Genomic DNA, 115,343 nt, shown 5'->3' with positions numbered 1-115,343 from the left:
AAAAGATGAAATTTATTCTTATCTAAATGTGAATTTTGCATAGCAATTTGATCAACGCATTCTTTTAGGATATTTTCAAAGCTTCCTTTTCTACCTGAATGTAAAGCTGCTATAATGCCACTTTCATGATATAAGATCAAAGGCAAACAATCCGCGCTTAAAACACAAAGAGCAGTATTTTTTTCTTTACTTATAAGTCCATCACAACTGAGATTTTTTAAATTTTCATCATAAATAATAACTTTATGAGAGTGAATTTGATCCATAAAAACACATTTTTCAATATCTTTAAAACCTAAATGAGAAAATAAATTCTCATTATGAATTTTAGCCCTAAAAACATTATAATCCTTATCAAAAGCACAAAAAATACCGACTTTATTATTTTCTAATAAAGATAAGAAATTCTTTCCACTTCTTCCCATGATAATCCTTTGTTTTTACCTTGTAATTGCGCATAAATATAACGAGCAAGTAAATCGCTTTCTATGTTGATTTTTCTACCTACTTGATAGTCTTTAAAAAGCGTTTCTTTAAAAGTAATAGGAATAATAGTAAGCCTAATACCATTTTTTAAAATTTCATTGATAGTAAGGCTTACTCCATCAACAGCTATACTTCCTTTTTCTACCATAAATTTCATAGCTTCTTTAGGTAAAGATATATGAAAATCCACTCCATTTTCATCTTTTTGAATCTTTTCAAGTATGCCGATAAAATCAATATGTCCTTGCATAAGATGTCCATCAATTCTATCGCCATATCTTAAAGCAGGTTCTATATGAACTTTATCTTTTAAATTTTCTATAGCTACATGAGTGCGACTTTCACGAGAAAGTTCCACTTCAAAACCTCCCTCATAAAGTTTTGTTACACTTAAACAAGCTCCATTTACGGCTATGCTATCGCCAAGATTTGGGCGATATTTTGCTTTTAAGCTTAAAGTATTGTTTTGATAAGATTGAACTTTAGCAATTTCTCTTATGAGTCCATTGAACATTTTTTACCTTAAAAAATCTTATTTAATAATTTATTCACCGCTTTATCAACTTTATCGCCCGTACTTTTAGCACCATCACTCACACCGCCACCTACTACATTTTTAATAGAATTTAACACACTTCCTGCATTTAAATTCACTTTAGGATTTTCCGTAGTTCCTGTAATACTTCCTTTAAAATTGGCTCTATCGAGTTTAATATCAAAAGGCAAATTTAAAGCTCCGCTTTTAGAATTTAAAGCTCCTGATTGTACTAAAATATAAGAACGATCTGCTTGCATATTAAGATCAAGTTTGATATTTTCTTTTTTAATCAAAGCTTTAGCATTAGCAGTGCGATAAACATCATTGGTAATATCTTTTAGTGTTAAAATTTTTAAAGCATTGGTAATAAGATTTGGTTTTAATTTACCCTCTTTCATATCCAAATTAACCTCTCCTTCTTCGCTTAAAAGATTGTAATTTGCCTTCACATCTGCCTTACCTTGATAAACATCCATAAAATCTAAACCTTGAGCTAGACTACTTAAATCCACTCCATTTAAATCAGCAAGCAAAAGGTTATCTTTAAGTGTGCTTTGAAGCCTCCCTTCAAATAAATTTGGACTATTTACAACAAAATTTAAATTCTTATCAAAACCTACCTTTCCATTAAATTCTGCCTTACCTTTAAGTTTTCTATCCAACAAAAAGCCTAGTTTTGAAAAATCATTTATCTTTAGATTAAAATCCGAATTTAAAAGCATTTTGCTTATATCAAAACTTCCTTGTAGTTTTGTAAGATCAGCTAAAGATGAATTTAAAACAGAATCAAATTGAGCGATATTGTTTTTAAAATTAATTTTGGTATTTAAATCATAACTTGTATTGTTTGGAAAATTTTTATTTAAAATTTTACTTAAAGTTGTAGCATTTAAAATACCTTTAGCTTCTAAATTTGCTTTACCATTAAGGTTATTAAAATCGATATTATCTAAATTAATTTTTGCATTAACAATCCCACTGGCATAATTTGGCATACCTGCTATAACAAAAAGTTTAGATAAATCAAGTTTATCAATGTTTAAATCAAGTTTTTTGCCATTTGAATCAGCCTTGATTACACCATCTGCCAAATTTGCATTTGCATTTAAATTTTGTATTTGAGTGCCTATAATATGAGCTTTTGCAGTAAGATCTGCCTTACCTTGTAATTTTTGTCCTGCTATAGCACTAAACTGAGATAAGTCATCAATAAAAGCATTTAAATCTGTATTTAACTCACTATTTTTTAAATTATAAGTTCCTTGAAGTTTTTTGATATTAAGCAAATTTGAAGCAAGCAAAGCATTGTAAGCAATATTGCTATTTTTTGCATTTGCTTTAGCATCAAAACTAAAAATTGTATTTGGAAGCTCTATTTTAGCTATTTTTTTAAGCTCATTGGTGTTAATCTTTGCATTGTTTATTTTTGCTTCAAGATCAAAATTAGAAAAATCCAAATCTGCATTTAGAAGTTTAGCATTTAAATTTCCAGAAACCAAAGCTCCATATCCTGCAAGAGCTAATAATTTTTCCAAACTTACTTCATTAATATCTGTAAAAATTTTATTATTTTTCAAACTTGCCTTTACCTCTCCACCAAGTCCGATAACTTGAGCATTTAAACTTGATAAGGCATTATTTACAACACTTGTTTGACCTATCACACCCAAACTACCATTTAGTCTAGTTTTTGTAAGTTTTTCAAGCTTTACAAGAGAAGGAATACTTAAATTAAAATCAGTACTTAAAGCATTCTTGCTAATATCATAAAGAGTTTTTTGGGTTTGCAAGTTAAGATAATCATTGTAAATTTTACTTACAGCATAAATCTTATCTTCTTTAACATTGGCCAAAATTTCTGCTTTAGGATTAGAATTTAAAGGCAAGTCTAAAGAAAAATCTTTTTTTATCGCCTCATAGTTTATATAACTTGTATCAAGTTTTATGATGATATTTCCATCAGGTTTTAAATTCTGTGCTGAAATTTTTGCTTGAGCATTTAAAAAACCTTTAGCATAACTAGGGTAAGATAAAAGATGAAGTATTTCTTCTATCTTAAGATTTTGCGCATCTAAATTTAAAGCAATAGGGCTGTAATTATACATTCTTGCATTTAAAAGCACATTTGAACCTAACAAATAACCCTTTCCATCTAAAGTAAAATCACTTGCTTTACCTTGAATTTTACCGCCAAAAGAAAGGTTTTGATTTAAATTTAAACCTAAATTTTTAGCATAATTTTGCTTTAAAGAAATAAGATAGTCAAGATCAAATCCAAGCTTAAAAGAACTCAAAGCTCCCTGAAGATTAAAATCTGCCATATTTGCGATATTTGCTTGCAATTCAAGGCTTGAAAAACGTAAATTAAAATGCGTGATATTTACATCTAATCCCGCACTTTCTTTGATCTTTTTTTGCACTATATTTGCCACTATATTATTACCAAAACTTGTGAAAAGTATGGTATAAATAGCAATCAAAAGCACAACAACAAAAGCTATAACTCCATAAAAAATCTTTTTCATTTTTATCCTTTAGTTTATTTTATAAAATAACTTTAGTCTATAAAACTAAACTTTTATAAATATTTTAATTTAAAGTATTGACAAAATTCATTTTTTATAGTATGATATTATCACTCTAAATAAAAGAGTGCTAAAATCAATATTTTTAAGGATGGACAAAAATGAATTTTCAACCTTTAGGAAAGCGTGTTCTAGTTAAACGCGTAGAAGAAACTAAAACAACAGCCTCAGGCATAATTATACCAGATAATGCTAAAGAAAAGCCTTTAATGGGTGAAGTAGTAGCAGTAAGTAAAGAAATCACTGATATTGCAAATGGTGATAAAATCGTGTTTGCTAAATACGGTGGAACAGAAATTAAACTTGATAATAATGAATATTTAGTTTTAAACTTAGATGATATCTTAGGAATTTTAAAATAATTTATAAAAAAGGATAAAAAATGGCAAAAGAAATTATTTTTTCAGATGAAGCAAGAAATAAACTTTATGAGGGCGTTAAAAAACTTAATGACGCGGTAAAAGTAACTATGGGGCCAAGAGGACGCAATGTTTTAATCCAAAAAAGCTTTGGTGCTCCAAGCATTACTAAAGATGGCGTAAGTGTTGCTAAAGAAGTAGAGCTTAAAGATAGTCTTGAAAATATGGGTGCTTCACTTGTAAGAGAAGTAGCAAGCAAAACAGCTGATCAAGCAGGCGATGGAACAACTACTGCAACGGTTTTAGCTCATGCGATTTTTAAAGAAGGTTTAAGAAATATCACAGCAGGTGCAAATCCTATTGAAGTAAAACGTGGCATGGATAAAGCTTGCGAAGCTATAGTAGGCGAACTTAAAAAACTTTCTCGCGAAGTAAAAGATAAAAAAGAAATTGCACAAGTTGCTACAATCTCAGCCAATTCTGATGAAAAAATCGGAAATTTAATCGCTGATGCTATGGAAAAAGTGGGCAAAGATGGTGTTATCACTGTTGAAGAGGCAAAATCAATCAATGATGAATTAAATGTAGTTGAAGGTATGCAATTTGATAGAGGTTATTTAAGCCCTTATTTTATCACTAATGCAGAAAAAATGACAGTAGAGCTTTCAAGCCCTTATATCTTGCTTTTTGATAAAAAAATTGCAAATTTAAAAGATTTATTACCGGTTTTAGAACAAATTCAAAAAACAGGCAAACCACTTTTAATTATCGCTGAAGATATTGAAGGTGAAGCACTTGCAACTTTGGTTGTAAATAAACTTCGCGGTGTTCTTAATATTTCAGCCGTAAAAGCTCCAGGTTTTGGCGATAGAAGAAAAGCTATGCTTGAAGATATAGCGATTTTAACAGGCGGAGAAGTGATTTCTGAAGAACTTGGAAGAACTCTTGAAAGTGCGACCATACAAGATCTTGGACAAGCTTCTAGCGTAATCATCGATAAAGACAATACAACCATAGTAAATGGCGCAGGTGAAAAAGCAAATATTGATGCAAGGGTAAATCAAATCAAAGCACAAATTGCTGAAACAACTTCAGATTATGATAGAGAAAAATTACAAGAAAGACTTGCAAAATTAAGTGGCGGTGTTGCAGTTATTAAAGTAGGTGCAGCAACTGAAACTGAAATGAAAGAGAAAAAAGATCGCGTTGATGATGCTTTAAGTGCTACTAAAGCAGCAGTTGAAGAAGGTATAGTAATTGGTGGTGGTGCAGCGCTTATCAAAGCAAAAGCTAAAATCAAACTTGATCTACAAGGTGATGAAGCAATCGGTGCAGCTATCGTTGAAAGAGCTTTAAGAGCACCTTTAAGACAAATTGCTGAAAATGCAGGCTTTGATGCAGGTGTGGTTGTAAATAGCGTAGAAAATGCTAAAGATGAAAATACAGGCTTTGATGCTGCAAAAGGTGAATATGTTAATATGCTTGAAAGTGGAATTATCGATCCTGTTAAAGTAGAAAGAGTAGCTTTACTCAATGCAGTTTCTGTAGCTAGTATGCTTTTAACCACAGAAGCAACAATTAGTGAAATTAAAGAAGATAAACCTGCTATGCCAGATATGAGCGGTATGGGAGGAATGGGTGGCATGGGCGGAATGATGTAATATCTGCTCTAACCTCTTATCAGCAAGGATTTTCCTTGCTGATTACCAATTTAATTTAAAAACACTCCCTTGATTTTCTACAGATTCGCAAATAATCTTAATATCATTATCATCACAAACTTTTTTTACCAAAGAAAGCCCTATACCAAATCCTCCTTGATCGGTATTAAATCTTGTATACCTATCAAAAATATGATTTAAATTTGACTTTGAAATTCCACAACCTGTATCCGCAATACTTAAAAAATTGGCTTTTAAAATTATAGAAATTACTCCACCTTTTTTATTGTATTTAATAGCATTGCTTATAAGATTATCAATCAATTTAGAAATTTGACTTTTAGGAGCAAAAATATTTGCTTGATTTAAATCAAGCTTTAGTGTAATTTTTTTTTGCTCAAAAAATACTTTAAAATATTCCAATCTTTCTTCAAGTAGTATTCTTAAATCAAATTTTTGTTTTTCTGTTTCTAAGGTATTAGGGAAATTATAAAAAACAAGATCAGAATACACTTGAGACAAACTTTTTGCAGCAAGCTTAATCCTTGTAAATTTAGCATTATCTCCTAAATTTTGATGCTCAAGTTGTTCTATACTCATCAAAATAACACTTAATGGGGTATTGAGTTCATGGGTTGAATCTTTAATGAAACGATTTAGTGTGCTGATTTTATCCTCTAAAGGCTTTAGAGCAATTTTTACTAAAATATAAGATATTAAGCCCAATATGCAAAAAGCCATAATAGCAAAACCAAAAACTTTCGTTCTAATCCAAAAAAGATCTTTGCCAACATCTTCACCCTGTATTAAAATTTGCAAACCATCGTTAGTATTTACTTCTTCATTGCTAGCATGTCTTAAAAAATAATGATCTGCACTCATAGGAGCAAGGAAAAAAACCTTATTATCACAAATACCTCTACCTTTAAGCTCTATCTTTGCCTTTCTTAAATCAAAATCTATATTACTAAAAACAATCTTTTTAGCATCAAATATAGCAAATTTTAGTGCTGTGCTTTGAGCAATATTTTTTGCACTTATATCTATAGGAGTAAAGCGAGAATTTAAGATACTTATAACAATATTTCTATGATTTTCTCTCAAAGTGGCACCCTTTAAAACAACTAATTCTTCATATAATTTTTGATACCATAATGCAAAAAAAATAGTTAAAAAAATACCTGTAGTTGTTAAGTAGATTAATAAAATTTGCCTAATGACTTTTTTAGCCATAGCAATATCCCCTGCCTCTTTGATTTATAATTTTTTCTTTTCCTAAAATTTTACGTAAATTTTTCACATAAGCCCTTAAACTTAACTCACTAGGCTCCTCATCATAATCCCAGAGTTCTTCAAAAATTCTCTCTGTGCTTAAAAAGTTGTTTTTATTTTTAAGTAATAAAGACAAAAGCTTAATTTCTTTACTCGGTAAAGTCAAGGCTTTATTATTATGGTAAAGAATTTGTGTAGTAAATTCAAATCTAAATCCATCTCCTAAATCTTCAAAATCTTCATTTTTATGTGAAAAAGCTCTTTTAAGCAAAGCTTTAACCCTGATAGATAACTCGGCAAGTTCAAAAGGTTTTTTTATATAATCATCACAACCTGCATCAAAGCCTTGTTTTAAATCGTTTGTTGTGTTTAAAGAAGTCATGAAAATTGCTGGGGTTTGCTTTCCGCTTTTTCTTAATTCTTTAAGCAATGAAAATCCATCTCCTAAAGGAACTTTTACATCTAAAATCCAAAGATCAAAATATCTTTCATAAGCCATATCTAAAGCTTCTTGTGCATTATCGCATAAAAATACTTCATATCCTTCATCGTTTAAAAACTCTTCAATGATCTCACTCAAGCTCAAATCATCTTCTAAAAGTAAAATTTTAGCAGCCATAATTTAAATCTTTCTAAGTTCAAATCTCTTAAATATATATCATTGTATCAAATTTCTTATCAATTATTTAATAAAATTTCATTTTTATTTAATTTATTTTTATCTATAATCCTTTTATACAAATAAATTTTTCCTTAAGGAGTTAAAATGCTTCCAAAATGGGATAACAGCTATAGTGTGCACAATGCTAAAATTGATGAGCAACATAAAAAGCTTTTTGAACTTGCTGCAAAAGTTGAAGTTGTATCAGATAGATCTGTAAGTAAAAATGAAGTCAAAGAACTTTTGGCTGAATTTTTTAATTATATGAAAGATCACTTTAATGATGAAGAAAAATACATGCAGCTAATAGGCTATCCAAATTTAGAAGAACATCGAAAAATACATAAAGAAATCATCCAAACCATGATTAACTTAATCAAAGATATCAAATCAACCAATGATCTTAAAGAAAAACTTTATATAGTGGCTAAAAAGTGGCTTTTAGAACACATACTATATGAAGACATGAAAGTTGAAAAATGGAGAAGTTCTTCTTTGTCTACAGATGATGGTGGCGATGTTAGCTTTGAAGCAGCAGAAGATGAAGATAATGAGCATCCACAATTTTATCTTTATACCTGTAATTGTCCTGGTAAAATTCACGATGTTCCTTATAGCATTCATCAAAAAATAGAATTACAAGGTCATAAATTTACTTGTAAAACTTGTAAACAAGCTATAAAATTTTACAAAAAACATTCTTAAGGAGGATAAAATGAAACGCAATGTAAAAACTTATTCTTTTAGAATGCCTTTAGAGCTTAAGGAGCGTTTGGATAATTTAAGTAAAAATCTTTCTAAACCAAAATCAGCCATAGTAAAAGAAGCCATAGAAGCTTATCTTAATGAAGTTGAAGATTTTTCTTTTGCTGTTAATGCCCTAGAAGAACTTAAAGATGGGGATTATCAAAAGGCAAGTAAAAAAATAGATAAAATTGTCAAAAATCTCCAAGAAGATTCTAACGATAACGAACTTGGTGATTTTGATTTTGCTATTGAAGCTTTAGAAGAACTTAAAGATGGGGATTATCAAAAGGCAAGTAAAAAAATAGATAAAATTGTCAAAAATCTTAAACAAACAAAATAAAAAACTTTATCACAATTTTTTTTGTGATAAAGACTTATTAATTTTTATATTAAAATACATTTATGAATATTAAAAATGGAGTTAAAAAAGTGGCTCCGGATGTAGGATTCGAACCTACGACCAATCGGTTAACAGCCGACTACTCTACCGCTGAGCTAATCCGGAACATTTAAAAGTAAAATGTGATTATAGTGAAATTAAAAAACTTTGTCAAGGGTTTTTACACAAAAATGCATTTTTTATGTAAAAAAATTAATTTACTCCTTAACAATAACACTTTTTAAATTTCTAAAATAAAACAAATTTACCCCATCTTCATATAAATAATCAAGCTTCATTCCATGTGTTTCTAAAATAGTATTTACAATATAAAGCCCTAATCCAAAACTTGATTTTTGTTTTGATCCTTGAGTAAAAGCTTGAGTATAGTATTCTAAAGTATTGTTAAGCTCAGGACCACGATTTTTGAAACAAATATAATCATCTATAATATCAATTTGCACAAACCCATCTTCAGAATGTTTAATACCATTATCTATCATATTTTTAATCGCCGTAGTAAAAAGTTTAAAATCCACATTTACAAAAAAACTTTCTTCCATAAAAATACGTATATTGCTATCATCTCGCATTGCAATTTCTTTGGCTTCATCTAAAACATCTAAAATATTGTATTTTTTTCTATTTATAAAAGCAGCCCCTGAAGTAATTTGCTCAATAGCAGCAAATTCATTAATTAAAATTTCAAGTCTAGTAAAAACCCCATTTAAGCGCTCTTTATATTTATTATCTTCTATCATTTCTAAAGTTAAAAGCCCCTTAGTAATAGGAGTTTTGAGTTCATGCATAATATTTCTTAAAAAAAACTGACGAGATTGGTTTAGCTTTCGAATTTGAACAATGGCTTGATAAAAAGCTTCACTTACTTGTGAAATTTCATCCACCCCAGTGCTTACATCTTCTATATCATTAAGCTTTCCTTGGGCAAATTTATCAATTTGTTTTTTAAGTCTTTTAAGTGGTTTTAATTTTTTAAATATATAAATATAAAGCAATACAAGAATACAAATCACAGCTACAGCTATGGCTTTGATAATAAAATACCTATAGGTTTGATAATCTTGATCCTTATAAAGATAAACCTTTCCATCATAAATAATATTTAAATACACCTGTCTATTATAAGAAATAATCTCGATTAAGCCATTATTAACCTCAACCCTAGCTAAAACATCACCTCTAAAAAGAATTTTACGGATCTGCTTTGCTTCTGTTATCTCATCCATTTTATTATAATTTTTTGTCTGCTCTTCAAATTCTTTTTCACTGATAACTCCTGCAAAATTTAAGAGCCTTGCATTAGCTATCAAAGAATATTTTGTATTTAATTCTCTAGTATAATTTTGCTGATCGTATTCTATAAGCCACAAAAAGCCAAGTATAACACTAACCCCAGCAAAAATAAAAATAAAAGTTATAGTATAAAAAATCGAAGATTTATTCATTGAGTAAGCTTATAACCTATTCCACGTATAGAGTGAATATATTTTGGAGTTTTTGGATCATCTCCCATCTTTTGACGAATTCTACTGATAATAACGTCTATACTTTTATTGCTAGAATCCTCACTAATAGAAGAACAATTATAAACAAGCTCTTCACGACTTACCACTCCACCCTCTTTTTTAATCAAATAGCTTAAAATATCAAATTCAGCATTAGTTAAAGTAAGCTCTTGTCCTTTCATGGTAATAATATGCTTATATTGATCATAAACAAGATCTTTTACACTTTTTGCTATGGCACTTTTTGTATTTGAAATACGTCTTAAATGACTTTTAATACGTGCTTGTAATTCTTTTGGATTATAAGGTTTTGGTAGGTAATCATCTGCTCCAAGTTCTAAAGCATTAACCTTATCTGTAATATCATGTCTTGCACTTGAAATAATAATAGGCGTATCATACTTTTTACGAATCTCTTCACACACTTCAAGCCCATCAAGTCCTGGCAAAGAAAGGTCTAAAATGATAAGCTGATACTCTTTTAATGCGAGCTTAGAAAGGCCTATATAAGGCTCATGAGCTATATCAACTTTCATATCAAATTTTTCCAAATATTCAGCTGTAATTTCTGCTAATTCTAAATCGTCTTCTATCATAAGAATATTTGTCATAGTTTTCCTTTATTTTAAACTTAATTTTAATTTTAAACTAAAATTTATAACGAAAGGAAAATCCTTCCGTTATTTTTATTTAAGCACAAGCAAAGTCGCAAAACCATTGCGATATACCCAAACTTTGGTAAATTCTTTTTTATTAACTTGTTTTAAAGCTTGTTCTAAATCTTTTAAATTTTTAATTTCACTTTGTCCAACACCTATGATAATATCACCCTCTTGGAAACCAGAATTTTTTCCTTTGCTCTTTTCTTTAACACTATCAACCAAAACACCATTAACATCTTTTGGAATTTGCAAACGATTCTTAAGTCTTGGATCTAAATTTCTCAAACTCAAACCATCAATCAGATCACTTTGTACGCCTTTAGGATTTTCTTTTTCACCTTTAAGAGTAAAACTTGCTTGCTTATTTTCTCCATCTCTTTCGTAACTTAATGAAATTTTTTGACCAATCTCTAAAGTTCCTATATAATTTTTAAGATCAATAGGACTTTTTATAATCTTATCATTAACTTTAGTAACTAAATCTCCACGCTTAAGCCCTGCTTCATCAGCACTTGAACCTTTTTGAACATCAGTGATTAAAGCTCCTTCTTGATTTTTGTAAGCTTTTTTAGTATCACCTTGCAAAGCTGAAATAGTCACACCTAAAAATCCTCTATCGATCTTGCCTTTTTCAATAAGTTTTTTAGCTATATCTTTAACCATATTTGAAGGTATAGCAAAACCTATGCCGTTATTTCCACCGCCACGAGAAAGAATAGCTGAATTAATACCTACTAAATATCCACGACTATCCACCAAAGCTCCACCTGAATTTCCTGGATTGATAGAAGCATCTGTTTGTATAAAATTTTCATATTGATTTAAACCTATATTGTCTTTGTTTAAAGCAGATATTATTCCACTTGTAACACTAAAACCGACTCCAAAAGGATTTCCAAGTGCAAAAACAACATCTCCTTCCATTAAATCATCAGAATTTGTAAAAGTAATAGCTGAAAGATTATTAGCCTCTATTTTTATAACAGCCAAATCTGTTTTTGAATCTTTACCTATAAGTTTTGCTTTATATTCTGTATCGCTTCCTGGTAAATTCACTGTAATCGTATCAGCATCATCTACAACGTGATTATTTGTTACTATATAACCATCTTTTGAAATAATCACCCCTGATCCCAAAGAACTCACCACTTCTTTATCATTTTTTCCTTTTCTTTGAGGAAAATCAAAATCAAAAAATTGTTTAAAATAAGGATCATTAAAAAAATCATCCAGAGGACTTGGACGATTCGCTCTTGTAATAGTTTTTGAGGTGGAAATATTAACCACTGATTTTTTTGCATCTTTAATAGAATCATGATAAGAAAGCACTGCATTTCCAGCAGCAGGATTCACACGATTAGCCGTTGTAGTCGATTCGTTAAAATTAATACTTACAGCAAATAAAGCACTTGCTAAACTTAATGATAAAAAAATCTTTTTCATTTCATTTCCTTTTTGTTCTTAAAGATAAATTATCTCGTAAAATATTTTACTGTCTTCATAGTATAAAACCGAAAATTTACAAAATTGTAAATAAAACCTTGAGTGATAAAAATTTATAAAACTTGATTGACTTAGGCTAAAGTTTATGTTATAATTTAATCCTTTATATAATCAAGTAAAATTTTTAAGGAAATATAACATGAATAGTTTATACGAAACTCTTGGAGTTAGTAAAAACGCTAGTGCAGATGAAATAAAAAAAGCTTACCGTCGCCTAGCTAGAAAATATCATCCTGATATCAACAAAGAAAAAGGCGCGGAAGAAAAATTTAAAGAAATTAATGCTGCTTATGAAATTTTAAGTGACGAAAAAAAACGAGCTCAGTATGACCAATACGGCGATTCTATGTTTGGTGGACAAAGTTTTCATGATTTTTCAAGAAATGCTGGTGGGGTAAATTTAGACGATATTTTAAAAGATCTCTTTGGAGGAGGCTTTGGTGGACGCTCAAGAGGGGGGTTTAACGGCTTTTCTTCAAAAGGCTTTAGCAGTGGTTTTGGAGGATTTGGAGGTTTTGAAGAAGAAAATTTAGACAGCAATCTAGAGCTTCACATTCCTTTCGAAAAAGCTGTTAAAGGCGGGGAACATAGTTTTAATTTTCAAGGCGAAACCATTAAATTTAAAATTCCACACGGTATAAAAGAAGGCGAGAAACTAAGAATTCGCTCTAAAGGAAAACAAAGCAGAAATGGAGCTAGAGGCGATTTAATCATTATTGTAAAAATAGAAGAAAGTCCTATTTACACAAGAGAAGATGATGATTTATATCAAAAGGTTGATATTTCTTTAAAAACTGCACTTTTTGGTGGAAAAATAAATATAAAAACACTCAAAGAAGGCAAGGAAGAAGCGACAATTAACATAACGCCTAATTCAAAAAATAACCAAAAAATTCGTTTAAAAGGTTATGGGGTGCAAAATAGAAAAAGTGATATTTATGGGGATATGTATTTGATTTTAAATGTTGTTTTGCCAAATTTAGATACCCTTGATGAAAAATTTATAGAACTCTTAAAAGAAAAATTACCTTAAAGAAAGGAATAAAATATGGAACACCATTATGATGAACCTGTATATTTAATCAGTGTTGTGGCTAAAGTTTTAAGCATACATCCACAAACCTTAAGGCAATACGAAAGAGAAGGATTGATAGAGCCAAGTAGAACCGATGGCAAAATAAGACTTTATTCTCAAAGGGATATTGACCGCATTAAACTTATATTGCGTTTAACAAGAGACATGGGAATCAATCTTGCTGGAGTAGATGTTATCTTAAAATTGAAAAACCAACTTCACGAATTTGAAAATTTAATTGATGAACTACGCTTAGAATTAAGCAAACAACAAGATAAAGAAGCGGCTAGCAAAGCCGTTGTTAAGCATAAAAATAGCTTTGATTTGATTTTTTATGAGAAAAAATAAAAAATAATGGATAATTTTTTAGAAATTTTTTTAATCACCGTTGCTATAGCTATAGTTTTAAATGTCATATTTAAAAAATTTGAAATTCCAACTATCATTGGATATATAGCTGCTGGAGAAATCATTTCTGAAATTTATCATTTAAGTGGCAAAGGCGAAATCACCCATATAGCCGAATTTGGTATAGTGTTTTTAATGTTTACCATAGGGCTTGAATTTTCTTTTAAGCATTTAATGGCAATGAAACAAGAAGTTTTTTTAAACGGCTCTTTGCAGATGCTTACTTGTGGCTTTGTTTTTATGCTACTTGCTATAGGAATTTTAGGACTTGGAGATAAAAGCGCTACCATAGTAGGCTTTGCACTAGCGCTTTCTTCAACCGCAGTGGTGCTTAAAATTTTAAATGATAATGGCGATATAAATGAGCAATATGGCAGAAAAGCATTGGGAATTTTGCTTTTTCAAGATATAGCCGTTATTCCTTTGCTTTTACTTGTAGATATTTTTTCATCCAACAATCAAAACATAGAAAAACTCCTTTTTACCACTTTAATTTCAGCACTTATTTTAATCACTTTATTATTTTTCATAGGTAAATATCTAGTGGATAGAATTTTTAGACTCATTATCCACACCTCTTCTCAGGAAATTTTTATTAGTACTGTTTTATTTATGGTTATTGGAGCAAGTTTTTTAGCAAATTATTTTGGATTTTCTTATTCTTTGGGTGCTTTTATAGCAGGTGCTTTGATAGCAGAAACAAAATATAAACACAAAATAGAAGCGGACTTAATCCCATTTAGAGATTTGCTTTTAGGGCTTTTTTTCATAACTGTAGGCATGCAAATTCAACTTGATGTAGTGGCGCAAAATTGGTTTTTAATCATAGTTTTAACCCTTCTTGTAATGGCTTTAAAATTTGGCATAGTTTTTGGCTTTTTATTTCTTTACACTAAAAAAAGAGTAGCGCTTAAAACAGCTTTTGCCATAGCACAAATTGGCGAATTCGCCCTAGCAATTTTTTCTCTTTTACAAGCAAAAAATATGCTTGATATCAAAACTTCACAAATTTTAATTGTTGTTTCTATCTTAACCATGATTATCACGCCTTTTATTTTAAACAATATAAGAAAAATTACCAATGTTGTAGAAGATATAGCACTTAATACCAACGCTGTGCAAAATATTGACAGCAATATCAAGCTTAAAAATCATCTTGTTGTTTTTGGCTACGGACGCTTAGGACAAGAAGTCGTACAAAAAATCAAAAACACAGGTGTACCTTATCTTGTTTTAGAAAGTGATTTAAATTTAGTAGAACTTGGAGTTAGTCGGGGTGAAAATGTCGTTTTTGCCAATGCTGCTCAAGAAGAAACCTTAAAAATTGCCAATATAGAAGAATGTGCCGTAGCTATTATCACAGTTACAAATGAAGCTAAACTTGAAATTTTATGTCAAGTGCTAGCTAATTATCCAAAACCTATAGACACTATCATTCATGTAAATGGAACTTTGAAAAAGATGCTTTTTTCTAGCATAGATGAAAATATACGCATCATTCGCTCTGAAAAAGTAATCGCTAGAAATTTAGTTCAAGAAGCACTAGAATGCCGCATTCATAAAAATACCTAAGGAAGAATTTTGACAAAAAATGAAGAAAAAGCCTTACGCGTAAAATACCTAAGAAATCTTGAAAAATTTTTCAATGGCGCCATATCTGCGCTTAAAAAAGAAGATTTTGATAAAACTAAATTTGAAGAAAGAATGTTAAAAAATGCTAAATTTTTTAAAAAAAATCCCGCGGTAAATCTTAACTCAACCTATGCAAAAAATCTTGAATTTTTTGTCAATGCTTGTTTAGATTTTTCCAAAGAAAAAAGCGAGCTTTTAAATCTTGCCAATGCTTTAGATAAGCAAAAAAAACAAGGTGAGAAAAAAGAAAAACATAAAAATTATTTAAAGGATTATGAATGATTAATGTATTTTTTGATATGGATGGAACTTTAATCGATAGTGCAAATGCCATTTCTTATGCAGTCAATGAAATAAGGCAGGATTTAAACCTAGCCCCACTTTCAAGAGAAATCATTATGCAAACCATCAATACTCCCAATATTGACTGGGCAAAAGAACTTTATAATATAGAAAATTTCCATCATTCTAGTTTTAAAGAAGGCTATGAAAAATATTTTGTCAAACACTATGAACAAAGCGTGGTGCTTTTTGAAGGAGTGAAGGAACTTTTAGAATTTTTAAAAAGCAAAAATTGTTTTTTAGCTATTGCCACTAACGCCCCGCAAAGCTCACTTTCAAACATACTTAAAAAACATCAAATCATTCCTTATTTTGATAAAATTTTAGGCGTAAGTTTAGGCATAGAACCCAAACCTCATCCTATGATGCTAGAGCTTTTAAAAAGTGAGGCACCATATAAAACAAGCGTTTTTATAGGGGATAGTCAAAAAGATAAAGAATGTGCTAAAAATGCTAATTTGCCTTATTTTCATGCCAAATGGTATCAAAAAGATTTAAAAGAAAATGAATTTAGCAACGCTAGTGAACTTAAAGGCTTTTTAGAAAAGTATTTATAAGTTTTTTAATGAAATTTTAGTTAAAATTAGAAACAAATTTTAAAAAGAGTAAATTATGAGTGAATTATTAATAGAAATTGGCACAGAAGAATTACCTGCTATTCCTTTGCTAAAAGAATTAGCTAATATAGAAAAAAAATGGAAAAATGTTTTAGAAGAATACCGCATGGTAAGTGATTTTAAATTTTATTATACTCCGCGTCGTTTAGTTTTTTTTCATGAAAATTTTGCAGACAAACAAGAAGATAGCTTTGCTGAATTTATAGGAGCACCTAAAAATGTCGCCTATAAAGATGGAGTTTTAACTCCTGCAGGACAAAGCTTCCTGCAAAAAGCAGGGATCAGTGAAAATGAACTCGCTTTTAAAGAAATCAAAGGCAAAGAAGTTTTATACCATCAAAAAGCTATTAAAGGTTTGCAAAGTCAAAAAATTTTAGGAGAAATGGTAGAAAAATTTCTAAAAAGTCTTAGTTTTGGCAAAAGTATGCGCTGGGGTGCAAATTCTTTTGAATTCATTCGTGCGATCCGTTCTATAGCTTGCATTTTAAATGATGAACTTGTTAATTTTCAAAGTTATGGGGTAAAAAGTGCTAAAAAAACTTTCATTCACAGAAGCGTAAGTTATGATTTGCAAGATTTTAACAATGCAAAAGAATATTTTGAACTACTAGAAAAAAACTATATCATCCTTGATCCAATCAAAAGAAAAGAAAAAATACTTGAGCAATTTAAACTCATAGAAAGTCAAAAAAATATACAAATTGGAGAGGATGAAGAACTTTTAGCTGAAGTAGTTGCTATCACAGAATACCCTAATGCACTTTTAGGAAGTTTTGAAGAAGAATTTTTAGAAATTCCTAGCGAAGTAATAATCACTTCAATGAGAGAAAATCAACGCTATTTTGCAGTTTTTAATGACAAAGGCTTAAGCAATCATTTTATAGTAGTAAGTAATGCAGTATGTAAGGATTATTCAAAAATCATACATGGAAATGAAAGAGTTTTGCGTGCAAGACTTAGTGATGCAATGTTTTTTTATCAAAATGATTTACAAAATGGCTTAAAACCTGAAAAACTTGCCAAAATGACCTATCTTGAAGGTTTAGGCACAATGCAGGATAAAAGTTTAAGAGAGATTAAAATTGCTGAAATTTTATGTCAAATGCTTCATAATGATAAAATCGAAAATATCAGCACAGCACTAAAATATGCTAAAGCTGACTTAGCCACACAAATGGTTTATGAATTTACTGATTTGCAAGGCATTATGGGAAGTTATTATGCGCAAAAAATGGGCTTAGATTATGAAATTTGCTTAGCTATCAAAGAACAATATCTTCCTAATTCCGAACAAGCTCCACTTCCAAGTACAGAATTTTCAAGCATAGTAGCCCTTGCAAACAAGCTTGATGCCCTTATAGGACTTTTTAGCATAGGAAAAATTCCAAGTGGAACAAAGGATCCTTATGCCTTAAGAAGAGCTGCCAATGGGATCATTAAAATCGCTCTAAATTTAAATAAAGAATTTGATATCCAAATTTTATTAGAAAAACTTTCAAGTCATTACAAAAGCTTTGATATGCAAATTTTAAAAGATTTTATTTTTGAAAGACTTTATACTTTTTATACAGTCAATGCTTCTTTTGTAAAAGCAGTTTTAAGCTCACAAAATACAGATCTTATCCATATCAATCAAAGCGTAAATGCTCTTATAAAACTTAGCAAAAAAGACAATTTTAATGAAAATTTTGCAACCTTTAAAAGACTAGCCAATATCGCCACTAAAAATTCTCATAAAGTTGATGAAAGTCTTTTTGTTCAAGAAGCAGAAAGCAAACTTTACAAAGCTTTTCAAGAAAAAACTAAAGCCGACTCTTTACAGGAAAAACTTGAAAATCTTTTTGCGCTCAAGCCTTTTATTGATGAGTTTTTTAATCAAGTGATGATTAATGCTGAAGATAAAAAACTTAAAAATAATCGCCAAGCTTTGGTTTATGAAATTTATGCGGAGTTTTTAAAAATCGCCGATCTTAAAGAGTTAAGCCTATGAAAGCCTTATGGCTTTTTTTAAGCTTTACTCTTTGGCTTTTTGGAGCTCAAAATTTAGAACTCATCAAAGGTCAAGCTTTATTTTTGGAACTAGATAAGAAAGATTTTTTATCTTTGAAAAATAATGATAAAAATATTCCCACCTTTACACATCCTAAAAATCAAGAAAAAATTCTAGCTATTTTTTCCTTACCTTACAAAAATCCCCCGCAAAATACAAAACTTATAGCATTTTATAAAGATAGAAAAGAAGAAATTTTCATAAAAACTTTAGAAGGTAATTATAAAAGTGAAAAATTGCAAGTTGAAAACAAAAAGATTTTTCCGCCAAAAACCGTACAAGAACGCATCGCTAAAGAACTAAAAGAAGCCAATGCGATTTATAGTTCTTATACTCCAAAAGCTTTATTTAACAGTACTTTTAATATACCTTTAAATTCTTTTATCACAAGTGATTTTGGCAAAGCAAGAACTTTTAATGAAAAAGTAGCAAGTTATCATAGCGGAACGGATTTTAGAGCCGCCACAGGAACGCCTATTTATGCAGCCAACTCAGGCATAGTAAAAATTGCAAAAGATCGTTATTTCGCAGGAAATTCGGTAGTGATTGATCATGGTTTTGGAATTTATTCACAATACTATCATCTTTCTAAAATCGATGTTAAAGTAGGACAAAAGATAAAAAAAGGCGAACTTATAGGACTTAGCGGGGCTAGTGGTAGGGTAAGTGGGCCGCATTTGCATTTTGGAATTTTAGCTGGAGGCAAACAAGTTGATCCTTTGGATTTTGCATCCAAATTTAATGCTATTTTTCAATGAAATTTAGTGACTTTTTCCACGCTTGGCTACATGAAAGCTATTATAAAAATGCTGTAAGTATAGGAAAAAACGGAGATTTTTTTACTGCTGTGAGCGTAGGAAATCTTTTTGGCACACTTTTAGCCAAGCATTTTTTAAATTTAATAGATAAAAAAATTTTACAACCCCCTTTAGAACTTGTAGAAATAGGTGCTAATGAAGGATATTTAAGTCGTGATTTTTTAGCCGCTTTGCTTGAATTAAGACCTGAAATTTTTTCTCAAATTTCTTTTTTCATCATAGAACCGCATGAAAAATTAAAAAATTTACAGAAAAAGACCTTAGAAGGAGTGGAATTTACTCACAAAAATAGTCTTAAAGAATGCCATTTTAAGAACGCTTTTTTCTTTTGCAATGAACTTTTTGATAGTTTTACTTGTGAACTTATAGATCATGATAAACTGGCATTTGTAGAAAATTTTAAACTTATTTTTAAAAATATGGATGAAAATTTGATCACAAAATGCAAAGCTTTAAATCTTACAAAAGGCGAACTCAGTTTAGAGCTTGAAAATTTTTTTAAAGATTTAGATCAAGCTTGCGAGAGATTTATATTTGCGGGATTTGACTATGGAACTTTGAATCCACAAAATTTTAGCTTAAGAATCTATCAAAAGCACGAAGTTTTTAGCCCTTTTGAAGTATCTTTAAAAGATTTTTTCGGCAAAAGCGATCTAACCTATAATGTTAATTTTACTCATCTTCAAAAACTCATCAAAGAATATGATTTCAAACCTTTAGCTTTTAAAAAACAAAGTCTTGCTTTCATGGATTTTGGTTTTGAAGATTTATTAGAATACACAAAAAATAAAAACATTAAAACTTACGAAAGTTTTTTATCTCAAGTTAAAATTTTATTTTTTAATTTTGATGAAAAATTTCATTTTTTCGAATTTCAAAAAAACTAAAATTTTATATTTTTCATACTTGCTAAACAAACTCCCTCCCTTAAACCCTCATCAATGACTAGAAGTTTATGTTTATCAAACAAAGCATAAAACAGCAAACAACCTGCACTCAAATAATTTTTTCTCATCGTGCCTACTTCTTTTATGGCCTTTTTTTCTTCCATATGAAAAAGTTTAATAGCATAGTTTAAAAAATCCTTATGGCAAAGTTTTTTACCATTTACTCTAGTTGCTTCATACTTTTCATAGCTTATATTTTGTTTTAATGCGCTAAGTGTAGTAGGAACTCCGGAATTTAAAACCACCGTTTTAGCCCCTAAAGAACGAAGTTCCTTTTTAATCATAGCCACCTCATCAAAAGCCATAAAAGCTAAATGCTTTAAATAGGGATTTACAATTAAAAAATGAATTTTAAGTTTTTTATCTTTAATATTGATGATAAATTTAGGATATTTTTTTATCAATTTTTTATAAGAAATACAAGATTTATAATAAGAATGGCAATTTTTTTCATAAAAACCAATAATACCAAAATCAAAACTTTTAAAACTTTTTCTAAAAGAAAGCTCACAAGAAGCCCCTCCTAAATCACAATACGCAAACTCTCCCCAAATTTTAAGCCTTCTTAAACCTGATTGCATACCCAAAACACTGATCTTAGCTTCACTTTTGGCATCTATAAGCTTAAAATCAATCCCAAATTCTTCTTTTAAATGGGCAAAAATTTCATTTGTATTACTTGCCTTTCTAAAAGCTGCAGTCGCTACAGCTCTTGCTTTGCTTAAATCTTGCTCTTTAGCTAAAATACTCAAAGCATTTTTTAATCTTTGTATGGCTTCTTTAGAAATTTCTCCACTTTGATTTAGATTTTTCGCTGCCCCAATAACAAATTCATATTCTTTTAATTTATTTAATTTTTCATCCATTTGTACTGCTCTTAAAGTATTCGAACCAAGATCTATACCTAACATGACTTTCCTTGTTTGATTTTATAGTATAATAGCAAAAAAGTTCTAAAGGAAAAATATGCTTTTAGGTGTAAATATCGATCATATCGCAGTGTTAAGACAAGCTAGAATGGTAAATGATCCTGATCTTTTAGAGGCTGCTTTTATAGCAGCTAAACACGGAGATCAAATCACTTTGCATGTAAGAGAAGATCGCCGTCATGCTCAGGATTTTGACTTGGAAAATATTATAAAATTTTGTAAAAGCCCTATCAATTTAGAATGTGCTTTAAATGATGAAATTTTAAATTTAGCTCTTAAACTCAAACCCCACCGCGTTACTTTAGTGCCTGAAAAAAGAGAAGAGCTTACTACAGAAGGGGGACTTTGTTTAAATCATGCTAAATTAAAACAAAGCATAGAAAAACTTCAAAATGCAAACATTGAAGTTTCACTTTTTATCAATCCTAGTTTAGAAGATATAGAAAAATCAAAAATTTTAAAAGCCCAATTCATAGAGCTTCATACAGGACATTATGCGAATTTACACAACGCACTTTTTAGCAATATCTCTCATACTGCTTTTGCCTTAAAAGAACTCAATCAAGATAAAAAAACCCTACAAGCTCAATTTGAAAAAGAATTACAAAATTTAAAACTCTGTGCTAAAAAGGGCGTAGAACTTGGCTTAAAAGTAGCCGCAGGACATGGTTTAAATTACAAAAATGTAAAACCCGTAGTAAAAATTAAAGAAATTTGTGAGCTAAATATAGGACAAAGCATTGTAGCAAGATCTGTATTTACAGGACTTAAAAACGCTATTTTAGAAATGAAAGAACTTATAAAAGATGAAAAAACTAGCCATTAGCATAGGCGATATAAACGGCATAGGACTTGAAATTTTAGTGCGTTCTCATGAAGAACTAAGCAAAATCTGTACACCTTTTTATTTTATCCACGAAAGCTTGCTTAATACAGCTTCAAAACTTTTAAATTTAAAACTTTTTAATGCAAAAATCGTAGCTTTCAAAGATGGAAAAGACTATGAGTTTAATTTTATAAAAAAAGAAAATTCTCTTGAAATTTACTCTTTTTGCCTTCCTTTAGGCTTTAAAGTGGATGAAAATTTTGAAATCAAAGCCGGAGAAATAGATGCAAAAAGTGGACTTTATGGTTTTTTAAGTTTTAAGGCGGCAAGTTATTTTGTCTATGAAAAACACGCCCATGCCTTGCTTACTCTACCTATACACAAAAAAGCTTGGGGAAATGCAGGGCTTAAATACAAAGGACACACCGATGCTTTAAGGGATTTTTTTAAAAAAAATGCCATTATGATGTTAGGTTGTAAAGAACTTTTTGTAGGGCTTTTTAGCGAACATGTACCTTTAGCTAAGGTGAGTAAAAAAATCACTTTTAAAAATTTAAGCATCTTTTTAAAAGATTTTTACAAAGAAACGCATTTTAAAAAAATAGGACTTTTAGGTTTTAATCCTCACGCTGGAGATTATGGAGTTATAGGTGGAGAAGAAGAAAAGATCATGGAAAAAGCTATAGCCTTTGTCAATGCCTTTTTACACTCTAAAAAAGATGAAAAATTTTTCAAAAAAGCCTTAAAAGATGAAAATTTACAAAAAGAATTGCTTTTAAATTTTAAAGGCAAGGGCGTTTATCTACCCTATCCTTTAGTAGCTGATACAGCTTTTACTAAGGCTGGCTTAAAAAACTGCAATCGTTTAGTGGCTATGTATCACGATCTTGCCCTTGCTCCTTTAAAGGCCTTGTATTTTGATAAAAGCATCAATGTGAGTTTAAATTTACCCATCATACGCGTCAGTGTTGATCATGGCACGGCCTTTGATAAGGCCTATAAAAATGCTAAAATCAACACTAAAAGTTATTTTGAAGCGGCTAAATTTGCAATCAATTTAAATTCTAAAGCTTAAATTTAGCCCTAGAATCAATCAAATCTTCTTTAGCCAAGCTGTCTATAAAATCTTGCAAATCTTTATTGGTATTTAAACTTTGAGTGAGTAAATTTTCATATTTATCAACTTTATTTTTAAAAATTTGCTCTAAAGCTTCTTTAGTTTTTGTATCTTTTTTTGCTCTTTGCGTAAGCTCTAATAAAGCTTTAGCATAAGCTTCTTGCATGCAATCACTTGCATTGAGTAAAGGTAAAATAGGATTTTCCCCTGCTTTTGTATTTTGCATATTTTTTATACAAATTTTTCTTTCTTTAATCATCTTTTTTGAAATGACTTTGAAATCTTTTTTTCATCTTTTCGTCTGCTTTTTTTGAAATATTTTGATACAAACTACTATAGATGTTATCTACTAAAGCAAGTTTTTTATTCTCAAATTCATTACGCACGCCAATTTCATTACATATCATAAGCTCATCATCACTTTTGCCATCATCTTTCACCTTAGAACAATCAAAACTAGGTTTTACTTCATCTTTGTAAATAAGCTCATCAAAACTCAAAGCCCCTAAACTCACCAAACTTAAACCGAGCAATAAAATAATTTTTTTCATTTTTACTCCTTTAAAATTTTTATTTTATTTTAACAAAAATATTTTGATTTTTTTAAGGAAATTAAGCCTTTATTTTATTATAATGCGTTTTTATTTTTTATAAGGAAATTAAAATGCAAAATTACAAAAAAGCTCTTTTTGCACTAGCTCTTAGTGCTTTTTGTATGGGTGTAACCGAATTTGTCATGGCAGGAGTTTTGGTTGATGTTGAAGCGTATTTTAGCGTAGATGCAAAAACCGCAGGATATCTTACAACTTTATATGCCATAGGTGTTGTTATAGGTGCTCCTCTTATTACTATACCTTTAAGTCATTTTCATAGACATATACAACTTTTAAGCAATCTTGGAATTTTTGCTTTAGCAAATTTCATCATCTTTTTTAGCCAAAATTTCTATCTTACAGCATTTGCGCGTTTTATAGCAGGAACACAGCATGGGGTGTTTTTTGTCATTGCTACCTTAGCTGTAAGTGCTATAGTACCTAATGATAAAAAATCAAGTGCTCTAGCTATAATGGTCACAGGACTTACCGTAGCCTTAGTTACTGGAGTACCACTTGGAACTTTTATAGGACATTATTTTGGCTTTAAATTTATCTTTTTACTTATTTTTATCATTACAAGCCTAGCATTTTTTGGAGTATGGTATATGATGCCCAAAAATTTACATCCTAGTCCCACAAGTCTTAAAAATCTAATCCCTGCTTTTTCGCATCAAAATTTGTTAAAAACTTATACTATAACCATTTGTAGCTGTGGGGCTCAATTTGTTCTTTATACTTATTTGCAAAAATTACTTGTAGAAATAAGCGGTTTTAAAGTCCAAGATACAGCTTATATCTTGCTCTTATATGGAATTTGTGCAATTTGTGGGAATTTATGGGGCGGAAAAATAGTAGATAAAAAAGGTGCTATTTTTTCCTTGCGTCTTATTTTAAGCATACAAGTTCTAGTATTTTTAAGTGTATTTCTCACCATGTATTCTAAAATTTTAATCATTTTTAGCGTAGCCTTGATAGGATTTTTTGCCTTTTCAACCATACCTGCACTAAAAATGCTTAGCATTACTAAAGCTAAACGCCATACTTATAAAGTCATAGACAGCACAGTAAGTGTAAATGAAGCAGCTTTTAATGTAGGCATAGCCTTAGCAAGTTTTTTAGGTGGGATTGTTTTAGCAGGATTGGGTATAGAATTTAATGCTTTATTTTCGGCACTTTTTGTAAGCCCTGCTTTGATTTTTGCCTTACTTTTTGCCAAAGATAAATTAAATTATAAAAAATTTCAAAGAAAAAGTTTAAAAAAGATATAAATTGGAATAGAAATTGCTTGTTTATTTAATGTAAAGTTAAATAAAGGAGGAGAAAATGGTAGTAGATAATACTCAAAAAACATCAAATGCTATTTTTAGCACCACAACAAAGGTTAAAGAGAAAAATACTTCAGCAGATGAATTTCAAGCCACATTAAATGAAGTAAAAAACAAAGAAGAAAAGGAAGAAGAAAAAACAAGCTCAAGCAAATTTACTAATGAAGACATTGATCTTGGTGCTGTTAGAGAAGATTTTAGATCTTATGCTTGGCAAAAAATGAGAGAAGATCAATACAAAAAAAATGAGGAGACTTTGCTAAATAAGCTTTTTGCTACAATTGACGCAGGAAATGCCACAAACAATACAAAGGCTTAATATACAAATCAAAACTCAAACTACACAAACGAGAATTCCAATAATTCTCGTAAAATTTCTCATAACTCTGGATAAAATGAAAAAATTTATTATTTCCTCCATATGAAGAAAATATAGAAAAATTGACCAATTTAATTTATCAAATTCTGTTATAATTTTGCTAAAAACAAAGGAAAATAATGATTTTTATTGATGCTTGCTTTAAAAAACCTACACCCTACACCCCTATTTGGATGATGCGTCAAGCAGGAAGATATTTGCCAGAATATATGGAAGTAAGAAAACAAGCGGGTGATTTTCTCTCTTTATGCAAAGACTATAAAAAAGCTTCTGAAGTTTCTTTACAGCCTATTGATATTTTAGATGTAGATGCAGCAATCATTTTTTCAGATATCTTAGTTGTTCCTCTTGAAATGGGTATGAATTTACGTTTTGAAAAAGGAGAAGGGCCTGTTTTTGATAATCCTATTTCAACCCTAGAAGACTTAGAAAAACTTGACGATCAAAATGCACATAAAAAATTAAATTATGTCTATGATGCCTTAAAGCTTACTAGAGAAAAATTATCTCAAAACAAGGCTTTAATAGGATTTTGCGGAAGCCCTTGGACTATAGCTACCTATATGATAGAAGGAAGTGGAAGTAAAAATTATGCAAAGTGTAAAAAAATGCTTTATCAAAACCCAGAACTTTTACATAAAATTCTAAACAAACTAACTCAAGTTTTAAAACTTTATTTAGAAGAGCAAATTAAAGCAGGTGCTAATGCTATACAAATTTTTGATAGCTGGGCAAGTGCTTTAGAATACGATAAGTTTTTTGAATTCTCTTTTAATTATATGCTTGAAATTTCAAATTTTATTAAAAGCAAATACTCAAATATACCTGTAATTTTATTCCCTAAAGGCATTAGCGGTTATTTGGATAGAATCGATGGTAATTTTGATGTTTTTGGGGTTGATTGGAGCACTCCGCTTGATTTAGCACGTGATAAACTATCACACAAATATACTCTTCAAGGCAACATGGAGCCTTGCAGACTTTATGATAAAAATGCCATCAAAGAAGGAGTGGAAAAAATACTAAAAACCATGCAAAATAAAGCTCATATTTTCAACTTAGGACATGGGATCTTGCCTGATATTCCTGTTGAAAATGCAAAATATTTTATCAAGCTTGTACAAGAAAGTTCAGCTAAATGAAAATACTCTTTGGTCCTGTTAGCTCAAGGCGTTTTGGAAGATCTTTGGGTATAGATTTAAGCCCTAGTAAAAAACAATGCAATTTTGATTGTGTTTATTGTGAGCTTGATCCAAAAAAAGCCCAAGAAAAACAGGATGAAATTATCAGCATAGATAAAATTATCTCCGAAGTTAAAGTTGTGCTTGAAAAAAATGTTGAATTTGATTTTCTTACCCTTACTGCCAACGGAGAGCCTAGTCTTTATCCTTATTTAAATGAGCTTATTTTATCTTTACGCAGCATTGCTAAAGATAAAAAATTGCTTATTTTAAGCAATGGTACAGCTGTATTAGATGAAGGCAAATTTAATGCTTTGCTAAAACTAGATGTGGTCAAATTTAGCCTAGATAGTGCAGTTGCTAAAACTTTTTATCGTATTGATAGAGCTTTAAAAAACATTGACTTAGAAAAAATGATAGAAAAAATGGCAGATTTTAGAGCTAGGTTTAATGGAGATTTGATTATGGAAATTCTAGTTGTTAAAGATCTTAATGACAACGAAGAAGAATTTAAAGCACTCAATCAAGCTTTAAAAAAAATCATGCCTTTAAGGGTTGATCTAAGCACCATAGATAGACCTCCTGCTTATGCCGTTAAAAAAGTAAGCGAAGAAAAACTTTTAGAACTTTCTAAACTTATAGATTCTACTCCTGTACTCTTAGCCAAAAGGCATTATGAAGGTAAAAAACTAAGCTTCAATGAAGAAGAATTATTAAAAATGCTTCATTTACGCTCACAAAGCGAAATAGACATTGAAGTGAAATTTGATGAACAATCCAAAACTCTCTTAAGTCAACTTATCAAAGAAAAAAAGGTAAAAATTCTTGATTTAGCTGGAGTTAAATTTTATAAAGCTTAGGCCTTTGGTAAATACTTTCTAAGTAAAGTTATAAGATCATTTCTACTTACATCACTTAAAACTTCGCTCACACAATCAAAATCCCTAACTTTTTCCTTTGAAAAAAAGATGATATGGCTTTGTGGATGCTGTTTTTTATAAGCACTTAGCAAATTTCTCATTTGCTCAAGATCAAATTTAATTAATTCATAATCAAGCAAAATCAAACGATAAGTCTCCTTGCTTAATTCTTGTTTTAATTGACTAAAAGAATTTATACATACATTTTTATCGCATTGTTTTTCTATTATATTAAAAAATAAGGTTGCATCAAAATCATTTTGTTTAAAAAGCAATACATTATTTTGATAAGGGGTTTTAAATTTTAAAGTGCAAACCTTATCAAGCTTGTTTTGCAAAATATTTTCAAGATCTTTTTTTTCAAAAGGTAAAGTTAAAAAATACTCATAATGTGTATTTTTATGGCGACCCATCACTATAAAATCATAGTTTTTCTTTACATTTTCATTTAAAATTTTATCCTTGATAAAAATCAAATGAAAGTCATTAACATCAAAACTTAAATTTTTAAAACAAGTGCTTTCTATGCCAAAATACGAAAGTAAATTTGCAAGTAAAAAATTCTCAAGCTCATCATTATTAACTATAGCCACACTTGCTTCAAACTGCAAAACCTTTCCGTGAGATGTCCCTATAATGCTTTTATGATGCTCTAAAGCCTCATTTAATTCTAATCTAATTTGATCTTTTTGAGAATTTAAGGCATTTAAAATCAAAGAATTAATTTCTTTATTATACCCTTCATTTAAGCAACGCATTGCATTGGATATATTTCCAAGCTGATATAAATTTTCCTCCAATAAATGCAAATATCTATCTTTTTCATGGGATATTTTAGTTAAATTTTGACCCGTAGCTTCAAATTTTTCCTTTAACAAATCAAGCGCGCTATCAATATCAATCTTTTTTTGAAAATTTAAAAAATCACCTTGCATGCAAAAAATTTTTTGATGTATTTTGTTTATATTTCTATTTTGTCTAAAAGCAAAAATAAAAAGTGTTAAAGATAAAACAAAAATGCTAGAAAACATACCTATTTTCAGTTGTTCAGCAACACTATCAAGCTTTGAGATATCAATACTTAAATACGCTAAAATTAGATTAAAAATAAAAATTATCCCTGCTAATATCAAATCAATTTTCCTTTATCTTTTGTGCCACTTTCTTGCCTACAAGCATTGCAAGATCTTTAAAATCAGCCTTATATATAGATTCAAAATTTCCATAATACGCTAAAAGTTTTTGTATAACCCCTGAACTAAGTCCTAAATTTACAAGATTAGAACTTTTCAAGTCCTGTTTTTTCTTAGTATTTTGATGAAAGCTGATAGCAAAACGATGCGCTTCATCTCTTAATTTCTGTAAGAATTGTAGTTTTTTATCGTTAATACTTAAGCTAAATTCTCCTTTTAAGGAATGAATTTTATCCTTAGCACCGCCTTTAGCTCTATGTGCTTTTGCATCGATTTTTTCTTTTGAAATAGCTAAAATATCGACATTTGCCCCACTACTTACAATGATTTCTTTAGCCAAATCAAGCAAAGCCTTTCCTCCATCTATAAGCCATAAATCAGGAGGGGGTATTTTATCAAAGTCCAAAGCCCTACGCATTAAAACTTCACGCATTTGATCATAGTCATTTTTATGTTTTAAATGAAATTTGCGATATTTTGACTTATCCCAAGAATTTGCACTATAAGTTACCATAGCTCCAACATTTGCCACGCCTTGCAAATGAGAATTATCAAAAATTTCTATATCATTTGGTAAATTTTCAAGCCCAAAATAAGACTTTAATTCTTTTTGTATAGTAAAACCATGATTTTTTTGCTCTTTTTCTATATTTAAAAGGGCATTTTGAAAAGCCAAATCACAAATTCTTCTTTTTTCTCCTATTTTAGGGATTTTAATACTGATTTTTTTATCAAATCTTTGGCTTAAAATTTCTTCTAAAAGCACTCTATCTTCAAATTCTTCATAAACATAAATAACATTTGCAAGCAAAGGAATATCCATGCTAAAATTTTCTAAAATCAGTTGCTTATAAATTTCATTTTTATCCCATTGTATATCATTTTTTATAGAAGTAATCTTAGAATTTACACTGATAATTTTTCCATTTTGCACTACAAAACGCAAGGTTGAAAGCATAGAATTTTTAAAAGCTAAAGCAAACACTTCAAAATCTTCTAATTTTGCAATATCTATTTCAACCTTAACTTCTAAATCCTTAATCGTTACAATCTGATCTCTTACTTTAGCTGCTTCTTCATAATTTTCATTCTGTGCTAAAACAAGCATTTGTTTTTCTAAATTTTTTATTAAAATACTAGGATTTAAAAGCGCGTGCATAGCCTCATCTAAAATTTCAAGGTATTTTTCCCTGCTAATGCGTTTATCACAAGGCGCAAGACAACGAGAAATTTGATAAAAAATACAAGGGGATTTACAACTTGCTTTTTGCTTTAAAGGATAGTATAAATAAAGTGCATCTAAAAGCTCTCTAGCGCCTTTAAAAAAAGGGCCAAAATATTTAATTTTGCTTTTTTTTACTAATTTTCTAGTGATCTCAAAGCGTGGAAATTCTTCTTCAAAATCCACATAAATATAAGGATAAGTTTTATCATCTCTTAGTAAAATATTATATTTTGGATGCAGTTGTTTGATAAAAGAATTTTCCAAAATCAAAGCATCGGCTTCTGAATTAGTAGTGATAAATTCCAAATGCACTGTTTCTTCAATCATTTTTTGAATTCTTAAAGAATTTCTTGGGTTTGCATGTAAATTTGGAGTAAAAGCGAAATAAGATTTGACACGATTTTTAAGATTTTTAGCCTTACCTACATATAAAAGCTTTCCTTCTTGATTAAAATATTGATACACTCCAGCACTATTAGGAAGAGTTTTTAACTCATTTTCTAAATTCTCTTTAGTCAAGATTAGAACCTTTTTTTATAAGCTCTCTTAAATCTTCAAATTTCTTAAATAATTTTTCATCTTCAAAGCAATTTTTAAATTCACCCTTAGAAAGCTCCAAATAAGAATTTTTAGAGAGTTTTTCATCATTTTTGTTTTTATTTACTGCATAAGTGTATTTTTGAGAAAAGATTTTTATATCTTTTATATCAACAAATCCACTTAAAGGATATTTTTGTCCATACGCTTTTATGAGAAATTTAATATAAATTTTGCTATCATCATGATTTAATTCTTGATAAGCTGCTGGATGTAAGGTTATTATATTTAAAATATGATTTTTTACATAAATTTTAGCAATCAAACGTTGCTTAGCAAGCGGAAAAGAACTTAAAAAATCTTTGCAAAAAAATAAGGTTTTTAAAGGCTTATAATGAGGTTTATCCATCAATTCATTAATAACAGCACTAGCGTTTTTAGTCATCTTAATATTATTTCTTTTTCCCATAAGATGATTTTAGCATTTCTTTTCTTAATTTTCTTCTGTGCTTGCGGATATAAAGGCAACCCTCAATACACAAGCTATGAACAAAATGGTTCGGTAAAAACCATTAAAAAATACGAACAATTACATAGGTGGTAAATAATGAAAAAAGCAGATATTTTAGTTTTAGACTTTGGCTCTCAATACACTCAGCTTATAGCAAGACGCTTAAGGGAACAAGGAGTTTATGCAGAAATTTTACCTTTTAATGTGAGCTTAGCTGATATTAAGGCGAAAGAACCAAAAGGTATTATTTTAAGCGGAGGTCCAGCAAGCGTATATGCAACTGATGCGTATTTTTGCGATAAAGGTATATTTGACTTAGGTTTACCTATTCTTGGAATTTGTTATGGTATGCAGCTTATGGCACATCATTACAAAGCTACAGTAGCACCTGCAGGACATAAAGAATACGGCAAAGCAAACATAGAAGTTAAAAAAGATAGCGCTTTATTTAAAAATCTTCCAAAAAAACAAACCGTTTGGATGAGTCATTCTGATAAGGTAGAAAATTTACCTAATGGTTTTGAAGTTTTAGCCACAAGTGAAAATAGCCCTTTTTGTGTTTTTGGCAACGAAGATAAGAAATTTTTTGCTCTGCAATTTCACCCAGAAGTGCAACACAGTGAATTTGGCAAAAATATCTTAAAAAATTTTGCTAAATACGCTTGTAATTGTGAAAGCGTTTGGAATATGGGTTCTTTTGCAAAAACTCAAGCAGAAAAAATCCGTGAAGAAGTAAGCAGTGATAAAGTGCTTTGTGCAGTAAGTGGCGGAGTAGATAGTAGTGTAGTTGCTGCACTTTTAGCTAGTGCTATAAAAGAACAAGTTATAGTAGTTTTTGTAGATAATGGACTTTTAAGAAGCGGAGAAAAAGAACAAGTTGAATTTATGTTTAAAAATACCTTAGGTATCGATCTTATCAGTATTGATGCAAGTGAAATTTTCTTAAGTCGCTTGGCTAATGTTAGAGATCCTGAGCAAAAAAGAAAAATCATAGGAAATACCTTTATAGAAGTTTTTGAAGAAGAAGCAAAAAAACATAAAGATGTAAAATATCTCGCTCAAGGCACACTTTATACTGATATCATAGAAAGTTCTGTTGTAGGTGCAAGCAAAACCATTAAAAGCCATCATAATGTAGGGGGCTTACCTGAAAAAATGAATCTTAAACTCATAGAGCCTTTAAAAGAAATTTTTAAAGATGAAGTGCGTGCTTTAGGGCTTGAGCTTGGACTTAGCAAAGAAGTGGTTTATCGCCATCCTTTCCCTGGGCCAGGGCTTGCTATACGTATTATGGGAGAAGTAAATCGCCCTAGCTTAGAACTATTGCGCAAGGCTGATGTAATTTTACTTGAAGAACTTAAAAGTACAGGTTGGTATGATAAAACTTGGCAAGCATTTTGCGTGCTTTTAAATGTTAAAAGCGTTGGGGTTATGGGGGATAACCGCACTTATGATAATGCAGTTTGTATACGCGTTGTAGATGCAAGTGATGGTATGACGGCTACCTTTTCACATTTACCTTACGAAGTTTTAGAAAACATAAGTCGCCGTATCATCAATGAAGTAGAAGGTATAAACCGCGTTGTTTATGATATCTCAAGCAAACCACCTGCAACCATAGAATGGGAATGATCCATTTTTTCTAGCTCTTATTTTTATTATAAAATTTTTATAAAAATAAGGCTAGAATTTATTCAAGAAATTTCAAGGAAGAAATATGCATGGAAAAATAGCTATTTATATGGATTCTACAGGACGTGGAACCGTTACAAACTCAGCAAATACCTTTTTTGACTTCAATCGCCAAATTTGGAATGATAAAAAAAGTATGCCAAGTGTTGGCATGCTTGTGGAATTTAGAACTCTTTCTAGCGAAAAAAAAGCAGAAGACGGCAAGCCCGTTCAAACAAGCAAAACCATAACAGGTATAAAACCTTCAAAATTTCAAGAATTTAAAGAAGGGGATTTTATCACTGAGCATGATTTTTGGAAAACTGATAATGATGATGAATTAGAAGACTTGCAAAACTCAAGAAGAAGTGCTTATATAACAGAACTTTATAGAACAACAGACTTTGACACTATAGAAAAAATTCCTCTTTCTTTTACTATACCTCAAGCTATACAAAAATATTTTGCCCATGAAATTTTATCCGTAGAAACGCTTCAAGCCAATCTACAAGATGAAAAGGAAATTCCTTGCATACTTGATTATCTTATACTTAAAAGATTTTTATTTAAAGCTTATGATACTTTAATTTTTATGGATAATAGCATAGACCAAACCCAATTTAGCGCATTAAAAAGCATCATGATGCATTTAGAGAATTCATACAAGCAAATGATAGTTGATCAAAAACCAAATATCACTAAAATTTTTAACGAAACTTTTTTATCTTTGCAGTGTCATTACCAAGCTTTAGTAGCCACCATAGATACAAGAAAAAATCGTCTAGCCTCGCTTGAAGCACAAATGAAAACTTTACAATCTGAAATAAATCTTAAAAGCAATGCGGCCAATGCAGACCCTGAAAAACTTAAAGCTCGACAAGAAAGATTAACTAAACTACAAAAAGAAGCAGAATACTACAGAACAACACTAAAAAGACTTGATGCTATAAGGGAAGATTTTTATAAGAAAAATTACAATATTTTCGAAAATGCTTTTAAACTTTCACGAGAAAAGCTCTTTAAAAAAATTGTCACAGGTTTAAATCTATGCGCAACCATAATGGATGTTAAAATTTGGCACTTATCTTTAAAATCATCAGGGGTTAAAAATTCTTATTTTACTATGAGTAATATAGAAAATTCTTTCTGTTCTCTTTCTTTTGCAGAACATTACTTAAGTCGCTTAAATAAATCCGCTCTAAATCCTTTTGATCAAAAACTTTTAGTGTATATTCAAAAAATCACAAAAGAACAAAGAAAAAAATTTTTAGTTGTCACATCGGATTTAGATTTATTATGCAAATTAAAAATTGAAAACTTTTCACAAAATCCGTATTATTTAGTAAAATACGCACCTAAAAAAGTAAATTATCAGTCTTTAATGCGTGATAACACCTTTGATATAGTCTATATTGATGAAAAACATGTTTGGGAAAATGTTGCCGATATTATTTTACAAGGAAAGCATTTTGACAAATCAGGAAAAACCAAATTTAAACTGATTTAAGACATAGAAATTTAAGCTAAATTAAGTTATAATTTCCTTGCCTAAACAGTTTGTGGTATTTAAAGTGATCCAACACATTTTTATTAACTGCGATTGTGTGATTTACCGTGTTCTGTGGCATCGTTTGAGCTTTGAAAAAAGCGAGAAGTTGCAGCCTTTAAAAATTACCTAGCGGTTTTCTTTGACTTTTTGGGGTCAATCTTTGTTAAACGGCTGTTTGGGTTTAAAAGGAGATATAAATGAAAATAATGATTTTGGGTAGTGGTGCAAGAGAATACTCTATTGCTTTAGCCTTAAGAAGAGTAGACAAAAATTTAGAGTTTTATTTTGCTCCTGGAAATGGCGCTACCGAAAGTCTTGGAACAAATTTAAACCTAAAAGATCCAGTAGTTTTAGCAACCTATGCAAAAGAAAAAGGTTTTGATCTTTGTATAGTAGGAAGTGAAAGTTTTTTAGCTGAAGGGGTTGTAGATATTTTTAAACAACAAGGACTTGCTATTTTTGGGCCAAGTAAAGCTGCTGCAATGCTTGAAACCTCAAAATCTTTTATGAAAAGCTTTCTTAAAAAATACCGTATCAAAACAGCCAAATTTTTAAACACGAATGACATTGAAAAAGCAAAAAATTTTATATATAGTTTAACCCCTCCTATAGTAGTAAAAGCCGATGGACTTTGCGCAGGAAAAGGTGTTATCATAGCTAAGACTCATAAAGAAGCCATAGAAGAAACAGCTAAAATGCTGAGCGGAGAAAGCTTTGGAGATGCTGGAAAACTCGTTGTAATTGAAGAATTTTTAGATGGTTATGAATTAAGCATTTTTGCAGTATGTGATGGCAATGATTTTGTTTTACTTCCTGCAGCACAAGATCACAAAAAATTACTCGACAATGATCAAGGACCAAATACTGGTGGAATGGGTGCTTACGCTCCTAGCTCTTTAGCGAATGAAAGCTTGCTTAGAAAAGTTCAAAAAGATATTATTTTACCGACTTTAGCAGGCATGAAAAAAGAAGGAGCGGAATTTTGTGGTGTTTTATTTATAGGCGCTATGATCGTTGGAAATAAACCTTATGTATTAGAATTTAATGTTCGCTTTGGCGATCCTGAATGTGAAGTTTTAATGCCTTTAATCGAAGATCCTTTAGAGCTTATTTTAGCTGCTACTCAAAGACGCTTAAGACACGCAAAAATCAAAATCAAAAAAGAATTTGCAGTAGGGGTTGTATGCGCTAGTGAAAACTATCCTTACAAAAGTTCACCAAAAAGTGAAATTACTGTAAATAACATTCCTGAAAACTCTCATATCTCTTATGCTGGAGTAAGCCTAGAAGATGGCAAATTAATGGCTGATGGTGGAAGAGTTTTGGTTTGCGTTGGCACAGGAAAAAGTATAGAAGAAGCACAAAAAAATGCTTATAAACTTTGTGATAATGTAAATTTCAAAGGAAAGCAATACAGAAAAGACATCGCTCATCAGGTTCTTAAATGAAAGAAAACTTACAAGACCGCTTAGAGCGTGAAAATCTAAAAATAGCAAGTTTTAGAAAAAGAGTTTTAGCTTTTTTAATCGATGATATGGTTATTTCTTTGATTGTGTTTATCATTTTTTATGATCGTCTAATCCAAGCAAAAGATTTATTTGAAACAACTCAAATTATAGGAAATTTTTATCTTGGCTTCATCTTACTTCATTTTAGTTATCAAGCAATTTTTACTTATCTTTATGGGGCGAGTTTGGGAAAAATATTATGCAAAATTATCATCTTGGATGAAAATCTTCTTGACAAACCCAATCTCATCCAAAGTTGCATCAGATCTGCCATAAGACAGGTTAGTGCTATGGCATTTATGCTTGGATTTGCTTGGGCTTTAAGCAATGATTTACGCAAAGCTTGGGAAGATTATCTAGCAAGGACAATAGTAGTCGATGTGGCGTAAATTTTCCCTATTACTAGGAACTAGCATAGCTTTAAGTGCAGCACAAGTTGATATTTACGCTCTTGATGCAAAAAAAGAAGGTGATATTCTTACTGCAAACAATGATGTTATTATTTTTTCTGATTTTTATTTCATCACTGCCAATAAAGCAATTTACAATGAAAAAACCGGAGATGTTGAGCTTTTTGGCGATGTTAACATCCTAAGGGGACAAAACGAAAGATCGCATTCTGATTATGCTAAAATCAACCTAAATTCCAATCAAGCCGATTTTAGTAATTTTTTCTTTTCCAATAACAATCTTGAAGTATGGTTTCAAAGCAAAACAAGCCATCTAAATGATAAAGTCTTTGAAAGCAAAATTTCAGCAGTTTCAAGCTGCAATGTTGAAGATCCTGATTGGGAAATTCGTTTTTCAAAAGGCTGGCTTAACCGGGAAACCAATTTTGTTCATCTTTACAATGCAAGATTATATGTTAAAAATACCCCAGTTTTTTATCTACCTTATTTTGGATTTAGCGCTGATACTCATAGACAAAGCGGGCTTTTAATCCCAAAAATCGTTTTAAAAAGTAGCGAAGGCTTATACTATGAACAACCTATTTATATAGCCACTCAAGAAAATTGGGATTTAGAACTTGATCCACAAATTCGAACAAACCGTGGTTTTGGACTTTATTCTACTTTAAGATTTCTTGATTCTCCATATTCAACAGGAGAATTAAATTTTGGTGCTTTTAGGGAAAATAGCTCCTATTTTCACGATGAAAATTTGAAAAATCAAACCCACTATGGAATAGAACTAAAATACTCAAGAGATGATTTAATTAAATCTTTACTCAGTGATAATTTTCAAGAAGGCCTATGGATAGATGCAACCTATCTCAACGATGTGGATTATTTAAATTTAGGAAGTAGGGATTATCGAGATCTTAACTCGCTTGTAACCTCCAAAATCAATTATTTTTTAGCCGATGAAAACAATTTTTACGGAGCTTATGCAAGATATTATATCGACACATCTAAACTTAACAACAATACAACCTTACAAGAATATCCAAGCTTTCAATATCATAGATTTTTAAATAACCTTTTTGATGAACGCTTGCGTTATTCATTTGATGCTTCATTTCATAATTTTTACCGACCTTCTGGTTCTTATGCAAATGAGCTAAATTTAGACTTGCCTATCTCGTATCACAATGCTTTTTTTGGAGATTTTTTACACTTTACTTTTACAGAAAAATTTTATGCTTCTTTTGTAAATTATAGCAACGATCCCGAAAGAAACCATGAGCATTATTTCAGAAACACTCATGATTTTAATCTCTACGCCGATCTTTCAAAAGCTTATGAAAATTTCTTTCATACTTTAAATTTAGGGGTGAATTACGTTTTACCAGGAGCAAAATCAGGTAAAATCACGCAAGATTATCTTGAAGAATACGACAAAGAAAACGAACATACAAGTCTTTATGCTGTGCAGTATTTCTATAACAACGAAGGACAAAAAAAACTCAAACACAGAATTTCACTTGACTATCTCAATAAACAAAACGAATTCTATGAACTTGAAAATCTTTTAACTTATTATTTTAATGAAAACATCAATCTCAACAGCGAAGTGCTTTACTCTTATGAGCAAAGTCGCTTTACCAATGTCATCAGCCAAATAGAAGTCAATACAAATTCAAAATTTAATTGGATGTTTTCTCATGCTTATCAAAACGATGAGTATGGAAAATATAGCTTTATTGGTACAAGAGCAAATTATATTGCCACACCTAATTACAATTTATTTGGTGGAATTTGGTTTGATACTCAAAGAGCTCATGCAAACATGTGGGAACTTGGCTACACCTACCAAAGAAAGTGTTGGAACTATTCTGTAATGTATAGAGAAAGAATCGATCCACAACTCACAAGTGGTGGTATCACAGCTAAAAATCAAAGCGGAGTTTATTTTATTTTCAACTTCTATCCTTTAGGAGGAGTAAAATACGATTTCTCTTTAGCAGAAAGTGAAAACAAAATTTAAAAAGGATGAAATTTGCTAAATATTTTAAAAAATTTTACGAATTTATTATCTGGTAAAAAAGGAAAAATAATGCAATACAGCATAGAAATTAACAAAAATACAGAAATATTTGATATAGATAAAATCGCCAAACAAGCTGCCGGTGCTGTTTTAATGAGACAAGGCAAAAGCGTTGTTCTAGCTACAGTTGCAAGAGAAGAAAAACAAGTTGAAGAAGATTTTTTACCTCTAACCGTCCAATACATCGAAAAAGCTTATGCCGCAGGAAAAATTCCTGGTGGTTATGTCAAAAGAGAAACCAAGCCAAGCGATGCAGAAACCTTAACAGCACGCATTATTGATAGAAGCTTACGCCCTCTTTTTCCAAAAGGCTATGCTTATCCGACTCAAATCGTTGTGATGGTTCTCTCAGCTGATCCTAAAGTAGATTTGCAAGTAATGAGCTTAAATGCCGCAAGCGTGGCACTTTATCTTAGTGATATACCTATGAAAGCTCCAGTATGTAGTGTGCGTATAGGAAAGATAGATGGAAATTTCATACTCAATCCAAACAATGAAGAGCTTCAAAATAGCACCCTAGACCTCTATGTAGCAGGTGTAAAAGATGAGCTTTTGATGATAGAAATGAGAACCTTACCTGATCAAAAAGAAAATGAAATCTTTATCGAAGCTCCTTATGCTGATGTTTTAACTCGAACCACTTCACAAAATATGAATGAACTTAGCGAAGATGAAATTTTAGAAGCTCTAAATTTAGCTCAAAAAGCTATATTAAATGGTTCAAATGCTTATGAAGAAGCCTTTAGCAAACACAAAAAAAATTCTCAAATCGAACTAAAAAATGAGATTGAACATCCTGAAATTTTAGCTTTTATAGAAAATAATTTCCAAAAACAAATCAAAGAAGCTATCAATCAAATGGCAAAAAGCGAAAGAGCAAGCGAACTAAATAAAATCGCTAAAGAAATTTTAAATCTTGAAATCGCTAAAGACTGGAGCGAAGAAAGTGTCTTAAATACCTTAGCTAAAGTCAAACGCAAACTTATTCGTAAGCAAATTTTAAATGAAGGCAAAAGAGCTGATGGTAGAAGTTTAAACGAGGTTCGTCCTATCAGTATAGAAACCAATATCTTGCCAAACGCTCATGGCTCTTGTCTTTTCACTCGTGGACAAACTCAAGCTCTAGTTGTTGCAACCTTAGGCGGAGAAAACGATGCTCAAATGATAGACTTGCTTACAGAAAAAAATCCTATAAGCGAACGCTTTATGGTAAATTATAATTTTCCAGGTTTTTCAGTAGGCGAAGCAAGTCCTATCAAAGCTCCAGGAAGAAGAGAACTAGGACATGGAAATTTAGCCAAAAGAGCACTTTATCCAAGCGTGGATGAAAACTATCCTTATGTAATCCGCTTAGTCAGTGAAATTTTAGAAAGCAATGGCTCAAGTTCTATGGCAACGGTTTGTGGCGGATCTTTAGCCTTAAAAGCAGCAGGAGTGCCAAGCTTAAAACTTGTTGCAGGAGTAGCCATGGGGCTTATCTTTGAAGATAACAAGCATGCTGTTTTAACAGATATTATGGGACTTGAAGATCATGATGGGGATATGGATTTTAAAGTAGCTGGTAGCAAAGACGGCGTTACTGCTCTTCAAATGGATATAAAACTAGGCGGAATCGATCAAGAAACACTAAAACAAGCTTTATATCAAGCCAAAGAAGGAAGAATTCACATCCTAAACATCATGGAAGAAGCTGTAAAAGAAATCATAGTCAATGAAGAAGTTTTACCTAAACTTGAGCTTTTTAGCGTTGATCCTTCAAAAATCGTTGATATCATAGGACAAGCTGGAAAAACCATCAAAGAAATCATAGAAAAATTTGGCGTTTCTATAGACTTAGATCGCGAAAAAGGTGAAGTAAAAATAGCAGGTAGTCAAAACGAGCAAATCAAAGCCGCAAAAGACTACATCATAAACATCACAAGCTCTCAAAAAGGAACTAAAAAAGGCTCTAAAGACAAAGATATATCAGGCTTTGAACTTGGGCAAGAATTTCAAGGTATTGTTAAAAAAATCGCTCCTTTTGGAGCCTTTGTGGAACTTAAAAATGGTGTTGATGGTTTATTGCATAGTTCAAAAAGCAAGCATCTTAATTTAAGCGAAAACCAAAGCTTAAAAGTTAAAATTAGCGAAATTAAAAACGGAAAAATTTCTGTGGATTTGTGTGAGTGAGTGAATTTCTAACTCATCCTTTTGAGCCTTTTTTTGACAAAGATTCTAAAATCTTAATTTTAGGATCTTTTCCTTCTATTAAATCAAGACAAGACGGCTTTTATTATCAACACCCAAGAAATCGTTTTTGGCCTATACTAGAAACACTTTTTGATGTAAAATTAGAAAATATCACAGAACAACAAGCCTTTTTAAGAAAAAAACATATCGCTCTTTGGGATGTACTTCAAAGTTGCAAGATAAAAAATTCAGATGATAAAACCATAAGTTATGCAAAAGCCAATGATTTAAACCTAATCCTTTCTCAAACCAAAATTCAAGCCATTTTTACTACAGGACAAAGTGCTTATAGATTTTTTGTTAAATTCCACCCTCACTTAGAAGCCATAGCTCTACCCTCAACTTCTCCTGCAAATTTAAATTTTTCTTTTGAACAGCTTTTACAAAACTATGAAATAATCAAAAAATTTACAAAATAAAAGAATATTTTAATTTTTTAGATTTTAGAATAATTATAAAATTTTAAGGAGTTAAAAATGCCTTTTATAAATATACGCATCACCAAAGAAAACGGAGAACCTACAACAGAACAAAAACAAGAGCTTATCGCAGGAGTAACGGATTTGCTTGCTAAGGTTTTAAACAAAAATAAAAGCTCGACTGTGGTAATTATCGATGAAATCGATACGGATAATTACGGACTAGGTGGAAAAAGCATTACCCAAGCAAGAAAAGAAAAAAGCTAGTTTACATCTAGCTTTTGTGTGTTATCCTTAAATTCAAATTCCACTCTCTTAGCCCCAAAACCTTTAGCAATAGCTTCTAAAGTATCTTTAGCACTTTTATGAATTTTGCTTTCTAAATTTTGGATAAGATTTAAAGACAAGTCTTTAACCTCATCTTTGGCTTCTTTTATGAGTTTGTTTTTATCACTTTCACTAAAACTAATCCCCGTACTATTGATAGAATCAGGCAGTAAAAAAGGTAAAAATTTAGCATTTTTTTCATCATAAAATTTCATATCTATGATGCTGTGTTTGTATCTACACTCTGGCATGATGATCTTATAAGCATCGTCCCCTAAAGGCAAAATATCAAAGTTTTTATCCCTTAAATCATACAAGAAAGTGATCTCAAATTCAAAAATCAAAGCAATCTGCCTTTCACTCAAAGACCACCCTAAAAGATTTTTCCAAATTCCATTAAAAGCACTATCTTTTTTAGTGACAATCTCCTTGCTAAAAACCTGAAAAACACTTAATTCTCCTATGGATTTAAGCTGCATGATATCGCTAAAACTTTGCGTGCTTTTTTCTTCTATTTTAGGGCTTTTATACTGCCTAAAAAGCACTACAAACAAAAGCACAAGTAAAATCATCACTAAAACAAATAAAATCATTTCCATTTTAAACCTTTCTAAATTTATAAACCTTGATTTGAAAAGATATATTTTTTCTCAAACGCCAAGAAAATAAAAGCATTAATGATAAAAATCAAACACACAAAAGTAAAAACAAATTCCACGCTAAAATGAGAAGCCATAAGCCCTCCGCCAAAAGCACCGCAAAAATTTCCCAAAAATTGACAAGTTTGATTAAAACCAAAAATCACACTTAAATTTTTAGCACTCACACTTTTTTTAAGCAAGGCATTCACACAAGGCAAAAGCCCTCCAAGTCCTACACCTATAAGTAAACGCACGAAAATAAGCATATAAACATTACTTGCTACAGCCTGTAAGTAAAAGCAAATTCCACAAAATATCAAAGCTCCAAAAATAATTTTACTAGGCCCTATCTTATCAGCGATTTTTCCAAGTTTTGGTGCGAAAAAAAGATTACTAATCCCACTTGCAGCCACCACTATACCCGCCCAAAGAGCCAAATTTCCACCTTGATGAATTTGCTCAACATAGATACTTAAAATCGGCATCACTCCAAAAGTACCAAATTGTATCACAAAAGTAGTGATAAAAAGAACGATGATAAGGGTTTTGTTTTCTTTCACTTTTTGAGTATTTTTCTTCGCCTCTTTTTGAATTTTTCTCTCATGGATGAAAAAATAAATCGTCACAAAAGAGCAAGCGATCAAAAAAGCCACCACATCAAAAACCGCACTAATGCTAAAAAATTCAGCCACAAAGCCACCAAACAAAGGTCCAAGTAAACTTCCACTTATAGAAGCCGTAGAAAGAGTTCCTAAAGCATAAGCCACTTTTTCTTTAGGCGCTATCACGGCGATAAACACAACAGCAGCAGAAGTAAAACCTGAAATTATCCCTGTTAAACCCCGCACAAAAACCACTTCTAAGGCACTATGAGCAAAGCTAAGCCATAAGGTTAAAACCGACATTCCAAAACTTGCACGAAGAAGCATATTTTTATAACCATACTTTGCGCCCAAAAAAGCCCACAAAGGTGAAAAAACAGCCATAAAAAGCGGAGTGACCCCAAAAGCAAGTCCTGAATAAAACGCTATTTCACTCGTATCAACATGTCCTAGTTCTTTGATATAAAAAGGCAAAATCGGAGCGATTTGACTAAGCCCCATACTTGTGGTAAAAACACCAAACCAACACACGAGCAAAGTTCTATTGAAATTTTCCATGGATTTATTGTATGATATTTTTTATAATTTTTAATTAAAACTCAAGGATAAAAATGAAAAAAATACTCTTTATATGCTTAGGCAACATATGCCGTTCGCCTATGGCAGAATTTATCATGAAAGATCTTGTCAAAAAAGCAAATTTAGAAAAAGAATTTTTTATAAGCAGTGCTGGAACTTCAGGAGAACACGATGGAGAAAGTATGCACTATGGCACCAAAAACAAACTTGCTCAACTTAATATAGAACACAAAAACTTCACAAGCAAAAAACTCACTCAAAAACTTTGCGATGAAAGCGATTTTTTAATCACTATGGACAATTCTAACTTCAAAAATATTTTAAAAAACTTCACCAACACCCAAAACAAAATTTTAAAAATCACTGATTTTAGTCCTAGTCTAAACTACGATGAAGTCCCTGATCCTTGGTATAGCGGGAATTTTGATGAAACTTATAAAATTTTATCCCTAGCTTGTAAAAATTTACTTGTTTTTTTATCAAAATAATTTAAAACAACTATATATTACTTCTCGTTTACTTTTCAGGCTTATACTTCTAAATGAACCGAAAAACATTCATAAGAAAAACTCCTTAAAATTACACGCCTAGCTTAAATCCCTTTAGCTAGGCTTTTCTTTAGATGTTTTTATCCTTCGGATTTAAAATTTTTACTATTTTAAGTGCTTCTTAAGAAAAAACTCCAAATTTATGTGCTACAATTATGATGTTTTATTAATTTTGACAAGGAGAATTCTCATGAAACTAGTTAAACTTAGTTTAGTTGCAGCTCTTGCTGCAGGTGCTTTTTCAGCAGCTAACGCTACTCCACTTGAAGAAGCGATTAAAGATGTTGATGTATCGGGTGTATTAAGATACAGATACGATACAGGTAATTTTGATAAAAATTTCATTAACAACTCAAATTTAAACAACAGCAAACAAGATCACAAATATAGAGCACAAGTTAACTTCAGTGCTGCTATAGCTGATAACTTCAAAGCTTTTGTTCAATTTGACTATAATGCTGCTGATGGTGGCACTGGTGTTGATAACGCAACAAATGCCCAAAAAGGACTTTTTGTTCGTCAATTATACTTAACTTATACAAATGAAGATGTTGCTACAAGTGTAATCGCTGGTAAACAACAACTAAACACTATCTGGACAGACAATGGTATCGATGGTTTAGTTGGAACAGGTGTTAAAGTAGTAAATAACAGCATCGATGGTTTAACTCTAGCTGCTTTTGCTGTAGATAGCTTCATGGCTGAAGAACAAGGTGCAGATTTATTAGGACACAGCAATCTTTCAACAGAAACTCCAAATCAAGCTCCTTTTAAAGTAGACTCGGTAGGAAATCTTTATGGTGGTGCTGCTGTAGGTTCTTATGAATTCTTAGGTGGACAATTCAACCCACAATTATGGTTAGCTTATTGGGATCAAGTAGCATTCTTTTATGCTGTAGATGCAGCTTATAGCACTACCATCTTTGATGGAATCAACTGGACACTTGAAGGTGCTTACTTAGGAAATAGCATTGATAGCGAACTTGATAAAGCTACACATACTAATGGTAACTTATTTGCTTTAAGAGGTAGTGTTGAATTAAATGGTTGGGATGCTAGTCTTGGTGGTTTATACTATGGTGATAAAGAAAAAGCTTCTACAGTTGTAATCGAAGATCAAGGCAATATTGGTTCTTTACTTGCAGGTGAGGAAATTTTCTATACTACTGGTTCAAGACTAAATGGCGACACTGGTAGAAATATTTTCGGTTATGTAACTGCTGGATATACTTTCAACGAAACAGTTCGCGTTGGTGCTGACTTCGTATACGGTGGAACAAAAACAGAAACTGTTGATCATTTAGGTGGCGGTAAAAAACTTGAAGCTGTTGCAAGAGTAGATTACAAATACTCTCCAAAACTTAACTTCTCAGCATTCTATTCTTATGTGAACCTAGATGAAGGTGTAAACACTAAAGAAAGTGCTGATCATAGCACTGTAAGACTTCAAGCTCTTTACAAATTCTAAGAAGTTTTCAAGTCTAACTTCAAGGCGGGGTTTTACTCCGCTTTTTTTATGCCTGATTTTTAAAACTTAAATTTATATACAAAAGATTTTCCCAAGCTAAAAAGCTTTGAGAAAATTAAGATTTAAACCAATTAGCGATTTTTTCAAAAAGTCCTTTTTGCTCTTGATGCATACCATCTTTGATACCAAAACTTTCACTTAGTTTTTCTAAAAGTTCTTTTTGTTCATCATTTAAAGAAGTTGGGAATTTGATAGAAATTTGAACGATTTGATTTCCTATGCGAGAGCTATGAACATCTTTTACCCCTTCTTTTTCAAGAATAAATCTTTGTCCGTCTTTAGCACCCTTTGGTAAATTTAAAGTCGCTTCACCGCGTATAGTAGGCACTTTTATACTCTCTCCTAAGATAGCTTGAGTAAAAAACACTGGAAATTCTATATATATATCATCATCATCTCTGATAAAAGTATCATCTTCAGCAGCAATGATCTTAACATACATATCCCCTCTAGTACCATTTTTTGAGATATTTCCTTTAGCATTGACACGAAGTTTCATACCTGTATCTACACCTTCTGGGATATTAAGTTCTACACTATCTTTGCTTTCATTATAACCCAAACCTTTGCAATCGCTACATTTTTCACTAGCTTTTTCTCCACTTCCTTGACAATCAGGGCAAGTTTGTGCAAAAGTAATAAAACCTTGAGAAATTCCAACCTGTCCCCTACCTTGACACTTTGGACAAGTTTGAAGTTTTCCATCTTTAGCCCCTGTTCCATTGCAAGTTTTACAAGAGCATTTATAAGTAAAGTCTATATTTTTCTTACAACCAAAAACCGCTTCTTTAAAACTTAATTTTAAATTAACGATAAAATCTGAAGGGATTTTCTCATCATTTGAACTTTTTCTACGACGTGATGATGAACCAAAGCCTTCTCCAAAAAAACTAGAAAATATATCTCCTAAATCCTCAAAACCACCAAAACCTGAACTACTAGAACCAAATCCACCGCCTTTTAAAGCATCTTTTCCATATCTATCATAAATAGCTCGCTTTTCATCATTACTTAAAACCTCATAGGCTTCATTAACAAGCTTAAATTTCTCTTCTGCTTCTTTATCGCCTTGGTTTCTATCGGGATGGTATTTTAAAGCCATTTTTCTATAGGCTTTTTTTATGGTTTCTTTATCAGCATTTTGCGTGATTTCAAGAATTTCATAATAACTTATTTCCACATTATTCCTTTAAAAAATTTAAAATTTTGCTAGAATTTTAATCTTAAAAATTCAAAAATCTAATTTTAGCAAAAATAAAATCAATAATTTATCAAATTTTAAATAAAATTATGCAAATATTATAAATCTTAGATAAAATTTAAAGGATACTAAAATGATTAATGTGTTGATGATAGAAGATGATCCTGATTTTGCGCAATTATTATCTGAGTATTTAGCGCAGTTTAATATTAAAATCACAAATTTTGAAAATCCTAAAAGCGCCTTAAATGTAGGCGTTCAAGGCTATGATTGCCTAATCTTGGATTTAACTTTACCAGGAATTGATGGTCTTGAAGTTTGTAGAGAAATCAGACAAAAAAGCAATATTCCCATTATCATCTCATCAGCTAGAGGCGACTTAAGCGATAAGGTTGTAGGTCTTCAAATTGGTGCCGATGATTACCTACCAAAGCCTTACGATCCAAAAGAAATGTATGCAAGGATTATGAGTCTTATTCGTCGCACAAAAAGAGTTGAACACGCAAATAATGAAAATATTAACTCCGCTTTCAAAATCGATGAAAGAAGGCATGAGATTACCTATGAAGATAAGGTTTTAACACTTACTCCTGCTGAGTTTGAAATTTTAGAATATCTTATCCAGCAGCACGGATATAGCGTTTCAAGAGAACAGCTTGTAAGTCGCTGTAAAAATCTAAAAGATAAAGATTCTAAAAGTCTCGATGTTATCATCGGTCGCTTAAGAGTAAAAATAGGAGATAGTTCAAAATCTCCAAAACATATTTTTTCTGTTAGAGGTATAGGATATAAACTAATAGGATGACAAAAAATTATTCTATTTATACCAAACTAATTATTTTATTTGTTGTTACTTTTTTCTTAGTTTGTGTGCTTTTTATCGTTCTTTTGAAAATAGAAGGAAGTGCTTACAACGAAGAAGAAAGTTTAAAACAAGAAAATCTTATAAAAAATTTACTCATCTCCTATGAAAACACTTCAGGCACTAAAATAGGTTCCTATCTTGAAAATAGCGGTTTTAATACTATACAAAATCCCTATCTTGTAAAAAGCATAAGAAATAATGGACAATCACTTTTTAAAGCAAATGGAGAATTTTGCACCCTTTCTTCTTTAAAATATCATAGCAATCTTTATTTTGATGTTCAATGTAAAGATTTTGATGGCTTGTATGAAGAAAATACTAGTGATAGAGTTTATAATCTTTTATTAATAGGATTTTTTTCTTTTTCTTTGATGGTTGTTTTTATGTATTTTTCGGTATTAAAATCTTTAGAACCTTTAAAAAAATTAAGAAGGCAAGTTGCTAAAGTTGCAAATGGGGAGCAACCTGATTTTTTAGACTATCAAGAAGATGAAGTAGGTAAAATCGCCTTTGAATTTCAAAAAGCTTTCAAAAAAAATCAAGAATTAATCCAATCAAGACAACTGTTCCTAAGAACAATTATGCATGAGTTAAAAACCCCTATAGGAAAAGGGAGAATCATTTCTGAAATGATCAAAGAAGACAGACAAAAAGAAAGACTTATCGCTATATTTTTACGCATGGATTCTTTGATCAATGAATTTGCCAAAATCGAAAATTTATTTTCAAAAAACTACAACTTACACTTTAAACCTAGTCGTTTTAGCACTATACTTGAGGAAGCTAAAGAACACCTTATGAGAGATGATTTTAATAAAGTTGTAAAAGTCGATATAAGATATGATGCTTTAATCAATGTTGATATGGAAATTTTCTCTGTAATTTTAAAAAATCTTATCGATAATGCCTTAAAATACTCAAACAATGGCGCTTGTGAGCTTTTTTGTTGCAAAGAATGTTTTACCATTAAAAATCCAGGCAAGCCTTTAGCAGAGCCTATAGAACATTATCTTGAAGCTTTCACAAGAGAAAAACACAATCAGGTCAAAGGTATGGGGCTAGGACTTTATATAGTTTCAGAAGTATGCAAACTGCATAATTTTGATTTGATTTATTTTTATGATGATGGAAAACATTGCTTTAAAATTTTCTTTGGAGATAAAGAAAAATAATGGCAAAAGGCCTAGAAAAATTCAACGAACTTGTTGAAAGTTTCGCGAATTTACCTACCATAGGAAAAAAAACCGCCATAAGGCTTGCTTATCACCTTTGCATAAATAATCAAATCGATGGTATGAAACTTGCACACAATATAGAAAATGCTATCCGCTTTATAAAACCTTGTGAGCAATGCGGTGCTTTAAGCGAAAATGAGCTTTGTGAAATTTGTAGTGATGAAGAAAGAAATAAAAACATCTTATGTATAGTTGAAAGTCCAAAAGATATACTAACACTCGAAGAGAGTCAAAGCTACAATGGGTTATATTTTGTTTTAGATGACTTAAGTGAAGAAAAACTTGAAAAACTAAAGCAAATCATACTTAAACTAAATACCTCTGAACTCATTTTTGCGTTGACACATAGCATTAATTCTGATGCAACTATCTTTTTTATAGAAGATAAATTTAAAGGCTTAAACCTAACTTTTAGTAAAATCGCTCAAGGAATTCCAAGTGGTGTAAATTTAGAAAATGTGGATTTAATCTCTTTAAATAAAGCTATGAATTTTAGAACAAAAATTTAGTAATTTTTATAAGAAATATCAGCTAATTCTTGCAAAGAAAAATCCGCAATCTTTTCATAAGTAAAACCTTCCTTGCTTAAAAAATCAAGAAAAGTTTTTTCCATGATTTTAGCCCCTTGTATAAGCTCATCTGAGATCTTAAAACTCATTGCTTCAATACGCTTTGGCACACAAGCTAAGATGTGCGTTTTAGGCAAATCTCCTGCAAGTTCCATGTACTGTAAGGTTTGAAGCATTTCTATTTCATGGGCACTTCCACTCCAGCTAATTTTATTAGGCATGGCATCATAAGGAAAGAAAAACACATCTCCTATACTCGCATCTTGTGCTTCTATGCAGTCTAAAACAATAAGTCTATCGTATCGAGCGATGATGTAGCTAAGTTGCAAAGCCAAGGTTCCACCATCAACAAAATCTAAAGTAAATTCAGGATGAGTGAATTTGTAGTTTTTTTCAAGTTGCTTGCAAAGATGAACGCCTAAGCCTTCATCTGCAAACATGATATTGCCTATTCCAAGGACTAAGAATTTCAATGCTTTTCTTCTTTTACATATTTATATCCGCTAATAATAGCATCCATAGCACCATCTTTACCTTTTACTGCGTTAAAAATCGCCATGTAAATATGTACTGGTATAAAAATCATAATCACCCACATCAAAATTCTATGATAAGTTCTTACATCAGCCAAGCCGCCCATTGCAGCTTCAAGCGGTCTTAAAATATGATATAAAAGCCCACCTAAGCCCTCATGATAAGTATGAGTATAAAGAATAAGCCCTGTAAGAATGATACCTAACATCACAAGATAAAAGAAAAAATAAGTTACAAATTGCAAAGGATTATAAACCCCTTTTAAATGCGGGTGTTTTCCTAAGAAAATGTAAAATTTTACTTGTTCTATCCATAATTTGATATTAAAAATATCCCATACACTTCTGCGTTCTTTTGCACTTACCTTATCGCAGAAAAACAAATATACCTTAAAAATAATACAAGCAATTAAAATAAAACCCACCGCTTGATGTACTAAACGATATTTTGCTTGCATAAAATTTACGGGTTCACCGTTACTAATAGGACTTTGAAACACATAAGAAAGATAATACCCTGTGCCAATAAGAATCACTATAGCAATAGCTCTTACCCAGTGCGTTAAACGCAAACCTATGCTAAATTCATATTCAGCTTTTCTTTGCAATTTTTCTTCTTTGTTTTGCATGAAAGCCTCCTTTATAAATTGACATTCACTTTATATTCGCTTAGATTATTACCCTTAGCATCCATTACATGCACCGCACAAGCAATACAAGGATCATAAGAGTGAATTTTCCTAATGATTTCAAGCGGTTGTTTTACATCAGCGATTTTAAGTCCTATCAAACATTGCTCATAACTTCCCCCTACGCCATTTGCGTCTTTTGGACTTGCATTCCAAGTAGAAGGCACCACAGCTTGCCAGTTTTCAATGACGCCATTTTTAATTCTACACCAATGACTTAATGTTCCGCGTGGCACATGCCCCATATAGCGTCCTTTGTATTCTTTAGAATTATCGATCACATAAGGAGCACAAGTACTCTGGTCTACTTTTAAATTTTCAACTAAATTATTAAACGCTTTTAAAGTATTATTTGCAACGATTTTTGCTTCAATACAACGAGCAGCTGTTCTTCCAAGTGTGCTAAATACAGCATTTAAAGGAAGTCCTGTTTCTTTTAAGAACTCATCTACCACAGGAACAACATTTTGATTACCTTTAGCATAATTTACAACGATATTTGCTAAAGGTCCTACTTGCATAGGATTTCCTTCATAGCGTGGAGCTTTAATCCAGCTATATTTACCCTTAGTATCAAACACTTTAGAATGGACATTATTTCCATGATGATCTACGCTTTCTCCATCTACAAGTCCTGTATAATTTGGATTTGTTTTGCCATCATAAGGATGTAAAGGTTCATTGTCTGCATACCAAGAATGAGTTGCCTCTTCAGTAATCTTAGCTTCTTCTACTTCATAAACCTTGCTTAGATCTCCATTTTTGATAATACCACTTTCAAAAAGCCATTCATCTCTTCCGATTTGGAATTCTTTAAAGGTATAAAGATTATTTACCCCTATATCATTTAAAACACTTGCTTCATGTGCATAAGCTTTTCCTGCCATCACAAGATCAGGATAATACGCACGATTAACAAAGTCTTGCACTTCTTGGAATTTAACCATATATTCACCCATTCTTGCAGGATCAAGTAAATCCATAACGCAAGTTACACCACCAACGGTTAAGCTTTGTGGATGTGGGTTTTTAGCTCCAAAAATCGCCATACATTGAGCAATGATTCTTTGAATTCTTAAACATTCTAGATAGTGAGAAAGAACGATTAAATTTTGCTCAGGAGTTAAACGATAAGTTGGATGACCATAGTACGCATTAGCAAAAGGTCCTAAATTTCCTTTATCTACAAAAGTTTTAAGTCTTTGTTGCACTTCAAGAAGTTTATCCGCACCTGTTGCATAAGGATTTGAAGTGTATTTAAAAGCTTCATCGCTTGCTTTTTTAACATCAGCACTTAAAGCACTTACCACATCAGCCCAATCAAGCCCATGAAGTTGATAAAAATGCACAATATGATCGTGTAAAAATAAAGCTGCATTCATTAAAGTTCTTGTTAAAAGCGCATTTAAAGGCGGAGTAATACCTAAAGCATTTTCAACAGCAACTATACCTGCTTTATAATGTGAAAAAGTACAAACTCCACAAATTCTTTGCGTCATAAAACCCGCATCTCTTGGATCACGCCCTTTTACTATGGTTTCAATACCACGCCACAAAGTAGAGCCCGCATAAGCTTCTTTTACCACATTGTTATCATCAACAACAACTTCAACTCTTAAATGCCCTTCAATTCTTGTAATAGGATCTACGATTATTTTTTGACTCATTTTTATTCCTTATCTTTTTGCATGGAAGATATAACTGCGTGTGCTGCTATAGCAACGCCTGTGAGTGTAAGCACACCTATACCGATTTTATCTGAAACACTATCCGCACCCAAACCAAAAACAGTATCAAATTTACGACTAGCCATAGGCTCTTCAAAAGGTCCCATAGTATCCCAAAAATTAGGCTCAGAACAACCTATACAACCATGCCCTGCTTGAATAGGCCAAGAAGTGTGCTGGTTAAATCTCTCTCTTGAGCAGTTATTAAAAGTATAAGGTCCTTTACAACCTACTTTATAAAGACAAAAACCTTGTTTTGCTCCTTCATCTCCAAAAGCATGTACAAATTCACCCGCATCAAAATGTCCGCGTCTTTCACAAAGATCATGAATTCTTAAACCATAAGCCCATTTTGGTCTATTATACACATCAAGTGCTGGCAACTCACCAAATAATAAATAATGAAGTACATTACCCACTATATTTTTTTCGCTTGGAGGACAGCCTGGAACATTGATCACAGTTTTACTTGTTACTTTGCTTAAAGGCTGCGCGTTGCTAGGATTTGGTCTTGCGGCTTGAATTCCTCCAAAGCTAGAACAGGTTCCTATAGCAAAAATCGCCAAAGCATTTTCACTTGCCATTTTTGAAAGCTCATAGCCTGTTTTTCCATGTGCACCTATGGTTAAAAAATGCTCCGTATCACCCATAGGGATACCACCTTCAACCATTAAAATGTATTTATTTTTATGCTTTTGAATGGCACTTTCTAAATTTTCTTCAGCTTGCCAACCTGCTGCAGCCATCACTGTTTCGTGATATTCTAAAGAAATATAATCAAAAATCAAACTATCAATCGTTGGAGTATCACTTCTTAACAAACTCTCACTACAGCCTGTACACTCAGCCATATGAAGCCACACAACAGGAAGCCTATCAGCAAGCTCAGCAGCTTTTGCCACCATAGGAGTAAAACTCGCTGGCAAAGCCAAAAATGCCGTCATAGCACCTGCCCATTTCATAAAATCCCTTCTAGAAAAACCTGACTTTTCTAATGCTTTTGTAATACTATCATTGTCTTTCAAAGAAGGAAGCTTTTCAAGAGTCGATAAACGCGACTCTATTTGATGATAATCAATCATTATATTTCCTTTATAACATGAAATTTATTCTCTATAATAATAAAATAAAGGAAGTTAAAATAAAGTTAAAAACTTACCATCATAAGCAAATATTAGCATCACTCTTAATTAAAGCTTAACCATAAGCCTTTTTTAAGTTTGCGAATCAAAAATCTTGCTGGGTGAATAGCGTGGATGTATTTTTTTTCTAAACACAAGGGTTCATTATTTATCAATGCACACAAATACCTTGCCGCTAAAACACTTGTACTAAAACCCCTTGACCCATGAGCAAAATTAAAATACAAATTACAAGACATTTTAGCTGGTTTTTGCTCCTTATTTTTTGTCCATAATAAAGCTTTATATTCTTCTTTATAAAACGCTTCATCATAAGCATTTCCAACTATCATAAAGCGATCACTCGAATAAGATCTAAAACCTACTTTAGAACCTATGATTTCTAATTTTGTATTTTTATCTATAAATTCGGCTATATTTTCTATATTTTGTTTATCATCTTCTTCTTTTGATTCTAAACTTGCATTAAGCCTATCATAACTTGCTCCAATCACTTGCAAATCATCTTTTATAGGGCAAATATAAGCCTTAGAAGATAAAGGAAATGGGGTATCTAAAAAAGGTTTTAGATGTGTAACTTGACCTCTTACTTTACTTAATTTCATCTCATCATAAAAAACAAAGTCTTTTGTATCTGCACCCATAGCATAAATCAAAACCGCATAATCACTTTTAACAATATTATTTTTAAAATTTAAACTAAAACACTCATTTTCAAATTTATAAGCTTGAAATTCATGATTAAAATATATACAAGCTTTGCTTTTTTCAAAAAGATTTTTAACCAAATTTTTTGGAAAAATCACTCCACCCCCTTCTAAAAAAGCTTGATTTTTTGAAATTTTAAACAAAATATTTTCTCTTTGTGCGTTAAATCTTTCTTGCATCAAATCATTATGTGCAAACTCCATCACACCTTTAAATTTTAAATCTAAAATTTGTCTATAAAAACGGCTTGCTTCTATAAAAGAAAGCTCTGAAAACTCCCCTAAATTTACCTTAGGCTTTAAGATTAAAGAGCTTAAAATTCCACTTTCATTTCCGCTTGCACCCTTGCCTAATTCTAAATGTTTTTCAAAAACATCTATTTCAAAACCCCTTAAACTAAGCTCATAAGCTAAAACAGCACTTGATATACCCGCACCAATAATAGCTACTTTTTTATTTTTTAAAGATGAAAATGTTCTTGAAAAATACGCTTCTTTGTCTTTAAACTCAAGCTCATTTTCCAAATAAGCTTTAATCATTTCTCTTTTTCTAAAACCTTTGGTTTTTTCTACTCTAAAACCATATTTTTTTAAATTTTTTTGTAAAAAACCTGCCGAAGAAAAGGTGCAAATTTGTGTATTTTTTTTAGAAAGTCTTGCCACTTCAAAGATTAAATTTTCATCAAACATTTGCGAGTTTTTATTTGGAGAAAATCCATCTAAATACCAAACATCAGCTTTAAAATCCAATTCTTTTAAAACAGCTATATCTTCAAAAACAAGATCTAAAAAACAATCTTCAAAATAAAAACGATAAATTCCTTCTTTAGCCTTAGGATAAAATTTTAAAAATTGTTCTAAAAGCTCTTTAAACTCTTCATAAAATCCTAGTTTTTGATAAATTTCTCTTAATTGTTCTTTTTCGATATAAAAAGCTTCTACGCTAATATAAAAAAGTTTTTTAGGACGCTTAGAAGGGGTAGTTTGTAAAAAGCGTTTCAAAGTAAGAAAAAAATTTAAACCTATACCAAAACCACTCTCTGCGATAATAAAATTTTCTTGATTTTTCCATTCAAAAGAATGAGTATAAACAAATTTACTTTCATTTAAGCCATCTTTGGAATTAAAATAAAAATCATCAAAATCCAAAGAAAAAGGAGTATTATCCTTAAAGATTAGCTTAGCTTTTTTCATCGGTTGTTATAAAAATAACTCTCAACTCCATCAGCAATACCCTTAACTAATAAATCTTGAAAAGCTTTATTGGCGATTCTTTTGCCTTCATTTGGATGTGTGATATAGCCAATTTCAATCAAAATTGCAGGCATTTGCGCACCTACTAAAACCCAAAAAGGTGCTTCTCTTACACCGCCATCTACGATTTTATACTTTTTGCGTGTTTGAGTGAGTATATTTTTTTGTACATCAATGGCTAGTTTATTTGAAGCAACGATTTTTTCACGATTTAAGAAATTTAAAATACTTTGTTTTGAGAAATAATTAATCTCTTCAAAATCCCCTTGATTTTCTTTTTCTGCTGCCTTTTTACTTCTTTCACTTCTTGCAGGACTTAAAAAGAAAGTTTCCACGCCTTCGCTACTTTTAGCTTTTGTGGCATTTGGTGCTGCATTAGCATGTATAGAAATAAACAAATCCGCTCTTTTATCATTGGCATATTTGGTTCTATCACGAAGATTGATAAATTTATCCGAACTTCTGGTATAAAGCACTTTATAACCGCGTTTTTTAAGTTCATTTCCAAGTTTTAAAGCCGTGCTTAAAACTATATCTTTTTCTTTTAAACTTCCTTTTTTATCACTTAAGGCACCGCTATCTTTTCCACCATGCCCCGCATCGATAACCACAAGCTTTCCTGATTTGTAATTTGTATTTAAAGTTTTACTAGAACTTTGATTTGCTTTTTTACTCACATTTTGATTTGTAGTTTGTGTATAAAAACCTAAAGTGAGATTTTTATTATCCAACTCCTTTAAGAGTTTAAATTCTTTAGGAGCACTCAAAACCACACGAACAGTTTTTGGATTGTATTGAGTAACTGTAATCACATTTTGTCCAAAAGTAAAGCTTTTTCTATTGCCTTCTAACACACCCTTAAAACTTACAACATATCGGAATTTTTGATCTTTGGTATCAAATACTGCTATTTCTTTTTCATCTAAATCATCGCTTAAATTTAACACCACAGCATTAGAAATTTTATCCACATCTAAAACATATAAAGGCTCTTGATTTTCTTTTTCGTTATTGGTTTTTTTATCTTGTTTTTTTGTTTCTAAAACTTTGGTTTTAATTTCTGTTTTTTGATCTTGCTTTTTCTCTGAAATTTTACTAACTTGCTCAGTCTTTTTTTGGCTAGCAGTTTCTTTTGAAAAAATTAATTTTTCTTCTTTAAAAGATATATCAATAGGAATTTTTTCTTTAGCATAAACCACTATGCGTATGGTTTTGGGATTAAATTGTGAAATCACTAAACGATAGTCATCAAATTTAAACTCTTTTTTACCCCCTTCTAAAACCCCATCAAAATCACTAATAAAACGATAGTTTCCTTTTTCGTCTAAAGCAAAACTTTTTAATTGATCCTTATCCAAATCTGCATTTAGTTCAAACTCTACACCTTGGTTTGTTTTACTTGACTTTAAAACATAAATTTTATCATCGCTTTTTGCTTTAGAAACGATACTACTCTTTGGTGCTTGCGAAGTTTTAGAATTTGTTTTTTCTGTATTTTTTATTTGTTCGTTAGATGATTTTTTTTCATTTTTTTGAACTGTTTTTATAGGTTCAAAAGTTGATTTTTCAGTGTCTTGAGAAATATTTTGAACCTTAATATCTTTAATAACAGCCTTTCTTAAAGCATTGATACTTGCTTCACTTATACCACTTTCTTTTAACTCATTAGCATATGACTTGTCATCTAAATTTAAAGTATTTGAACTGATGATCAATCTTTTTAAAATTTCAATTTTAGCTTTTTCATCTTCATTAATAACACTTTGTATATAAAGGCTTTTGAGCTGATGGTGAAATTTTACTTGTACTTCACTTTTAGAACCGATAAAATTTTTATCGAAATTTGCAAGTTCATTTTCATAAGCTCCAAAAAGAGTTGTGAAAACAAATACTAAAAATACAAAAATTTTAGCCATTATTCACCATTAACCAATTTTTCCATAAGTTCTTTAACACTGATAAGCTTATCTAAACGATATCCATTTGCACCTGTAAAGAAAAGTCCTGTTTCTTTTTTACCTGACCACGCATCAAAAAGCCTATCTGCTATACAATACCCTACTTTAGTCGCCTCTTTTCCGCGTCCACAAGGTGCTACACAATTGCTTATACAATTGATCTTTGGACCCATTCTTTTATCTACCAAATTTAAAAGATTGGTTCTAACCCCACGTGCAGGATAGCCCACAGGAGATTTAATAAGCTCTATATCTTCTTCTTTAGAAGCTAGCAAAACGCTTTTAAACTCTTCACTCGCATCACATTCAAAAGTTCCTATGAAACGCGTTCCCATTTGAACACCACTAGCCCCTAAAGAAATAGCGTTTTCTATATCTTTTTTATCCCAAATTCCACCCGCAGCAATCACAGGAAAAGATCCCCAATTTTTAGCCTCTTCTACCACAGGAGCGATTAATTTTTCTAACTGATAATTTGGATCTAAGCACTGTTCATAAGTAAAACCTTGATGACCTCCACTTTTTGGCCCTTCTAAAACCACTGCATCAGGCAAGCGATTGTAACGGCTTTGCCATCTTTTGCAAATAATTTTTAAAGCCTTTGCAGATGAAATGATAGGCACTAAAGCCACATCAGGAAAATCTGCAGCAAATTCAGGTAAATTTGTGGGAAGTCCAGCGCCTGAAACAATCACATTAAAACCAACTTCACAAGCATCGCGTGCTATTCTTGCATAATCATTACTTGCACATAAGATATTACACCCCAAAGGTGCATCGCCACAAACTTTTCTTGCATTATTAATCAAAGCTTGCAAACCCTTGCGTGAGTAAAAATTTTCACTTCCATAAGGCTTAGCATTTAATTCTTTACTTGCATACTTTCTTTCTTCATAATATCCTGTTCCCACAGAAGAAATAATCCCAAGTCCACCATTTAAAGAAACCGCAGATGCCAGTCTATCCCAGCTTATGCCTAGTCCCATTCCCCCTTGAAAAATGGGATATTTTATAGTATGTTTTCCTATTTGTAAGGGTTGTAAATTCATTCTTTTACCTTTAATTTTGCAAATTTTCTTTTACCTATTTGTAAGATGTATTCTCCTTGTTCTAAATGCATTTGCTCGTCGCTAACTTTTTGAGAATTTACACTTACTGCATTAGCACTGATGCTTCTTCTTGCTGCAGAAGTAGAACTTTCCAAACCACATTCAACCAAAGCCTTAGCAAGCCAAATTTTCCCTTGTATTTCAAACTCAGCCATATCACTTGGTAAAGCATTTTGAGAATGAATTCTATCAAATTCAGACTTAGCATTATTAGCCTCTTCTTTGGAGTGAAAACGCTCTGTAATCTCTAAAGCTAAATTTTCTTTAGCTTTTTTAGGATGTAAATTACCTTGTTCTATATCTTTTTTTATCTGCGCAATTTCTTCTAGACTTTTTTGACTTAAAAGTTCATAGTATCTAAACATCAATTCATCACTAATACTTAAAATTTTAGCATACATATCATTAGCTTTTTCTGTAACACCAATGTAATTATTTAAACTCTTACTCATTTTGTTTACACCATCTAAACCTTCGAGTAAAGGCATCATAATCACAGCTTGTTCTTTTCCTATGTTATAAACTCTTTGAAGCTGTCTTCCCATTAAAAGATTAAATTTTTGATCCGTTCCACCCATTTCAATATCGCTTTTTAAAGCCACGCTATCATATCCTTGAAGTAAAGGATATAAAAACTCGCAAATCGAAATAGGGCTTTGCTCTTTAAATCTCTTGGTAAAATCGTCACGCTCAAGCATTCTAGCTACACTAAAAGTTGAAGTAAGTTCTACTATACCCGCAGCTCCAAGTTCATTAAGCCAAGCAGAATTAAACTTAATCTGTGTTTTTTCTTTATCTAAAACCTTAAAAACCTGTGTTTCATAAGTTTTAGCATTGATTAAAACTTGCTCTTTATCCAGCTTTTTACGCGTTGCACTTTTTCCACTTGGATCGCCAATTTGTCCTGTAAAATCTCCAATCAAAAATTGCACAATAGCTCCATGTTTTTGCAAAAAAGCCATTTTTGTTAAAACCACGCTATGGCCTAAATGCAAATCAGGTGCTGTAGGATCAAATCCTGCTTTTATAAAGAAATTTTCACCTTTTTCATAATAATTTTTAATTAAATTTTCTATTCTTTCTTCATCAATAAGCTCTGCACAACCACGCTTAACTTCTGCTAATATTTTTTTTATATCCATAATAAACCTTTTTAACCTTCTTTATAAGCATCATTTAAAGATGTAAAATCTAAAATTTTACAACGAGATTTTAACCTATCCTTGACACTATCTGGGTTGATATTATCAGGAATTTCCATTGTAATCTCAAAATAATCTACCGCCGAATTTAAATCACTTGATAAATTGATTGTTAATAGATTTATCTGCATTTTAGCTAAAAATGCCAAAAATTCCGCTAAAACACCTTTTTTATTTTCCAAAGAAAAAATCAATTTATAAGATTTAGGGATGTTAGAATCCCATTTTATAAATACCATATCTTGATTATTATCTATCATTTTATCAGCTCTATCGCAAAGCTTATGATGGACGATAGCGTTACCACCTTTAACAAAAGCTAAAACAGCATCACCTCTTTTTGGATGGCAACAAAAATCAAAATCCACATTAGCGATTTTATGGTTGCAATATAGAGTAAAATTTCCTATTTTTTGTTCTTTAATCTCATATTTATCAAACCAATATGACTTCTTGGCGTATTTTTTAAGACCATTAACTATATCTTTTAAATAAGCACTATCTGTTGCTACTTGTCTAATGCGTCTGGCTAAATTTTCTTTTTCTATCCAAGTTTCAATTCTGTTTTTATCAACTCCAAAAATAAAACTTAACATATTAATAGAACTTGCTAGATTAATCTCTCTGATTTTTTGCTTACAAAATTCCCTTATACTCGCTTTTGCTTTTCCTGTTTTAACACTATCTATCCAAGAACAGCGATAAAATTTATCATTGCTAGTAACCACTCGCACAATATCGCCATTTTTAAGCTCGGTTAACAAAGGCACTTTAATACGATTTACATAAGCACTTTTTGCATGAAGCCCTACTTTGGTATGCACTTCATAAGCAAAATCAAGAACCGTTGCACCACGAGGCAAAGTGAAAATTTCTCCCTTAGGAGAATAAACTGCGACATCTTCAACATAAAGACTATCTTTAGCATATTCATAAAGTTCAATAGCATTATAATCTTCTGCATTTTCAAGATTGTTTATACTTTGCATTGAAATATCTGTAAGCCAATCAAGACGAGGCGCAACCACGCTACCATCTTCTTTATATTTCCAATGCGCTGCTATACCAAATTCCGCAATTTTATGCATATCAAAAGTTCGAATTTGTGCTTCTATAATACTTTTAGCATCAAAAAGTGTGGTATGTATAGTTTGATAACCATTTTGTTTAGGCAAGGCTATATAATCCTTAAAACGCGAAACCAAGGGGTTAAAATGTGTATGTAAAATTCCCAAAGCTAAATAACAATCACTTACTTTTTCAACCAAAATTCTTACCCCAAGCAAATCAAGAACTTCTTCAATACCAATGCCTTTTCTTTGCATTTTAAGATAAATAGAATAGCTATGTTTAATGCGTTTTTGAATTTCAAAACTACCTTGTCTAAAGCCATTGCTCAAAAATAAAAGTTCGATTTTGGAAATAAATTCATTTAAACCTAATTGCATTTCTTGATTATTGGAGTTGATATAATTGTCAATAAGCTTATACTCATCTGGCATAAGATATTTAAAACTAAGATCTTCTAAATAATTTTTTATGCTTGAAATACCAAGTCTATGGGCTATTGGGGCATATACAACTAAAGTTTCTTCGCTGATTCTTTTTTGCTTATCTTCTCTTAGAATATCAAGAGTAAGCATATTATGCAGCCTATCGCATAACTTCACAATCAAAACCCCAACATCTTCAATACTTGCTAAAAGCATATTTCTGAAAGTCAAGGCTGATTTAGTTAAACTTTTTTTAGATTTTGATGAAATGAGATTATCTTCTCTAATTTCTATAATTTTAGTAAGTCCTAAAACAAGTTTTAAAACCTCAGAACCAAACTGCTCTCTAAGTTCTTCTTCAGTGCAGTTTGTATCTTCAATCACATCATGCAATAAAGCAGCTAAAATATTGCTTTTATTTTCACTTAAAAATCCAACCAGTGTTGCTACTAAAATAGGATGTACCGCATAAGGCTCTCCACTTTTTCTAAACTGCCCTTCATGGCAAAATATACAGTAATCTACCGCTTTTTCAAGAATGGCATCATGGCCACAAATTTCGAAAAGCAAAGCCTTAGCAGCTTCTAAATCTTTACAATTTTTTACATTATCGATTAATTGTTCAAGCAATAATTCTTCATCGATTGGTTTCAACTAAACCCTCTAAAGTGATTTTATTTTCTGCAATTTCATATAAAGCTATATCTGCAAGTTTATTTTTATTTTTATCAAAGTCTACCAAAGGGGTTGCTCCATTCGCCAATTGTTCCGCTCTTTTTGCTACCACTAAAGAAAGGCGATATCTATCATTACCCATTTTTTCCAAAGCTTTTGCTGCTACTTCTTCTATTCTTTTATCCATAATTTTCTCCTTAATTATTTTTAACGATTGAACAAAGGCTAGTATCACCTTGTATGATTTTAAGTAAATTACCCTCTTCAAACATATTACAAACCACAATAGGAAGTTTGTTATCTTTAGCTAAAGCTATAGCTGTATCATCCATCACTTTAATATTATCTTGCATAGCCTCATCATAACTTAAAGTATTTAAAAATACTGCATCATCAAATTGTTTTGGATCTTTATCATAAACTCCATTAACTTTTGTAGCTTTTATTACCATATCTGCATCAATTTCCACAGCTCTTAAAATAGCTGTTGTATCTGTAGTAAAATAAGGGTTTCCAGTACCTGCGGCAAAAACCACAACACGACCCTTTTCTAAGTGTCTTTGCGCTCTTCTCATAATATAAGTTTCACAAAATGCTTCCATCTGAATGGCGCTTTGAACCCTAACTTCAAGCCCAGAGCTTTCCAAAGCTTCTTGTATAGCAATAGCATTGATAACCGTAGCAAGCATTCCCATATGATCTCCACTTGTCCTTTTAATCAATCCGCCCTTAGCAGCACTTACTCCGCGAATAATATTACCACCGCCTATAACTATGCCTACTTCTATTTGATTTTTTATAAGTTCTTTAATCTCTGAAGCTATGAATTTTAAAATAGAATTTTCTATACCAAAGCCATTTTCACCTGCTAAAGCCTCTCCTGAAAATTTTACTAAAACTCTTTTTCTCTCTTGCATTATTTCTCCTTATTTAACTTGAAATTATATTTTAAATTCCATTAAATTTAGCTAATTTAAGCTAATGAGTTCCAAAGGATTGATATGAAAATTTTTTTGAGTTACTTCAAAAGTAAGATCATTTTTTATTCTACCCACTACGGCACCTTTTTTGATATTCTTACCAACTTTAATATTAGGAGCAATCTTATCTAAATGTGCGTATATTGTATGTATGCCATTATCATGTTCAACAATAACAACTCGAGCTAACATACTAGTATCTTTGGCAAAAACTATTTTTCCATCTAGCACATTTTTAACAACTGCATCGCTTTTATTGCTTCTTAAAACTACATTCTCGTTAAAAATTTTAAGATTGTAAACAGGATCAACATAATTTCCAAATTTTTGCTTCACAGTAAAAGAATCCAATGGAGCTATGGTTTTTTTTCCTGTGTAACGCTTGACTGAACTTCCTTGATAGCTTGAACCTAATTGTCTTATTTTTTGATTATTTTTTACTATTTTAGTATCATTTTTGTTTGAATTTGCATCTTCTTTATCATTAATAATTTTTAATTGATTTAATGTTTTTCTAAGCTCTTCTTGCTGAGCTTGCAAATCATCGAGTTTTTTTGCATATATAGCTCGATCTGTTTTTTGTTTATTAATTTCGCTAATTTGTTTTTGTTTTAAACTTTGAAGCTTGGCTAATTGAGCGTTGTAATCCTTAAGACTTTCATTGATTTTCTTAATCTGAGCTTGTTTATCATCAATAAGCCTGCTTACTCCCTCATAATCTTTAGAAATTTTAAAAATTTCTTCATTTAAAACTTTGTTTAAACTTCCTAAAATTTCAAAAGCCATAAAACTTTCTTCACTTTCAATATAGCCTTGAGGGATAGGTAAATCATAAGCAAAATCTTTAGCCATTAAAGATATAAGCTTACCTTCCATATTTGATTTACTTTTAAGCAAATCTTCATTTTGGCTTGTAAGGGTGTTTAACTCTTGATTTTGAGCCTTAGCACTTGCTTCAAGCTTAGAAGTTTGTGAATTTAAGCTTTCAATTTGCAAACTTAAATCTTTCAAACTTTTTTCACCATTTAAAATATCACTAGCCAAATCTTCAAGTTTTTTATTTAGCTGTTCTTGTATGCGTTTATTTTCTTCTAAACTTTTTGTTTTTTCATTTATAGCGTTTGCTAAACTTATATCAACAAATAAAAAAAAACAAAAAAAGATAAGAATATTTTTTCTCATCTTTTAACCTTAAACATAACCGTATTTACACACAACAAGCAAATAAACAAAGTAGCTAAAAAAATTAAAGTCAAATGTAAAATAAAATTAATAGGTGGAAAAATAATATCTACAGCCTTTAAACTTTCTTGGATAATAGAAAGATCAAAAATTTGGGTAAAAAAGGCAAGTAAAATAACAAAAGCAATAAAACAATCAACCACAACCACCTTGTAAAGCATAAAAGATCTAAACCAAAACGGAGCTCCAAATAAACACATAATTTCAATACGATCGGTATGTTCATAAAGCCAAATTCTCATCTGTTTTAAAAACAAAACAAAGGCAAGTAAAATAATGATAAACAAAAATAACCAAAAAACAAATTTCATCAAAATAAGCAAAGAGTATATCTTATCATGGGTTTTGGAAAAAGTTTCAACCTTACTAACACCTACAATATTTAAAAGTTGATTTTTAATCGAATTTAGTTCATTTTGATCGGGCAAAGAATTTAATTTTAAAGTATAAAATTTTGGCAGAGAATCTTTTAAAACTTTCAAATTCTTTTCAGAAACATCATTTTTCAAACGATCGATTAAATCCTTAGGATCCAAAGATTCAAGTCCAGCAAAAAATGGTACTTTTGTTTTTACTACATTCTGATCAAGTTCAGTTTTGCTGACAACTATAATATTATAATCTTTATTAACAAGTTCTTCATAATGCTTTAAAGTTGCATTTGTAATCAAAATAAATTCAAAAGCAAACATCATAAAAAGTAAAGGTAAAATTAAAGATAAATGTGTTTTAAAAAATTTCATTCATTTTTCCATTTTCTATATTAAAACGACGATAATCCACTCTTAAATTACTAGGAATTCTATGTGTTACCACTATAACACAAGTTCCTAAAAGCTCTCTAGCAGACTTTAAAAGAGTCCATATAATATCAGAAGAATACTCGTCCAAATTTCCCGTTGGCTCATCGCAAAGCAAAAGCTTTGGATTATGAGCTAAAGCCCTAGCCATAGCGACGCGTTGTTGCTCACCACCACTAAGTTGATTAGGCAATTTATCTGCTTTAAAAGTTAAATTTACATGCTTTAAAAGCTTAGCAGCTTGATCATGGCATACTTTTTTGCTATAACCTTTAATCATTAAAGGCAACATAACATTTTTTTCAACACTATATTCTTGTACAAGTTTATAATCTTGAAAAATAATCCCTATTCTTTGACGCAATTTTAAAAGTTCTAAATTTCCAATTTTATTCATCAAAGATCCACATACTTCAAGCTTACCAGAAATAGGTTCTAAATCTCCATAAAAAGACTTTAAAAGCGTACTCTTACCACTCCCGCTTTTACCCGTAATAAAAACAAAATCATCATCCTTAAAAGCAAAACTCGCTTCTTTAATAACTAATTCATCATAACCTAAAGTAAGTTTATTTGCTTGGATTAAATTAGGCATCCTTTTTCCTTAATTTCCCTTTTTAAATTTTTAAATTATGCTTTATTTTTGCTTAATTTTCAAGAAAAATTATATTTTAAACTGAACTTTTAAAATTTCTTTTAATTCATTTATCGCTTTAATATTTTCTTGAATTTTAAATGGTTCTTTAAAAGCAAAATCGATCGTTTTATCAAGATGTAAATAACAATGTTCAGGCTTATTAAAAGCTCCAAAAGCAACCTTTAAAAGCAAATTCTCATCTTGTTTATAGATGCTTTCAAAATGCAAGAAAAAATCATCTTTTTTTATAGTAATATTTTTAAAGTTCTGCTCTATTTTTTTCAAATCCTCTTTAGAAAATTCAACCGATGAGAGATTAAATTCATTTAACTCATAGTTTTTACACTCTTGGTTAAAATTCCACACCCAAAGATCATATATATTTTTTTCTTGCTTTTTCCATCTATCTTCATATTTGCTTGAAATTTCTAAATTTTCATTTTTTCTAAGACTAAATTTTGGAGCAGGAAAAGTCAAAAATTGTTCTAGAGTAAAATTAAAATACTCAAAACTATCTGTTCTAAGCTCAAAACGACCATTTTGGGTTAAAACCCTAGCACATTCTTTGCAAAAATCTTTCCCAATAACTCGCCTATGAGGCTTTTTATCCCAAGGAACAGGAAAATGTAGAAAAATCTTTTCAACTGATTTTGATTTTAATACACTCAATAACAATCTCGCATCACTTTGGATTAGCAAAATATTATTTACATTTTGTGCTTTAGCAAGTTTAGCTACTTGAGTTAAAGCTGGATTGTAAATTTCCACCCCTAAAATTAAAACATTTGGATTTTCTTTTGCTTGATAAAGCAAATGTCTTCCTGATCCAAAGCCTATTTCTATATAAATTTTACCTTGAAGTCTAGATAAAAGCTCATCAAAATTATCAACAATAAATGGTGTTTTTTCAATTAAAGCATTGTTTTTAAGTCCAAAAGCTTTATTGATAATATCCTCACAAAAACCTTCTTTAAAGATTTTTAAAGCCTTTTGCAAATAACCTATTTTAGAAGGTTTTGTATGTTTATCGCCTTTAATCACAAAACCATTTTGTGCTTTTTTAATCTGCAGAAAAAAACTCTCTTCTTGAACCTTTGTATAAATAAGACTAACATTATCATTCTTAGCAAGCCAAAGAAATTCAACATCATCCTTGCTATAAGGCAGATTTATTTCTTTGATCTTTTTGCTTTTAAAATTTGGCACTACTGAGCTGCCTTAACTTTGCTTGAAGGTTCTGAACGAAGCCCGGCTGAATCAATAGCAATAACTTCGTAACTATATTCCATCCCTGGTAAAGCTTTTACATCTTTTAATCGCTTTTCTTTAATGCCTTTAAAAACAGCATTTTGCTCCCCGCCATAGCGTCTTACTTCATACTCAACAGCTCTAGTATCATTATCGCTCCATTCTAAATTTATCCCTTCGCTTGTGCTTTGAGCCAAAATAATACTAGGAGCCAAAGGGTTACCTAAAGTTTTACCTTCTACACCATCTTTTGGCATAGGACTTTCAAGACCATCTTTATCCACCATTGTTACTTTATAATACTTGCTTTTACCTGCTCCTTCTACCATATCCTCATAAGAATTTTTATCAGTCTTTGCCAAAACACTAAAAGGAAGGAAACTTGAGCTCGTAGAATAAACTTTATAATAAGAAAAATCTTCATACGTAGGAGCATCCCAAGTTAAAATGATTTTATTAGAACCATCTGTGCTAGCACTTAAATGCTCAACTTGAGGAGGTAAAGCCTTGCTTGTAGAACTTACAACTTGACTTGGCTCACTCTTTATCCCATTAAAACTCACAGCAATAATTCTATAGCTTGAATTTTCATTAGGTTTTAAATCACTATCGATGTATTCAGCGTTTAAACGATTTTTTACTTCTGTAATTTTTTTAAATTCTTTATCATCACCTTTGGTTCTTTCAATAATATAAGAATCAACCCTAAAATCAGGATGCGGACGCCAAATAAGTTTAATACGATTAGGCAAATTAGTCACAGCTTGAACAAAAGGAACAGCTTCAAGTCTTGGAGCTGTGCTGACTTCTATAACCTTGCCATCTTCTGAAATTTGTCCTTGCTCATTAAAGCTTTTCATCATATAACGATACTTAGTACCAGGCTCTAATTTAGTATCTACATAATGAGTTTGAAACTTATCTTTAATAGTGCCTACAAGTTTAAAATCAAGATTTTCATCACTAGAACGATACAAATAAAATCCTTTAATATTTTCATTATATAAAGGCTCCCATTCAAAAGCAATATTACTCATATCACTAAGACTTTTTAAACTTTCAACTTTTGGCAAGCTTTCATTTACAGCAGGCTCTTTACTTAAAGCTAGCGAATTCATTTGCGAAACACTACAAGCACTAAGCAAAAGAGTTAAAAAACTCAAGTAAAAACTCAAGCGAAATCTTTTCATCATTCTCTCCTAAATTAATTTGTTTAAACATAATATTTTTAAAATCTTCCATCAAAGGTGCTTTAACAAAAATTTGCTCTTTGGTTTTTGGATGGATAAAATACAAAAAATAAGCATGCAACATTATCCTACAATCATACTTACCCTTATAACCATATAAACTATCACCTAAAATATGGCGATTTAAACTAGCCAAATGCGCTCTAATTTGATGAGTTCTTCCTGTAAAAAGCTTAGCAGCCATCAAAGTTAAATTTTCAGTTTTTACTACATTTATAAAAGCTGATTTTGCGTTTTTACTGAATTTATTTTCCTTATCTATGGCTATTTTTTTAATAGCATTAGAAGGCGAACGCATTAAAAATTTTTCTACTATAATTTTATCTTCTTTTAGTGGCAAATCAATTAACGCAAGGTAAATTCTTCCCATGCTTTTATCTGCAAGCTGTTCGCTTAATTTTTGATGGGTGAAGTTATTTTTCGCTATCAGTATAGCTCCGCTTGTATCTTTATCTAATCTATGAACAAGACCAGCTCTTATCTCTCCTCCTAAATTTGATAAAGTATATTTTTTTTCTATTAACCAATCCACCAAAGTGGCATTTTTAACGCTACTTGCTCCATGAACGACTAAATTTGAAGGTTTATTTAAAACAAGCAAGTCTTCATCTTCGTATAACACATCAATATCAAAATCCACTTCAAACTGAGGTTTTATCTCATTGCAAAGCTTTAAACTTGCAATAGAAATAATATCACCATTTTTAAGCTTAAATGAATTTTTATCTTGAATTCTATCATTAACCTGTACGCAATCTTTTTCTATAAGTAAAGCAACTTGATTGCGACTTTGGTTTAATTTTTTAGCCAAAAATACATCAAGCCTTGAATTTTCATCTACTAAAAAAGTTTGCATTTTTTCCTTAGAGGTTTTGATAAATTTAAAATTTTAGTTTATAATTATAGCTTTATATTACCAACTGAAGGCAAATTTTGTTTAGATTAGATAGAAGAATTTTAACTCATTTTGACTATATGCAACCCATTTTATTTTTACCCATAATTCTTATTTCATTTTTCTTAATCTTTGAAGCTAATCCTTTTTTAGCAGAAAAACAGTTTGTTTATGCCTGTGTGGGATTGTTTGCTTTTATGGTTTTTTTCTTCTTTCCCATAAGGAAATTTATTTGGATTATTCCTGTTGCTTATTGGATTAATATTTTTTTATTGCTAAGCGTAGATATTTTTGGGGTTGAAAAATTAGGTGCTAAAAGATGGCTTGAAATTCCTTTTACTCACTTTACTATACAACCTTCTGAAATTTTTAAACCTAGTTTTATTTTAATGCTTGCCTATCTTATTTATCAAAATCCTCCTCCAAAAAATGGATACAAACTTAAACAATTCATCAAACTTAGCTTTTACATCATCTTGCCTTTTTTGCTAATTGCAAAAGAACCTGATTTAGGAAGTGCTATGGTTTTACTACTTGTTGGTTTTGGAGTACTTTTTATCATGGGAGTTCATTATAAAATTTGGTTAAGTATTGTTATAGCTATAAGTGTTAGCTCTCCTATTATTTATACACATCTTTTAAAACCCTACCAAAAGCAAAGAATTCATGATTTTATTTCAGAAAAACCAAGTTATCAAGTAGCCCAATCAATGATAGCTATTGGAAATGGTGGTTTAACCGGAAAATCTCAAGATGAAGCTACGCAAACTCATTTTAAATTTTTACCTATTTCAACTAGTGATTTTATTTTCGCTTACATGATAGAAAGATTTGGATTTATTGGGGGATTGACATTAATTATATTTTATATTTTACTTATTTTTCATCTACTTAGTTTAAATTATAAACTTAAAGATGATTATTTTGCTAGAGTTGCTATTAATTGTGTTGCATTATTTATTTTTATTTATGCGGCAGTAAATATTTCAATGACTATAGGTTTTGCACCAGTAGTTGGGATCCCTTTGCCTTTTTTTAGTTATGGTGGAAGTTCTTTTACTATTTTTATGATTTTTTTTGGAATTTTACAGCATTTAATCACTTTTAGATATTTTTGGACGGATATAAAGGCTAAATAAAATATTTTTAAGCATTAATAAGATATAATTTTATCTTTTAATTCAACTTAGGCGGATTTATAGCTCAGTTGGTTAGAGCAACCGGCTCATAACCGGTTGGTCGCAGGTTCGAGTCCTGCTAAATCCACCATTCTACATATAAGCTATAGACTCTTTCTTTAAAAAATAACTTTTAGTTCTTTAAATATTTCAATCTTATATAAAAAAGTATGTGATGTGATTTTTCGAAAGATAAAGTGGTGGTTAGAGGCAGAATCGAACTGCCGACACGCAGATTTTCAGTCTGCTGCTCTACCGACTGAGCTATCCAACCACAATGTTTGATAAAGTAAAAATGTAATTGTATCTTTTTTTCTTTAATTTAAGTTTAAATACAAAAATAAAATTTTATTTCCCTTAAAGTTTTAATAAGATAGAATACCCGCTTTAGATCATTATCAAATGGAAATTTTTTGAAACAATTTGGACTAGATAGACGAACTTTTAAAATTTTACTAGCTGGTTATATTATTATTGCATTGTTTGGAGCTTTATTGCTACATTCAAGCTGGGCGCATACAACTCCTATTGATTTTTTGGATGCCTTTTTTACAAGCACATCTGCTGTTAGTATGACAGGATTAGTAGTTAAGAACACTGCGGTTGATTTTACCTTAGCAGGGCAAATTATTATCTTAGCTTTGGTGCAAATTGGCGGTTTAGGATATATGGGTATAGGTTTATTTGTTTATATACTCATACGCAAAAAAGTTGGTTTTAGTGCAAGAAATTTACTAAAAGAGTCTTTATTTTATCCATCAATGGATGGTTTATTTAAATTTTTTAAAAAGGTTTTGCTGTTCATTTTTACTATAGAATTGATAGGTGCTATACTTCTTACCATGCGTTTTGCCCTTGAAATGAATTTTAAGAAAGCTTTATGGTTTGGAATTTTTCATTCTATTAGTGCTTTTAATAATTCTGGATTTACTATATTTGAACATGGACTTATAGCTTATAAACATGATATAGCAATTAATCTTATTATCACTTCTTTGATTATTATTGGAGGGCTTGGATATTTTGTTTTGGTTGAATTATACTTTTTTCAAAGAAAAAAATTGCAAAATTTAAGCCTACATACAAAAATGGTTGTTGTTGCAAGTATTTTTCTTATTTTCTCTTCAACACTTATTATTTTTGCTTTTGAATACTCAAATCCTCAAACTATAGGACATTTTTCATTTTTTGATAAAATTTTAAGCTCATATTTTATCGCTATTAATTACCGCACAGCAGGATTTAACACCTTAGATATGGGACATTTGCATGATGCAAGCTTATTTTTTGGATCATTGTTTATGGTTATTGGTGGTGCACCAGGAGGAACAGCTGGGGGTATGAAAGTAACAACTGTAATGGTTTTATTGCTCTATGCTTATTGGAGTATCCGCGATGGAAGAGTTAGAATTTTTGGACATGAAATTCCAAGAGAAACTATATCTAAAGCTTTTATTATAGCTGTAGGTTCAGCTGTTTATATAGTAATAGCTGTTATTTTGCTTTCCTTGCTAGAGTCAAAATTTGATTTTATAGCCTTGCTTTTTGAAACTTCTTCAGCTTTTGCAACTGTAGGAATTTCAGTAGGAAATGGTGGAACTTTATCTTTATGCGCTTTGTTTAGTGATCCTAGCAAGGTGATTATCATCATTATGATGCTAAGTGGTAGGATAGGTGTTTTTGCTTTTTTACTCTCGGTATTCAAACAAGACAAAGCTATTCATTTAAAATTCCCTGAAGGAAAGGTTAATTTATAAAGGTAAAATCGTGAAAAATCTTAATTATGGAATTATAGGACTTGGAAAATTTGGCTCAGTTGTAGCAGATGAACTCATTGCTGGAGGTCATACTGTTATCGTTGCGGATAAAGATGAGGAAGCTTTAAAAAGTATACAAAATCCTCCAAGCTATGCTTATATTTTAGATTCTACAAATATTTCAGCCCTAAAAGAAGCAGGCTTTCATGATGTTGAAGTTGTTATTGTTAGCATAGGAGAAAATGTTGAAAAATCAATCCTTACTCTTATGGCGCTTAAAGATATAGGTGTTAAAAATATCATTGCTAAAGCAACCTCTAATATCCATGGTCAAATTCTTTCTAAGTTAGGTGCAACAAAGGTTATTTATCCTGAAAAAGAAAGTGCTAAAAGACTAGTAAAAGAATTTTTAACTAAAGATGCTGATTATGAAGTTTTTGATCTTTCAGCAAATACTATACGAGCTATTAAGATCAATATAGATGAAAAATTAGCAGGAAATTCTTTAAAACATGTAGCACAAAATATGAAAGTGATTTCTTATAAAAAATTAAATAGCGACTGGGAAATACTACCTGATTTAGAAACCACGACAGTTTATAGTGGAGATGTTGTAATACTCCTTGGAACAGTTAAAGAACTTAGAGAATTTGAACACTAAGCAAGATTTAAAGCCTTACAAGCCTTTACAAAACGCTTTAAGGCTGTTTTTTCTTTGGTAGAAATTTTATGATATATAACTTCATCTAAATAATATCTAACATCTTTTATATCTAAATCCCTTGTTTTGGCATAATTTTGCAGTATATAATAAGGAATTTTAATCTTTGTTTTTGGAAATTTTTTCAAAATTTGTTTATATAAAGCTTTTTTTTGCACACAAGAAAATCTAGCAAAAACAAAAGGCAATCCTGTTTTTTCATGCCATTTTGCACATAAATCGATATATTTAGAAGGATCTTTTAGATAAAGCTTTAAAGCCTTATCACCTATAATTACTTTTCCATCTTGTTTTAATACTTTAGCTAAAGCATTTGAAGTTGCTGAACTTGGATCTTTGGCATTTGATGTATTTTTTTCTACTAATACACTTAAAACTCTTTTATTAGCACAAATACCCAAATCTAAATTTTTATATTTTTTTCTAGTGCTTTCTATGCTTGAAATGATAGCTGCATCAATTCTTCTATAAAATAAATCTTTATTTAGCTTACTTGGAACTCCTTTTTTATACTCCATACTTGCTTTATAACCATTGGGTAAGGGATATTTTTTAAGATATATATGCAAAGGTAAAAGATTAATATAATCAATTTTTCCAAAAATCATCTCTTTTAAAGAGTGTTAAACACTCTATCTCCTGCATCTCCAAGCCCTGGGATAATATAACCTTTTTCATTTAAACCTTCATCAATACAAGCCACAAAAACTTCTACATCATCATGCATTTGGCTAAATTTTTTCAAACCTTGTGGAGCAGCAAGTATGGATATAAATTTTATTTTTTTAACTCCTTGGCTTTTTAAAAAATTACAAGCCTCTATAGCAGTCCCACCTGTAGCAAACATAGGATCTATAACAATAGCAGTGCGTTTTTTTGCATCTTTGGAAAGTTTTTGAAAATAAAAATCCGCCTTTAAAGTCTCTTCATTTCTCACAAATCCCAAAAATCCAACACTTGCATCAGGAATCATCTTAAAAACGCTTTCAAGCATTCCTAGTGCAGCTCTTAAAATAGGACAAATCATAATCTTTTCATCAAGTTTTTTTACTGTGACTTTTTGTATAGGTGTTGAAATTTCAATTTCTTTTAAAGAAAAATCTTTACTCGCTTCAAAAAGCAAAAAAGATGAAATTTCATCGATTAACATACGAAATTGAAAGGGCTTTGTCTCTTTAGCCCTTAAAATTCCTAATTTATGTTCGATCAATGGATGATTGATACAATGAATATTTTTCATTTTAAGCTTTCAAAATAAGCTTTCTCATCAAAATTTTTCACCTTAGCCACACCATCTTTTACCGCAGCTGCTACTACAGCTGTACTAACTGCAGCTTTTACTCTTTCATCAAAAGGTTTTGGTATAACATAATCTCTTCCAAATTCTAAAGTGCTTAAATTATAAGCTTTTTTAACCGCATCACTTACAGGAAGTTTTGCAAGATCTGCTAATGCTTTAGCAGCAGCTACTTTCATATTTTCAGTGATTTTACTTGCACGCACATCTAAAGCCCCGCGAAAAATAAAAGGAAAACCTAAAACATTATTGATTTGATTTGGATAATCACTTCTTCCTGTTCCTACAATCGCATCTTTTCTAAGTCTAGCCACATCTTCAGGCATCACTTCAGGAATAGGATTTGCCAAAGCAAAAATTACAGGATCTTTTGCCATACTTAAAACCATTTCATCATCAAGAATTTTTGGCGCACTAAGTCCTAGGAAAACATCAGCTCCTTTTAAAACTTCTTTTAAAGTCTTTTCCTTAGAATCAACAGCAAATTCAAGCTTTTGAGGAGTTAAATCATTTCTATCCTTAGAAACAACACCTTTGCTATCTACTAAAATAATATTTTCGACCCCTAAATTTCTATACATCTTAGCACTTGCTATACCTGCGGCACCTGCGCCACTTACAACCACCTTAATGTCTTTAAATTTTTTACCGCTTATCTCCATAGCATTCATAAGTCCCGCAGTTGAAATAATAGCCGTTCCATGCTGATCATCATGCATTACAGGAATTCCTAAATCTTGCAAAGCCGCTTCAATTTCAAAACATTTTGGAGCAGCTATATCTTCTAAATTTATCCCACCCACAGTCGGAGCCAAAGCCTTGCAAAAATTTACAATCTCTTCTATACTATGAACATTAATTTCTATATCATAAGCATTTACATTTGCAAATTTTTTAAACAAACAAGCCTTACCTTCCATAACAGGTTTTGAAGCCTGTGCTCCTATGTCTCCAAGTCCTAAAACAGCAGAACCATCGCTAACTATAGCCACCAAATTAGCCTTATTTGTATAAGTATAAGCAAGCTCATTATCTTTAGCGATTTCAAGGCAAGGTTCTGCAACTCCTGGGCTATACGCCAAAGATAGATCATAACTTGTAGTCATCGGCTTACTTGGTACAATATCAATTTTCCCACCTAAATGGTATTTTAAAGCTTCTTCTTTTAAATTCATTTTATTTTCCTCTAACTTTTAAAAAATTTTCTATTCTTTTTTTACACTCATCAAGCCCTAAAAATTCTAATACTTCAAAAATACTAGGACTTACCGCACTCCCTGTTAAAGCTATGCGTATAGGCTGAGCCAAATCTTTTAACTTTGCTTCTTTTTTTTCTAAAAAATCATTTGTAAAATCTTCAAAATCTTTACCTGTTTTTTGATCTTTAAGTGTATTAGCAAATGCTTGGAGCAATTCTAAATTATTTTCGTTAATAAATTTTTGCACTGCATTTTCATCATAATTTTGCGGTGCATTAACTATGCTTTTTGCACTATTGATAATATCATGCAAGGTTTTTGCACGCTCTCTTAATAAATCAAGTAAAAATCCTGCCTTTTCATAAACAGATAAATCAAAGCCAAGATCTTTAAGCTGACGGTTAATCTCTTCAAAAGGCAAAGTTTTAATATAATGAGCATTCAACCATTCAAGCTTTTTAGCATTATAACAAGATGCGCTTTTATTGATATGATAAGGATCAAAAAGTTTTTCCAAATCTTCTAGTGAAAAAACCTCATCATCACCGTGACTCCAACCTAAACGCACAAGAAAATTAAGCAAAGCTTGAGGTAAAATTCCCATTTCTTTGTATTCCATAACATCAGTTGCCCCATGTCTTTTTGAAAGCTTTTTACCATCTTCTCCATGTATCATAGCCACATGAAAAAATTTAGGAATTTTAAAACCCAATGCCTCATAAAGCACAATTTGTTTAGGAGTATTTGAAAGATGATCATCCCCACGAATCACATCACTCACCCCCATTAAAGCATCATCAATAACAACAGTAAAATTATAAGTTGGAGTTCCATCACTTCTTGCAATGATAAAATCATCCATTATATCCTCTGCTTTAAATTTTACCTCGCCTTTAATCCCATCTTCAAAAACAATCTCGCCGCTTTGAGGCGCTTTAATACGCACAACAGGTTCTATACCCTGAGGTGGCGTACCTTTAAATTCTCTATATCTTCCATCATATCTTGGGCGCTCTTTGGCGGCTTCTTGCTTGGCGCGCAATTCTTCTAATTCTTCTTTACTCATATAACAATAATACGCCTTGTCTTCATCTAAAAGCTTTTTGACATATTCTTTATAAAGATCAAAACGCTCTGATTGGTAAGTTACTTCTCCATCATGTTCTAAACCGCACCATTTAAAAGCTTCGATAATTGCTTTAGTAGCTTCTTTGGAATTTCTTTTTAAATCCGTATCTTCAATACGAAGTAAAAAATTTCCACCATTTTTTCTAGCGTATAAATAATTATAAAGAGCTGTTCTAAGTCCACCTATGTGCAAATACCCTGTTGGGCTTGGAGCAAAACGCGTTGTAAGTTTTTCGTGCATTTTTTGCCTTTTCTTAAATTTTTATTGATATAATGCGATATTTATACTTAAATAAAGGTTTGAAATGAAAAAAATTTTATTAAGTTTTGCATTTTTTGCAAGTTTAGCTAGCGCAAATACCATTAATGCTATAGCTGTAGTTGTAGACAAAGAGCCTATCACAACTTATGATATAGATCAAACTATGAAAGCACTTAAAATTGATAGAAATAAAGCTTTAGGCGTACTCATCAATGAAAAAATGGAAATTTCACAAATGAAACAACTAGGTATTGTAGTCAATGATCTAGAGCTTGATGATGCTATAAATAAAATGCTTGCTCAAAACAAAACCACTTTAAATGCTTTCAAAGCAAATTTAAAATCCAAAAATCAAAGCTATGAACAATTTCATGCAAATTTTAAAAAAGATTTAGAAAAAAGAAAACTTTATGAAAAAATCGCAAGTATGGCAAAAACTGATTTTAGTGATGATGGAGCAAAAAAATTTTTCGAACAAAATAAAGATAAATTCACTTTTTATACACAAATTAATGTAAATATTTATGTATTAAATAATCCTCAAACTTTAGAAAATATCAAAAATACAAAAAAAACAATCCTTAAACCACAAAATGCATCTTTAAACACAAGCAATGCCGATCCAAGACTTTTAGGGCTTTTATCGCAAATTCCTGTTGGAGGCTTTTCCCCTGTTTTAAATGGAAAAAATGGCTATGAGCTTTATGAAGTTAAAAGCAAAGATGGAGCACAAACTCCTGAATATGAGCAAGTTAAAAATGAAGTTTTAAACGCTTATGTAAGCGAACAAAGACAAAATTTTATACAAGATTATTTTGATAAACTCCGCTCTAAAATCAATATAGAATATTTAAGATAAAAATTACAATTAAAATTTCCCTTTAATAGGGAAGTTTTAATGTCTTGCAAGATAATTTGTATCGTAGTTATTGTTAATAAAATCAGGATTTTCCATCATAGAAAGATGAAAATCTTTGGTTGTTTTTATCCCACTTATAAGCAACTCATCTAAAGCTACTTTCATTTTTGCAATAGCTTTATTGCGATCTTCTGCCCAAACTACAAGTTTGCCTATCATAGAATCATAATAAGGAGGCACGCTGTAATCTTGATAACAATGACTTTCCATTCTTACATTGCGTCCTGCTGGTGGAATGTATTTAGTAATCTTACCTGGACTTGGCAAGAAAGTTTTAGAATCTTCAGCTGTAATTCTACATTCTATAGAATGCCCATTAAGCTTAATACTTTCTTGAGATGGTAAGGCATAACCTTCTGCTACCTTAATCATTTGTTCTATGATATCAATCCCACTTACCATTTCACTTACACAGTGTTCAACTTGCAAACGTGTATTCATTTCTATAAAATAAAAGTCTAAATTTTTATCAACTAAAAACTCAAAAGTTCCCGCACCTTCATATCCTATAGCTTTGGCTGCCTTAATAGCAGTTTCATGAAGCCTAGTGCGTGTTTTTTCATCAAGCAAAATCGCGGGAGATTCTTCGATAAGTTTTTGATGGCGTCTTTGCATGGAACAATCTCTTTCACCCACATGAATCACATTACCAAAACTATCTCCTATAACCTGCACTTCTATATGGCGCGGATTTTGAATATATTTTTCCATATACATAGTTCCATCGCCAAATGCTGTCATAGCCTCGCTTTCAGCCGACCAATACGCTTTCTCAAGATCTTTTTCATTTTCAACCACACGCATACCACGACCACCACCACCTGCAGCTGCTTTTAAAATCACAGGATAGCCTATTTCTTTAGCAAGTTTTTTAGCTGCTTCAGCTCCTGCTAAAGCCCCATCACTTCCTGGGATTACAGGCACGCCTGCTCTTTGCATTACTTGTTTAGCTTTTGATTTATCACTCATTAAATTCATAGCCTCTACAGAAGGACCTATGAATTTAATGTTATGTTTAGCACAAATTTCAACAAAATTTTGATTTTCACTTAAAAATCCATATCCTGGAAAAATCGCATCTGCTTCAGCAATTTCAGCTGCTGTGATAATAGCTGGGATATTTAAATAACTTTCAGAACTTCTTGCTTTTCCTATACAAATGCTTGCATCAGCGTATTTTAAATATAAAGCATCTTTATCTGCTTCAGAATACACACAAATTGCTTTTTTACCCATTTCTTTAATCGTTCTTAAAGCGCGTAGTGCTATTTCTCCACGATTAGCAATTAATATGCTTTTAATTTCCATTTTATAATTTCTCCACCGCAAATAAAGGCATTCCAAATTCTACAGGCTGACCATCAGCAACTAAAATTTCAGCAATCCTGCAATCAAATTCCGCTTCAATTTCATTCATGATTTTCATCGCTTCGATAATAGCTATAGTATCGCCTTTTTTAACCGTGCTACCCACTTTTACAAAAGGTGCTGCACCTGGGCTTGGAGCTTGATAGAAAGTTCCCACCATAGGGCTGTTTATACTTGGCTTGTTTGATTTTGCATTTTGGCTAGGTTGAGCTTCATTTACAACACTTACATTGATAGGTTGTGGAGCTGGAACTGGAGGACAAACAGGAGCTGGAACATCGCAACACATATCTCTTTCAAGTTCTATTTCAAAACCATCTTGTTCTTTGATCTTAATTTTACTAATATTTGCTTCAGCAAAAAGATTTACTAACTCTTTAATTTCTTCTTTTGTCATAAAATTCTCCTAAAATTTAAGAACTTAATCTTGTATTATATAAAAAAACTTAAAATTTAACTTTAAAAAAGAAAAAAATCATAAAAAATATAGATTTTTTAGGTTATAATCCTTATAAAAAATTACAAATATTAAAAGGTTAAAAATGGGCTTAAAAGCAGATAACTGGATAAGAAAAATGGCATTAGAATACAAGATGATCGAGCCATTTTGCGAAGCAAATATAGGAAAAGGTGTAATAAGCTATGGACTTTCAAGTTATGGCTACGATATACGCGTAGGGCGTGAGTTTAAAATTTTTACCAATGTTAATTCAACCGTAGTAGATCCAAAAAATTTCGTAGAAGAAAATGTAGTAGATTTTGAAGGCGATGTATGTATAGTTCCTGCAAATTCTTTTGCCCTAGCTAGAACTATAGAGTATTTTAAAATGCCTAATGATGTCTTAGCTATTTGTCTTGGCAAAAGCACTTATGCAAGATGTGGCATCATCGTCAATGTTACCCCTTTTGAACCAGGTTTTGAAGGACATATCACTATAGAAATTTCAAACACTACACCTTTACCTGCAAAAATTTATGCTAATGAAGGCATAGCACAAGTGTTGTTTTTACAAGGCGATGAAAAATGCGACACCACTTATAAAGACAAAAAAGGCAAGTATCAAGCCCAAACTGGCATAACCTTGCCAAGAATTTTAAAATAGGAACACTTGTTGCTTTAATTTTAAAAAAACTTAAGCAAAGGAAGGCAAAATGTTTAACGGAAAAAATATCTTAATCACAGGCGGAACAGGCTCTTTTGGAAAAACCTATACTAAGGTTTTGCTAGAAAACTATAAACCTAATAAAATCATCATTTATTCTCGTGATGAGCTCAAACAATTTGAAATGGCAAGCGTTTTTAATGCTCCTTGTATGCGTTATTTTATAGGAGATGTAAGAGATAAAGAGCGTTTAAGTGCTGCTATGCGTGATGTGGATTTTGTTATACATGCTGCCGCGATGAAGCATGTGCCTATTGCTGAATATAACCCTATGGAATGTATAAAAACCAATATCCACGGTGCGCAAAATGTTATCGATGCTTGTTTTGAAAATGGGGTTAAAAAATGTATCGCTCTTAGCACAGATAAGGCTTGCAATCCTGTAAATTTATACGGTGCAACCAAACTTGCAAGCGACAAGCTTTTTGTCGCTGCAAACAATATAGCAGGTAACAAACAAACACGCTTTGGTGTTACAAGATATGGCAATGTTGTAGGCTCAAGAGGATCAGTGGTGCCTTTTTTTAAAAAACTCATCAGTGAAGGAGCTAAAGAACTTCCTATCACTGATACAAGAATGACTCGTTTTTGGATCAGCCTTGAAGATGGAGTAAAATTTGTGCTGAGTAATTTTGAAAGAATGCATGGAGGAGAAATTTTCATCCCTAAAATTCCTTCTATGAAAATCACCGATCTAGCCCATGCTTTAGCTCCTAATTTAAGCCATAAAATCATAGGTATAAGAGCAGGAGAAAAACTACATGAAATCATGATTTCAAGCGATGATAGTCATTTAACCTATGAATTTGAAAACTACTATGCTATAAGCCCGAGTATTAAATTTGTAGATAAAGATAATGACTTTAGTATCAATGCCCTAGGTGAAAAAGGACAAAAAGTAAAAGATGGTTTTTCTTATAGCTCGGATAATAATCCTTTATGGGCAAGTGAAAAAGAACTTTTAGAAATCATCAATCACACCGAAGGTTTTTAAAATGCTTACTTATTCTCATCAAAACATCGATCAAAGTGATATAGATACACTTATAAAAGCTTTAAAAGATGAAATTTTAACAGGGGGTAAAAAGGTAGATGAATTTGAAGAAGCCCTTTGTGAATATGTGGATGTAAAATACGCTTGTGTGTTAAACTCAGCCACTTCAGCCCTTCATCTTGCCTACACAGCACTAGGTGTCCAAGAAAAAATCGTTTTAACCACTCCTTTAACCTTCGCTGCTACAGCTAATGCGGCCTTAATGGCTGGGGCCAAGGTAGAGTTTATCGACATTAAAAACGATGGCAATATTGATGAAAAAAAACTAGAAGCAAGACTTTTAAAAGATAGTGAAAATATAGGAGTTATTAGCGTAGTGGATTTTGCGGGCAATAGCGTTGAAATGGATGAAATTTCAAACCTTGCTAAAAAATATAATATTCCTTTAATCGATGATGCAAGCCATGCTTTAGGCGCTTTGTATAAAAGTGAAAAAGTAGGGAAAAAAGCCGATCTTTCTATCTTTTCTTTTCACCCTGTTAAGCCTATTACCACTTTTGAAGGCGGGGCTGTGGTGAGTGATAATGAAGAGCTTATCGCTAAAATCAAGCTTTTAAGAAGTCACGGCATAATTAAAAAAAGACTTTGGGATAGCGATATGGTAGAACTTGGCTATAATTACCGCTTAAGTGATGTTGCTTGTGCTTTAGGGATAAATCAGCTTAAAAAACTCGATCACAATCTTGGAAAAAGAGAAGAAATCGCAAGTTTTTATGATAAGGAATTTGAAAAAAATCCTTATTTTTCCACGATAAAAATCAAAGATTATAAAAAAAGTTCAAGACATTTGTATCCTATTTTGCTTTTTCCTGAATTTTATTGTCAAAAAGAAGAGCTTTTTGAAAGCTTACTTCATGCAGGAATTGGCGTACAGGTACATTATAAACCAACTTATGAGTTTAGTTTTTATAAAAAACTCTTAGGAGAAATAAAACTCCAAAATGCGGATAATTTTTACAAAGCCGAGCTTAGCATACCTTGTCATCAAGAAATGAATCTAAAAGATGCAAAATTTATAAAAGATACTTTATTTAGCATTCTTGAAAAAGTTAAAAAGGGATATTGTGGATAAGCTAGACTTTAGAGGTCAAGATTTTAGCCAAACCGGAAAGGCTATGTATGAACTAGCTTGTGAACTTTTTCCTATCGCTAGGAGTATCACAGGGCAAGGTTTTAGAGATAGCTTAGAAATTTTAAATAAAACTCTGGGGGGGGTATACTCAAATTTCACTCTATAAAAAGTGGTACAAAGGTTTTTGACTGGATAGTCCCTGATGAATGGAATGTTAAAGAAGCCTATATCATCACTCCAGAGGGAGAAAAAATTTGTGATTTTAAAAAGCATAATTTACACCTTCTAAACTATAGCGAAGCCATCGATCAAGAAATCGAACTAGAAGAGCTTCAAGATCATCTTTACTCCATAGAAGAAATACCTGATGCCATTCCTTACGTAACGAGTTACTATAAAAGGCGTTGGGGATTTTGTCTCACACACAATGAAAGAAAAAAACTTAAAAAAGGCAAATACAAAGTCTATATCGATGCGAAACATGATGAAAATGGGGTTTTAGATTATGCTGATTTTATCCTACCAAGTACGCAAAATTCAAAAGATGAAATTTTAATTTCAACCTATCTTTGCCACCCTTCCATGGCAAATAATGAGCTTAGCGGGCCTGTGGTAGCTATTTTTCTAGCAAAATGGCTTTTGAGTTTAAAAGAAAGAAGATATAATTACCGCTTTGTCATCATCCCTGAAACCATAGGCTCTATAGTCTATCTTAACAAACATTTAGAGCATTTAAAAAAACATGTTAAAGCAGGCTTTGTGCTTTCTTGCTTAGGCGATGATCATGCTTACTCACTCATACATACACCTAAAGAAAACACTCTAAGCGATAAAGTTGCCCTGCATACGCTTAAAAATAAAGAAAATTTCAAAGCTTTTAGTTTTTTAGATCGTGGAAGTGATGAAAGACAATACAATGCTCCGCTTGTAAATCTTGGCATAGTAGGAGTATGTCGCACAAGATACCTAGAATACGAACAATACCACACTAGTAAAGATGATCTCAATTTTATTTCCAAAAAAGGTTTAATGGGAGGACTTCAAAGCATACAAGAAATGATTTTAAATCTAGAAATCAACGCCGTATATGAAAACACCATAATATGTGAACCCAATCTTGGCAAAAGAGGGCTATACCATACCCTTAGCACTGCTAATGACATTCCTTTAGCTTGTAATTTTCTAGCTTACTGTGATGGAAAAAATGATATCATCGATATAGCCAATATCTTAAATATGCAAGCTTATGAATTTAAAGAACTTTTGGAAAAAATCTTAGAATATAAACTTTTAAGCATAACTCATTAAATTTTTAGCATGATTATCTTTAATATCCTTAACAATTATGTCATATGCCCTAGATAAATCAATTTTTTTAATGCAAAGATTTTCAAATTTTTTAAGTTCCATCACATTTTCTTTTATAAAAAGATCTTCCAAACCATTAACATCCGTTAAAACTCCATCTTTGCGAACAAACATATCATAAGTTTTTAATTGCGTAAATCCCTTTTCATCTGTATATAAAGCCTCAAAACTTTTGTTAAAGCGATAATCCGCTTTTAAACATTCTTCCACATAATGCACAAAGGTAAAAGAATCTTGCAAAGGCAAATTTACAATAATCATTTTTGTATTATTTTTATACATAAAAGCAAAGGGAGAATTATTATCAAAAGCTCCTTTATTCTCAAGTGCAACAAGTTCTTTTTGAAATTTTCCAGCAACCGCAAAAGAATAAATAGGATGTTTTGTTCTTCTAAAATCATCTCTTTTAAGAGCTATATTACCTAAAGCTCCAGTTTGTGATTTAGAATTTAAAATATCATATGCCAAACCTTTACAAAAATCCCAATTAAAAGTATGAATAGCTAATGTATCTACATTATCTTTCATACAATCTAATAAAAAATTTAATTTTTTTCTATTATCTCCATCTATATTTTGTAAAAATTGCATTAAATTCCCTGTAAATAAAATAAAATCATCTTTATTTAACTCTAAGAAATTTATAAATCGTATTATCTTTTCCATGTTAAAACCTAAATAAAATATTTTATAATTAATGAAAAATTTTATGATACAATATATTAATTTTCGATATTCTTAAGAAAGTGCCATACAATGAAAAAACAATTTTATGAAATTTTAGAAAATATCCTTGAAACCAAAGTAGATGAAAATACAAATTTAAGCATGGAAAATTGCAAGAACTGGACTTCTTTAGCTCATATTGATATCATCATGAGTTTAGAAGAAGAATTTGAAATCAAATTTAACAAAGAAGATTTAAGTCTCTTAAAATCTCAAAACGCTTTACTAGAAAAAATTCAAACCCTAAAGGCCAAAAAATGAAAGAAAATATTGAAAAATTATTTCAAGCCATTGCTCAAAAAAATCCTATCCATTCTAAATATCTTAAAAAAATTGAATTTTCACAAGAAGACGAAGAAGAATTTGATAAATTAATTTCTTATTATATTCAAGATGGTATCAACATAGAAGAACAATGCGATTGTTATTTATTGATCCTTAACGATACTTTAGAAGAAACAAAATTTTTCATAGAAAACGGGACTTATCGCTATTCTAACTTTGATGAAGTTAAGGATAAAGTTTATTTTAATGAAAGCTATATGAAACAATACATGATAGGCTTAGCTCTTTCTTCTTTTGTTTGGATAGCTCATATTAAAGTGAGAAAGTATTTTTCACAATATTTAAAAAATTTCACTCCAAAAACAACTTATTTTGAAATAGGCCCTGGCCATGGAGAATATTTTGCAAGAGCAGTTAAAAGTGGTAAATTTTCCGCCTTTTATGGACTTGATATCTCTCCAACGAGTTGCGAACTTGCTCAAAAGATGGTAAAACAACAAATAGGAGAACTGATTACAAAATGCGATTTTTTATGTCAAGATTTTTTTACTTATGATTTTGATAAAAAAGCTGATTTGATAGTGATTGGAGAAGTACTAGAACATGTAGAAAAGCCTCTTGAATTTCTTAAAAGATCCAAAGAACTTCTTAGTGATGGGGGAGAAATTTTTGCAACTATTCCTATCAATGCTCCTGCTATTGATCATATTTATTTATTTTCCCATCCTGATGAAGTTAAAGATTTGATAGAAAAATCAGGCTTAAAGCTTAAGACTTATGAATGTTTTATGGCAAATGATTATAGTTTAGAAAAAGCATTGAAATTTAAAAATGCTATCACTATGGCAGTAGTTTTAAATGCTTGATAAAACACTCAATTTACCCCTTCATCATATAGGTGTGGCTTGTAAAAATTTAGAAAAAGAAAGGGAATGTTTTTTTAAACTAGGTTTTTACAAAGAAGCAGAATTTATAGATGAAAAACAAGGAGTAAGAGGCGAATTTATCATTCCTTGCAATGAAGCATTTCCACAGTATAGATTTGAACTTTTGCAAAATTTAAACGATAAAGGCCCACTAGATAGCTATTTGAAAAATAATACCAAAATGTATCATTTAGCCTATGAAAGTAAAAATATCGCCCAAGATTTAATTCTTTTGGAACAACAAGAAGGCATTTGTATTGTTCCTATTATGCAAGCAAGCTATTTTGCTAAACTTTGTTTTATCATGATGCCAAATAGGCTTTTAATCGAACTTGTGGAGCTAAAATGAATCTTTTCTCGCCTCATTTAAAACGCAATGAGCTTATAAAATTTGCCAAAGAATTAGACTTTAGTAAAAGTCAAGATCTTCTTATCAATATCCATAGAAATCATGCTTTTGAAGGAGTGCAAAGTATCATTGCTCCTTTTTTACATTTTGCCAATTTAAGAGCTGAGTTTAATTTCAGCTCTTATGATGATAGCTTGAGTTTTGATAATTTTAAAGAAGCTAATTTAGAACTTTTATGGCTGGATTTAACCCGCTATAAAAATAATGTGCAAAATTTTCTAGAAGAAAAACTTCTAGAATTAAGAAAAATTTCACAAAACCCTATTTTAGTCCTTAGTTTAGGAGAATTTAAAACAGATAAAAAAATTTTAAATTGCGAAATTTTCAACATAGAAAAACTCATAAAAGAGTATTTTGATGAAGAAGATATTTTAGACCTAGCTAAAGAAGAACTTACAGGCTCTAAGCTTAATAATAAAGCCTTGATTTTCTTAGCACAAATTTTAGGACTCAGTCTCATTCCTGCACTCATAAAACCTGCTCTTAAAGCTCTTGTGCTTGATCTTGATAATACCTTGTATCAAGGAATTTTAGGTGAAGAGGGTATAGATAATCTTAATTTAAGTCCTTTGCACAAAACCTTACAAGAAAAAATTAAAACTTTTAAAAAACAAGGCTTTTTACTTGCCCTAGCTTCAAAAAATGAAGAAAAAGACGCAAAAAAACTTTTTGAAACAAGGAAAGATTTCATCTTACAATGGGATGATTTTGATGCTAGAATGATCAATTGGGAGCCAAAAAGTGAAAATATCTTAAAAATTGCTAAAAAATTTAATATAAATACTAACGCTATGCTTTTTATAGATGATAATATCGCCGAGCTTGAAAATACCAAATTTACAGGTGTTAAAACACTTTTATGTGATGAAAATATACTTTATAAAATCAAGCTTTTTCCTAATCTTTTAAAACTTTCAAATACCAAAGAAGATCAAATTCGTGCCAAAGATATAGCAGCCAATGCTTTAAGAGAAGAGCTTAAAAGCTTAAGTGATGAAGAATATTTTCAAAATCTTGAAATCAGCTTAAATTTTAGCAAAAATGATCTACAAAATATCCCTCGCATTAGCGAACTTTTAGGCAAAACCAATCAATTTATCGCTAATTACACACGCTTAAATCAAGAAAAAGTCGCACAATATATGCAAAAAGAACTCATTGTAAGTGTGAGCATGAGTGATAAATTAAGCGATAGTGGGATTATCGCTATTTTTGTTTTTTCTTGCAAAGAAGGAAATTTATTTATCGATGATCTTTGTATTTCTTGTAGGGCTTTAGGTAGAAAACTTGAAACTAGAATGTTTTTTAAAGCCTTTGAACTAGCTTTAAAATTCTTCAATCTTAAAAACAATAATGCAAGGCTTTATTATCAAAAAGGCGAAAGAAATATGCCATTTTTAAGCTTTTTAGAACAAATTTCTAAAGAAATTGAAAAAAACTCAGCCCTTGTTTCATTTCAAAATTTAAATTTTAAAGGACTTATAATCCATGAAAACTAGATTTGATAAAGCCAAAATTTCAGGCATTTGCGTAAGCGTACCTGAACATAAAATTTGCATTGATGATGAGTTAGAAAGCGTTTTTTCAAATGATATTAAAACCCTTAAAAGAATGAAAAAAGTCATAGGTTTAAACACGCGTTATATTTGCGATGAAAACACTTGCGTAAGCGATCTTGGAAAACACGCAGCCAATACACTTTTACAAGGTTTAAATATAGATAAAAATAGCCTTGATGCACTCATCGTAGTAACTCAAAGTCCTGATTTTTTCATGCCTTCTACGGCTTGTTATTTACACCAACTTTTAAATTTAAGCTCTAAAACCATAGCTTTTGATTTAGGACAAGCTTGTGCAGGGTATTTATACGGCTTATTTGTCGCTCATTCTTTAATACAAAGTGGCTTAGGTAAAATTTTACTCATTTGTGGGGATACTTTAAGCAAATTCATCCATCCTAAAAATATGAATTTAGCCCCTATTTTTGGCGATGGAGTAAGCGCAACTTTGATTGAAAAAACGGATTTTAATGAAGCCTTTTTTGAACTTGGAAGTGATGGGAGACATTTTGATAAACTCATCATTCCAAAAGGTGCGATGAGAATACCTAAAGCAGATATTTTTAACAATGATTCGCTCATGCAAACTGAGGAGTTTAGACAATTAGAAAATCTTTACATGGACGGAGCAAATATTTTTAATATGGCTTTAGAATGCGAACCTAAAAGCTTTAAAGAAATTTTAGAATTTTCCAAGGTAGAAGAAAAAGACATTGCTTTTCATCTTTTTCATCAATCTAATGCGTATTTGGTTGATTGTATTAAAGAAGAGTTAAAACTTAATAATGATAAAGTTCCTAATTTCATCATGGAAAAATACGCTAATCTAAGCGCTTGTTCACTACCTGCCCTACTTTGCGAGTTAGATACTCCAAAAGAATTTAAAGCAAGCTTAAGTGCTTTTGGCGCAGGGCTTAGTTGGGGAAGTGCGGTGCTAAATTTCAAGGATTTATACACAAAAGATATTTTAATTTACACAAAGGAGAAATAATGACAAAAACTGAATTTTTAGAAGAGCTTAAAGAAGCCATGCATAGAGATGAAGAGTTAAATGAAGATATGCTACTTGATAATATAGATGAGTGGGATAGTTTGGCTTTTGTATCTGTAATGGTTCTTTATAAAAATCTTTTTGCTTTAAAAATCACAGCCGAAGATTTGAAAAATTGTCAAAAAGTGAGTGATTTAATCGATTTAGCAAAGCTTGATTAAAACCTTTAAGGTTTTAATCTTTTATCTCTAATTCAAATTTATCTCCCACATCTTTAAAAGTAAATACTTTATTTCCACAAGGATAAGAGATGGAATTTTCTTGTATTAAAGATTTTCTTCCTTGTAGTTTTTCAAGCATTAAAGGAAGTTCTTTTCTAAATAAGGCTTTATCAGGTATACCACAACCATGATCTAAATTTTTAATAAATTTTCCATCAATTTTATTTTCATCTATCAAATTTAAGCTTACATCATATCCTAAAATTTTTAATATTTGCATGGTTTGTTCTTTAAAATTTGCTGGAGTTAGAGGATCTTCTTTGCTATGATAACTCACATAAATGATATTTTTATTTTTTTGACTTTGTAAAATCAAATGATCTTTATTTAACAATGTTCTAATAAAATAATTTTCATTATTAAAAAAATAAGGTGAATTTTCTTTACGTGTCCAGTGGGTCTTTAGAAAACATTCTATTAGAGTATTTGGATCATTAAATACATAATCACAACCGCCTTCCATTTCTCTTCCTAAAATATAAATCAAAGGAGGTAAGGCGGATCCTGAATTATCAATCACACCATCCACATACCAAGGAGCTATTTTTGCTATGAGTAAAGATAGGTATCCTCCATAAGACCCCCCCCCATAAATTTTTGGTAAATCTGCAAATTTTGGAAAGCGTTTAACTAAATCTTTTAAAGCATTAATATGATCAATAGCTGCCATAATACCAAAATTTTGATAATCTCCATTAGGTGGGATAAAAGTTGAAGTAAATTTCGCTTGATAATTTTGTACTAGTTTTCCTTGTAATTTTAAAGTAGTAATATTCTGATTAAGTAATTCATAACATTGTTGTGCATTCTCAAGATTGACATTGATATTAACACCTATTTCCAATAAAGCCTGAGATAAATTTGGCAAATCTTCTATTGTAAATATTGTAAAAGCACTATATTTCTCAACATCCGAACGCCTTTGACAAAAACAATGATAAAAAACATTTACTGTCACTACATCAAAATTTTTAGCAATATAATTTCTATAAGAATCTAAAAAATATATATTTGCATTAGCTCCATAACCTCTTATGATAAAAACTATAGCTTTGATATCTTTTTCATCATCATAACTGATGCGATATTCAAGCTTACTGGTTCTTTTAATGCCTAATTCTACATCATCACAAGAATCGATTTCAAAGGTTTGGTTTATAAGCATATAAAGGCCTTTTTTATTAATTTATCGATATTATATTACAAAAAACTAAAAAGGCAAATCATGGCAACTCATATCTACGATTTTTTAGAAAAAAGTTTAATCAAATTTAGCGAAAAAACTGCTTTTGTAGAACCTTTTGCTAAGCAAAGAAAAGAAATCACTTATAAAGACTTTAATCTTTTTTCTAAAAAACTAGCCAGTGAAATTTTAAAAACTTTAGGAAATGATAATCCTACTCAAGCTCCTGTTTTAATCATCTTGCCTAAAGGGATTGATTGTTTGATTTCATTTTTTGGAGTGGCATTAAGTGGAAATTTTTATACCCTTTTAGATGAGAAAAGTCCTAAAGAAAGAGTAGAAAAAGTTATAGAGGTTTTAAAACCTAAACTTTTTATCACTTCAAAGGATTTAAATTTTAACTTAGATTTGCCTACACTTTATACACAAGACTTTGAAAGTTTTAATATAGATGAGAGTGCAATAAAAAATGCAAAAGAAAAACACATAGATACTAATTTACTCTATGTGCTTTTTACAAGTGGGAGTACAGGCATTCCTAAAGGAGTAAGCATAGCACATAAGAGTGTGATTGATTATACTTTTTGGGTATGTGAGACTTTTAAATTTGACGAGAATGAAATTTTAGCCAATCAAGCGCCATTTTATTTTGACAATAGTGTTTTAGATATTTTTTCAAGTGTAAAATCAGGAGCAACTTTACACCTTTTACCTAATCATCTTTTTGCCTTCCCAAATAAAATTTTAGAATGCCTTGAAAAAGAAAAAGTAAGCGCTATATTTTGGGTACCTTCGGTGCTGATTTATTTTGCAAATACTGAAGCTTTGAATAATTTTAGTTTAAATACCTTAAAAAAGATACTTTTTTGCGGTGAAATCATGCCTAATAAACAGCTAAATATTTGGCGTAAACACTTACCCAATGCTTTATTTGCTAACCTTTATGGTCCAACAGAAATCACTGATGTGTGTTCTTTTTATATCATAAATCGCACTTTTAAAGATGAAGAACTTCTACCTATAGGTAAAGCATGTAAAAACACAGAACTTTTAGTTTTTGATGAAAATATGAATTTCATAAGCCCTAAACAAATAGGTGTTAAAGGAGAGCTTTTCGTGCGTGGAACTTCTTTGTCTTTAGGGTATTATAATGACAAAGAAAAAACCAAACAAGCTTTTATTCAAAATCCTTTGCATGATAATTATTTAGATCTTTTGTACAAAACAGGAGATATCGTTTCTTATAATGAATTTGAAGAGCTTTTATGTTATGGTAGAGCGGATAATCAGATCAAATATATGGGACATAGAATAGAACTTGGAGAAATAGAAAGCGTGATAAATTCTCATGCAAGTGTAAAAAATAGTGCTTGTATTTTTAAAGAAGATATTATTTGTTTTTATGAAAGCAAAGATGAGATTAATTTTAAAGCTTTTTTAAAAGATAAATTACCTTCCTATATGATCCCAAAAAATTTTATTAAAATTGACAAATTTAAACTCAATCAAAATGGTAAAGTTGATAGGAAAGCCTTACATGAACTCATTTGAAAAAGCTTTTTATGAAGGGTTTAAATTAAGCAATTGTTATGATAATTTTAATCTAATTCAAGAGCAAATTTTAAAACAAGAACTCATCTTAGAAAAACATGAAAATAATAATTTTTTCTTTTTTAATCGCATAGATGGTTTATTGTATTATTTTATCAATGATTTGCAAGATTATGATTTAAAAGCATGTTATATAAAAATCTTAAGCAAAGCCCCTAAGGATGCTTTACATGATGAATTTTTAAAACTTAATCATTTTAAAAAAATACTCAATCACAAACAAATGGTGCTTAACAAAGAGATAAAACCGAGTAAATTTTGCTTTATCTCCAAAGCCTTACATGAAGATAGCAAAGAACTTTATAGCTTTTTTAGAAAATATTTTGATCCATATTTGTTTTATTTTTCACAAAAAAATCTTGAAGAAAAAATACCCAATATACTTGTTTATAAAGAAAATAAAAAAATTCACGCTGCTTTGATCTACACTCAAACTCTCAATGCTAATTTTTTAGATTTTATAGCTGTAGATAGAAATTTAAAGCATAAAAATGTGGCTTTTGCTTTACTAAATCATTATTTTGCAGCCAATACTCAAAATAAATTCTTTAAACTTTTTGTAGAAGAAAAAAATCAAAAAGCCATTAATTTTTATAAAAGGGCGGGTTTTTGCTTTAATCATATTAATTTAAAATTTTATAGGAATTTCTAATGACTTACTCACACATTTATATCATAGGTACAGGAAAAGTCGTCAAAGAATGTCAAAAAATAGCTAGTGATTTTTTTAATCAAGAAGTGATTTTTTTAAAAAATTTAAAAAATTTAGATGATTTTTGTAAAAATCTTAAAAACTGCCTTATTATTAGTGCAAATAATTCTTATATTTTCAAAAAAGAATGTGTGCAAAATAATACCATTATAAATTATCATAATGCTTTATTGCCTTTTCATAAAGGATGTAATGCAAGAATTTGGAGCATATGGGAAAATGATAAAAAAACAGGCATTACTTGGCACATAGTTGAAGAAAGTATCGATACGGGTGCGATTTTAACTCAAAAAGAAATAAAGCTTGATGATAATTTTACCGCCTTAAGTCTTTTAGATGCCCAACACAAACTTGCTATAGCTTCATTTAAAGAAGCTTTAAAGAATTTAGAAAATAAGATCTTTAAAATTCAAACTTTAGGGGGGGGGTATCACAAAAAATTGGCTTTGCCAAATGAGGGTTATTTAGATCTTACTTGGGATAAAGAAAAAATTTCTCGCTTTTTAAGAGCTATGGACTGTGGCGCTTTAAGCGGAGTGCCTAAGGCTAAATTGAAAATCTTAGGAGAGGAAAAAGAAATTTTGTTTTATGAGATCAATGAACTTGATTTAATTTTAAATTTAAGCGATAATACCATTTTAAAAATCACAAAGGAATAAAAATGCAAGAAATCAAACAATTTTTCATCAATATAGATAGAGCTGATATCGATGAGAGTATGCAAAATTTAGTCAGTGAAGATATTATAGATAGTATTGATATCATGGCTTTAGTTGCTGAAATAGAAAAATTTTATAAAAAACCCTTAAAAGCGGAATTTATCACGCCTGAAAATTTTGAAAGTTTTGAAAATATCAAAAAAATGCTTGAAACTGCAATGAAAGACTAATCTTTCTTTGTAAATTCTAGCTGCTCTTTTAAGGAGTTAATAATTTCATTCTTAGAAACAATAACTTGTGCTATAAAATCTACCACATCATCCCAATCTTTACTTAATATATGAGTTAAAGTATAATTTTGTTCGTATTCTTCCCAATTCACAGGAGTAAAAAGAGAATTTTTATGCGGGAAATATTTGTTTTTTTACCCATTCAAACGAAGAAGCAAAATAATCCACATAAGCCTTGGCAATATCTTTTTGCACTGCAAATTTTAATCTTTTTTCTTTACTGCCTTCAAATTTTCTCCTTGCCATAAAAAGCAAAGAATTAAGATTATCCTGCTTTAAATCTTTTTGGTTTAATCTTGACATAAGTTCCATTCCTAAAAGATTAAAACTTTCATTTTTGGTTTATTTTAAAACAAAACTCTCATCCCACTCAAGTCCTAAATGATAAACAAAATCTTTAAGCAAAGTCCCTCCTACATAATCCTCCCTTAGAAGTCTTACTATCAAATTTTCTTCTCCAAATACCTCAGCATGAGTTTTACAAATCCACTCATAGTCAAAAATATATTTTCTAGGATGATCTTGTGGGGCAAAATCAGCAGAATAATACCCCATATTGTTTTTATGATCTTGAGAACAATATGAGTTTAAATAACCCAAAGTATCTCTAAAATATACAATAATATAAATTTGAGTAAAGCCTTAACTCTCTCATAATCTTTTCTAAAATTTCTACATGTTTTTTACTGGAAAAATCCCAAACTATACCCTCAGCTGAAAAAATAAATTTTTTATTTTTATGTAAAAAACTCTCAGTTTTAAAATTTTCTATAATTCTAAGAAGCCTTTCATTTGTGATATGGCTTAAAACACTCTCTTTTTTTTAAAATATCTTCTTTTTGAACCAACTCTAAAACCATATCCACTAAAGCCCAGTGTCTATTTGCCACCCTAAGACTTTTTGGGTAAATATAACCTTTTTGCAAAAGCTTTTCTTCGTTTTGCATCAAGAAGCCTTTTTTTCTTGGATTCCTGTATTTGTAGTTCCTATATGTAAATACGCTGTCATTTTATGTCCTTAAAATTTTCGAAATTGCAACCTAATTCTCCTTAAAATATTAAGCCAAGATACGCTATTATTCTTTAAATAAAAAAATTAAAATAAAGAATAAAAAATGAAACTAAAACTTAACTCACATACAATCAAAGCCATTAGTGTTGTTTTACCAAAAAATTCTCACTCTTTAAATGAAGAATTAAAACAATGCAATTTAAGTGAAAGTAAATATAAAATTTTACAACAAAATACCGGTATAAAAAATCATTTCGTATGTCCTGAAAATATTTTTGCAAGCGATTTAGCTAGTAAAGCACTAGAAAAACTTTTTAAAGAAAAATTACTTTCAAAAAACGAGCTGGATGTGCTTTTAGTTTGTAGTTTTACGCCAGATTTTTTAGCCCCAGCGCTTTCAAGTTTAATTCATAAAAATTTAAATCTTAATGAAAAAACATTATGTTATGATAATATCGCTTTTTGTTCAGGTTTTTTACAAGGTTTATCCCAATCTTTTTTACTTTTAGATAATAAAGATATTAAAAAAGTTGCTTTAGTTTGTGTAAGCGTAAAAAGTAAAAAAATATCAAAAAATAATAAAGTCACGTATCTTAGCAATAGTGATAGTGCTAGTGCAATTTTAATTGAAAAATCTAACACAAAAGAAAAAGCTTTATTCTCGCAAGAAATCTTTTCTGATTTCTCCACAGAAGAAACCTTTCCTGTAAAATGTTTTAAAGAAGCAAATGACTTTATCGATATGGATAGAAATCTAACATTCTCTCATTTAAATAAAAATTTTCCTATTTTCTTTAATGATTTTTTCAATAATTTTAAATTAGAAAAAAATAAAATAGACGAGTTTTTTCTTCAAAGTTCTAATAATTTTATAAAGACTAAACTTTTAGAACTTTTAGGCTTTAAAGAAATCAAACAAGATGAAACTCTAGAAAATTATGGTGATACAACCATCAACAAGCTAGCTTTAGATTTAGCAAACTATAATCAAAAGATAATAAAAACAGCTAGCGGGGGGGGGGATTTAAAACAAATCTTTATGGCTAGCTTTGGCACAGGGATTACTTTTAATGCAATGAGTTTAAAAATTGATTTTAGCAAAATCAAAAGCTTTATTAAAATTATCGACTTTGAAAAATAATTTCTTAATGTTTTATTTTAATCTTAGATAAACTTTCTGTATTTTTAAAAAATAAAATTCAAATAATCTGAAGTTTAAAACTGTTTCTTACATCCTTAAATACAAATATCTTATCCCTGCAAGGATAAGAGATAGAATTTTCTTGCATTAAAGAATTTCTTCCTTGTAATTTCTCAAGCATTAAAGGAAGTTCTTTTCTAAATAAAGCTTTATCTGTTATTCTCATGCCATGTTCTAAACTTTTTATAAATCTTCCGTCTATATCACTTTCATCTTTTATTATATGTAAAGTGGCATCATAACCCAAAATTTTATAAATCTCATAAAGTTGAATTTTATTTTCAGCAGGGGCACCTTGATCTCTTTGACTATGATAGCTTACAAAAACTATCTTGGTGTTATAGCTCGCTTGAATTTTAAGATGACTTAAATTTAAAATCACTCTTACTAAATAGTTTTCATCACTAAAATAAAAGAATGAATCCACATTACGTGTCCAATATTTTTGCACAAAAGGATAAATCCTATGATTATCTCCTTCAAAGACAAATTCCGCTTGATCCATATCTCTTCCTAAAATATGCGGCAAAAATGGCAAACAAACACCCGAATTATCAATCACACCATCCACATACCAAGGAGCTATTTTTGCTATGAGTAAAGATAGGTATCCTCCATAAGACCCCCCTCCATAAATTTTTGGTAAATCTGCAAATTTTGGAAAGCGTTTAACTAAATCTTTTAAAGCATTAATATGATCAATAGCTGCCATAATACCATAGTTTTGATAGTCTCCATTAGGCGGGACAAAATCGCAAAAAAGTTCTATTTTTTGGCTTTCATCAACTAAACCTGCTTGTTTAATCTCTCCAGCTCTTTGTTCTATAAGAGGAATAATTTGCTCGAAATTATTTTCATTAGCGAACAAGTGTCCTAAATTAATATTTTTTAAAATACCATTGATACGATCTAAGTCATTTTGATTAGGAATAAGCTTTGGATTGTACTTTTGATCAATACTTTTTCTTGCACAAAAACAATGATAAAAAACATGCACCGCTACAACATCAAAATTTTTAGCGATATATTCTCTATCAAAATCTAAAAAAGAAATATTTGCATTAGCTCCAAAACCTCCTATTATAAAAACTATGGCTTTAATCTCTTTTTCATCATCATAACTTATACGGTATTCAAGCTTACTGGTTCTTTTGATATTTAGTTCTACATCATCACAAGAATCAATTTCAAAGGTTTGGTTTATAAGCATTATTCCACCCTATTTGCATTATTTTATTGTATTTTAAAGACAATTATACTTAAATTTTAGTAAAATAAAACACAAAAAACAAGGCTTAACTATGAAAAATCTTTGCATAATCCCTGCACGCGGTGGATCAAAAAGAATTCCTAAAAAAAATATCATTGATTTTCTAGGTAAACCTTTAATCGCTTATAGCATAGAAAATGCTTTAAATTCAGGCATTTTTGATGAAGTAATACTTTCAAGCGATGATGAAGAAATCATAGAAGTAGCCTTAAAATACGGTGCAAAAGCTCCATTTGTGCGTGATAAAAATTTAAGCGATGATTATGCTTCAAGCACTGCTGTAGTGCAAAATACTATAGAAATTTTACAAAGCCAAAGTCAAATTTATAATCATGTCTGCTGCCTTTATGCTACTGCTCCTTTGTTAAACAAAGACATTTTAAAACAAGCCTATGAAAAATTTATCCAAAATCAAAGCAAGTTTTTATTTGCTGCCACTGAGTTTGAGTATCCTATACAAAGGGCCTTTTATCTAAATGAGAACAATCAGGTTTATATGTTTGATGAAAAACATTATAAAAGCCGCTCACAAGACTTAATAAAAGCTTATCATGATGCAGGAGCTTTTTATTTTGGCACAAGCAAGGCTTGGCTTGAAGAAGATTTTATGTTTAAACCTCATTCTAGTGCGTTTGTATTACCAAGAAATTTAGTTTGCGATATAGACACCATGCAAGATTTAGAATTTGCAAAAATACTTTATAAGGTAAATTATGAAAGTGCTTTTTAGAAGCGATAGCTCCAGTCAAATAGGCTTTGGACACATTAAACGCGACCTAGTCTTAGCTAAACAATATGATGACGTAAGTTTTGCTTGTTTGCCTTTAGAAGGCTCTTTGATCGATGAAATTCCTTATCCTGTTTATGAGCTTGATAGTGAAAGCATTTATGAACTTATCAATCTCATCAAAGAAGAAAAATTTGAACTTCTTATCATTGATCACTATGGCATCAGCGTAGATGATGAAAAGCTGATCAAGCTTGAAACAGGGGTGAAAATTCTAAGCTTTGATGATGAGATAAAGCCTCATCATTGTGACATTTTACTCAATGTCAATGCTTACTCAAAAGCAAGTGATTATGAAGGTTTAGTGCCTTTTAAATGCGAAGTAAGATGTGGTTTTTCTTATGCCTTAATCAGAGAAGAATTTTATCAAGAAGCTAAAGAAAATAGAGAAAAAAAATATGATTTTTTTATTTGCATGGGCGGAACTGATACAAAAAATCTCTCCTTGCAAATCGCTAGCGAATTGCCTAAAACAAAAATCATAAGCATTGCAACTAGCTCTTCTAATCCCAATCTTAAAAAATTACAAAAATTTGAAAAATTACATAGTAATATTAGATTATTTATCGATCATGAAAATCTTGCAAAATTGATGAATGAAAGCAATAAACTCATCATCAGTGCAAGTTCTTTAGTCAATGAAGCCTTGCTTTTAAAGGCAAATTTCAAAGCTATTTGTTATGTTAAAAATCAAGAACCTACAGCAACTTGGCTTGCTAAAAAAGGCTATGAAGTGGAGTATAGGTATTGATAAAACTTAAAAATTTCACAGAACTCAATTCTCAAGAAATAAAACTGATTTTTAAATGGCGTAATGATATTTATATTAGTCAATTTATGAAAACAAAACAAATTGATTTTGAAGAACATTTAAGATTTTTAAAAAAATTACATCAAGATTCTAATAAAAAATATTTTTTAGTTTTTCAAGATGAGCAGATTATTGGTGTGATTGATTTTGTCAATATCACAACTAAATCTTGCGAATTTGGACTTTATGCAAAACCTGATTTAAAAGGCGTAGGACAAATTTTAATGAATGAAATTCTAAAATACGCTTTTGAAATTTTAAAAGTAGATACTCTTAAAGCTTATGTTTTTAAAAATAATCACAAAGCTTTAAAATTATATCAACAAAATCATTTTACTATTTATGATGAAGATAAAGATTTTTACTATGTTTGCCTAAAGCAATCTCACTGCAAAACCTTGCTTAGCTAATTCTTCTTTTACATCTTTAGGGGTGTACTTAGAAAAATGAAAAATATAAGCCCCCGCTAAAGCATCTGCACCCAAATTTAAAGCTTTAACTCCATCACTTGGATTGCTAAGTCCTCCATTGATGATAAGAGGAATTTTAAGTTTATTTTGAAAGATCTTTAAAAGTTCTAAATCATAACCCTTTGCTTTTCCTTCAAAATCCACAGAGGTTAAAAGAAGCTCTCCAGCTCCTTTTTTTTCGTATTCTAAAGCAAGTTCTAAAGGACTTTTTTCAAGTAAATTTCCCCTATCATAAACACAAAATTGATCCCCTTTTCTTTTAACATCTATAGAGCAAACTATACATTGAGAACCAAAACGATTAGCCGCTTTACTTATAAAATCCACATCTTCTAAGGCTTTAGAATTGATAGAAATTTTATCCGCACCTAAGTTTAAAATCTTTTGTATATCTTCAAGAGTTTTTATCCCGCCACCTATAGTTAAGGGCATAAAACATTCTTTAGCAAGATCTTCTATACTTTCAAAGTCTATTTCTCCACTTTTTGAAGCATCTATATCTAAGATAATAAGCTCATCAACATTGCGTGCATTATAAATTCTCATTGTTGAAGTTAAGTGTCCTATAGTACGAAAATCTTTAAATTCTATACTTTTAACAAGTTGTCCGTTTTTTAGTAAAACACAAGGGATAATTCTAGTTTTTAACATTTAAAGCCTTATAAAATTTTCTAAAAGTTTTAAGCCTAAATTTTGACTTTTTTCAGGGTGAAATTGCGTCGCAAAGATATGATCTTTTTGTAAAGATGCGACAAATTTATACCCGTATTGTGCTTTAGCGCTTACAAATTCATCTTTGCATTTCACATAAAAAGAATGCACAAAATAAAAATCACTCTTATCTTCTATGCCTTGATACAAAGGTTCTTGTTTTAAAATTTCAAGCTCATTCCAACCCATGTGTGGGATTTTTAAATTTAAATCCTCTTCAAATTTTACAACTTCACCTTCTATAAAACCAAGCCCATCGCAAACTCCACCTTCATAGCCCTTTTCTAAAAAAAGCTGCATTCCCAAACAAATGCCTAAAATAGGTTTTTTTTGCACCAAAACTTGCTCTTTTAAAGCTTCTATAAAACCAAGTTCTTTTAAATTTTTCATCGCTTCTTTAAAAGATCCCACTCCAGGTAAAAGCAACTTATCTGCTTTTTGCAAATCTTTTGGATTTTTAGCTATGAAATTTGTAGCTCCTATTTTTTCAAAAGCCTTAGCAACTGAGTTTAAATTTCCTGCCTTGTAATCAATGAGTGCTATCATTTTAAAACACACTCGTCTTTTCTTACCAAAGAACCATCATAATCTCTTATAAATTTGCCATTTTCATCACGTTTAAAGATTTTTTTATTGGTAAAAGAATCTACTATTTTTTGAAATTCTTCCTCGCTAAAACCACTGAATTCAAGGTATTTTTTAATAGCCTTTTTAGGGGGTTTGCCATCGTATTTTTGCACCAAACGCACCCCTTCTTCACGGCTGATATAACCTAAACGAATATCCAAACAAGCATTATCTGTTGCTCTACCAAAGCCATATTTACAGTATTTTAAATAATCATGCACATGATTAGAATAACAATCTAAATTTTCAAAATTTTCATAAGTAGTCTCAACAGGATGATCTAGAGTTAAAAAACCATATTTTTTAGAAATTTCAAGAATTTTTTTATAGTCCCATTTAAAATAATACCCTAAAAATAGCCCCGTAACCCCTACTCTTTGAAGTTCTTCATCGCTTGGATAAGTATATAAAAATAAATCTTTTTCAGTGATACCATTTACCCCAAGCATATCAGAAGCACGATTTCCTAAAAGTCCACCAAATTCTTCAAGCCACTCTCTACCTAAAATATTCTTATTTTTACTACTCGCAGGACCGCCATACTCTATCTGCGGACTTTCTCCCCAGATGATCAAAGGCACTCCAAAATTTACCGCTATGCGTGGAACAGAAGTAAAAATTCCCAAATGGTTTTGCCACTCATTATCCCCTGTTCTCATAAAAGCTTCACGAGCAAGTTTTTGATAAACTTTTGGATCACGCTTGATATGGATTAAATCCACGCCAAGATGATTTAAATTGTCTAAATTTTTGCGCCCTATTTTCGTAGGCACACTAGGCTCAAAACACACACATAAAGGATTAAGTCCAAGTTCAAGCATTTTAACTACTTGAAAAGTAGAATCTTTTCCACCACTTACTCCGATAACACAATCATAAGCGGGATGTTTTTTATACTTTTTTACAAGCTCAAAAAATTCTTTTTCTCTTTCTTGCCAATTGATTTTTTTATTTTTAGCTTCTTGAGAACGACAAGCATCACAAACCCCCTCTTCGTCAAAATGCAAATCAGGCTTAGTATCTGGCATTACACATTTTTTACAGAATTTCATTTTTCCCTCAAATATTAAAATATACCAAGTAATATCATCTATACTTTGTATAATTATATTATAAATATTTTGTTATAATAAAAATAAAATAACAAAAATATAGAAAGTTTTCATGAAAAACAAACATTTTTTTATTATTGGCGGTGGTGATTTACAAGCGGATTTAGTGTTACATGCAAAAAAAGATTTTATCACTCATGTTTTTGACTACAATGAAAATTGTTTTTGCAAAGATTTAGCAGATTATTTTCATCCTATTTCTATTGCCGATAAAGAAAAAATTCTGGAATTAGCTATCAAATTTAATATAGTAGGTATTGCTACTGCTGCTACAGAACTTGGAAATTTAACAGTATGCTACATTGGAGAAAAGCTTAATCTTGGGACTAATTCTTATGAATGCGCTAAAAATACTACAGATAAAAGCTTAATGAAAAAAGTATTTGAAAGAAACAATATCAATCATGCCAAATACTTTATACTCAAAGATGAAAAAGATTTAGAACAAATTGCTAATTTCCCTGTTGTTGTAAAACCAAGCGATAGAAGTGCTGGAAGAGGAGTTGTAAAAGTATTTGATAAAGAAAATTTAAAAAAATATTTTTACAAAGCTAAAGATTTTTCTTATAATAAAATTGTTTTAGCCGAAGAAGTTTTAAAAGGTAGACAATTTAGTGTAGAAGCTATAAGCTCTCATGGTAAACATCAAATTATAGCTATCACAGAAGAATATTTACGAGAAGGCGAATTTGCAAATGATTTTTTAGAAACACAACATTTGATTCCTGCTAGGATAACTCATCATGAAAAAAAAATTATTCAAAATGAAATTATTAAAGTTCTAAATGCTTTTAAAATTAATTTTGGAGCTTCACATATAGAGATTAAACTTCATAACAATATAGTTAAGATTATAGAAATCGCAAGTAGAATGGGGGGTTGGCGTGATGTATTAGTATATCATTCTTATGGCATTGATTATTTACAACTCTTAATTCAAAGTTCTTTAAAACAAGAGTTGAAAAAAATAAATACAAAAGCTGAAAATTTTTGTCTGGTTAAAATGATTTTTACCAAAGAAGATTATTTATTTTATAAAAAAATAAAATCACTATATCCTGAATTTCTCATTAAAGAAAAAATTCATTTTAACAATATAGAAAATTTTGATTATTCCTCATCGCTGATGGATTCTAAAGGTTATTATTATATTAAAATGAAATTAAATGAAGATATAAATGTATTTTTACTAAACAAAATTTAATATTTTATTTATAATTAATATTTTTGCATTATTAATATCAAAATCATCTTTTAAAACAATATGACTTTTTTTGGGTAATTCTAAAATTTGATCAATACCTGCCATGTTTTCCATCTTGTTTTTAAAAAAATTTTTACTATCTCTTTTTTTTCTTATCTCAAAAGAAACATCTAAAAAAATTTCTAAATAATTTTGAAAACAATTTCTATTAAATTCCCTTATCGAATCAAACATAGAAATTGTGGATAAAATCACTATAAAACCTTGATTATATAGCATTTTGGCAATTTTTACATAAAACATTGCCATTTCCATGCGATTCTTAATATCATAATTAGCATTATTTATACAAGCCCTCAATTCATCGCCATCTAGCAATATGGGATAAATATTTTGCAGTATTAATTCTTTTTGTAATTCTTTTGCCAAAGTTGTTTTACCACTTCCACTTAATCCCGTAATATAAACTAAAACTCCCGACAAAAAATCTCCTTTAAATGTAATAAATTTTTAGGACGACCTAAGTTATCACGCGTCTGACGTTTAACTTTTATTTCTAAAAATATCAAACCTTTTTGCTTTTTAATATTCTTGAGTATTCTTTTAAGTTGCGTAATTGTGGCGACAGAATAACTATAATCATACCCACAAATTTTTAACATTTTTTTTAAATTTGTATTCGATATATGAGTTCTTTGCCCTCCAACACTATCATGCATTTCATTATTAAAAACAATATGCAAAAAACTAGCACCTTTAAAATTTAAAATTCCGCCCATATGCATAATTAATGCTCCATCTCCATCCAAACAAACAATATGTTTTTTACTATATCTAGATAAAATAAAAGCTAAAGAATTGGTATGTCCCATAGAACCTACTACCAAAAAATCATTTTCATGTGTTTGATTTTTATTTTTTCTTAGTTCATAACATTCTCTCGAAATCATGCCTGTCGTAGTAACAAATTTTGAATCTTGAAAAATATCCTGAATTAAAGCAATAGCTTCCTCTCTAAGAATAGCAAAATTGTTATTTTTTATACCATTGTTAGAGTATTTACTAAAAGTATTTTTTTTGATCAAAAAAGCAATAATTTTTTTATCGTTAAAACTTTGTTCAATTGCCTTATTTATTTGTCTTTTTGCGGTAGTAATATTCTGAGATAAATACAAAGTTTTTATACTGCAAATCTTTAAAATTTTTTCACTTATTTCCCCATGTTTTAAATGCTGGGGCTCATCGTCTATTCCTCCTCTTAATCCTATAAATAAAATTAAAGGAATTTGATACACCGTCTTATCTGCAAGAGATAAAAGTGGATTTAAAGCATGACCTATACCTGAATTTTGCATATATATCAAGGGTATTTTCGATGTAGCTAAATTATATGCAATTCCAAACGCTACAGCTTGTCCTTCATTAGCACAAATATGAAAATTTTCTCTTAATTTTTCTTCCAACGCTTGATTTATGTATTTTAAAAGACTATCTGGAACACCGGCTATAAAAGAAAAACGATCCTGTAAAAATGAAGCAAATTTTTCAGAATCAATCATTCATTACCTTTAATTAAATTAATTAAATCCAAAGCAGAAATATAATCTTTATCCGCTTCAACCGAACTTTTATTTTTAAGAATAGACAAAGCAGTATTTTGCATTGCTGTATATGCAGATCTTAATAATTGATTAGCATATACTACAATATTAACTCCAGCTTCTTGCAACTTCTTTTCACCAAGTGATGGATAATTTGTAGGAACAACCATCAATGGTTTTCTATCTTTAAAAGTATTATATTTTTTGCAAAATTCTATAATTTCGCATCCATCTTTTTTTCGAGAATGAATCATAATACCATCAGCTCCAGCATCAATATAAGCTCTAGCTCTTGAAATCGCATCATTCATACCTTGATTTAAAATAAGACTTTCAATTCTTGCAATAATCATAAATTCTTCACTAAGTTGTGCTTTTTTTCCAGCTTGAATTTTTAAACAAAAATTTTCAATAGAATCTTGAGTATGTTTTATATCATTACCTTCGCAAAGAGAGTTTTTCTTTAAGCCAATTTTATCCTCAATAACCACTGCACTCACACCAAGTCTTTCTAATCGTTTTACCATAAATGTAAAATGTGGAATTTGAGATCCTGTATCACCATCATAAATTATTGGTTTTGTTGATACCTCTAAAATATCATTGACTGTAGCTATTCTTGAAGTTAAATCTACAAATTCTATATCAGGTTTTCCTTTAGAGCTCGAATCAGTTAATGAACTAAGCCATAAAAAATCAAACTCTTGATTAATCCCATTTTCATCTTTGTAAAATGTATTTTCAATAGCTAATGCACTAATTCCACTATGTGATTCTATACCCCTTATAAGACTTTTAGCATTCATACATTTTCTTAAAGAACCTAATCTATTTTGAGGTAAAATTCCAAATTGCTTTAAATTTTTATTAAGTTTTGTAGAAGAAATATTTGGAGTATATTGCGGTTCTATAACCTTTCCTCCCCAAGTTTTCATTAAATCAATAGCTTTTTTTCTTGAAGAATTTAATGGACCCTCATTCCAATCACTACCATGAACCATAAAATCAGGTTTGTATTTTAATAAATTATTGTCATAATCTTTTTCATTTTGAATAACAACTTCATCAACACCTTTTATAGATTCTATAAGTTGTTTGCGCTGTTCAAAATTCATAAAAGGCACTCTTTTATAACTTGCAATAGCTTGATCTGAAAATAAACCTATCATAACATAACCAAGCTTTTGAGCCTCTTTAATTATATTTAAATGACCTGGATGAATAATATCTGCAGCCATAGGTACATAAACTAACTTTTTGTTCATTTTGATTATCCTTTAAATAAACATGTATCACATAATTTTGTTTTACTTAAATCACCATTTCTATGTGCCTCTCTCAAATCTTCCATAGCTTGAGAATGCCATATATTATAAATATTATCTGTATTAATATTACCTACAGCAATATGTTTAGCACGATGACTTGCACAAGGAACTACAAGCCCATCTCCATGAATAAATAGAGATTCAAAAGGATAAGAACAGCACTGTTTACCTGCTATAGGGGCATCTGAAATAGCGATACTTCTTTCATCATCAAATGGAGAAATTGGAACATAACGCTGAACGGAAACATAATCAACTTTATCTACCCAATAATTTTTAAAGTCTTCAAGTTCATGTTTATTTTTTTCTTGTAAAAGAAAACTTACTCTTACAATAGGCAATTCTTGACCCATTTTAGCCTTAAGATTTAAAAAATTCTCTATATTTCTAACAACATTTTTAAAGTTTAATCCTAGCCTAATTTTTTTATAAGTTTCCTCTGTAAAAGCATCAATACTAAAATTCATTCTTGTAATCTTAGTATCAAGCAGTTTTTTACTCATTTCTTCATCTAGAAGTGAAGCGTTGGTATTAAAATGAATATCCATTATGCTGTCTTTTTTACTAACATAGCAAATTCTTTCTATAATATCAGGATCTAAAAGTGGTTCATTAGTCTGAGACATACCGACAGAAGGACATTTATATGCATCACACTCATCAACAAGTCTTTTAAAAGTTTCAATTGGCAAATATCCATTATAATAATAATCATTCCTTAAGTCTGCATGACCATGAACACACATAATACATCTGGCATTACATTTAAATTGATTTTCAAAACGAACAAATAAAGGAAAATCATTCAAAATCTGTTTAGATGCATCTGACCATTTTTTTCTATAATCTAACCATTTTTGTCCATAATACTTTGCAAAAATTGCATCAATATCTTTTTTTGAATTATTTACAACTCTTCCTGCTGAAGTAGATTCTGCTTTAATTTCTCCCATTGCATTTCTCCTTAAAATCTAAATTTTGATTCCTTTTTAATTCTATAAAACGATATATAACATCCAACAAATATAAAAACGATACAACATAAAATAACAAAAATACTTCATCAATAATTAAAAATAAGCTAACCAAGGTCAACATTAAAGAACAATCTATACCTAAAATAAAATTTCTATCAAGAAACCATTTTTTAATTCCAAATCTTCTAATTTTCTTTAAAGACCTAAGCTTTTTTGAAAAATAAAACATTCCAAATGCATTATGAATATTCATACAAATTATAGTCATAAAAGCTAGATATAAAGATAAATTAGCACCTAATGCTATAAAAATAAAAATTGCATTAAAAAATACATTATCATTAAAACGATCAAGTCTTGAACCTATATAAGTTTGCTTATTTGTATATCGTGCAAGCATACCATCCGTATGATCAATTAAAGCATATATTTGAATTAAAATTGCACTCACTAAAAAATACTCAAAATATAAAAAATATAAAGTAATAGGGAAAATAATAGTATTTAATGCAGTAATAGCAATAGGATGTATATTTATCTTGGCCAAAAATGGCAAATATCTACGTGCAAGAATAATTCTATAAAAATACTCTATTATGTACATACTTTTTACTTCATTTCTTTGTCTTTTTTTTAATCTCTCATCTAAATTCATCAAAATAAACCTTATTTTTTCAAGATTATCAAAAAGCTTTCATCTGCAAAACTATCATTTGCATAACTTGTTTTTAAACGATTAATCTCTATATTTTTAAAATCCTTAAAAATCCTTTGCACTTCATCTTTATCAAAAAAATACATTTGCATGCCATCTTCACAGCTTGCAGATCTATTCTTATCACTTTCTTGAATAATAACTTCATATTTTGACTTTTTCTCATTATTTTTATAACGATAATCATCCATATTTCTTACAGCAACATAGGCCATAGAACCCTTTTTAAGAACTCTATAAATTTCTTTAGCTGCTTTTTCTATCACCTCTTTAGAATTGTAATAAAGCACCCCATAACAAAGTAAACCATCAAAACTTTCATCTTCATAAGGAATATCATTTATACTTGAAACTTTTAAATCTGCTTGAAGATTGTATGTTTTTAAAAGCTCTTGAGCGGCTTTAATTCCATTTTCTGAGTAATCCACTCCAAAAGCTTTAAAGCCATTTTCTGCTAAAAATTTAACATGCCTTCCTGCACCACACCCTAAATCTAAAATTTTATCTCCTGATTTAAAATTTCTAAAAACAAAACTTACTAAATCATTACTAGGGTAACGCGGTTGATGTCTTTTATCTGCATGCAATTCGTGCCATTTTTGTTGAATCATATTTTACCTTTTTTACAAATTTTGCATAATTATATCGACATTTTTAAAAATTTCTTTCTTACTTATTTTTTCATCAAGCCATAAATTGATCAATTGATGAGATAAAATTTCAGCATTTTTTAAAATCTTACTTTGAAAAATCTGATGAGAAGGAATATACCAAGAAGAACAATCAATTCTCAATAAACGCAATCTTTCAAGCAGTTTTTCCCTATCTCCTAAATATCTAAAAGTATAACGCCAAGAAATACAATTATGGCTTAATTTAGGATGAATAATATCTCGATGCACTAAATTTTCTTGATAAATTTGCATTTTTTCTCTACGATTTTTACAAATCATTTCTAGATTATTAAGTTTAGTTTTTAAATTTCCATAATTTTGTGCTTTAAAAATCAAAGTATAATCCAAAAGCAAAGATTTTAGCTTAGAAAAATAATGTAAATCTTTAGAATCCAAAGCATAATATTTTTGCCTATATTCTTCAAAAAATATTTTAAAATCCTTAAATTCTAAGTGCTCATTCATTATATATAAATCCTGTAAAATTTCTTTAGAGTAAACAAAAATTACCCCCCCCCATGAATTATTTTCCAAAAATTTAGTATGACCAAAACTTAAAATACTTGCATGAGCCCTAAAATCTATCTTATAAGTTTGCGCACAATCTTCTATAATAAAAATATCATTTTCTAAACAAAACTTCCAAATTCTCTCATCACAAAAATGTCCATAAAGATGAACCAAAACTAAAACATCATAGGAATATTTTGTATATAAAGCAATACAACTTTCATAATCTAAAGTATAACTACATAAAGAAACATCGATAAAAACAAGCTCACAACCAGCCTTAAATGCTGCACAAGAAACCTGAGGGCACACGAGAGAAGGAATAGCAACTTTACTTTTTCCTTGTTTTTTTAAATAAGAAAAAATCAAATACAAAGCACTCGTTCCAGATCCTGTATAGAGAAGATTTTCATGATTAAATTTAAAAGAAAGAAGTTTTTCTATTTCACACAAATCCAACCCTTAAATAAAAAATTGTATAATTTTACCGATATTTAGTTTAATTTTTATAATATTTTAGGAATTAAAACATGCAAATAGGAAATTTCAACACCGATAAAAAAGTTTTTATCATCGCAGAACTGAGTGCAAATCACGCAGGAAGTCTTGAAATGGCACTTAAAAGCATAAAAGCAGCCAAAAAAGCAGGTGCTGATGCGATAAAAATCCAAACTTACACTGCAGATAGTCTTACGCTAAATAGCGACAAAGAAGATTTTATCATCAAGGGTGGGCTTTGGGATAAAAGAAAACTTTACGAGCTTTACGAAAGTGCAAAAACTCCTTATGAGTGGCATTCTCAAATCTTTGAAACCGCACAAAATGAAGGCATACTTTGTTTTTCAAGCCCCTTTGCTAAAGAAGATTTAGAATTTCTAAAACGCTTTGATCCTATAGCTTATAAAATCGCTTCTTTTGAAGCCAATGATGAAAATTTTGTGCGTTTAATCGCCAAAGAAAAAAAACCTACTATTGTTTCAACAGGCATTGCTACAGAAGGAGAGCTTTGTAGAATCTGCGAAATTTTCAAAGAAGAAAAAAATCCTGATTTGATCTTTTTAAAATGCACTTCAGCTTATCCTGCTGCCATAGAAGATATGAATTTAAAAGGCATAGTAAGTTTAAAAGAAAAATTTAATGTTGAAATAGGACTAAGCGATCACAGCTTTGGATTTTTAGCCCCTGTTATGGCAGTAGCACTTGGAGCTAGAGTGATAGAAAAGCATTTTATGTTAGATAAAAGCATAGAAAGTGAAGACAGTAAATTTAGTCTTGATTTTGATGAATTTAAAGCTATGGTAGATGCGGTTAGACAGACCGAAAGTGCCTTAGGCGATGGTAAGTTGGACTTAGATAAAAAAGCTCTTAAAAATCGTATTTTTGCAAGAAGCTTATATGCAAGCAAAGATATCAAAAAAGGTGAAATGTTCAGCGAAGAAAATGTAAAATCCGTGCGTCCTTCTTTTGGACTACATCCTAAATTTTATCAAGAAATTCTAGGAAAAAAAGCTACTAAAGATATAAAATTTAGCGATGCTTTAAAAGAAAGTGATTTTAGATGAATAAAAATCTTTTTTTAAAAAATACTCAAGCCTTATTTGAAGTTGACCAAATTTTAGCGTATAAATTACGCGCTTTAAAAAAAAACGATTTTAAAATACAGCAAAATGAAAATGGAATCAATTTTATAAAAGATAATATCACGCTTTATAAAAATCCCGAGCAAGAGCTTTTAGAAAATTTAACTCTTTTTCAAAATAAGTATAAAAAATATCCAGTATTATTTTTCTATGGTTTTGGAAATGGTATGTTTTACAAAGCCTTATGTGAAAATAAAAACCATAAACACATCATCGTTTTTGAAGATGAGCTAGAAATTTTAGCCCTAGCTTTACATCTTTTTGATTTTAGTAAAGAATTAAAAAATGAAAAATTAATACTTTTTCATACTCCAAATATCACTACTGCACAACTTACAACACTTTTTATGTATGAATACATACAAAAAAGTGTGAAAATTTTTAATCTTTTTATACATAGTGATTTTTATCTTAAGTTCTATACTCATCAAATACAAGAACTTAACAAAAAACTTATTGAAAATATTCGCTTTATCGTTTTAGCTAAAGGAAATGATCCTTATGATTCTATCATCGGTATCAAACACATGCTTAATAATCTTCCTAAACTTTTAAACCATGGAATTTTTCAAAATTTTTTAAAAGAAAGAAAACAAAAAGTTAAAAACGCCATCATTGTTTCAACAGGACCTAGCTTATCCAAACAATTGCCTTTACTAAAAAAGTATGCAAATAAAGCCACTATTTTTTGTGCTGATAGCGCTTATCCTATTTTAGCAAAACATGATATAAAACCTGATTATGTTTGCATGTTAGAAAGAGATGATATAGTTTCTAAGTGTTTTGATAATGATTTTAAAGAATTTGATAAAGGAATTTTGTTTATCCTAGCTTCGGTGGTTCATAAAGAAGTTATTGAATTTCTTGAAAAGAACTCTAGAAAATATATGCTAGCGCATCGTCCTTTGCACTTTGCCGTGTCATTAAATCTTAAAGAATTTGGTTATATTGGAGTTGGAGCGAGTGTTGCAAATATGGCTTATGAACTAGCCGCAAGTCTAAGGCATGAAAATATCATTTTCATAGGACAAGACTTAGCCTACGCAGAAGATGGAAGCTCTCATCCAAGAGAGCATATCTATGGAAATGAAGGAGAGAAAATACGCGGTGAAGTTTATACGCTTGCTTATGGAGGAGAAAAACAAGTAAGAACTCAACTCACTTGGAACTTGTTCCGACAAGCCTTTGAAAAAGATATTTTCTGGGCGAAAGAAAAATTAAAAATCAACACCTATAATTGTACCGAAGGGGGTGCTAGGATAGAAGGAACTATAGAAAAATCCTTTAAAGAAACATGTGAAGCTTTGCTTAAAGAAGATCTTAAAAAACCTTTTGATCTGCCTAAAATTTTAGAAAAAAATGAAATTAAAAATAAATTTTTACAAACTCAAAAACTTCTAATTAAAAATGTCGAACAAAGTGAAAAATTTATAAAAAAATGTCAAAATGAACTAAAAAAACTTGACTTTGAACTTAGTAAATCTCAACTTAATTTACAAACTCTAATAAAAATTAAGCAAAACCTTTTAATTTTTTTTAAGAATTTTAAAAGATTAAAACTTTTTAATGAGCTCACTCAAGCTATATATTACCATAATGAATGTGAAATTATGCATTATGAAGTTTTAAATGATTTAGAACAAAATGAAAAAATTAAAGACTTTTTAACCAGTCAAGAAAAATGGTGGCTACAAAGCTTTGAGTATTTAAATACTCAAAACCAAATCATAAAAGAAGCTTTAAAAAAATACAAAAATGACGATATTTTAGTAAAATAAAAAAAGGAGGCTTATGAAATTCAATAAAAATCAAACCATACTTTTTAATAAAAATCTAGATTCACTAAATAATCCCACCTTAAAAGAAAAATTAAAAGAATTATCAATCACTCATTATGAGCTTATCTTAGGCAAAGATAACTTAGATATCAACCTAAAAGATACTAAAAATCATACTTTTCTTTATAAAGATACGATAAAAGAACTTGATATTATGTTAAAAACCTATAATGAAAAATATCTTTTATATCCTGTACTTTATTTTTATGGTTTTGGAAATGGAATTTTATTTAAAGCACTTTTAAAAAATAAATATCATAAACATATAGTTGTTTTTGAAAAAGAATTAGAAATCATTAAAATTATCTTTCATCTTTTAGATTTTTCACAAGAATTAAAAGAAAATAAGCTTTTAATTCTTGATGTTAATTCCTTGGAATTTCAAGATTATTATGATTTGTGTTCAACTAGTCCTTTTTTTGAATTTTCTAGAACTTATTTTTTAGAACTTAGTAGCGATTATTATGAAAAAGATCAAGAAGAAATATTAAATTTAAATAATAATCTTATGGATAGATTTAAAAATACCATACTCTTAAAGGGAAATGATCCTAAAGATGCTTTACAAGGCATAGAACAACTCATTTATAATCTTCCAACCATGTTAACTCATCCTCCTTATCAAAATTTACTCAAACAAAGAGAAAATCTTAGTGATACAGCCATTATCGTTTCAACAGGACCTAGTCTTTCTAAACAATTAGATACTCTTAAACAATATGCTAATAAAGCAACCATTATAGTAGCTGATAGTGCTTATCCTATTCTAGCAAAACATGATATAAAACCTGATTATGTTTTATCCTTAGAAAGAATTTTATTAACTTCTAAATTTTTTGATAATGATTTTAAAGAATTTGATAAAGATATAATTTTTATCACAACTCATCTAAGCCATCCACAAACCATAAAAAATTTAAAACATAATAATAGAAATTTTATGTTAGCTTATAGAGGTTCTGAAATTGCAAAATATTTAAAGATTTTCAAATTTGGAGAATTGGTTGAAGGGCATAGCGTGGCCAATATAGCTTATGGTTTAGCTCTATATTTAAATCACCAAAATATTATTTTTATAGGACAAGATTTAGCTTATAATAAAAAAGGGGAATCGCATTCTAGTGGATATACATATTTAACTGAAGCTGGTAAAAAAGGAGAAGCTTATAAAAAAGACCTTGGAAAATATACAACTTTAGCCTATGGTGGAAAAGGTTTTGTAGAAAGTTCGATTGCTTGGACTTTATTTAGAAATTTTTTAGAAAAACATATATTTGAAGCCAATAAACTAAAACTTTGTACCACCTATAACTGCACCGAAGGTGGGGCTAGGATAGAAGGAACTATAGAAAAACCTTTTAAAGAAATTTGCGAAACTTTGCTTAAAGAAGATCTTAAAAAGCCTTTTCCCAAAGTAGAAGCTTTAAACAAAGATAAGCAAGATGAATTATTGCTAAAAAGTTATTATAAAATATGCAAAAGCATAAAACACTGTCAAGATTTTTCAGATGAACTTTTAAAATCTTATAAACACATCTTAGAAAGTTTTTCCAATCTTAGTTTAATCTCAAATTTAAATGAAGGTAAAGAAATACTTGATTATCTCATACAAGAAATCGATAAAATCAAAACTAAACTTGAAGATGGAAAAAATATGCTAGATCTTTATGAAATTTTGGGTCCTCTTTTAACTCAATTTGAACTTAATTTGGCAAGAATTTATGTCTTAAATCCAAAAACCTTAGAAGATTCTTATAACAAATCTTTACTATGGGTAAAAGAACATATAGAATTTTTTGATATGGTTTATGAACATATCAAAGCTCAAGAAAAAGCTTTGATAGAAAATATCACTCCTTTAGAAAATGAACTCAAAAAAAGAAATTTAACAAAATATATAAGGAAAATAAACAATGCAAAATGAAATTTTTAATAAAAATCTAAAAAATATGAATGATCAAGAATATAAAGAACTCAAAGAAGAATTAAAAAAAATAAAAGAATTAAGATATTTTTCTTATTCTCTTGGTAAAGATAATTTAGATATCAATATCATCCAAAAAAGAAATTTAAAAACCATTTATAAAAATCCTTTAAAAGAATTAGAAGAAAAAATTGAATTTTTTAAAGAATATCAAAGATATCCATCTTTATTTTTTTACGGTCTTGGAAATGGAATTTTATACAAAGCCTTGCTTCAAAATGAAAATCATAAAAGAATCGTTGTTTTTGAAAAAGAAATTGAAATTATTTTTATTGCTCTTAATTTGATTGATTTTAGCGAAGAATTAAGAAAAGGGAGGTTGATCTTAGTTTATACCCATCATATGAACTATACCAAAGTTGATAGAATATTTTCTTTAAGAGAAGTGGAATACTTCTTTAGAACATATAAGCTACTTTTACATTCTAATTTTTATAAAAATTATGAAGAAGATATACTACAAGTTAACACTTTAAATTCTAAAGCCATTAGAAATATTAGTCTTAGAAGAGGAAATGACCCAAAAGATGCTATGCAAGGTATAGAACAATTTGTCCAAAATATCCCAAAAATGATCTCTCATCCAAGCTATCAAACCTTACTTAAAAAAAGAAAAAATACCAAAGATGAAAATGTGGCTATCATAGTTTCTACAGGTCCTAGTCTTGAAAAACAACTTCCTTTGCTTAAACAGCATGCAAACAAAGCAACTATTTTTTGTGCTGATAGTGCTTATGCTATACTAGCAAGGCATGATATAAAGCCTGATTATGTTTGTATGATGGAAAGAGATCACTATACAGCAGAATGTTTTAATAATGACTTTAAAGAATTTGATCAAGATATTACTTTTATTGTAACTTCTTTAGCACATGAAAACACTATTACCTATCTTGAAAAAAGTAAAAGAAAATATATCTTAGTTACCAAGTCTTTACCTTTTGCTAGCTCAATAGACCTTAATGAATTTGGCTATATGAGCTGTGGTTTAAGCGTTGCTCATATGAACTATGAACTAGCTATCAATCTAAACTATAAAAACATCATTTTAATAGGACAAGATCTAGCTTATGCAAAAGATGGAAGTTCGCATTCTAAAGGCTTTTTATATGAAGATTTTCATAAAGGACACCACGAAAGAGATTTTGATAAGCACACTACTATAGCCTATGGGGGAGAAGGAATAGTTCAGAGCTCTATAATTTGGACTTTATTTAGAGAAATATTTGAAAATTTTATTTATACAAATAATAAAAATAATATAAAAACTTATAATGCTACTGAAGGTGGAGCTAGGATAGAAGGAACTATAGAAAAACCTTTTAAAGAAATTTGCGAAACTTTGCTTAAAAAAGATCTAAAAAAACCTTTTACTAAAATTCCTAAACTTTTAAAAAATCAAAGAGATAAGTTAATGTTAGATGCTTATAAAAAGATCAAAAAGCAAATGAGTTTAACTCAAACTTTTTTAAAAGAATGTAAAAAAGTTAAAAATCAATTAACTTCATTAAAAAAAGGAAAGTCTAAGCTCACCCTAGAGCAAATCAATAAAAATTTAGATAAATTTAAAACTCGTATTGAATCAAAACATTATTATTTTTTAAATGAAATTTTAGGACCAACACTATATCATGAAGAAAGTTTATTGGCTCCTTTATATACCCAAAAAATTAGTAATGAAAGTGAAAGACAAAATAAACTTTTTGCTTGGCTTTATGCTCATGAATCCTTAATAGAAAGCATTTTTGATCTTGTAGATACTCAAAATATCATCTTAAAAAAAGCTATCATACCTTTACAAGATGAACTTGAAAAAAGAAAACTCTTATAAATGAGGATAAAATCCTCATTTATTGTAAAAGTTTTAAGACATTTTGTTGAACTGCATTAGCTTGGCTCATCGCATAAGATCCACTTTGAGCTAGGATATTATACTTTGAGAAATTCGCACTCTCAGCTGCAAAATCCACATCTCTGATAGTTGATTCAGCTGCTTTTACATTGACTTGAGTTACCGTGATATTATTGATCGTAACTTGGAGTTGATTTTGAACTGAACCTATGTCTGCTCTGATTTGATCAAGATTTGTCGTAGCAGTCTCTACTATATCCATTACTGCCATAGCACCTTTAAGCGTAGTTACACCTGCATTTTTATAAGTAGCTCCTGCTTTATTATCTGCTGAAATTTTTAAAGTGGCAAATTGAGATTGTCCAGAACCACTAGAAAAACCGGTACCTGTATAA

The 115,343-nt window shown here is 30.3% G+C and carries 107 protein-coding genes, 3 tRNA genes and 5 pseudogenes (1 of these 115 running past the window's edge); 59 read left to right on the top strand and 56 right to left on the bottom strand.

Annotation, left to right across the window (positions count from 1 at the left end; all coding sequences use genetic code 11):
• The 3 genes in view from ELQ09_RS01605 to ELQ09_RS01595 are tightly spaced (at most 8 nt apart) and all read right to left on the bottom strand, a layout consistent with a single transcriptional unit that may run on beyond the window.
• Nucleotides 1–425, bottom strand: partial view of a polyphenol oxidase family protein gene (locus tag ELQ09_RS01605; protein WP_070317013.1) — the 5' portion only. Its footprint begins 256 nt before the window's first position; only the first 425 of its 681 coding nucleotides appear in the window; its start codon is at nt 423–425; its stop codon lies off the left edge, out of view.
• Nucleotides 389–1,000, bottom strand: a complete 612-nt coding sequence (gene ribE / locus ELQ09_RS01600) for a riboflavin synthase (protein ID WP_070317012.1) — start codon at nt 998–1,000, stop codon at nt 389–391. Before ribE ends, ELQ09_RS01605 begins: the two co-directional genes overlap by 37 nt.
• Nucleotides 1,001–1,008: 8 nt before the next feature.
• Nucleotides 1,009–3,549: a hypothetical protein gene (locus tag ELQ09_RS01595; RefSeq protein ID WP_134263723.1), complete on the bottom strand. Its 2,541-nt coding sequence runs from the start codon at nt 3,547–3,549 to the stop codon at nt 1,009–1,011.
• Between the two features lie 161 nt (nt 3,550–3,710).
• On the opposite strand from ELQ09_RS01595, the gene groES reads away from it, so the two are divergent.
• Entirely contained in the window at nt 3,711–3,971 is a 261-nt protein-coding gene (groES, locus tag ELQ09_RS01590; protein WP_002825273.1) for a co-chaperone GroES, read from the top strand.
• A gap of 20 nt (nt 3,972–3,991) precedes the next feature.
• Complete coding sequence (groL, locus tag ELQ09_RS01585) at nt 3,992–5,629, top strand: chaperonin GroEL (RefSeq protein ID WP_002853460.1); 1,638 nt, start codon at nt 3,992–3,994, stop codon at nt 5,627–5,629.
• A 42-nt stretch (nt 5,630–5,671) separates the two neighbouring features.
• On the opposite strand, the gene dccS is transcribed toward groL, so the two are convergent.
• Both dccS and dccR read right to left on the bottom strand, forming a co-directional pair.
• Nucleotides 5,672–6,862, bottom strand: coding sequence for a two-component system sensor histidine kinase DccS (dccS, locus tag ELQ09_RS01580; protein ID WP_002887839.1), 1,191 nt, complete (start codon nt 6,860–6,862; stop codon nt 5,672–5,674).
• A complete protein-coding gene (gene dccR, locus ELQ09_RS01575) occupies nt 6,855–7,520 on the bottom strand; it encodes a two-component system response regulator DccR (RefSeq protein WP_002853205.1) in 666 nt (221 codons plus the stop codon). The genes dccS and dccR overlap by 8 nt, the downstream gene beginning before the upstream one ends.
• Nucleotides 7,521–7,667: 147 nt before the next feature.
• On the opposite strand from dccR, the gene ELQ09_RS01570 reads away from it, so the two are divergent.
• Entirely contained in the window at nt 7,668–8,267 is a 600-nt protein-coding gene (locus tag ELQ09_RS01570) for a bacteriohemerythrin (protein WP_002866222.1), read from the top strand.
• 10 nt (nt 8,268–8,277) lie between these two features.
• Nucleotides 8,278–8,517, top strand: a pseudogene (locus ELQ09_RS08365) (ribbon-helix-helix domain-containing protein); the annotation flags it as partial.
• A gap of 222 nt (nt 8,518–8,739) precedes the next feature.
• Here the strand turns inward: ELQ09_RS08365 and ELQ09_RS01560 are convergent.
• The 4 genes from ELQ09_RS01560 to htrA all read right to left on the bottom strand — a co-directional run bounded on the left by ELQ09_RS01560 (nt 8,740) and on the right by htrA (nt 12,319).
• Nucleotides 8,740–8,814: transfer RNA gene (locus ELQ09_RS01560), tRNA-Asn, on the bottom strand.
• 92 nt (nt 8,815–8,906) lie between these two features.
• Complete coding sequence (locus ELQ09_RS01555; protein WP_002853920.1) at nt 8,907–10,154, bottom strand: ArsS family sensor histidine kinase; 1,248 nt, start codon at nt 10,152–10,154, stop codon at nt 8,907–8,909.
• Nucleotides 10,151–10,825: a response regulator transcription factor gene (locus tag ELQ09_RS01550; RefSeq protein ID WP_002777451.1), complete on the bottom strand. Its 675-nt coding sequence runs from the start codon at nt 10,823–10,825 to the stop codon at nt 10,151–10,153. Before ELQ09_RS01550 ends, ELQ09_RS01555 begins: the two co-directional genes overlap by 4 nt.
• A gap of 75 nt (nt 10,826–10,900) precedes the next feature.
• Nucleotides 10,901–12,319, bottom strand: coding sequence for a serine protease HtrA (gene htrA / locus ELQ09_RS01545; RefSeq protein ID WP_134263722.1), 1,419 nt, complete (start codon nt 12,317–12,319; stop codon nt 10,901–10,903).
• A 199-nt stretch (nt 12,320–12,518) separates the two neighbouring features.
• Between htrA and ELQ09_RS01540 the strand changes: the two genes are divergently transcribed.
• Genes ELQ09_RS01540 through ELQ09_RS01505 form a run of 8 tightly spaced genes read left to right on the top strand, consistent with a single transcriptional unit; the run spans nt 12,519 to nt 20,208 of the window.
• On the top strand, nt 12,519–13,412 hold the full coding sequence (locus ELQ09_RS01540; protein WP_002876803.1) for a DnaJ family protein: 894 nt from the start codon (nt 12,519–12,521) through the stop codon (nt 13,410–13,412).
• A 15-nt stretch (nt 13,413–13,427) separates the two neighbouring features.
• Entirely contained in the window at nt 13,428–13,802 is a 375-nt protein-coding gene (gene hspR / locus ELQ09_RS01535; protein WP_002861924.1) for a heat shock transcriptional regulator HspR, read from the top strand.
• Nucleotides 13,803–13,808: 6 nt separating this feature from the next.
• A complete protein-coding gene (locus ELQ09_RS01530; protein WP_002859297.1) occupies nt 13,809–15,434 on the top strand; it encodes a cation:proton antiporter in 1,626 nt (541 codons plus the stop codon).
• A 9-nt stretch (nt 15,435–15,443) separates the two neighbouring features.
• Nucleotides 15,444–15,776: a hypothetical protein gene (locus ELQ09_RS01525; RefSeq protein WP_011049906.1), complete on the top strand. Its 333-nt coding sequence runs from the start codon at nt 15,444–15,446 to the stop codon at nt 15,774–15,776.
• Entirely contained in the window at nt 15,773–16,393 is a 621-nt protein-coding gene (locus tag ELQ09_RS01520; protein ID WP_096703114.1) for an HAD family hydrolase, read from the top strand. Before ELQ09_RS01525 ends, ELQ09_RS01520 begins: the two co-directional genes overlap by 4 nt.
• Before the next feature lie 55 nt (nt 16,394–16,448).
• Entirely contained in the window at nt 16,449–18,443 is a 1,995-nt protein-coding gene (gene glyS, locus ELQ09_RS01515) for a glycine--tRNA ligase subunit beta (protein WP_134224578.1), read from the top strand.
• Entirely contained in the window at nt 18,440–19,261 is an 822-nt protein-coding gene (locus ELQ09_RS01510) for a M23 family metallopeptidase (protein ID WP_134263721.1), read from the top strand. Before glyS ends, ELQ09_RS01510 begins: the two co-directional genes overlap by 4 nt.
• Complete coding sequence (locus tag ELQ09_RS01505; RefSeq protein WP_070317005.1) at nt 19,258–20,208, top strand: SAM-dependent methyltransferase; 951 nt, start codon at nt 19,258–19,260, stop codon at nt 20,206–20,208. The genes ELQ09_RS01510 and ELQ09_RS01505 overlap by 4 nt, the downstream gene beginning before the upstream one ends.
• On the opposite strand, the gene ELQ09_RS01500 is transcribed toward ELQ09_RS01505, so the two are convergent.
• Nucleotides 20,205–21,179 carry an exopolyphosphatase gene (locus tag ELQ09_RS01500; RefSeq protein WP_096703108.1) on the bottom strand — a complete coding sequence of 325 codons (975 nt, stop codon included), beginning with the start codon at nt 21,177–21,179 and terminating at the stop codon, nt 20,205–20,207. The two genes, ELQ09_RS01505 and ELQ09_RS01500, sit on opposite strands and share 4 nt — an antisense overlap.
• A gap of 55 nt (nt 21,180–21,234) precedes the next feature.
• Here ELQ09_RS01500 and ELQ09_RS01495 point away from each other — a divergent pair, with 55 nt between their 5' ends.
• Both ELQ09_RS01495 and pdxA read left to right on the top strand, forming a co-directional pair.
• Entirely contained in the window at nt 21,235–22,023 is a 789-nt protein-coding gene (locus ELQ09_RS01495; RefSeq protein ID WP_070317003.1) for a pyridoxine 5'-phosphate synthase, read from the top strand.
• Nucleotides 22,004–23,098: a 4-hydroxythreonine-4-phosphate dehydrogenase gene (pdxA, locus tag ELQ09_RS01490; RefSeq protein ID WP_070317002.1), complete on the top strand. Its 1,095-nt coding sequence runs from the start codon at nt 22,004–22,006 to the stop codon at nt 23,096–23,098. The genes ELQ09_RS01495 and pdxA overlap by 20 nt, the downstream gene beginning before the upstream one ends.
• On the opposite strand, the pseudogene ELQ09_RS01485 reads toward pdxA, so the two are convergent.
• Nucleotides 23,088–23,691, bottom strand: a pseudogene (locus ELQ09_RS01485) (hypothetical protein). The gene pdxA and the pseudogene ELQ09_RS01485 sit on opposite strands and share 11 nt — an antisense overlap.
• A gap of 113 nt (nt 23,692–23,804) precedes the next feature.
• Between ELQ09_RS01485 and ELQ09_RS01480 the strand changes: the two are divergent.
• From ELQ09_RS01480 to ELQ09_RS01465, 4 genes are all read left to right on the top strand, one after another.
• Nucleotides 23,805–25,004: an MFS transporter gene (locus ELQ09_RS01480; protein WP_070317001.1), complete on the top strand. Its 1,200-nt coding sequence runs from the start codon at nt 23,805–23,807 to the stop codon at nt 25,002–25,004.
• 55 nt (nt 25,005–25,059) lie between these two features.
• On the top strand, nt 25,060–25,380 hold the full coding sequence (gene ciaC, locus ELQ09_RS01475; RefSeq protein ID WP_002866237.1) for an invasion antigen CiaC: 321 nt from the start codon (nt 25,060–25,062) through the stop codon (nt 25,378–25,380).
• A 179-nt stretch (nt 25,381–25,559) separates the two neighbouring features.
• The gene (gene hemE, locus ELQ09_RS01470) at nt 25,560–26,582 is read left to right on the top strand and encodes a uroporphyrinogen decarboxylase (protein ID WP_070317000.1); all 1,023 of its coding nucleotides are present in this window, start codon (nt 25,560–25,562) and stop codon (nt 26,580–26,582) included.
• The gene (locus tag ELQ09_RS01465) at nt 26,579–27,481 is read left to right on the top strand and encodes a radical SAM protein (protein WP_070316999.1); all 903 of its coding nucleotides are present in this window, start codon (nt 26,579–26,581) and stop codon (nt 27,479–27,481) included. The genes hemE and ELQ09_RS01465 overlap by 4 nt, the downstream gene beginning before the upstream one ends.
• Here ELQ09_RS01465 and ELQ09_RS01460 read toward each other — a convergent pair.
• The 3 genes from ELQ09_RS01460 to ELQ09_RS01450 are packed head-to-tail and all read right to left on the bottom strand — an operon-like array spanning nt 27,478 to nt 30,965.
• On the bottom strand, nt 27,478–28,674 hold the full coding sequence (locus ELQ09_RS01460; RefSeq protein ID WP_134263720.1) for a hypothetical protein: 1,197 nt from the start codon (nt 28,672–28,674) through the stop codon (nt 27,478–27,480). The two genes, ELQ09_RS01465 and ELQ09_RS01460, sit on opposite strands and share 4 nt — an antisense overlap.
• A gap of 1 nt (nt 28,675) precedes the next feature.
• A complete protein-coding gene (gene uvrC, locus ELQ09_RS01455; RefSeq protein ID WP_134224576.1) occupies nt 28,676–30,478 on the bottom strand; it encodes an excinuclease ABC subunit UvrC in 1,803 nt (600 codons plus the stop codon).
• On the bottom strand, nt 30,471–30,965 hold the full coding sequence (locus tag ELQ09_RS01450) for a hypothetical protein (RefSeq protein ID WP_002866244.1): 495 nt from the start codon (nt 30,963–30,965) through the stop codon (nt 30,471–30,473). The genes uvrC and ELQ09_RS01450 overlap by 8 nt, the downstream gene beginning before the upstream one ends.
• 138 nt (nt 30,966–31,103) lie before the next feature.
• Between ELQ09_RS01450 and guaA the strand changes: the two genes are divergently transcribed.
• From guaA to ELQ09_RS01410, 8 genes are all read left to right on the top strand, one after another.
• On the top strand, nt 31,104–32,639 hold the full coding sequence (gene guaA / locus ELQ09_RS01445; protein ID WP_070316996.1) for a glutamine-hydrolyzing GMP synthase: 1,536 nt from the start codon (nt 31,104–31,106) through the stop codon (nt 32,637–32,639).
• A gap of 85 nt (nt 32,640–32,724) precedes the next feature.
• A complete protein-coding gene (locus ELQ09_RS01440; protein ID WP_070316995.1) occupies nt 32,725–34,185 on the top strand; it encodes a hypothetical protein in 1,461 nt (486 codons plus the stop codon).
• 239 nt (nt 34,186–34,424) lie between these two features.
• On the top strand, nt 34,425–35,675 hold the full coding sequence (gene purD / locus ELQ09_RS01435; RefSeq protein WP_070316994.1) for a phosphoribosylamine--glycine ligase: 1,251 nt from the start codon (nt 34,425–34,427) through the stop codon (nt 35,673–35,675).
• Nucleotides 35,672–36,124 carry an RDD family protein gene (locus ELQ09_RS01430; protein WP_134224574.1) on the top strand — a complete coding sequence of 151 codons (453 nt, stop codon included), beginning with the start codon at nt 35,672–35,674 and terminating at the stop codon, nt 36,122–36,124. Before purD ends, ELQ09_RS01430 begins: the two co-directional genes overlap by 4 nt.
• Nucleotides 36,114–38,162: an LPS-assembly protein LptD gene (locus ELQ09_RS01425; RefSeq protein ID WP_096703105.1), complete on the top strand. Its 2,049-nt coding sequence runs from the start codon at nt 36,114–36,116 to the stop codon at nt 38,160–38,162. Before ELQ09_RS01430 ends, ELQ09_RS01425 begins: the two co-directional genes overlap by 11 nt.
• Nucleotides 38,163–38,231: 69 nt before the next feature.
• Nucleotides 38,232–40,391, top strand: coding sequence for a polyribonucleotide nucleotidyltransferase (locus tag ELQ09_RS01420; protein WP_134224573.1), 2,160 nt, complete (start codon nt 38,232–38,234; stop codon nt 40,389–40,391).
• Nucleotides 40,388–40,870, top strand: a complete 483-nt coding sequence (locus ELQ09_RS01415; RefSeq protein WP_070316992.1) for a DNA-deoxyinosine glycosylase — start codon at nt 40,388–40,390, stop codon at nt 40,868–40,870. Before ELQ09_RS01420 ends, ELQ09_RS01415 begins: the two co-directional genes overlap by 4 nt.
• Nucleotides 40,871–40,927: 57 nt before the next feature.
• Nucleotides 40,928–41,137, top strand: a complete 210-nt coding sequence (locus ELQ09_RS01410) for a 4-oxalocrotonate tautomerase family protein (protein WP_087684574.1) — start codon at nt 40,928–40,930, stop codon at nt 41,135–41,137.
• Here ELQ09_RS01410 and ELQ09_RS01405 read toward each other — a convergent pair.
• Both ELQ09_RS01405 and ELQ09_RS01400 read right to left on the bottom strand, forming a co-directional pair.
• Nucleotides 41,134–41,796: a DUF4230 domain-containing protein gene (locus ELQ09_RS01405; protein WP_002853958.1), complete on the bottom strand. Its 663-nt coding sequence runs from the start codon at nt 41,794–41,796 to the stop codon at nt 41,134–41,136. The two genes, ELQ09_RS01410 and ELQ09_RS01405, sit on opposite strands and share 4 nt — an antisense overlap.
• Nucleotides 41,797–41,813: 17 nt before the next feature.
• Entirely contained in the window at nt 41,814–42,998 is a 1,185-nt protein-coding gene (locus tag ELQ09_RS01400; protein ID WP_070301021.1) for an MFS transporter, read from the bottom strand.
• A 53-nt stretch (nt 42,999–43,051) separates the two neighbouring features.
• Between ELQ09_RS01400 and ELQ09_RS01395 the strand changes: the two genes are divergently transcribed.
• Together ELQ09_RS01395 and ELQ09_RS01390 are read left to right on the top strand one after the other, a co-directional pair.
• Nucleotides 43,052–43,507, top strand: coding sequence for a low molecular weight protein-tyrosine-phosphatase (locus tag ELQ09_RS01395; protein ID WP_070301023.1), 456 nt, complete (start codon nt 43,052–43,054; stop codon nt 43,505–43,507).
• A 250-nt stretch (nt 43,508–43,757) separates the two neighbouring features.
• Nucleotides 43,758–45,035 carry a major outer membrane protein gene (locus tag ELQ09_RS01390; RefSeq protein ID WP_134263719.1) on the top strand — a complete coding sequence of 426 codons (1,278 nt, stop codon included), beginning with the start codon at nt 43,758–43,760 and terminating at the stop codon, nt 45,033–45,035.
• A gap of 115 nt (nt 45,036–45,150) precedes the next feature.
• Here ELQ09_RS01390 and dnaJ read toward each other — a convergent pair whose 3' ends face one another.
• Entirely contained in the window at nt 45,151–46,275 is a 1,125-nt protein-coding gene (gene dnaJ / locus ELQ09_RS01385; RefSeq protein ID WP_087684567.1) for a molecular chaperone DnaJ, read from the bottom strand.
• 154 nt (nt 46,276–46,429) lie between these two features.
• On the opposite strand from dnaJ, the gene ELQ09_RS01380 reads away from it, so the two are divergent.
• The 3 genes from ELQ09_RS01380 to recR are packed head-to-tail and all read left to right on the top strand — an operon-like array spanning nt 46,430 to nt 48,905.
• Entirely contained in the window at nt 46,430–47,101 is a 672-nt protein-coding gene (locus ELQ09_RS01380) for a response regulator transcription factor (RefSeq protein ID WP_002861955.1), read from the top strand.
• On the top strand, nt 47,098–48,333 hold the full coding sequence (locus ELQ09_RS01375) for an ArsS family sensor histidine kinase (RefSeq protein ID WP_134224571.1): 1,236 nt from the start codon (nt 47,098–47,100) through the stop codon (nt 48,331–48,333). Before ELQ09_RS01380 ends, ELQ09_RS01375 begins: the two co-directional genes overlap by 4 nt.
• Entirely contained in the window at nt 48,333–48,905 is a 573-nt protein-coding gene (gene recR / locus ELQ09_RS01370) for a recombination mediator RecR (protein WP_002901297.1), read from the top strand. Before ELQ09_RS01375 ends, recR begins: the two co-directional genes overlap by 1 nt.
• On the opposite strand, the gene ELQ09_RS01365 is transcribed toward recR, so the two are convergent.
• From ELQ09_RS01365 to ELQ09_RS01285, 17 genes are all read right to left on the bottom strand, one after another.
• Nucleotides 48,902–49,438, bottom strand: coding sequence for a HyaD/HybD family hydrogenase maturation endopeptidase (locus tag ELQ09_RS01365; RefSeq protein ID WP_002933633.1), 537 nt, complete (start codon nt 49,436–49,438; stop codon nt 48,902–48,904). The two genes, recR and ELQ09_RS01365, sit on opposite strands and share 4 nt — an antisense overlap.
• A complete protein-coding gene (gene cybH / locus ELQ09_RS01360) occupies nt 49,435–50,127 on the bottom strand; it encodes a Ni/Fe-hydrogenase, b-type cytochrome subunit (RefSeq protein WP_087684564.1) in 693 nt (230 codons plus the stop codon). The genes ELQ09_RS01365 and cybH overlap by 4 nt, the downstream gene beginning before the upstream one ends.
• A gap of 11 nt (nt 50,128–50,138) precedes the next feature.
• Nucleotides 50,139–51,854, bottom strand: coding sequence for a nickel-dependent hydrogenase large subunit (locus tag ELQ09_RS01355; protein ID WP_096703103.1), 1,716 nt, complete (start codon nt 51,852–51,854; stop codon nt 50,139–50,141).
• A 2-nt stretch (nt 51,855–51,856) separates the two neighbouring features.
• The gene (locus ELQ09_RS01350) at nt 51,857–52,996 is read right to left on the bottom strand and encodes a hydrogenase small subunit (protein WP_002860472.1); all 1,140 of its coding nucleotides are present in this window, start codon (nt 52,994–52,996) and stop codon (nt 51,857–51,859) included.
• Nucleotides 52,997–53,100: 104 nt separating this feature from the next.
• Complete coding sequence (mnmC, locus tag ELQ09_RS01345) at nt 53,101–54,957, bottom strand: bifunctional tRNA (5-methylaminomethyl-2-thiouridine)(34)-methyltransferase MnmD/FAD-dependent 5-carboxymethylaminomethyl-2-thiouridine(34) oxidoreductase MnmC (RefSeq protein WP_096703102.1); 1,857 nt, start codon at nt 54,955–54,957, stop codon at nt 53,101–53,103.
• Complete coding sequence (locus ELQ09_RS01340) at nt 54,954–56,933, bottom strand: N-acetylmuramoyl-L-alanine amidase (RefSeq protein WP_087684559.1); 1,980 nt, start codon at nt 56,931–56,933, stop codon at nt 54,954–54,956. The genes mnmC and ELQ09_RS01340 overlap by 4 nt, the downstream gene beginning before the upstream one ends.
• On the bottom strand, nt 56,933–58,024 hold the full coding sequence (locus ELQ09_RS01335; RefSeq protein WP_070295729.1) for a nitronate monooxygenase family protein: 1,092 nt from the start codon (nt 58,022–58,024) through the stop codon (nt 56,933–56,935). Before ELQ09_RS01335 ends, ELQ09_RS01340 begins: the two co-directional genes overlap by 1 nt.
• A complete protein-coding gene (gene tyrS / locus ELQ09_RS01330) occupies nt 58,021–59,226 on the bottom strand; it encodes a tyrosine--tRNA ligase (RefSeq protein WP_002881322.1) in 1,206 nt (401 codons plus the stop codon). Before tyrS ends, ELQ09_RS01335 begins: the two co-directional genes overlap by 4 nt.
• Before the next feature lie 11 nt (nt 59,227–59,237).
• Complete coding sequence (locus ELQ09_RS01325) at nt 59,238–61,433, bottom strand: bifunctional (p)ppGpp synthetase/guanosine-3',5'-bis(diphosphate) 3'-pyrophosphohydrolase (protein WP_002866265.1); 2,196 nt, start codon at nt 61,431–61,433, stop codon at nt 59,238–59,240.
• Nucleotides 61,417–61,641: a DNA-directed RNA polymerase subunit omega gene (locus tag ELQ09_RS01320; protein WP_002853464.1), complete on the bottom strand. Its 225-nt coding sequence runs from the start codon at nt 61,639–61,641 to the stop codon at nt 61,417–61,419. Before ELQ09_RS01320 ends, ELQ09_RS01325 begins: the two co-directional genes overlap by 17 nt.
• Before the next feature lie 10 nt (nt 61,642–61,651).
• Nucleotides 61,652–62,371, bottom strand: a complete 720-nt coding sequence (gene pyrH, locus ELQ09_RS01315) for a UMP kinase (RefSeq protein ID WP_002854049.1) — start codon at nt 62,369–62,371, stop codon at nt 61,652–61,654.
• 51 nt (nt 62,372–62,422) lie between these two features.
• Nucleotides 62,423–63,616, bottom strand: a complete 1,194-nt coding sequence (locus ELQ09_RS01310) for a M23 family metallopeptidase (protein WP_002853860.1) — start codon at nt 63,614–63,616, stop codon at nt 62,423–62,425.
• The gene (locus ELQ09_RS01305) at nt 63,613–64,419 is read right to left on the bottom strand and encodes an FtsX-like permease family protein (RefSeq protein ID WP_002853622.1); all 807 of its coding nucleotides are present in this window, start codon (nt 64,417–64,419) and stop codon (nt 63,613–63,615) included. The genes ELQ09_RS01310 and ELQ09_RS01305 overlap by 4 nt, the downstream gene beginning before the upstream one ends.
• A complete protein-coding gene (locus ELQ09_RS01300; protein ID WP_002856386.1) occupies nt 64,406–65,071 on the bottom strand; it encodes an ABC transporter ATP-binding protein in 666 nt (221 codons plus the stop codon). Before ELQ09_RS01300 ends, ELQ09_RS01305 begins: the two co-directional genes overlap by 14 nt.
• A 69-nt stretch (nt 65,072–65,140) precedes the next feature.
• Complete coding sequence (gene trmB, locus ELQ09_RS01295; RefSeq protein WP_088303512.1) at nt 65,141–66,319, bottom strand: tRNA (guanosine(46)-N7)-methyltransferase TrmB; 1,179 nt, start codon at nt 66,317–66,319, stop codon at nt 65,141–65,143.
• Complete coding sequence (locus ELQ09_RS01290) at nt 66,319–67,554, bottom strand: fibronectin type III domain-containing protein (protein ID WP_088303513.1); 1,236 nt, start codon at nt 67,552–67,554, stop codon at nt 66,319–66,321. Before ELQ09_RS01290 ends, trmB begins: the two co-directional genes overlap by 1 nt.
• On the bottom strand, nt 67,499–68,467 hold the full coding sequence (locus ELQ09_RS01285) for an RluA family pseudouridine synthase (RefSeq protein ID WP_052825470.1): 969 nt from the start codon (nt 68,465–68,467) through the stop codon (nt 67,499–67,501). The genes ELQ09_RS01290 and ELQ09_RS01285 overlap by 56 nt, the downstream gene beginning before the upstream one ends.
• 77 nt (nt 68,468–68,544) lie before the next feature.
• On the opposite strand from ELQ09_RS01285, the gene ELQ09_RS01280 reads away from it, so the two are divergent.
• Entirely contained in the window at nt 68,545–69,645 is a 1,101-nt protein-coding gene (locus ELQ09_RS01280; RefSeq protein WP_002853654.1) for an FtsW/RodA/SpoVE family cell cycle protein, read from the top strand.
• Nucleotides 69,646–69,698: 53 nt separating this feature from the next.
• Nucleotides 69,699–69,775: transfer RNA gene (locus ELQ09_RS01275), tRNA-Ile, on the top strand.
• A gap of 107 nt (nt 69,776–69,882) precedes the next feature.
• Here the strand turns inward: ELQ09_RS01275 and ELQ09_RS01270 are convergent.
• A tRNA-Phe gene (locus tag ELQ09_RS01270) sits at nt 69,883–69,958 on the bottom strand.
• 139 nt (nt 69,959–70,097) lie between these two features.
• Here ELQ09_RS01270 and ELQ09_RS01265 point away from each other — a divergent pair.
• Nucleotides 70,098–71,441 (top strand): TrkH family potassium uptake protein, encoded by a 1,344-nt coding sequence (locus ELQ09_RS01265; RefSeq protein ID WP_002876757.1) that lies wholly within the window; start codon nt 70,098–70,100, stop codon nt 71,439–71,441.
• Nucleotides 71,442–71,451: 10 nt separating this feature from the next.
• The gene (locus ELQ09_RS01260; protein ID WP_002853664.1) at nt 71,452–72,102 is read left to right on the top strand and encodes a TrkA family potassium uptake protein; all 651 of its coding nucleotides are present in this window, start codon (nt 71,452–71,454) and stop codon (nt 72,100–72,102) included.
• Here the strand turns inward: ELQ09_RS01260 and ELQ09_RS01255 are convergent.
• Genes ELQ09_RS01255 through gltX form a run of 4 tightly spaced genes read right to left on the bottom strand, consistent with a single transcriptional unit; the run spans nt 72,099 to nt 76,027 of the window.
• Nucleotides 72,099–72,770 (bottom strand): menaquinone biosynthetic enzyme MqnA/MqnD family protein, encoded by a 672-nt coding sequence (locus tag ELQ09_RS01255; protein WP_134263718.1) that lies wholly within the window; start codon nt 72,768–72,770, stop codon nt 72,099–72,101. The genes ELQ09_RS01260 and ELQ09_RS01255 overlap by 4 nt on opposite strands.
• Before the next feature lie 5 nt (nt 72,771–72,775).
• A complete protein-coding gene (upp, locus tag ELQ09_RS01250; protein ID WP_070248759.1) occupies nt 72,776–73,402 on the bottom strand; it encodes a uracil phosphoribosyltransferase in 627 nt (208 codons plus the stop codon).
• Entirely contained in the window at nt 73,399–74,634 is a 1,236-nt protein-coding gene (locus tag ELQ09_RS01245; protein WP_134263717.1) for a malic enzyme-like NAD(P)-binding protein, read from the bottom strand. The genes upp and ELQ09_RS01245 overlap by 4 nt, the downstream gene beginning before the upstream one ends.
• Nucleotide 74,635: 1 nt before the next feature.
• Nucleotides 74,636–76,027: a glutamate--tRNA ligase gene (gene gltX / locus ELQ09_RS01240; protein ID WP_134263716.1), complete on the bottom strand. Its 1,392-nt coding sequence runs from the start codon at nt 76,025–76,027 to the stop codon at nt 74,636–74,638.
• A gap of 64 nt (nt 76,028–76,091) precedes the next feature.
• On the opposite strand from gltX, the gene salC reads away from it, so the two are divergent.
• Complete coding sequence (gene salC, locus ELQ09_RS01235) at nt 76,092–76,907, top strand: peptidylprolyl isomerase SalC (protein ID WP_070248755.1); 816 nt, start codon at nt 76,092–76,094, stop codon at nt 76,905–76,907.
• A gap of 36 nt (nt 76,908–76,943) precedes the next feature.
• Here the strand turns inward: salC and ELQ09_RS01230 are convergent, their stop codons facing one another.
• Both ELQ09_RS01230 and accB read right to left on the bottom strand, forming a co-directional pair.
• Entirely contained in the window at nt 76,944–78,275 is a 1,332-nt protein-coding gene (locus ELQ09_RS01230) for an acetyl-CoA carboxylase biotin carboxylase subunit (protein WP_002854112.1), read from the bottom strand.
• A gap of 1 nt (nt 78,276) precedes the next feature.
• Complete coding sequence (accB, locus tag ELQ09_RS01225; protein WP_002861982.1) at nt 78,277–78,732, bottom strand: acetyl-CoA carboxylase biotin carboxyl carrier protein; 456 nt, start codon at nt 78,730–78,732, stop codon at nt 78,277–78,279.
• A gap of 145 nt (nt 78,733–78,877) precedes the next feature.
• On the opposite strand from accB, the gene dcd reads away from it, so the two are divergent.
• The 4 genes and pseudogenes from dcd to ELQ09_RS01205 all read left to right on the top strand — a co-directional run bounded on the left by dcd (nt 78,878) and on the right by ELQ09_RS01205 (nt 82,932).
• Nucleotides 78,878–79,438: a dCTP deaminase gene (gene dcd / locus ELQ09_RS01220; protein ID WP_134263715.1), complete on the top strand. Its 561-nt coding sequence runs from the start codon at nt 78,878–78,880 to the stop codon at nt 79,436–79,438.
• A 49-nt stretch (nt 79,439–79,487) separates the two neighbouring features.
• Nucleotides 79,488–80,492, top strand: a complete 1,005-nt coding sequence (gene pseB / locus ELQ09_RS01215; protein ID WP_038816875.1) for a UDP-N-acetylglucosamine 4,6-dehydratase (inverting) — start codon at nt 79,488–79,490, stop codon at nt 80,490–80,492.
• A gap of 1 nt (nt 80,493) precedes the next feature.
• A complete protein-coding gene (gene pseC / locus ELQ09_RS01210) occupies nt 80,494–81,624 on the top strand; it encodes a UDP-4-amino-4,6-dideoxy-N-acetyl-beta-L-altrosamine transaminase (RefSeq protein WP_134224567.1) in 1,131 nt (376 codons plus the stop codon).
• Nucleotides 81,617–82,932, top strand: a pseudogene (locus ELQ09_RS01205) (DUF4910 domain-containing protein). The gene pseC and the pseudogene ELQ09_RS01205 overlap by 8 nt, the downstream one beginning before the upstream one ends.
• Here the strand turns inward: ELQ09_RS01205 and ELQ09_RS01200 are convergent.
• Nucleotides 82,915–83,658 carry an AAC(3) family N-acetyltransferase gene (locus tag ELQ09_RS01200; protein ID WP_134263714.1) on the bottom strand — a complete coding sequence of 248 codons (744 nt, stop codon included), beginning with the start codon at nt 83,656–83,658 and terminating at the stop codon, nt 82,915–82,917. The pseudogene ELQ09_RS01205 and the gene ELQ09_RS01200 overlap by 18 nt on opposite strands.
• 90 nt (nt 83,659–83,748) lie before the next feature.
• Here ELQ09_RS01200 and ELQ09_RS01195 point away from each other — a divergent pair, with 90 nt between their 5' ends.
• From ELQ09_RS01195 to ELQ09_RS01170, 6 genes are read left to right on the top strand one after another with little or no spacing between them, the layout of a single operon-like run.
• Nucleotides 83,749–83,979, top strand: coding sequence for an acyl carrier protein (locus ELQ09_RS01195; RefSeq protein ID WP_070316980.1), 231 nt, complete (start codon nt 83,749–83,751; stop codon nt 83,977–83,979).
• Nucleotides 83,976–84,869 carry a class I SAM-dependent methyltransferase gene (locus ELQ09_RS01190; protein ID WP_070316979.1) on the top strand — a complete coding sequence of 298 codons (894 nt, stop codon included), beginning with the start codon at nt 83,976–83,978 and terminating at the stop codon, nt 84,867–84,869. The genes ELQ09_RS01195 and ELQ09_RS01190 overlap by 4 nt, the downstream gene beginning before the upstream one ends.
• Complete coding sequence (locus ELQ09_RS01185; RefSeq protein ID WP_044780600.1) at nt 84,862–85,278, top strand: VOC family protein; 417 nt, start codon at nt 84,862–84,864, stop codon at nt 85,276–85,278. Before ELQ09_RS01190 ends, ELQ09_RS01185 begins: the two co-directional genes overlap by 8 nt.
• The gene (locus ELQ09_RS01180) at nt 85,275–86,837 is read left to right on the top strand and encodes an HAD family hydrolase (protein ID WP_070316978.1); all 1,563 of its coding nucleotides are present in this window, start codon (nt 85,275–85,277) and stop codon (nt 86,835–86,837) included. Before ELQ09_RS01185 ends, ELQ09_RS01180 begins: the two co-directional genes overlap by 4 nt.
• Nucleotides 86,827–87,888, top strand: a complete 1,062-nt coding sequence (locus ELQ09_RS01175) for a beta-ketoacyl-ACP synthase III (protein ID WP_070276744.1) — start codon at nt 86,827–86,829, stop codon at nt 87,886–87,888. Before ELQ09_RS01180 ends, ELQ09_RS01175 begins: the two co-directional genes overlap by 11 nt.
• Nucleotides 87,888–88,109 (top strand): acyl carrier protein, encoded by a 222-nt coding sequence (locus tag ELQ09_RS01170; protein ID WP_070276746.1) that lies wholly within the window; start codon nt 87,888–87,890, stop codon nt 88,107–88,109. The genes ELQ09_RS01175 and ELQ09_RS01170 overlap by 1 nt, the downstream gene beginning before the upstream one ends.
• Before the next feature lie 13 nt (nt 88,110–88,122).
• Here ELQ09_RS01170 and ELQ09_RS01165 read toward each other — a convergent pair whose 3' ends face one another.
• A complete protein-coding gene (locus ELQ09_RS01165) occupies nt 88,123–89,334 on the bottom strand; it encodes a DUF2920 family protein (RefSeq protein ID WP_134263713.1) in 1,212 nt (403 codons plus the stop codon).
• 60 nt (nt 89,335–89,394) lie between these two features.
• Here ELQ09_RS01165 and ELQ09_RS01160 point away from each other — a divergent pair, with 60 nt between their 5' ends.
• Genes ELQ09_RS01160 through ELQ09_RS01145 form a run of 4 tightly spaced genes read left to right on the top strand, consistent with a single transcriptional unit; the run spans nt 89,395 to nt 92,564 of the window.
• Nucleotides 89,395–90,903 carry an AMP-binding protein gene (locus tag ELQ09_RS01160; RefSeq protein ID WP_134224978.1) on the top strand — a complete coding sequence of 503 codons (1,509 nt, stop codon included), beginning with the start codon at nt 89,395–89,397 and terminating at the stop codon, nt 90,901–90,903.
• Complete coding sequence (locus ELQ09_RS01155; RefSeq protein ID WP_070248726.1) at nt 90,890–91,615, top strand: GNAT family N-acetyltransferase; 726 nt, start codon at nt 90,890–90,892, stop codon at nt 91,613–91,615. Before ELQ09_RS01160 ends, ELQ09_RS01155 begins: the two co-directional genes overlap by 14 nt.
• Nucleotides 91,615–92,334: a formyltransferase family protein gene (locus ELQ09_RS01150; RefSeq protein WP_134263712.1), complete on the top strand. Its 720-nt coding sequence runs from the start codon at nt 91,615–91,617 to the stop codon at nt 92,332–92,334. The genes ELQ09_RS01155 and ELQ09_RS01150 overlap by 1 nt, the downstream gene beginning before the upstream one ends.
• Nucleotides 92,335–92,336: 2 nt before the next feature.
• Nucleotides 92,337–92,564: an acyl carrier protein gene (locus ELQ09_RS01145; protein WP_070248722.1), complete on the top strand. Its 228-nt coding sequence runs from the start codon at nt 92,337–92,339 to the stop codon at nt 92,562–92,564.
• Here the strand turns inward: ELQ09_RS01145 and ELQ09_RS01140 are convergent.
• Nucleotides 92,561–93,633 (bottom strand): annotated as a pseudogene (locus ELQ09_RS01140) (acyl carrier protein). The gene ELQ09_RS01145 and the pseudogene ELQ09_RS01140 sit on opposite strands and share 4 nt — an antisense overlap.
• A gap of 106 nt (nt 93,634–93,739) precedes the next feature.
• Here ELQ09_RS01140 and ELQ09_RS01135 point away from each other — a divergent pair.
• Nucleotides 93,740–94,777 (top strand): 3-oxoacyl-ACP synthase, encoded by a 1,038-nt coding sequence (locus tag ELQ09_RS01135; protein ID WP_134224977.1) that lies wholly within the window; start codon nt 93,740–93,742, stop codon nt 94,775–94,777.
• A gap of 58 nt (nt 94,778–94,835) precedes the next feature.
• On the opposite strand, the gene ELQ09_RS01130 is transcribed toward ELQ09_RS01135, so the two are convergent.
• On the bottom strand, nt 94,836–96,047 hold the full coding sequence (locus ELQ09_RS01130) for a DUF2920 family protein (RefSeq protein ID WP_070248718.1): 1,212 nt from the start codon (nt 96,045–96,047) through the stop codon (nt 94,836–94,838).
• 91 nt (nt 96,048–96,138) lie between these two features.
• Here ELQ09_RS01130 and pseF point away from each other — a divergent pair, with 91 nt between their 5' ends.
• Genes pseF through pseH form a run of 3 tightly spaced genes read left to right on the top strand, consistent with a single transcriptional unit; the run spans nt 96,139 to nt 98,115 of the window.
• The gene (pseF, locus tag ELQ09_RS01125; protein WP_070248716.1) at nt 96,139–96,837 is read left to right on the top strand and encodes a pseudaminic acid cytidylyltransferase; all 699 of its coding nucleotides are present in this window, start codon (nt 96,139–96,141) and stop codon (nt 96,835–96,837) included.
• Nucleotides 96,821–97,645: a UDP-2,4-diacetamido-2,4,6-trideoxy-beta-L-altropyranose hydrolase gene (gene pseG, locus ELQ09_RS01120; RefSeq protein WP_070248714.1), complete on the top strand. Its 825-nt coding sequence runs from the start codon at nt 96,821–96,823 to the stop codon at nt 97,643–97,645. Before pseF ends, pseG begins: the two co-directional genes overlap by 17 nt.
• Nucleotides 97,642–98,115 (top strand): UDP-4-amino-4,6-dideoxy-N-acetyl-beta-L-altrosamine N-acetyltransferase, encoded by a 474-nt coding sequence (gene pseH, locus ELQ09_RS01115; RefSeq protein WP_070248711.1) that lies wholly within the window; start codon nt 97,642–97,644, stop codon nt 98,113–98,115. Before pseG ends, pseH begins: the two co-directional genes overlap by 4 nt.
• Here the strand turns inward: pseH and hisF are convergent.
• Genes hisF through pseA form a run of 3 tightly spaced genes read right to left on the bottom strand, consistent with a single transcriptional unit; the run spans nt 98,080 to nt 100,565 of the window.
• Nucleotides 98,080–98,826 carry an imidazole glycerol phosphate synthase subunit HisF gene (gene hisF, locus ELQ09_RS01110; protein ID WP_070248708.1) on the bottom strand — a complete coding sequence of 249 codons (747 nt, stop codon included), beginning with the start codon at nt 98,824–98,826 and terminating at the stop codon, nt 98,080–98,082. The two genes, pseH and hisF, sit on opposite strands and share 36 nt — an antisense overlap.
• Nucleotides 98,827–99,432: an imidazole glycerol phosphate synthase subunit HisH gene (hisH, locus tag ELQ09_RS01105; RefSeq protein WP_087684633.1), complete on the bottom strand. Its 606-nt coding sequence runs from the start codon at nt 99,430–99,432 to the stop codon at nt 98,827–98,829.
• Nucleotides 99,429–100,565 (bottom strand): pseudaminic acid biosynthesis protein PseA, encoded by a 1,137-nt coding sequence (gene pseA, locus ELQ09_RS01100; RefSeq protein ID WP_134224892.1) that lies wholly within the window; start codon nt 100,563–100,565, stop codon nt 99,429–99,431. The genes hisH and pseA overlap by 4 nt, the downstream gene beginning before the upstream one ends.
• Nucleotides 100,566–100,677: 112 nt before the next feature.
• Here pseA and ELQ09_RS01095 point away from each other — a divergent pair, with 112 nt between their 5' ends.
• Nucleotides 100,678–101,829, top strand: a complete 1,152-nt coding sequence (locus ELQ09_RS01095) for an ATP-grasp domain-containing protein (RefSeq protein ID WP_096703080.1) — start codon at nt 100,678–100,680, stop codon at nt 101,827–101,829.
• Here ELQ09_RS01095 and ELQ09_RS01090 read toward each other — a convergent pair.
• The 7 genes from ELQ09_RS01090 to ELQ09_RS01060 are packed head-to-tail and all read right to left on the bottom strand — an operon-like array spanning nt 101,815 to nt 108,087.
• Nucleotides 101,815–102,312 carry an adenylyl-sulfate kinase gene (locus ELQ09_RS01090; protein ID WP_070248374.1) on the bottom strand — a complete coding sequence of 166 codons (498 nt, stop codon included), beginning with the start codon at nt 102,310–102,312 and terminating at the stop codon, nt 101,815–101,817. The two genes, ELQ09_RS01095 and ELQ09_RS01090, sit on opposite strands and share 15 nt — an antisense overlap.
• Entirely contained in the window at nt 102,297–103,388 is a 1,092-nt protein-coding gene (aepY, locus tag ELQ09_RS01085) for a phosphonopyruvate decarboxylase (RefSeq protein ID WP_134263711.1), read from the bottom strand. The genes ELQ09_RS01090 and aepY overlap by 16 nt, the downstream gene beginning before the upstream one ends.
• On the bottom strand, nt 103,385–104,695 hold the full coding sequence (gene aepX, locus ELQ09_RS01080; RefSeq protein ID WP_052858199.1) for a phosphoenolpyruvate mutase: 1,311 nt from the start codon (nt 104,693–104,695) through the stop codon (nt 103,385–103,387). Before aepX ends, aepY begins: the two co-directional genes overlap by 4 nt.
• A gap of 5 nt (nt 104,696–104,700) precedes the next feature.
• On the bottom strand, nt 104,701–105,711 hold the full coding sequence (locus ELQ09_RS01075; RefSeq protein ID WP_070248369.1) for a radical SAM protein: 1,011 nt from the start codon (nt 105,709–105,711) through the stop codon (nt 104,701–104,703).
• Nucleotides 105,698–106,390: a CDP-alcohol phosphatidyltransferase family protein gene (locus ELQ09_RS01070; RefSeq protein WP_070298115.1), complete on the bottom strand. Its 693-nt coding sequence runs from the start codon at nt 106,388–106,390 to the stop codon at nt 105,698–105,700. Before ELQ09_RS01070 ends, ELQ09_RS01075 begins: the two co-directional genes overlap by 14 nt.
• An 11-nt stretch (nt 106,391–106,401) precedes the next feature.
• Nucleotides 106,402–107,061, bottom strand: a complete 660-nt coding sequence (locus ELQ09_RS01065) for a class I SAM-dependent methyltransferase (protein WP_070248365.1) — start codon at nt 107,059–107,061, stop codon at nt 106,402–106,404.
• Between the two features lie 12 nt (nt 107,062–107,073).
• Nucleotides 107,074–108,087: a DegT/DnrJ/EryC1/StrS family aminotransferase gene (locus ELQ09_RS01060; RefSeq protein ID WP_166739816.1), complete on the bottom strand. Its 1,014-nt coding sequence runs from the start codon at nt 108,085–108,087 to the stop codon at nt 107,074–107,076.
• Nucleotides 108,088–108,164: 77 nt separating this feature from the next.
• On the opposite strand from ELQ09_RS01060, the gene pseI reads away from it, so the two are divergent.
• From pseI to ELQ09_RS01040, 4 genes are read left to right on the top strand one after another with little or no spacing between them, the layout of a single operon-like run.
• Nucleotides 108,165–109,196, top strand: coding sequence for a pseudaminic acid synthase (pseI, locus tag ELQ09_RS01055; protein WP_134263709.1), 1,032 nt, complete (start codon nt 108,165–108,167; stop codon nt 109,194–109,196).
• Complete coding sequence (locus ELQ09_RS01050) at nt 109,193–111,052, top strand: motility associated factor glycosyltransferase family protein (RefSeq protein ID WP_134263708.1); 1,860 nt, start codon at nt 109,193–109,195, stop codon at nt 111,050–111,052. Before pseI ends, ELQ09_RS01050 begins: the two co-directional genes overlap by 4 nt.
• Before the next feature lie 13 nt (nt 111,053–111,065).
• Nucleotides 111,066–113,036 carry a motility associated factor glycosyltransferase family protein gene (locus ELQ09_RS01045; RefSeq protein WP_134263707.1) on the top strand — a complete coding sequence of 657 codons (1,971 nt, stop codon included), beginning with the start codon at nt 111,066–111,068 and terminating at the stop codon, nt 113,034–113,036.
• A complete protein-coding gene (locus tag ELQ09_RS01040) occupies nt 113,026–114,927 on the top strand; it encodes a motility associated factor glycosyltransferase family protein (protein ID WP_070233614.1) in 1,902 nt (633 codons plus the stop codon). Before ELQ09_RS01045 ends, ELQ09_RS01040 begins: the two co-directional genes overlap by 11 nt.
• Before the next feature lie 19 nt (nt 114,928–114,946).
• On the opposite strand, the pseudogene ELQ09_RS08360 reads toward ELQ09_RS01040, so the two are convergent.
• Nucleotides 114,947–115,343: pseudogene (locus ELQ09_RS08360) on the bottom strand (flagellin); the annotation flags it as partial.

The sequence above is a fragment of the Campylobacter sp. CH186 genome (assembly GCF_004378925.1).
Taxonomy (GTDB): Bacteria; Campylobacterota; Campylobacteria; order Campylobacterales; family Campylobacteraceae; genus Campylobacter_D; species Campylobacter_D jejuni.
This window is presented reverse-complemented; position numbering and strand designations above follow the sequence as displayed.

Excerpts from the sequence above, each read along its gene's own strand:
- ELQ09_RS01495 (WP_070317003.1), top strand. The coding sequence starts at position 21,235 with ATGCTTTTAGGTGTAAATATCGATCATATCGCAGTGTTAAGACAAGCT.
- groL (WP_002853460.1), top strand. The coding sequence starts at position 3,992 with ATGGCAAAAGAAATTATTTTTTCAGATGAAGCAAGAAATAAACTTTAT.
- ELQ09_RS01570 (WP_002866222.1), top strand. The coding sequence starts at position 7,668 with ATGCTTCCAAAATGGGATAACAGCTATAGTGTGCACAATGCTAAAATT.
- ELQ09_RS01045 (WP_134263707.1), top strand. The coding sequence starts at position 111,066 with ATGAAATTCAATAAAAATCAAACCATACTTTTTAATAAAAATCTAGAT.
- ELQ09_RS01520 (WP_096703114.1), top strand. The coding sequence starts at position 15,773 with ATGATTAATGTATTTTTTGATATGGATGGAACTTTAATCGATAGTGCA.
- ELQ09_RS01070 (WP_070298115.1), bottom strand. The coding sequence starts at position 106,390 with ATGAATTTAGATGAGAGATTAAAAAAAAGACAAAGAAATGAAGTAAAA.
- ELQ09_RS01510 (WP_134263721.1), top strand. The coding sequence starts at position 18,440 with ATGAAAGCCTTATGGCTTTTTTTAAGCTTTACTCTTTGGCTTTTTGGA.
- ELQ09_RS01200 (WP_134263714.1), bottom strand. The coding sequence starts at position 83,658 with ATGGAAAAGATAATACGATTTATAAATTTCTTAGAGTTAAATAAAGAT.
- ELQ09_RS01340 (WP_087684559.1), bottom strand. The coding sequence starts at position 56,933 with ATGGCTAAAATTTTTGTATTTTTAGTATTTGTTTTCACAACTCTTTTT.
- glyS (WP_134224578.1), top strand. The coding sequence starts at position 16,449 with ATGAGTGAATTATTAATAGAAATTGGCACAGAAGAATTACCTGCTATT.
- ELQ09_RS01190 (WP_070316979.1), top strand. The coding sequence starts at position 83,976 with ATGAAAGAAAATATTGAAAAATTATTTCAAGCCATTGCTCAAAAAAAT.
- ELQ09_RS01195 (WP_070316980.1), top strand. The coding sequence starts at position 83,749 with ATGAAAAAACAATTTTATGAAATTTTAGAAAATATCCTTGAAACCAAA.
- ELQ09_RS01290 (WP_088303513.1), bottom strand. The coding sequence starts at position 67,554 with ATGATGAAAAGATTTCGCTTGAGTTTTTACTTGAGTTTTTTAACTCTT.
- dccS (WP_002887839.1), bottom strand. The coding sequence starts at position 6,862 with ATGGCTAAAAAAGTCATTAGGCAAATTTTATTAATCTACTTAACAACT.
- pseF (WP_070248716.1), top strand. The coding sequence starts at position 96,139 with ATGAAAAATCTTTGCATAATCCCTGCACGCGGTGGATCAAAAAGAATT.
- ELQ09_RS01150 (WP_134263712.1), top strand. The coding sequence starts at position 91,615 with ATGACTTACTCACACATTTATATCATAGGTACAGGAAAAGTCGTCAAA.
- ELQ09_RS01395 (WP_070301023.1), top strand. The coding sequence starts at position 43,052 with ATGAAAAAAATACTCTTTATATGCTTAGGCAACATATGCCGTTCGCCT.
- ELQ09_RS01050 (WP_134263708.1), top strand. The coding sequence starts at position 109,193 with ATGAATAAAAATCTTTTTTTAAAAAATACTCAAGCCTTATTTGAAGTT.
- ELQ09_RS01065 (WP_070248365.1), bottom strand. The coding sequence starts at position 107,061 with ATGATTCAACAAAAATGGCACGAATTGCATGCAGATAAAAGACATCAA.
- ciaC (WP_002866237.1), top strand. The coding sequence starts at position 25,060 with ATGGTAGTAGATAATACTCAAAAAACATCAAATGCTATTTTTAGCACC.
- ELQ09_RS01405 (WP_002853958.1), bottom strand. The coding sequence starts at position 41,796 with ATGGAAATGATTTTATTTGTTTTAGTGATGATTTTACTTGTGCTTTTG.
- purD (WP_070316994.1), top strand. The coding sequence starts at position 34,425 with ATGAAAATAATGATTTTGGGTAGTGGTGCAAGAGAATACTCTATTGCT.
- salC (WP_070248755.1), top strand. The coding sequence starts at position 76,092 with ATGAAAAAAATTTTATTAAGTTTTGCATTTTTTGCAAGTTTAGCTAGC.
- ELQ09_RS01155 (WP_070248726.1), top strand. The coding sequence starts at position 90,890 with ATGAACTCATTTGAAAAAGCTTTTTATGAAGGGTTTAAATTAAGCAAT.
- hisH (WP_087684633.1), bottom strand. The coding sequence starts at position 99,432 with ATGATAGCACTCATTGATTACAAGGCAGGAAATTTAAACTCAGTTGCT.
- ELQ09_RS01165 (WP_134263713.1), bottom strand. The coding sequence starts at position 89,334 with ATGCTTATAAACCAAACCTTTGAAATCGATTCTTGTGATGATGTAGAA.
- ELQ09_RS01450 (WP_002866244.1), bottom strand. The coding sequence starts at position 30,965 with ATGGGAAAAAGAAATAATATTAAGATGACTAAAAACGCTAGTGCTGTT.
- aepY (WP_134263711.1), bottom strand. The coding sequence starts at position 103,388 with ATGATTGATTCTGAAAAATTTGCTTCATTTTTACAGGATCGTTTTTCT.
- pdxA (WP_070317002.1), top strand. The coding sequence starts at position 22,004 with ATGAAAAAACTAGCCATTAGCATAGGCGATATAAACGGCATAGGACTT.
- ELQ09_RS01130 (WP_070248718.1), bottom strand. The coding sequence starts at position 96,047 with ATGCTTATAAACCAAACCTTTGAAATTGATTCTTGTGATGATGTAGAA.
- ELQ09_RS01555 (WP_002853920.1), bottom strand. The coding sequence starts at position 10,154 with ATGAATAAATCTTCGATTTTTTATACTATAACTTTTATTTTTATTTTT.
- ELQ09_RS01245 (WP_134263717.1), bottom strand. The coding sequence starts at position 74,634 with ATGAATTTAAAAGAAGAAGCTTTAAAATACCATTTAGGTGGGAAAATT.
- ribE (WP_070317012.1), bottom strand. The coding sequence starts at position 1,000 with ATGTTCAATGGACTCATAAGAGAAATTGCTAAAGTTCAATCTTATCAA.
- ELQ09_RS01255 (WP_134263718.1), bottom strand. The coding sequence starts at position 72,770 with ATGATTTTTGGAAAAATTGATTATATTAATCTTTTACCTTTGCATATA.
- hspR (WP_002861924.1), top strand. The coding sequence starts at position 13,428 with ATGGAACACCATTATGATGAACCTGTATATTTAATCAGTGTTGTGGCT.
- ELQ09_RS01550 (WP_002777451.1), bottom strand. The coding sequence starts at position 10,825 with ATGACAAATATTCTTATGATAGAAGACGATTTAGAATTAGCAGAAATT.
- ELQ09_RS01380 (WP_002861955.1), top strand. The coding sequence starts at position 46,430 with ATGATTAATGTGTTGATGATAGAAGATGATCCTGATTTTGCGCAATTA.
- ELQ09_RS01425 (WP_096703105.1), top strand. The coding sequence starts at position 36,114 with ATGTGGCGTAAATTTTCCCTATTACTAGGAACTAGCATAGCTTTAAGT.
- ELQ09_RS01185 (WP_044780600.1), top strand. The coding sequence starts at position 84,862 with ATGCTTGATAAAACACTCAATTTACCCCTTCATCATATAGGTGTGGCT.
- dccR (WP_002853205.1), bottom strand. The coding sequence starts at position 7,520 with ATGGCTGCTAAAATTTTACTTTTAGAAGATGATTTGAGCTTGAGTGAG.
- ELQ09_RS01390 (WP_134263719.1), top strand. The coding sequence starts at position 43,758 with ATGAAACTAGTTAAACTTAGTTTAGTTGCAGCTCTTGCTGCAGGTGCT.
- ELQ09_RS01135 (WP_134224977.1), top strand. The coding sequence starts at position 93,740 with ATGAAACTAAAACTTAACTCACATACAATCAAAGCCATTAGTGTTGTT.
- ELQ09_RS01410 (WP_087684574.1), top strand. The coding sequence starts at position 40,928 with ATGCCTTTTATAAATATACGCATCACCAAAGAAAACGGAGAACCTACA.
- ELQ09_RS01505 (WP_070317005.1), top strand. The coding sequence starts at position 19,258 with ATGAAATTTAGTGACTTTTTCCACGCTTGGCTACATGAAAGCTATTAT.
- ELQ09_RS01595 (WP_134263723.1), bottom strand. The coding sequence starts at position 3,549 with ATGAAAAAGATTTTTTATGGAGTTATAGCTTTTGTTGTTGTGCTTTTG.
- guaA (WP_070316996.1), top strand. The coding sequence starts at position 31,104 with ATGAAAAAAGCAGATATTTTAGTTTTAGACTTTGGCTCTCAATACACT.
- ELQ09_RS01335 (WP_070295729.1), bottom strand. The coding sequence starts at position 58,024 with ATGAATTTACAACCCTTACAAATAGGAAAACATACTATAAAATATCCC.
- ELQ09_RS01400 (WP_070301021.1), bottom strand. The coding sequence starts at position 42,998 with ATGGAAAATTTCAATAGAACTTTGCTCGTGTGTTGGTTTGGTGTTTTT.
- ELQ09_RS01375 (WP_134224571.1), top strand. The coding sequence starts at position 47,098 with ATGACAAAAAATTATTCTATTTATACCAAACTAATTATTTTATTTGTT.
- hisF (WP_070248708.1), bottom strand. The coding sequence starts at position 98,826 with ATGTTAAAAACTAGAATTATCCCTTGTGTTTTACTAAAAAACGGACAA.
- ELQ09_RS01430 (WP_134224574.1), top strand. The coding sequence starts at position 35,672 with ATGAAAGAAAACTTACAAGACCGCTTAGAGCGTGAAAATCTAAAAATA.
- ELQ09_RS01285 (WP_052825470.1), bottom strand. The coding sequence starts at position 68,467 with ATGCAAACTTTTTTAGTAGATGAAAATTCAAGGCTTGATGTATTTTTG.
- ELQ09_RS01420 (WP_134224573.1), top strand. The coding sequence starts at position 38,232 with ATGCAATACAGCATAGAAATTAACAAAAATACAGAAATATTTGATATA.
- ELQ09_RS01465 (WP_070316999.1), top strand. The coding sequence starts at position 26,579 with ATGAAAATACTCTTTGGTCCTGTTAGCTCAAGGCGTTTTGGAAGATCT.
- cybH (WP_087684564.1), bottom strand. The coding sequence starts at position 50,127 with ATGCAAAACAAAGAAGAAAAATTGCAAAGAAAAGCTGAATATGAATTT.
- pseB (WP_038816875.1), top strand. The coding sequence starts at position 79,488 with ATGTTTAACGGAAAAAATATCTTAATCACAGGCGGAACAGGCTCTTTT.
- hemE (WP_070317000.1), top strand. The coding sequence starts at position 25,560 with ATGATTTTTATTGATGCTTGCTTTAAAAAACCTACACCCTACACCCCT.
- pseA (WP_134224892.1), bottom strand. The coding sequence starts at position 100,565 with ATGAAATTCTGTAAAAAATGTGTAATGCCAGATACTAAGCCTGATTTG.
- pseG (WP_070248714.1), top strand. The coding sequence starts at position 96,821 with ATGAAAGTGCTTTTTAGAAGCGATAGCTCCAGTCAAATAGGCTTTGGA.
- ELQ09_RS01175 (WP_070276744.1), top strand. The coding sequence starts at position 86,827 with ATGAAAACTAGATTTGATAAAGCCAAAATTTCAGGCATTTGCGTAAGC.
- ELQ09_RS01500 (WP_096703108.1), bottom strand. The coding sequence starts at position 21,179 with ATGTTAGGTATAGATCTTGGTTCGAATACTTTAAGAGCAGTACAAATG.
- tyrS (WP_002881322.1), bottom strand. The coding sequence starts at position 59,226 with ATGGATATAAAAAAAATATTAGCAGAAGTTAAGCGTGGTTGTGCAGAG.
- ELQ09_RS01145 (WP_070248722.1), top strand. The coding sequence starts at position 92,337 with ATGCAAGAAATCAAACAATTTTTCATCAATATAGATAGAGCTGATATC.
- ELQ09_RS01180 (WP_070316978.1), top strand. The coding sequence starts at position 85,275 with ATGAATCTTTTCTCGCCTCATTTAAAACGCAATGAGCTTATAAAATTT.
- ELQ09_RS01355 (WP_096703103.1), bottom strand. The coding sequence starts at position 51,854 with ATGAGTCAAAAAATAATCGTAGATCCTATTACAAGAATTGAAGGGCAT.
- accB (WP_002861982.1), bottom strand. The coding sequence starts at position 78,732 with ATGACAAAAGAAGAAATTAAAGAGTTAGTAAATCTTTTTGCTGAAGCA.
- ELQ09_RS01310 (WP_002853860.1), bottom strand. The coding sequence starts at position 63,616 with ATGAGAAAAAATATTCTTATCTTTTTTTGTTTTTTTTTATTTGTTGAT.
- gltX (WP_134263716.1), bottom strand. The coding sequence starts at position 76,027 with ATGCACGAAAAACTTACAACGCGTTTTGCTCCAAGCCCAACAGGGTAT.
- ELQ09_RS01440 (WP_070316995.1), top strand. The coding sequence starts at position 32,725 with ATGCATGGAAAAATAGCTATTTATATGGATTCTACAGGACGTGGAACC.
- ELQ09_RS01320 (WP_002853464.1), bottom strand. The coding sequence starts at position 61,641 with ATGGATAAAAGAATAGAAGAAGTAGCAGCAAAAGCTTTGGAAAAAATG.
- ELQ09_RS01530 (WP_002859297.1), top strand. The coding sequence starts at position 13,809 with ATGGATAATTTTTTAGAAATTTTTTTAATCACCGTTGCTATAGCTATA.
- ELQ09_RS01305 (WP_002853622.1), bottom strand. The coding sequence starts at position 64,419 with ATGAAATTTTTTAAAACACATTTATCTTTAATTTTACCTTTACTTTTT.
- ELQ09_RS01075 (WP_070248369.1), bottom strand. The coding sequence starts at position 105,711 with ATGGGAGAAATTAAAGCAGAATCTACTTCAGCAGGAAGAGTTGTAAAT.
- pseI (WP_134263709.1), top strand. The coding sequence starts at position 108,165 with ATGCAAATAGGAAATTTCAACACCGATAAAAAAGTTTTTATCATCGCA.
- ELQ09_RS01230 (WP_002854112.1), bottom strand. The coding sequence starts at position 78,275 with ATGGAAATTAAAAGCATATTAATTGCTAATCGTGGAGAAATAGCACTA.
- ELQ09_RS01040 (WP_070233614.1), top strand. The coding sequence starts at position 113,026 with ATGCAAAATGAAATTTTTAATAAAAATCTAAAAAATATGAATGATCAA.
- ELQ09_RS01350 (WP_002860472.1), bottom strand. The coding sequence starts at position 52,996 with ATGATTGATTATCATCAAATAGAGTCGCGTTTATCGACTCTTGAAAAG.
- pseC (WP_134224567.1), top strand. The coding sequence starts at position 80,494 with ATGCTTACTTATTCTCATCAAAACATCGATCAAAGTGATATAGATACA.
- ELQ09_RS01160 (WP_134224978.1), top strand. The coding sequence starts at position 89,395 with ATGGCAACTCATATCTACGATTTTTTAGAAAAAAGTTTAATCAAATTT.
- ELQ09_RS01300 (WP_002856386.1), bottom strand. The coding sequence starts at position 65,071 with ATGCCTAATTTAATCCAAGCAAATAAACTTACTTTAGGTTATGATGAA.
- ELQ09_RS01540 (WP_002876803.1), top strand. The coding sequence starts at position 12,519 with ATGAATAGTTTATACGAAACTCTTGGAGTTAGTAAAAACGCTAGTGCA.
- pyrH (WP_002854049.1), bottom strand. The coding sequence starts at position 62,371 with ATGCAAGAGAGAAAAAGAGTTTTAGTAAAATTTTCAGGAGAGGCTTTA.
- aepX (WP_052858199.1), bottom strand. The coding sequence starts at position 104,695 with ATGAACAAAAAGTTAGTTTATGTACCTATGGCTGCAGATATTATTCAT.
- upp (WP_070248759.1), bottom strand. The coding sequence starts at position 73,402 with ATGAAAAATATTCATTGTATCAATCATCCATTGATCGAACATAAATTA.
- ELQ09_RS01095 (WP_096703080.1), top strand. The coding sequence starts at position 100,678 with ATGAAAAACAAACATTTTTTTATTATTGGCGGTGGTGATTTACAAGCG.
- ELQ09_RS01170 (WP_070276746.1), top strand. The coding sequence starts at position 87,888 with ATGACAAAAACTGAATTTTTAGAAGAGCTTAAAGAAGCCATGCATAGA.
- ELQ09_RS01480 (WP_070317001.1), top strand. The coding sequence starts at position 23,805 with ATGCAAAATTACAAAAAAGCTCTTTTTGCACTAGCTCTTAGTGCTTTT.
- htrA (WP_134263722.1), bottom strand. The coding sequence starts at position 12,319 with ATGAAAAAGATTTTTTTATCATTAAGTTTAGCAAGTGCTTTATTTGCT.
- mnmC (WP_096703102.1), bottom strand. The coding sequence starts at position 54,957 with ATGAAAAAAGCTAAGCTAATCTTTAAGGATAATACTCCTTTTTCTTTG.
- recR (WP_002901297.1), top strand. The coding sequence starts at position 48,333 with ATGGCAAAAGGCCTAGAAAAATTCAACGAACTTGTTGAAAGTTTCGCG.
- dcd (WP_134263715.1), top strand. The coding sequence starts at position 78,878 with ATGGGCTTAAAAGCAGATAACTGGATAAGAAAAATGGCATTAGAATAC.
- groES (WP_002825273.1), top strand. The coding sequence starts at position 3,711 with ATGAATTTTCAACCTTTAGGAAAGCGTGTTCTAGTTAAACGCGTAGAA.